Origin of the sequence: Vagococcus martis, assembly GCF_002026305.1 — a bacterium.
GTDB classification, from domain to species: domain Bacteria; phylum Bacillota; class Bacilli; order Lactobacillales; family Vagococcaceae; genus Vagococcus; species Vagococcus martis.
On the sequence record NZ_MVAB01000001.1, the window covers coordinates 519,042 to 634,384 of the forward strand.

Genomic DNA, 115,343 nt, shown 5'->3' on the forward strand with positions numbered 1-115,343 from the left:
CTTGCAATTTTATCAATCTCATCAATGTAGATAATTCCGCGTTGTGCTTTTTCAACATTAAAGTCAGCTGCTTGCAATAGTTTTAAAAGAATGTTTTCAACATCTTCCCCAACATATCCAGCTTCAGTTAAACTAGTTGCATCTGCAATAGCAAATGGTACATTTAAGGTTTTAGCAAGCGTTTGTGCTAAAAATGTTTTCCCAGATCCAGTTGGTCCAATCAAACAAATATTACTTTTTTGAAGTTCTACTTCATCAACTTCTTCATTATCTTCATCGATTGCCATTTGTTGCACTCGCTTGTAGTGGTTGTATACAGCAACTGATAGTACAATTTTTGCTCTTTCTTGGCCCACAACATACTCATTTAACACATCTAATATTTCTTTTGGTTTTAAAACATTGATTAAATCAGAGACTATCTCATCTTGCATCTCTTCATCAATAATTTCTTTACATAAGTCAATACACTCGTTACATATATATACTCCAGGTCCTGCGACTAATTTTTTCACTTCATCTTGAGATTTTCCGCAAAACGAACAGCGTACTTCGTTATTTTCACCTGTATTGTCGTACATGTTTTCCCTCCTAATTGAAAAAAGACCTCATCTAAGGTCTATTTAACCAAAAGTCTCATCATCTTGTTTATAATAACATACTCTACTAGACAATGCATTAAAAAAGAAAAAACAAAGACAAGGCACATACACCTTGTCTTTTGGGTCTTTCCTAAGCTTCTTCTTTTACTGTTTTGATGATAGCATCAACAGCACGTTTCATCTTAATATCATGAGTTAACATTTCATCTGATAAAGCATTTCTTACAGCTGAAGCTTCCATGTTGTATTGAGATGCTAAATCATCAATCTCAGCTTGAATATCTTCGTCAGTTACGTCAAATTTTTCAGCTTCAACGATTGCTTCAATCACTAAGTTAGTTTTAACACGTGTTTCAGCTTCACCTTCAAATTGTTTATGCAAGTCTGCTTCAGTTGTTCCACTGATTTGGTAATATAATTCAGGTGAAATTCCTTGGTTTTGCATGTTTGATAAGAATTCATTCATACCACGGTGAACTTCATCATGAACCATCACTTCTGGTAATTCAACGATTTCAGCATTTTCAACTGCTTGAGAAATTGCAGCTTCTTCGATTGCTGCTTCAGCTGCAGCTTCTTTAGATGCCACTAATTCAGCTTTGATTTTTTCTTTTAATTCTGCTAATGTTTCAACTTCGTCATCAACATCTTTAGCAAATTCATCATCTAATTCTGGCAATTCTTTTGCTTTTACTTCATGAACTGTTACTTTGAATACAGCTTCTTGTCCAGCTAAATCTTCAGCTTGGTATTCTTCTGGGAAAGTGACGTTAACTTCCACGTCATCTCCAGCTTTAGTTCCAACTAATTGTTCTTCAAAACCTGGAATGAATGAGTTAGATCCTAATTCTAATGAATAGTTCTCACCTTTTCCACCTTCAAATGCTACATCATCTTTGAATCCTTCAAAGTCAATAACCACTGTGTCGCCATTTTCAGCAGCAGCTTCTTTAATCACTAATTCTGCTTGTGATTGTTGTTTTTGAGCTAAGTTTTCTTCAACTTCTTCATCAGTTACTGAACGGTCTTGTTTAGGAACTGTTAAGTTTTTATAGTCACCTAATTTAACTTCAGGTTTCACAACAACTTCTGCTGTGATAACCCATGGTTGACCTTTTTCCATTGATTCAACATTGATTTTTGGTTGAGCAACTGGCTCAATTCCAGCTTCTTCAATTGCTGCTTCATAAAGTTCAGGTAAAACAAAGTTTAATGCATCTTCATAAAGTGCTTCTTCACCATACATTTGGTTAAACATTTGGCGAGGTACTTTCCCTTTACGGAATCCTGGCACGTTTAAATCTTTCTTCACACGATCAAACGCTGCTTTTAACCCTTTTTCAATATGTTCTGTAGAAACCTCAAACGTTAAAACGCCATCGTTTGTTCCTTTTTTTTCCCATTTTGTAGACATATAATGTACCTCCAAGTTATCTATTCGTTAATAGTTTTTACACTATTTCATACCATACAATCTTACACTAAAGACCTTTAATTGTAAACATTTTTCACTAACAACTCACTATTTTGTCATCGTATTCATCATGATAGTATCTAAGTGTTGAATGCTAGATAGAATATTCATAGCTCGTTCTTCTACTCTGTTATCTAACGATAAATCAAAACCGAAATAGATTAAATAAGCTTGTATCCAATCATCTACGTTGACAATACACCGTTCTAAACATGGATACATCATACCTAAGTGAGCTTTTAAAACACCCAATACCATTTGCTCTTGGCTCGGATAGTTATCTTCCATATAGTGAGATAACTTTTGATACAAAGGATGCGTCAAAATTGTAGTCATCAACCTATCCGTATCATCTAGATTAACCGTCACTAACTGATTAAATACCGTAAGTACTTCGACTGTTGATTTCTCTTTTAATTGAACAAGTTCATCAATAAACTGATTCCTAATAAAAATAGAAACCTGGTCATCACACAAAATACGTTTAGTGACTATTTCGATAAAATCTACTTTTGTTAAGTAATCAAATTCTTTTGCCAACTTAATTTGTTGAACCATCTCTTCATTAACCAAGTTTTGACAACGAGAAATATGATGTCGATACTCGTTATTATCCACCATTGTCCAATAGTCTTGTGTTTTAGCTAGTGTGTCTTTAAATGCTTCTTTTAATTGATGACTCGCATCTAGTTGAACGAACCATTTTTCAACCTGCAAAAATAAGCGTTTCTTTAACAAACTATCCAAATAGATTGGTTGAAGCCTTTCGTGGTTTCGATAGTCTTGTTCAAACTCTTTGGCATAATCTAATGCTTCATCAATCTGACCTAGTTTTAATGATATTTTTACAAGATAAGTATTTACTTCTAGTGTTAACTCTTCTTGATAATACTCTTTAAAACACTCTAAAGATTTTAAATAGTCCTGTTGGTCATAATATTTTTTTCCTAAATACAAAAGACGTTCGAATTCGTTAGGAAATTCAATTGTATCACCCATCTTATCTAACCTCCTTTTTTATTCTAAATAATCATAAAAAAAAAGTGCAACACATACGTGCACACTTTTTAATCGTTAGTCTTGTAATAATTCAAAAATTTCTAAAGTGACTAAATCAATGTCATCAAATTGATAGACTTCTTGAGAACCTGCTTCTGTTAATTCAAACATCTCACTATTCCCATCAAACGTCACGATGCATCGCTCTTGTCCTTCTCTTTCAAACCGACGAACTTGTACCTCATTGTCGCTAGATTCCACCATTGCATTCAATCGTTTAATAATTGCTGCTAACTGTGAACTTTTCATAGAGCTAGCCTCCTTCGCATTTCTTCTGTTTTATTGTAACAGAAACATACCTAACATGCATTGAAAAAATGCCTCATTTTATAACTTTTTTAAATATCCCACCAAAGTTTAATCAACGCTTGTGTTCCATCGTTTTCAAAACCTTGGTCAACCAATGCCTGATAAAGGTTTCTAGCTTCTTTTGTCGCAGGTAATTCAATTGACATTTTCTCAGCTTCTTCTAATGCAATATTTAAATCTTTTAAAAAGTGTTTCGCAAAAAATCCTGGCGTAAAATCTTCTTTTAAAATTCTTGGTGCATAGTTTGCTAAAGACCAGTTAGCTGCACTTCCCCCACCAACTGTATCCAATACTTTTTCTAGGTCTAATCCTGCTGCCTTAGCATAAACCAATAATTCTGTCATACCTGTCATAGTCCCTGCAATCATGATTTGGTTTGCCATTTTAGTATGTTGACCACTTCCAGCTTTACCTTGTAAATTTGCTTTACTACTGAAAACATTCAGTATCGACTCAACTTTGTCATAAACTTCTTTCTTACCACCAACCATAGTAGTTAGAGTACCGTTTTTAGCTCCTAAGTCCCCTCCTGATACTGGCGCATCCAAACTTTCAGCTCCAAGTTCCAACGCAGTTTCTTCAATTTTTTTAGCTAAAGATGGTGTACTAGTCGTCATATCTATTACAATTTTTCCATCTACTTTTCCTGAGAACACACCATTTTCTCCATAATAAATCTCTTCAACATCTTTTGGATAACCAACCATTGAAAAAATAACGTCACTTTTATCTGTCACGTCTTTTGGTGTATCTTGCCAGATAGCACCTTCTTTAACCAATTCATCTGTTTTTGATTTTGTACGATTGTATACGTTGACTGAACAGCCTGCTTTTAGTAAATGCTTAACGATTGATGCTCCCATGACACCTGTTCCGATAAATCCGATTGTTTCCATATCTTCACCCCATCTAATAAGTTTGTCTCTCTCCATTATAAGAAAACTAACGTATTTAATAAAGCCATATCGCTTGTTTTTTACGGAATATAAAAAAACATCCAAGTTGTCACTCGGATGTTTCTAGATTGGCACGTTTCTTAACTTTAGGTTGTCCATTCTGACGGAAGGTTAATGCTACCAATCCTAGAATAATTCCTAAATAATAGGTGACCCCTCGCCAAAGAAAAATAGCTAACACTAACTTACTTTGAGATAAGGTAAAGGTTCCAAATAATAAACTAAAACTATATTCAGCCCCACCAGTTCCTCCTGGGACAGGAAATAACGATATCAGCATAGTAATAAACGCATGAAGCACAACCACATGAAAAATACTCATTCCTTTAATACCTAAACCATATAAAATAAAATATGGAATAACATAATAAGACCCTAACTGTAACACAGTCAGTATGCTTACTTTTAACATTAATATAGGTTGCTCTCTCATATAACGACTTTCTTCATAAAATGTATCCATTTTTTCAATGGTTTTCTGATAGAGTGCATCAATTTTTTCACCCTTCGCAAACAGTTGAATACCTTTAAATATGATCTCTACTAATTTTCTAGTAAATGAATACCAATACATAATCATTAATAAACCAATCACAATCACAAAATGAATAATGAAACTTAATAAAATAAGTATCTTTAATTTTGATAAACTATTGGATAAAAAACCATAGCCACCTATCAAACATATTAAAAAATTAATTACGACCCAAACTTGATACACAACAAATTTCATTAAACTGACTGATGTTGCAACTCCTGTATCAACACCAAATTTAGCCATTGCTATAATTTGTGCTGGTTGTCCGCCGGTAGAAAAAGGGGTAATCGCATTGAATAAATGTTCAATCAATGGGATTCGATAGCTTGTTGAAAAGCTAAATGACGGATTGCTTCTTTTTAACAACACCTGCACTATTTTAGCTTCTATCCCCCAATAAACAAGGACACATAAGATAGAAACAACTATCCACCACCAATTTATACTAGAAAACTCTGCTGCCATATCTTTTAAGCTGACCTTTTTCATTTCGTTTCCAATTACTATTAGACCTAAAATGACCGCTAATATTAGGTACCACCTATTTTTTTTGGTCATAGAGTTCCTCCTATTACACTACTTTTTAAATAATTTTAATGAATAGATGCTACTATCTTCTTCATAACCTTGATGTCTTTCTTCAAAATATATAAGTGCTTTCTGATAAAAGTCTTCAACTTTTTTACCAAATGCCTCGCTTGAAATATCGTATAATTTATCTTTTAATACTTCTTGATCTGATACAATGTCTTCTCTTATATAATCAATTAGTGTATCAGCAAAATCGACATTATCGGCATAAGTGACACCTAAACTTTTATCATTAAATAAATCATCTAAATATTCATTTCCTTTTGCTACAACTTTTGTTTTCGCTGCCATAGCTTCTGTATAAGTCAATCCTTGAGTTTCAGAGTCTGAGGCACTGACAAAATAATCAGCAGCCTGATAAAATGGTGCAATATCTTTATTAGGAATCTCGCCTGCAAAAATGACATAATCTGTGAGTGATAACTCTTCCACTTGTTTTTCTAGTTTACTCTTAAATGGTCCATCACCAACAACTAAAAGTTTTACATATGGTAATTCTTCCACGACCTTGGATAAGCCACTTATAATAGTTTGAATATTTTTCTCATAAGATATACGGCTCACAGAAAGTAATAAACATTCGTCAGAATTTATCTGATACTGCTCTTTTACTTCGTTAATTAATTTTTCCTCTACTGGTTTAAATTGTGACACGTTTATTCCAGTCGGGATAACAGACATCGGACGTTCTATTCCATACTCTTTTAATTTAGTTACCACACGTTGACTAGGGCAAATAATACCTGACATATGATTAGTATATAATTTCGATAATTGCTTAACATGTACGGGTTTCAATACTTTCCCCTTCGCTATATAATGTAGATAATCTTCATACATAGTATGATATGTGTGAACGACAGGAATATTTAACGCTTTAGCTGTTTGTTTACCTAAGACTCCCACTCCAAATTCTGTATGCGTGTGAACAATATCTAAGTCGATTTCTTTAGCAATATGATAGGCATACAACATTCCCCTTATCACAACACGCCTATCTTTAAATGAAACAAACGGAATACTAGGCATTCGTATGATTCTTGATTCTACTTCTTTTGCATCGGGATCTGTTGTGGTGAAAATATACACGTCATGCCCTAATTTCTCAAGTTCATCTTTAAGTGTTTTTATTGAAGTCGATACTCCACTAACTTGAGGAAAATATGTATCCGTAAAAAAACCTATTTTCACTTATTTCTCCTCCTTAGCATTCTTTTTATAATAGTCATACCAGATTTTCGCAACATTTTCTTCACTATAATATAAAGCCGATTTTCTTGATTTCTGTTGATATTCTTCTAATATTTCTGGTTTTTTTCTTATCATTTCAATGGCATCGTTCATGTCATCAATATCTTGTGTTGAAATATATTGGTTATCAATAATGGCATGGTATAATTCTAAATCTCGTAACATGACAGGTGTACCACAATTAAAAGCTTCTAAAATACTCATTGGAAATAACTCGTTATAGGAAGGTAGTAAGAAAATATCAGCTAAATTATATAATCGCATAATTTCTTCTCTATCTACAATTCCAGTAAATAATAAGTTATCAGGCGGATTATCATATATTTTTTTATAGCGATCATATCCATCTGTTATTTTTCCAAAAGAAAAGCCTCCCGCCCAAATAAATTGAACATCTGGATTATCAATAGCTAATTGAACAAAATCATCAATTCCTTTTCTTTGTTGGATTTGACCTGTTCCTAAAATAACTAGACGATCCTCAGCTATCTTATATTTTTCTCGCCAAGATTTTTTTTCTTCAGGTGTTGCTTCATAAAATTTCTTGTTTGAAACAAAATTTGGAATATAAGTAATTCGCTCTTCTTTTAAACCAGCTGCTACTAACTTAGGAATAAATGTTGGATTAACAACAACTAATTGATCCATTTTCCCATAAAAGCTGATTAAATACCAATCAAATATTTTTTTAAATGGTGAGAAAAGATTTAAACTACCTTCCAATGTTTCTGGTAAAAAATGAACATACCCAATCGTTATTCCACGTTTCTTTTTATGAAAAGTAGACAGATAAAATTGTGGATCTACAGTATGATAGTGTGAAATATCTGCTTGACTATATTTATTAATTGAAATATCAAATTCAGTTGAAAAATGTTTATTGAGCATATTAACTAACTCGGTATAGGCACTACCAACTCCCTGTCCCTTCACTTTATCAGCTGATGAAAACATATTTATCCTTAACAAAAAATCCACTCCTAATATCTACTATAATACGTAAAATAATATCACAATGCATCATACTACAGACTCATTTTATATCGAAATTTATACATCTTTATACATCTTAACACGTAATAATAAAAAAAACTATAATTTACTGTTTAAAAACAGTAAATTATAGTTCTCAGATGACATTACTTAGTATATTCTTCAACTAAGGCAACAACTTCATCAGCAGTATCACATTCTGTGATCGCTTTTTCAGCTAATTCTGCCATTTTCTTAGAATCAAGACGACTCATTAAACTACGTGTACGTAAGATACTTGTTGCACTCATAGAAAATTCATCTAAACCTAATCCAACTAATAATGGTACAGCTGTTTGATCTCCAGCCATCTCACCACACATACCAGCCCATTTACCTTCAGCATGAGCTGAATCAATAACGTTTTTGATTAAACGTAAAATTGCAGGGTTATATGGTTGATATAAGTAAGACACGCGTTCGTTCATACGGTCTGCAGCCATTGTGTATTGAATCAAGTCATTTGTTCCAATACTGAAGAAGTCAACTTCTTTAGCGAAGCGATCAGCAATAACTGCTGCTGCTGGAATTTCAATCATGATACCAACTTGGATATCTTCCGAAACTTCAACACCTTCAGCAATTAATTTAGCTTTTTCTTCTTCAAGCAACGCTTTAGCTTCTCTAAATTCAGCTAATGTTGCGATCATTGGGAACATAATACGTAAGTTTCCATATACAGAAGCACGTAGCAATGCACGTAATTGTGTACGGAACATTTGATCTTCAGCTAAACAAATACGGATAGCACGGTATCCTAGGAATGGGTTCATCTCTTCAGGGAATTTCAAATAAGGTAGTTCTTTATCCCCACCAATATCCATCGTACGAACCACAACTGGTTTACCATTCATGCCTTCCAAGACAGCTTTATATGCTTCGAACTGTTCATCTTCAGTTGGAAAATCTGGTGAATCCATGTATAAGAACTCAGTACGGTATAAACCAACTGCTTCCCCGCCATGACTCAAGACACCATCTAAATCTTTAGGTGTTCCGATGTTTCCAGCTAATTCTAAATGTTTGCCATCAGCTGTCACTGTTTTAGCATGTTTTAATTTGTCCCATTCAGCTTTCAATTCATTGAATGCTTTTTCTTTTGCTTTAAAATCAGCAACCTGTGCTTCAGTTGGGTTAACGATAACGTCTCCTTCACTTCCGTCAACAGCTAAAACGTCACCTTCTACAACATGCTCAGTAATTTCTTTTGTTCCAACAACCGCTGGGATTTCTAAAGAACGAGCCATGATAGCAGAGTGAGATGTACGTCCACCAATATTAGTTACAAAAGCACGAACAAAATTACGATCTAATTGTGCTGTATCACTTGGAGTTAAATCTTCAGCAACAATAATGACTTCTTCGTCAATCATTGTTAAATCAGGTAATTTAACACCTAACAAATGACTCATAACACGTTTTGTTACGTCACGAATATCAGCAGCTCTTTCTTGCATGTAAGGGTTATCTTCCATAGCCTCAAACATTCCAATAAACATGTCTGTAACTTCTTTTAATGCTGATTCAGCATTAACTTTGTTATCTTTGATATTTCCTTCAATTGCACTGATTAATTCAGGGTCAGATAAAACCATTAAGTGAGCATCAAAAACTTGTGCTTCTTCTTCACCTAAAGTTTTCACCGCTTTGTCTCTGATTGCTTGCAAATCTTTAGTTGATTGACTAAGAGCATCTGAAAGACGTGCTGCTTCGGCTTCAACGTTTTCAACTGAACGTTTTTCAAATGATAAATCCGGCTCAACTAAAAGATATGCTTTAGCAACTGCGATACCATCACTAACTGCAATACCTTTCAATTGTTTAGTCATTATTCAGATAGCCCTTCTTTTTTCATTGTTTCTTCGATAGCTGCGATTGCGTCTGCTTCGTCAGCACCTTCAGCTGTAATTGTAACATCAGCACCTTGGCCAACACCTAAAGACATGACACCCATGATTGATTTTAAGTTTACAGATTTACCTTTATATTCTAAGTTAACATCTGAACTAAATTTGCTAGCTGTTTGCACCAATAAAGTTGCTGGTCTAGCGTGAATACCTGTATCTGCTACTACGTGAAATTCTTTTTTTTCCATAATTATCTTCTCCTTTGTCATGTGAAAAATTTTTATGATGGATTATTTATTTAAACAAAAATTGTCCTAAAAAAATAACCCTTTCAATGATAAAGAATACCATGTTTTTCTATTACTTACAACTTTTTTCCCATGTTCTCTATAGAACTTTAAAAAGCTTTTATAAACTTTTCATCTCCATTTCAGAAAATAATTCGAATTTAATTCATAATTATTTTGATATATTCCATTTTTTGTGTACTAAATCGCAATTTCAAACTTTATGTTAAAAAAACGTTTTTTGTTACAAGTGATTTTCAACGAATGTTACGACTTTTCAATCAATAAAAAGAGCATAATTTTTGCTTCTTATATTCAAAAATTATATAATAATCATAAGGTCAAAACAGGTCAAACTGTTTTGGTAAATCATTTGATTAGAGGAGGATTTGCCTATGATATGTAAAAACTGTAAAAAGAATGATGCGACAATTCACTTACACGCATCAGTTAATGGAGAGAAACAACAAATAGATTTATGCCAACAATGTTATCGTGACTTAAAATCTCAAGAAGATCAAATGAATCGAGAAAAATTTGCTCAAGATCCTTATGGTTTTGGTCAATTAAATGATTTTTTCAAACAGTTAGCCCAACAATCAATGAAACAACCACAACAACCAACTATGCAAGCTCAACAAGGTGGTGGTGGAAATTCTTCTATCCTTGTAGAATACGGGGAAAACCTAACACAACTTGCTCGTGATGGAAAAATTGATCCGGTCATCGGTCGAGATGCTGAAATAAAACGTGTAATCGAAATATTAAATAGACGAACTAAAAACAATCCAGTACTTATTGGTGAACCTGGTGTTGGTAAAACAGCCGTAGTTGAAGGTCTCGCTTTAAGTATTGTGACTGGAGACGTCCCGCAAAAATTAGAGAATAAAGAAGTCATTCGTCTTGATGTTGTGTCACTTGTTCAAGGAACAGGTGTTAGAGGCCAGTTTGAAGAACGTATGAAACAACTGATTACTGAACTAAAAGAACAAAAGAATGTCATTTTATTTATTGATGAAATCCATGAAATTGTTGGAGCAGGATCAGTCAACGATGGCTCCATGGATGCTGGTAATATCTTAAAACCAGCCTTAGCTCGTGGTGAATTACAATTAGTTGGAGCAACAACATTTAATGAATATCGTATCATCGAAAAAGATGCAGCACTTGAACGACGTTTACAACCTGTAAAAGTTGATGAACCTACCATTGAAGAAACCATTCATATATTAAAAGGTATTCAAGAAAAATATGAAAACTACCATCATGTAAAATATACAGATGAAGCCATCGAGGGGGCTGTACACTTATCTAGTCGTTTTATACAAGACAGACATTTACCTGATAAAGCGATCGACTTACTAGATGAAACAGGTTCTAAGAAAAATTTAACCATTCCTTCTATTGATCCAAAAGTTCTAAATTCTAGAATTGCACGAGCTGAAGCTAACAAACAAATTGCTTCAGAAGAAGAGGATTTTGAAAAAGCGGCTTATTACCGTGATCAAATCAAAAAATTGGAAGACTTGAAAATTCATCAAGTATCTGAAGACAGTATGCCTACTGTCACAATAAACGATATGGAAGAAACCGTGGAAATCATGACAGGAATTCCGGTTGGTAAATTAAAAGAAACAGAGCAACAACAAATGAAACATTTAGCAAGTGATTTGAAAAAACATGTCATTGGACAAGATGATGCCATTGATAAAGTATCACGTGCTATTAGACGAAATCGAATTGGTTTAGGAAATAAAAATCGTCCGATTGGTTCATTTCTTTTTGTTGGACCGACTGGTGTTGGTAAAACTGAGCTAGCAAAACAACTAGCGACAGAGTTGTTTGGGCATGAATCTAACATGGTTCGTTTTGATATGAGTGAATACATGGAAAAACATAGTGTGTCTAAATTAATTGGTTCGCCACCTGGTTATGTTGGTTACAATGAAGCAGGGCAATTAACTGAAAGAGTGAGAAGAAATCCCTATAGTTTAATTCTATTAGATGAAGTCGAAAAAGCCCACCCAGATGTTTTACATCTATTCCTTCAAATCCTTGAAGATGGACGACTTACAGATGCGAAAGGTAGAACTGTTAGTTTTAAAGATACTTTGATAATCATGACAAGCAATGCTGGAACTCAAAATGTTGAAGCAAGTGTTGGATTTGGTGCTATCAAAGAAGGGACGACTCAATCAGTTCTAAACCAGTTAACTCATTACTTTAAACCAGAATTTCTAAATCGATTTGATGGAATTATCGAATTTAAGCCATTGAGTAAAGAAAATCTGTTGTCTATTGTGTCATTAATGCTTGATGAAATAAACATAAAATTACAAGAACAAGGTATTCATATTAATACGACTGAAGAAACAAAAGAGAAATTAGTTGAACTTGGTTATGATGCAAGTATGGGTGCAAGACCTCTTAGACGTACGATTCAAGAATATATTGAAGATGGTATTGCTGATTGTTATTTAGATAACCCTTCTGCAAAAGTATTATCTGCCAACTTAGTTGATGATAAAATTACCATAACTGAAAAAATCAATAGCTAGTTTTTTAGGAGAAAATTCTTCCTATATATAGGAGGGTTTTCTCCTTAATTTTTCACCATTGTGGTATAATTGATTTATAAAGAACAGTACAACTAAAACGAGGTGAGAATAATGAAGTTGATTGACGTTACAAACAGCTATGCTACTTTGGTTTCTAAACAACTAGAAAACACAGATGCCCGGTTTGTCAGTGTCTATTCATTAGGTAAAACATTAGTGATTCACAGTACAGCGGATACACACATTGATGTTGTTTTAGTCAACAAAACTCGAGATATTAAAGATTTAGAGTTAAAAGCTGTTTTAGAGGAACTCCTTCACACTACAGTTGATAATCCTGAGTTAGAAATCATTCGTGCTCATGGTGTCATTGAAGTAGAAATTCCTGTTAAACAGAAAAAAACTAAACAAATAAGTTAAATAAAACCATTCCTATGCTTTAATTGTCGTTTGCACAGGAATGGTTTTATTTTTTTTTATTCTACTTTAAGTGTTTGACCATTAATGATAACAGAGTCAATATCACTTAATTCAGTGTAATCATACATCAAGGATACTTGGCTTTGACCATTTTCAGTGTAGATATTGCCCCCTCCATCTTTGGTTAAATCAATTATCTCCCCATCTTTTTTAACTAGTTTTACATCTAAAATCAACTCTTCCATTTTTTCTGGAGAAGAATCTTTTACATCAAAACTTAAAGATAAACCTGATAGATTTATATTAGATAATGCTAAGTTTTCTTTTTTAAGTGTGATATCTTTTAATGCTTTTCTTTCTATTTCTTTTGGTTCTTTCAATTTTATTGCCCAATTACCAGAAACAACTGTTTGAGTTTTTGCAGATTCTACTTTTAAATCATAATTTTGTAACTCTGATTCTTTGATATCAAAAACAAATTCCTCATAATCACTTCTTCCCGTTTCATCATTATGGGTTTCATTACTATAAGCTGAATAACTTGCGACAGATGGTATCACTTTTTTACTATCTTTTGACTGTAATTCTAAAAATAAATAACTAAACTCTGTCGTATTTGGATATTTTGCTAATACATGTAATAACCCATCTTTATATGCTATGTTTTCAACAAATACCTCTTCATTCGGAATTAACTGGATAGACAAATGATTGTTAGGTAAGTACTCAGAATTTAATTCTTCAAGAGTTTTATTTATTTTTTTCAATGCGTCTTCATCATATCCTCCCCCATAACCTTTCTCTCCATCATATTTTTTCCATTTAACATTTGTCGCCAAATCTTTTTTCCAATCAATTGATACAATATTTTCCATTTCTTTGGTATGAGAACCAAAACCTGTTAGTATAAACCCAGTATCTTTATGTTCTTCCCATGCTACTGAACTGACTAATAACGTTGCTGTCTTTGTTTTTTTATCATAGTTAATCACTTGTGTGTTCCCACCATTTAACATAGACCAATCACTAATACTTGTATCTTCTGATAATCTATCTCCTGTTAAATCTTGTAATTCCATTAAAACATATGTTGTGTTGCCATCTTTGAAGGTATTTTTAGCCGTTAGTTTTAATCCTTGATCTTCTACTGAATAATCCAATTTTTCTGCCTCTACTAATATCTTATCTGCTTCTGTACCAAAAGCTTTGGTATAAGCTGCTTTTATCGTATCTAGCTGCGTATAACCAACCATCAAACTAAGCACCGCCACTGCCCCAAGAATAGCTGCCCATTTTTTCTTTTTAGGTTTTAATGGTTTGATTTTCTCTGCTTCTTTATGGATATCTTCAAATACTGTTTGTTTTATTTTTTCTTTTGACTCATTTGGCATCTCTTGATTCATTTGCGCCAACAATTCATCTAATTGCTCATCTGTTAATTCTTCAAATGGTTCTTGTTGATATTTATTCATCCCAATTCTCCTCCTAATTCTTTAAACTGTTTTTGTAATTGTTTCTTACCTTGATACAATTTATTATCAATTAGTTTTGAGTCATAACCTGTCTTTTCTTGAATTTCTTTTGGTTTCATTTCATAGAAATAACGTTTAATAATAATTTCTCGCATGGGTTCTTCAAGTGTCATAACCGCTTGATAAAAAGCTTGCCAATCCATGTTACTTTCCTCTTTTGTTAATGTTGCTGTGATACTATCATCAAGCTCTACAGTCACATCTTTGGCTACTTGTTTCAGTTTATTTAATGCCATACTTCGTGTCATCATGCATAGATACGTCTTTAGTGTGCCTTTGCTTGGATCAAACCCCTTTGGATTTTTCCATAATCTAATAAACACATCACTGACCAACTCCTCAATATCTTGAATTCCCATGCCTTGCTGATGATTTAAATACTTTGAACCTACTGCCCACAATAGTTTCGTATAAGTATCCATTAGTTGACCTAATGCTTCTTCATCTTTATTAAGCAAGCTAGTCAAGTATTCTTCATCTGTCATATTATCCCTCCTCTATGTTTCTCACTTACAGTACAATGATTTTTTCGAAATTCCTTAAATACATAAAAAAAGTTCTAGAGAAATCTCTAAAACTTTTATTTGTTATAGTTTATTCTTTAAAATAGTCGCAATTTGTTGTGAAGCTGTCCCATCGCCATAGGGATTACTAGCAGTCGACATCTCCAGATACGTTGCTTCATTTGTTAGTAAGTTGTCTAGTGCTTCATAAATGATGTCTTCTTTTGTTCCAACTAGTTTTAATGTCCCTGCTTTTATTCCCTCAGGTCTTTCTGTTGTGTCACGCATGACTAACACAGGTTTACCAAGAGAGGGGGCTTCTTCTTGTATCCCACCACTATCGGTTATAATCAAATAACTTTTAGCGAGTAAATTATGGAAATCTATCACATCCATTGGTGGAATTAATTTAACTCGGTTCGTCTGACCAAATACTTCTTTGGCAAGAATTTGAATGGATGGATTCATATGAATCGGGTACACTACTTTAACGTCTTCATGTTTATCGACCACTCGTTTGACAGCTTGAAACATTTCTTTCATCGGTTTTCCTTGATTTTCTCGTCTATGAGCTGTTAATACGATTAGTCGGCTATCTCCTACCCACTCTAATATGTCACTAATATATTCATTTTTAACCGTTGTTTTTAGCGCATCAATCGCTGTATTTCCTGTGACAAATACTGTGTCTTCTTTTTTTCCTTCATTGAGCAAGGTTTCTTTTGCTTGATTAGTTGGCGCAAAATCAAGTGATGACATCAAACTAATTGATTGCCTGTTAAATTCTTCAGGAAATGGTGACGAAATATTATGCGTACGTAAGCCTGCTTCAACATGTCCTACTGGTATTTTAAGATAAAACGCTGCTAAAGCTGATGCATAAGACGTACTCGTATCACCATGAACAAGTACCATATCAGGTTTTTCTTTTATTAAAATAGGTTTGATTTTTTCTAAAATATTTTTCGTGACATCAAATAGATCTTGTTGTGATTTCATAATATCCAAGTCATATTTGGGTACCACATTAAACACACTCAATACTTGATCCAGCATTTCTCTATGTTGTCCTGTCACACAGACGACCGTTTCAAAATCATCCTGTTTTTCTAATTCATTAACAAGTGGGCACATTTTTATGGCTTCTGGACGTGTGCCAAACACTAACATTACTTTTTTCTTCAATTTTAGTCACCTCGTTATTTGAGTAATTGCTCGATTCTTTTCTTATCATGACTATATAAGTCATAACCCCTATCATCATATATATGTATCATCGTGTCACTTGTCGGGCTAATGATGTATATTTCAGGCATTTCAAAAGAATTCTTTATTTTAAACTGTGGTTTTCTATCTGGAAAATCTTGATTAATCAGACTAAGGATTAGTTGTTTCCATTTTATATTGTTACAAGTCGTTTCTACTTTCAATTGATGGACAACTTTAGTTACACCGTATTCTATATAGCTACATGTTTGTTCAGATAACTTTATTTTATTAACATGCTTGATACATTTATGCATGATTTTATCGACTCTTTTTTTACTATTTATCGGATACTTATTAATCAGAAAAATCACTTTATCGTCTTCAGATAACAAATCCAATAGAATACGTTTCAATTTTGTATATATTAAGAAAAACATGTCTTCGTTATAAGAGCCATCATCTAAAAACTGATACATATCAGGATGTAAATAAACTGATGTATGATAAGAAAACAGATTCTCTAAGGACTCCGATGTTAAATATTTTGTCATAAAGGTCTCCTTTTTAATCCATATTACCATGAATGAAGGAAACAAACGATACATTCTATTACTTTAACCTTAGTTGACGAGTGATTCATAGTTTGATAAAATGACAAACAATTACATATTTTAAGTTTTCTAGGGTTCCGTAGTACTACTGTATTAGTCTGGTCCAAGAGAAAACTCATAGAGAATTTATCTATGTCACGGAAGGACAAAAGCCTGGGAGATACTGTTTTTTTTACAGTGTCTTTCAGGCTTTTTTATTTTAAAAGGAGGAATATCAATGAATAAAGAATGGACGAAAGTTATCTTATCAGCAATACTAGAAGTTTTTTGGGTAATTGGTTTAACGCACTCAAACAACTTATTTCAATGGACACTCACTATTTTGCTTATTGTTGCCAGTAATTACTTAATGATTTCAGCTACAAGTAAGTTACCAACTGGAACAGTCTATGCTGTATTTGTAGGTCTTGGTACAGTTGGAATTGTTCTATCAGATGCCTTATTTTTTGGTGCGACACTTAATTTATTAAAACTAATACTCATTTTATTACTTATTAGTGGGGTTGTTGGTTTAAAACTGTTAACACCAGAAAACAATGCGAAGGAGGAAAAATAATATGGACTGGATTATTTTGATTGTAGCAGGTTTATTTGAAATGTTTGGGGTCACGATGATTAATCGTTTGTCTGTAAAGCGCACGTTCTCCACTGTATTACTTATTATTTTAGGATTCGGTGTGAGTTTAACATTACTTAGTATCGCATTAAAGACGATTCCTATGGGTACTGGGTACGCCATTTGGACTGGTATTGGTGTTGTTGGTGGGTCGATAATTGGCATGCTATTTTTTGGTGAATCAAAGGATTGGAAACGCCTTTTGTGTATTTTGGTTATTTTACTTTCCTCTATTGGACTAAAAATGATTAGTTAAGTTTGTTAAAATAATTCATCCTATTTTAAGTTACACTTAAGCTAAGTTATTTAAAGTAATAATCAGTTAAAGAAACATTTAGGAGGATTATTATGGATTTTATCAAGCGAGCGTTACTCAGTACGAAAGCGAAAAAAGGGCGAACGATTTTATTATGTGCGGTATTTTCTGCAATTTTAATTTTTGTTTTAGCTGGATTAACCATTCAAAGGGCTTCTGTTACTGCAACAGAAAATGCCAAAAAAAGCATTGGGGCTCAGGTCACACTGAGTGCTAATCGCGAAGCGGCTATGAAAAAAAATCAAGAATCTTCTAGCGGTGAACGTCCTGACCCAGGTAGCTTTAGTTTAACACCTGTATCATTAGAAGATGCAGAAAAAATTGCGAAGTTAGACAATGTAAAATCTTACTCATTTGTTTCCTCAACCTCTGCCACTGCTGGAGATGGTATTACACCAATATCAAGTAGCTCAGCAGAAAAAACAGAGACATCGACAGATGATTCTTCTGATGACTCAGCACCAAACGCTCCTGGTGGCGGTAAACAAGGTGGCACTATGGAACAGATGAATCAAGGAGATTTTCAAATAAGTGGTGTGGTTAATCAATCCATGGCATCTGCTTTTGAAGATGGAACCGCAAAAATGACGAGTGGTGAAGCCATTACTTCTGACGATGTTGACACTGATAATGTTGTGATTGAAGAAACTTTAGCTGAAGCCAACGACTTAAAAGTAGGCGATACCTTTACCTTAAAAAACTCTGATGATGAGACCAAAACATATAAAATGACCATAAAAGGAATTTATACAACATCAGAATCTGGCGATAGTATGGGCATGCGTTTCAACTTCTTAAATCCAGCCAATACAATTTATAGTTCATATACTTTTGCCAATACACTAAAAGGTGATGATGCAAAAGGAACAGTTGACTCTGCAACTTATACCTTATCTGATCCTAAAGAGATGGATACTTTTGTTAAAGAAGCAGAAAAACTAATTGATACGGACTCTTTTAGTCTACAAACAAATGATCAAGCTTATCAACAAATGTTAACTCCACTAAACAATGTCGCTAGTTTCGCTAAAAATATTGTCATCTTAGTGGCGATTGCTGGAATTATCATTTTAACACTGATTGTCATGATGACGATTCGTGAACGTTGCTATGAAATTGGTGTATTACTCTCAATTGGTGAATCACGTTTTAAAGTTATTTTACAATTTTTCAGTGAAATTGTTGTCTGTATGGTCGTGGCACTAATCATTGCAACGTTTAGCGGAAATATCGTAGGAAATGTCGTGGGTGAACAACTGATTAGTCAACAAACAACTCAAACGACAATGAATCAAGGTGGTCCTGGTAGTGGACAACCTGGCGGAGGAGATAATCAAGCTCCTGAAAGACCATCTGGTGGTGGTATGCGAGGTGGATTTGGTGCCATGGGGGCTAGTTCACAAGAAGTCGCAGATGAAATTGAAAATTTAAATATTTCAGTAAGTAGTACAGATATCATTAAACTCGCTGGCTTAGGACTACTCATTAGTTTCCTATCCATTCTACTATCATCACTTGGTATTTTAAGATTGCAACCAAAAAAAATATTAACTACTTAGAAAAGAGGACTCTATATGCTAAAAACACAAGATATTGGCTACTGGTACACAAATGAACAAGATTATCTTTATAAAAATGTCGATCTAACTTTTGATGCCGGAAAAATGTATGCCATCCTTGGCGCTAGTGGATCTGGTAAAACAACTTTTCTTTCGCTAATCGCTGGACTTGACGTTCCAAAAGAAGGCTCTATCTATTTTAATGATAAAAATGTGACGTCTATCGGATTACGAAATTACCGTAAAAATGATGTATCGACTATTTTTCAGTCATATAATCTGCTGCCTTACATGTCTGCTTTAGATAATGTCTTGACTGCTATGAGTATTTGCCAAACACAAGTCAATAATAGAAAAGAATACGCCCTTGAGCACTTAAATAAAGTTGGGATTGATGAGTCCTTAGCTACAAAACCTGTTACGCAACTTTCAGGAGGACAACAGCAACGTGTCGCTATCGTTCGCTCGTTATGTTGCAACCATGATTTGATCGTAGCTGATGAACCAACTGGAAATTTAGATGATCAAACGTCACAAGATATTGTTTCATTATTTCAAAAAGTCGCTCATGAACAGAATAAATGCATCATTATTGTCACTCATGAACAAGATGTTGCAAAAAAATGTGACAAAGTATTTGAATTAAAAAATAAAACATTTGAATTAGTAAAATAGCAAAAAGGACTGGTCACTAGCCAGTCTTTTTATATTTTTCAAAACTTTCAATTCCCATATTATTATTAAGAAGTAAATACCAGATAAGCATTGCGTTGGTATCAACATACCTTATCTCTAAATAAATCTATTGGAAAAATTTAATCACAACACCTGCTATTAAAATTCATGAAATAAAAAAGATTATATACAACTCCTTTTTAAACAATCTATCAAACTTAATAAATAACATTGTTTTTAAATAATTTTTCGGTTATGCTAACGGTATCATTTGAAGAAAGAAGAGCATTATGAAAAAAATATCGTTAACTTTAATCAGCCTATCACTCCTATTAATAGGTGGTTGCCAACAAAAATCAAACGTCGTCACACATGACAATCTTTCAAAGCAAGAAAAGGCATTAAAAGAAAAATATAGTGACTTTTATAATCTGACCTTTTTATCTGATTCTTCTAAAGGAGACGTCTATCCGGTTCCAGGCTTAAAAGAAACAGTGGTTCCTGCATTGGATAAACCAGGTAAAAAAAGTATCAGTCATTCAATGGATCCTCAAGGCGTAACGATTGCAGAAGATTACTTACTAATTTCATCATACAGTCACGATAAAAAACATCATTCCGTTATTTATGTTTTAGACAAGAAAACGCATGACTATATTAAAACAATTGTTTTAAAAGGAAATCCACATGTTGGTGGAATAACATATGATCCTATCGCAAAAAATATCTGGGTATGTTCATCTACAGACGCTAATCAAGCTGAACTCGTGGCTTTTTCTATGGATAAACTCACAGCATACGATATGAAAGAAAACTATCAGCCTATTATTTATGATCAAGAAATCACGTTAGATGGCATAAAAAAATCCTCTTACGTTACCTATCATGATAAATCGTTATATGTTGGTTACTTTTCTGTCAATCACAAAGCCGTTTTAGAAAAATATCAATTTAACGACGATGGCGTATTTGATACAACATTACATGGAAAAAAAGAAATGATAGATGATGATACAACTCTTTCTCCTGAAGAAAAATTACACGTTGGAACACAAATTCAGGGTATTACTTTTTATAAAAATTATATGCTTTTATCACGTTCTTACGGGGATAAAAACTCGAAAATACTTGTCTACGAATTAGATGACAATGATTTATTCCTTGAAAAAGATGCCATAAAAACGATAGAAGCACCACCTTATTTGGAACAAATTTCCGTATCAGGTAACAAACTCTATACTATTTTTGAATCTGGTACACAACGTTTCCGAGATAAAAAAGGACTGACTGTCGTGAATTATGTTGTGCCACTTGATTTGGAGAAGATGTTAGAATAATATAAACTTCCTTCAATTAATTATAATTTTTTGAAGGAAGTTGTTTTTTTATTGTCCAATGTCTATCCATTCTAATCCTTTGTCATTCAACTTTTCAACGTCATCATAATAAAGTACTGGTAAAAAAATCTTACTAATTTGTGTATCATCAACAAAATAACCAAATTTTATTTCTCTTTTTTCTCCAGGTTTAATATCTGGCATTTTATAAAAACTTTTTCCTTCACCATGGCTATTTAAATAATCTACTTCTCCAGAATACGGAGTAAAATCAACTTCTTCTTTAGTAACACTCAACCCTTTTTTACTATCTTCTAAAAGATAAAGTCTATTTTGAAAATATAAGTCTTTAATGGTTTTTTTACTTTTATTTTCTATAGTAGCTGTCAAATAAACAAATTTAGTTTTTACTTTTCTTTCTCCTACTACTTCATCAAGTGTTTGTATGCCATCTCCTTTTTTGATTATTTTTTGATTAAATGGCAATAATTCACCATCATTTGCTATTAACTGTTTGTCTTTAAGCTGTTCATATGAATTACTATTAAAATTATTTTTATCTAATAATTTTATATTATCCATAACAGTGGCACTTTTAACGGTAAATAAAACCTCTTGCGTGTCATAAACTTTAGTATTTACTGCATCACCTATCTTATGGATATTAGAACTATTTTTAGGTAAATAGTAATTTTTTTCTGGTTGTTTACCTTTGAATAAGTCTTTACTTAAAATACCATAATGAGTAGCTTCCTTTTCATTGGTTTCTTCTAAATATACTTTTTCTAACATTTTTTTCCATTCTGATTCCTTAACATCATTTGAAATATAGGCTTGTAAAACATAACCTTCCTTCTCAAAAAATAGATAAACAATCGTATCAAATTGAATATCTCCGGAATTAATCATATTTTTTTTAATGACAATACTAGGATGATTATTAAGTGTTAATTCTTCATAGTCTTTTGTGTAAAGTTCTTTAAAGTCTTCTTTTCCAGATAATTGCCATAAAACGAAACTTATTCCTCCACTGTTTATGTTGTTCTTATAACTAAACTTATTAGAGTCGTTATTTTCTACCATATCTCTTGGAATATAGTCGAATTTCAATTTATAAAAATGATCATGACTATATTTTTTACTATCTGATAAAGAAATATTTAATTCATAATTATTTTTATTTACTATCCATTGATAAATTTCTTTTGCAGCATAAATAGTTGTTGGAATCAAAAATGTTATAATAATAGCTACCATAAGTGCATGTTTTAATCCAAATTTGATATTAGATTTCTTAGTTGAAACCTGTTTTAAAAAAATTTTTTTATTTGATTGATAAGATGATGAAAAATGATGTACCTCTTGTTCTTTATCAAACTCTTCTTCAACTAACCTATTTGCTATTTCTTCTATTATTTTCCTTTCAAATTTTTCATTCTTTCCCATATCTCTTTCCTCCAATCACATTTTTTACCATGCTTATAGCTCTCTCAAATTGTTTTCGTATAGTTGCTTCTTTTGAATCCATTATTTTCGCTATCTCTTTATTTGATAATCCATAGTAAACTCTATACAAAAAAACATGAAGATATGGTTCTTTTAATTGCTTACTAATATCTAATATTTCCTGTTCAGATATCATTTTATCTACATAATCATTCACATTATTATCTTCTTCATGTTTATCTTTTTTAGTTTTATAAGTTTCAAGATATTTTATCTGAGTATTGTTTTTACGATATAAATCAATCGATTTATTCTTTGTTATTTTGATAATAAATTTTTTTAAATGTAGATCATCAAATTTTTTTATACTTTCAAAATCTGAGTATAATTGTTCAAAAACTTCTTGAGTAATATCTTCTGCTTGCTCTTTATTATTCAATACTGATAAAGCTTGATAAAATATTTTCTGTTCATAACTCTCATATAAATACTCAAAAAATTCTTTATCTGATTTGTTATTTATCATAATAAACTCCTTTCATAGCTACCTTCATAATATATAACGTTTCAAGCAACTATTTTGTGACACTTTTTAACATACAAAAAGAGATTTTTCCTAAATTACAGGAAAAATCTCTAATAAATCATTTTTATAACAATGTCTTCAATTCAACTTCTGGATACTTATCTGCAAACCAACGCATCGCAAATTGATTTTCAAATAAGAATAATGGTTCCTAAACCCTTCTCTACCAACGTTTATCTTACATTAAATTATTTCATCTTGCAATACAAAAATTCCGTAGAACCAACGCAAAGTGATGACTAATTTAAACAAAAAATTTACTCTATGTCCATAGTTAAAAATGACCATTCATTTGATTCATTAAATCTATAAATTTATGCAGTTCTTCTTCATCTTCCATGTTAACACCTAGAGCTTCACCAGAAGCCATTAATTTTTTTCCAATCCCCCAGTTAGAGCCTTCTTGCTCCTCTTCAATCATAATTGGAGCAACTTCTTTCAAAGCAGTAATTAAAGCATTACTATTTTTTATCTTACCAATTTCATCTAAAAATAAAAAGTACTGTGTTAAAACTGGTTCTACATGTTTAAAAAACGAAGACCCTACAGCTATTTTCCTAGTAAATGGGTCTAAAAGTACATATGATAACGATGACTGTGTCCATTCTCTCGGCCTTCTAAGTTCATAACTATAATTCCATTCACTAAACATCTCAATTATAAACTCAGCATCTTTTCTTTGAGCTTTTGTTAATTTTTCATAGTATGCCGATTTTTGAAATTCGTTTAGCCATTCCTCGGTATTTTTCATAATATTATTTAATACTCTATCTGAAAATTCATTATTCATTGTATACTATCTCCTTTTTTATTAAATTATACCTTATTCCAAAGAATTCTTATATATTTTCCAATAATTGCTTATTTTCTTTATAGATACTCCCATAATGTCTGCAATTTAAGGAATTGTTTTGCCTTGTTCCTTTAGTTCTGCAACATATGTAATCTTATCTTGTGGCGGCTGAACAGACTTTACATATTGTTTTCTAGACTTTCCACCATGTCTATGCCTCCAATTCGTAGTTCTACTTTTTTTAGACTTATAAACTGCTCCGTATAAAAATATAACCTATCATTCTTCGTTCTACCTTCTGTTATGCCACACATTTTCGAAATCTTAGAAGGGTTCCAGTCTATTTCTTTTTCATTATCAATTATGTCCTTTGCCTGTTTAATACCTTCTCTTAAAATATCTTCGTATTCTCCATCATACTTAATTTCCTGCCACAATATAGCTTTAGCTGTTGCATAACTCCCTTCGACATTTCTCGCATAGTACATCGCAAGTAGAGAGTAACCATAATAATTCATAATGGTTTAATAAGACAATTTGTTCCTAAGGGAACTCTAATCTGCAACTACTCAAAACAATTCATTCAACTGGCTACTGAAAAAATTAATCTTTTACCACGTAAAATCTTAAATTATAGACAACCAGCTACATTATTTTTAGAAGAAATTCAAAAGCTTAAAATCAAAACATGTTGGTAAGGATGGATTTTAATAGAATAACACAAAAAATTAGATGTTTTTACCTAGGTGGCTAACTTAATATTGCAATTTAGAAAAAATAAAGAGGAGTCTTTTATGAAAAAAACTTATAGAATACTTTGTCTAGAAATATTTATTATTTTGGTTTCATTATTTATCTATAGCCTTGAACCTTTTATAAACCCTACAAAGAATTTATTTATTTCTAATTTTTATGTATTATGGTGGATATTCTTTTTACTATTCCTTTTAATTTTTGGGATGATTTATACTGCTGTAAAAAAAGAACCAGCGTTGATATTTTTTAACATCATTTTATTTGTAATTTACTGTATATCACCATTTATCATTTCTAATATTTTATTTAATCGTGGATAAATAAAACAAATTATACCTAAATGTTTTTTACGTATTCTGAAAGATTTGGAGACTGGTTGTATTTTAGTGAACCCTCTTTATCTTTTTCAATAATAGCTTCTTCTAAGTTAATACCGTTAAGAGCAGCAATAGCAAACGTATAATGAATGACATCAACTAGTTCATATGCTAAGCAGCTATCAGAAGTTTTATTTTTTCGTCCTTGTACTTGGTTAAGAACTTCTGCAACTTCACCTATTTCTTCAACTAATTTCATAAAAAGACTTTCTGTTATCCCCGTATCCTTATATTTTAGTTCTAAGTACTTTTGTAATTGTTCAATGGTTAATTTACTCATAATAAGTCTCTTTTCTGTTTTTTATTTTATAATTGTATCATCTAGTTAACATATATCAAGTAGATGATCTTTGATATACTATATAAAAACAAGATTAAGTGGGTGAACTGATATGAAACAGTATTTAGAATTAATAAATGAACCATGGGGAAAAATGTTCTATGACATAATTAATCATCAATTAAATTTAAATAACTCTAAAGATTTGAAAGTATTAGATTTTGGTAGTGGTTTTGGCAAAACAGCTAATTCTTTCGCTCAATTCAATATTGTAACTGCGATTGAAAGGAATGAAGAAATGGTACAGAATAGATTTAATAACTATGATTATGAACAAATAATAGCCGATGAAAAAATGTTAGAACAGTTACCAAAGAACTACTATGATTTAATTATTTGTCATAATGTTCTTGAATATATTGATGACTATCAAAAAGTTTGCCGAATATTTTCTACACTTATAAAAAAGGATGGACTAATATCAATAGTCAAACACAATTTGAATGGTACGGTATTGCATAATGCTATTTTGTTAGATAATCCAAAAAAAGCTTTAGATATTTTCAAATCGCCGATTGTAAAATTAAGCTAGACAACTAAAAAATCATTTGTGATACACTCAAATTGTATTTCCAACCAAAGAAAACAAGGAGAGTGATCACAAATGACCTATACACATCTTACTACAGACGAGCTAGTTTTGATAGAAGCTTATTACCATCAAAATAAAAAAGGAACATACGTTGCGAAACAATTGAAACGAGCAAAACAGACTATCTATAATGTTTACAAAGCTTTTGATGAGGGATTATCTGCACTAGATTACTATAAAAGATACAAAAATAATAAAAAGAATTGTGGCAGGCGTCCTATTTCTTTATCTGATAATGAAACAGAATACATTCAAAAGAAGGTTGTTCAAGGATGGACTCCAGATGTCATTATTGGTCGTGCTGAGTTTCCTATCTCATGTTCTATCAGTACTCTTTATAGATTATTTAAGCAAGGACTGTTTGATTTGACCGCATTACCTATGAAAGGTAAAAGGAAAGCGAATGGTTATAAAGAAAAAAGAGGTAAACAAGCCTTTAAAAGAACCATCCATCAACGTAATAAGGACTATCAACTCTTTAATAATGAATTTGGTCACCTTGAAGGTGACACAATTGTTGGAAAAGATCATAAAAGTGCTGTTATCACACTCGTTGAAAGACTATCGAAAGTGATTATTACGTTAAAACCAATAGGCAGACGAGCAATAGATATCGAAAATAGTTTAAATAATTGGTTTAAAAAGTTTCCATGCCATCTATTTAAATCAATCACATTCGATTGTGGTAAAGAATTTTCTAATTGGAAATCAATCAGCAATCTAAATGATATTGATATTTATTTTGCCGATCCAGGAACACCATCACAACGTGGCTTAAATGAAAACTCTAATGGGTTATTACGTAAAGATGGATTACCTAAACAAATGGATTTCAACAAAGTTGAGGAATCTTTTATCCAATCTATCGCTTCTAAAAGAAATAATATTCCTAGAAAATCATTAAACTATAAAACACCATTGGAAGTATTTTTGAGTTATGTAGACAACGATATTTTGTCTAGCTTAATTTGACAAATGAAAAATTAAAAAAAAATACATCTAAAAATTTTGGTCATATAAATTATTACTCCACAAACAAATTAATAGATTCTTTTGAAGAAAGTGACATAATACTCATGAAAAGATTAGGAATACGTTCAACATACGGACTAAGTGGTAATAATTCAATTAAGTATAATTCTGAATGGTATGAAAATATGTTTGAATTAGAAAAATTATTATCGAATAAAACAGAGTTTTTAGAAACTGCATTTTATAATCATTTAATTTTCAAAAGAAGTAATTAGTTGTTTAACTCGATGGTAGATATAATCTGATATTATATGGAATTAATCAACTGTTGTGAATATACTAAATTAATTAATCTTCAACTTTTTGTAAAAACCATCCTCGAACTATCCCCACTCTGTAGGGACTATAATATCAAGCTTTAATTGTCCAGTATCATTATTCTTATAAATTTTCTTCTGTGGAAGTCTATTTACCAATTATATCGTCTTTAAACAGTTTTTCTTTCTTAATTTTAGAAGAAGATAAGCTAGTTGATGTTGTGCTATCGACAGTTTGTTTATTATTAGAAATACATCCGAATAACACTAAATTGAGACTTAATAGTGATAAGAAAATAATAGCTTTTTCATACAAAATCCACCTTTTAAAGTTTACTAATTTCCTCATATGTTATAATACCTATAAAATAGAATGGGGAACTGTGTATGAAAATAAAAAAATTATCTATGTCACTGTCTGTTATACAAGTAAAAAGTATTTCTGATATTGATTTATCGGTAACACCATTGTTTTTAGGAATAACAGAAGATGAATTGTCTGTTGTACTGCCTACAGAAAGAATGCCTACAAACGTTATATCTCGTGAAGATAGCTGGAATGGATTTAAAATTGAAGGAGTATTAGATTTTAGTTTGATTGGAATATTAGCTCAAATATCTTCTCTTTTAGCAGATGCTAACATTAGCATTTTTGCCATATCAACTTATAACACTGATTATATCTTAGTTAAAACAAATCAGTTTGATGAAGCGATTAAATTATTAGAAAAAAATAACTATCAATTAGTATAGTTATTTAATCGCTGTTTACATAGAACATCATCCTTATATGTAGAACAAGCCCCTTATAATTATTTCTGAGGGGCTTTAAATTATTTCATATAAACGTTCAAATGACACTTAGTTATCTTTCTTATTCTTATCTTTGTCCCTTACAGCCTCACTAATAATCGGCTCTTTTCTCCTCAATGTATTTATAAAAGTTATATTGGTAATAGATGACATTAACCAAATATACCATGACGTATTTGAGCCAAATCTTGTAAAGATTAATATATCATGACTAACTTCTTCACCTAACTTATCCAAGATATTAATTGAGTTAAAACTATCCTCAACAAGAATATCAACTACAATACTTATAATAAATATTATTACCCAGCCTATGATATAAGGTTTGTTTTTTTTATCAAAATAACAGGTCGCTGATAATCATCGTAAGCTCCAATTTTCTCAAATTCTACTCTTGAGCTTTGATATTTACCAATAAAAATAGATAAAACTAATAATGTCATCAACAAAAACAAATTAAAAATCGACCAATTCATTGTAATAAAAAACATAATTAATGAATAAATTGGCAAAATAACAAACTCTAGACGAGTTATTTTTTCGAATTCAAAAGACTTTGAACACATATAAATAACTCCTAAAAATAATAATACATAGTTAGACATAAAATCCCTCCCTTACAAAGAAATAATTTTAATTCTAACACATTTATTATTACGTCATTTGTCAAATTAACTTGGCTAAACTATCTGGCTCATTTAGATTGCTAATTGATTTTCAGATTAAAAATTCTTTAACTACGATGTCAAAACACAATTCCAAAATAAAAAACCTCTTTCCTAATCCAGTAAATTTGGTAGAAAAGAGATTTATAGAACCAACGCGAAGTGCTTAAATTTTTAATTAGATTTTATTTTAAACATGCTAAAAACATTATTATATTAACGATTTTCACAACAACGTCTTCAATTCAACTTCTGGATACTTATCTGCAAACCAACGCATCGCAAATTGATTTTCAAATAAGAATAATGGTTGATCAAATCGATCTCTTGCTAAGATATTTCGACTTGAACTCATTTTTTCATCTAACTGAGATGGGTCAATCCAACGAGCAATTTTTGTTCCCATTGGTTCCATGATTAACTCAGTATTGTACTCATTCAACATACGATGTTTGAATACCTCAAACTGCAACTGTCCAACAGCTCCAATAATATAATCCTCAGTTAAATAAGTTTTATATAATTGAATAGCTCCTTCTTGTACTAGTTGATAAAGTCCTTTGTGGAATGATTTTTGTTTCATCACATTTTTCGCCGTAACTTTCATAAATAACTCTGGCGTAAATTGTGGTAAATCTTCAAATTCAATCTTATTTTTACCAGTGAATAAAGTGTCCCCAATTTGATAGGTTCCTGTATCATATAGCCCGATAATATCACCAGCCACTGCTTCTTCTACGATTTCACGAGAATCAGCCATAAACTGGGTTGAGTTATTTAACTTAATTTTTTTCGATTCACGAGCTAACTTAACTTCCATGCCTTTTTCAAAGCTCCCTGAACAAATCCGAACAAATGCAATTCTATCCCTATGAGCTGGATTCATATTTGCTTGAATTTTAAAGACAAATCCAGAAAAGTCCTTGTCATAAGGACTCACTTCGCCACCATCTTTTGTTTCATGCTCACTTGGTTTTGGTGCAAATTGTAAAAACGTTTCTAAAAATGTTTCCACACCAAAGTTTGTCAAAGCAGAACCAAAGAATACTGGTGTTAATTCACCTTTAGCAATTTTTTCTTCTGAAAATTCATTTCCAGCTTCAAGTAATAACTCGACTTCTTCCATTACTTGAGAAAAAATTGATTGCTCTTTTAATGGATGGTCTATTTCTAATTCTCTATCCTCATTAAGTGGTAAGAATCTTTCCCCATCAAAACGATCAGGACGATGAATTTCTATACGATTATTGTAAATATCATATAATCCTTCAAATCCTTTTCCCATACCAATTGGCCAGTTCATTGGATAAGAATCAATTTCTAACACTTCTTCTAATTCTTCTAGTAAATCAAGTGGCTCACGACCATCTCTATCTAGTTTATTAATGAATGTAAAAATAGGAATACCACGCATACGACATACTTGGAAAAGTTTTTTTGTTTGTGCTTCAATCCCTTTAGCACTATCAATGACCATGACTGCACTGTCAACTGCCATCAATGTACGATAGGTATCTTCCGAGAAATCCTCATGTCCTGGTGTATCTAAAATATTCACGCGTTTGCCTTGAAAATCAAATTGCATCACAGAACTGGTTACCGAAATCCCACGTTGTTTTTCAATATCCATCCAGTCTGATTTAGCATAGTTTCCAGATTTTTTTCCTTTTACAGTTCCGGCATTTCTAATTGCGCCACCAAACAATAGTAACTGTTCCGTAATTGTTGTTTTACCAGCATCCGGATGCGAAATAATAGCAAATGTTCTTCTTCTATCGACTTCTTTTTGTTGATCAAATCCCATATATAGACTCCTCTTAGTTTTTCTATGTAGTTATTACTTAGTTAGTAGAAATTCACGCTCTAGTATAACATAAAATCTCAATTAATAGATTTTATTTCATAAAATTTTAAAAGAGGCTGACTCCAAAGTAACTTTTTTATGAAAATTACTAAACTAACGCAACAAAAATCCCATGAAGTCAGTGTTTTAATAAACTGATTTCATGGGATTTTTCTATTTTAAGACTTTGGGGTCAGCCTCTAGTCTACCTATTTTTGTCGATTTTTATAAGAGACTATCATACTCGCGATTAACATGAGACCAATAATAGAAATAACCCAATGTTTCACCATATCTTCACCTGCTTTTGGTAAATGTGTAGCATTTGTTTTTTTGTTAGTGCTAGAACTATTAGAATGATTACTTTCACTCATAGTTGATGTATGATTAGCAGTTGACTCACTTGTGCTTGGTTCGCTCGTACTTGATTCTGTTGTACTTGATTCTATCGTACTTGATTCTGTTGTACTTGATTCTGTCGTACTTGATTCTGTCGTACTTGATTCTGTCGTACTTGATTCTGTTGTATCTGGTTTAGGTACAATTTTTTTATTTACAATATTTTCCAATTGGACCGATTTTACTTGTCCATTTTCTTTTCCACTCACTGTAAATTTAATAGCTGTTATTAATTTTTCATAACCTGTCGGCGCTTTGGTTTCAACTAATTCATAGTCGCCTGGTGATAGATTTTCAACTACAAATTTACCGTCTTTATCACCTGTAATGTTTTCTTGAACTGTTTTGCCATCTTTATCCAATACTTCAAATACTGCGCCTTCTAAACCTTTTCCTGTTTCATCCACTTTAGTAAATTCAACAGTTCCTTGATAGTTCACGACATCTTTTAATACTAGAACTTTTGGTTGACCTTGTTCGCTATCTTCTACTTTAAATGAGATTTTCTCAGTATTTAAGATATAACCTGTCGGCGCTTTGGTTTCAACTAATTCATAGTCGCCTGGTGATAGATTTTCAACTACAAATTTACCGTCTTTATCACCTGTAATGTTTTCTTGAATTGTTTTGCCATCTTTATCCAATACTTCAAAGATTGCGCCTTCTAAACCTTTACCTGCTTCATCCACTTTAGTAAATTCAACAGTTTCTTGATAGTTCACGACATCTTTTAATGTTAGAACTTCTGGTTGACCTTTTTTGCTATCTTCTACTTTAAATGAGATTTTCTCAGTATTTAAGATATAACCTGTCGGCGCTTTGGTTTCAACTAATTCATAGTCACCTGGTGATAAGTGTTCGACTACAAATTTACCGTCTTTATCACCTGTAATGTTTTCTTGAATTGTTTTGCCATCTTTATCCAATACTTCAAAGATTGCGCCTTCTAAGCCTTTACCTGCTTCATCCACTTTAGTAAATTCAACAGTCCCTTGATAGTTCACGACATCTTTTAATGTTAGAGCTTCTGGTTGACCTTTTTTGCTATCTTCTACTTTAAATGAGATTTTCTCAGTATTTAAGATGTAACCTGTCGGCGCTTTGGTTTCAACTAATTCATAGTCACCTGGTGATAAGTTATCTAAAGCTATTTTACCAGTTTGATCTGACACAAGATTTTCCTTAATTTTTGATCCAGTTGCTTTATCATATAAATCAAATATCGCATCTTTTAAAGGTTGACCATCTACATCTGTCTTTTTAAATTCTGCTTGAGTTTTATAATTTACAAATGTTTCTTTTATAGTTTCTGGTTGATCAAATGATTTATCAGAAATAGTAAACTCTACATTTTCTTTATTGATCATGTAACCTGTTGGTGCCTGTGTTTCTTCTAATTCATAACGACCTGGTGCTAATTCTTCAATTAAAAGTTGTCCTTTTTCATCTACTGAAAGATTTTCTCTTAAAACTTCTTTTGTCGCTCCATCAAGTAAATTAAATACAGCACCAGTTAATGGTTCATTAGAGGCATTTACTTTTTCAAGTAACATACTTCCTTTGTAGTTAATCATCGTTAATTCTAATGCTTTTGGTTGTCCATTATCTTCAAATGACACATCAAAAGGTAACACTGTTTCATTTCTCACAAATCCTGTTGGTGCTTTGGTTTCAACTAATTCATAATGACCTGGCATTAATTGTCCAGTCATGACTTTACCTGTACTATCTGTTGTTAGATTATTTTTCACGATTTGATTAGAAAGAACATCTCTTATGGCAAATACTGCACCTGATAATAAATGTGCTTCTTTATCCGTTTTAGTTATTTGAATACTACCTTGATAATCAGTAACTGATATGACAGACTGTTCTGGCATACCTAAATAACTACTTTCAATAGTGACAGTAAACTCTTGTGTATTTAATTTATATCCAGCTGGTGCTTTAATTTCTTTCACAACATATTCACCTGGAGCTAGTCCAGTTACAGATACTTGTCCTAATAAATCTGTTGTTAAATCTGTCGCCACAACTTGTGGTTTGCCATCAATAATACGACTTAACTCAAAGACAGCATTTGAAAGTAATGTTCCTTCTTCGCTCGTTTTCTTAATTAATAAACTACCTTGATAATTAGTAAACGCGTCTAGTGTAACAACACTTGGTTTACCTTCTAATTGATTGTCTATTGTAAAATCAATACGCTGAGTATTTTTAATAAATCCAGTTGGAGCTGTCACTTCTTCTAATGAGTAATGACCTGGTGCTAAATCAGTAATAGTAAATTGTCCTTTACTTGCCTCAGTAATCTCACTATTGACAACTTCACCTGAATCTTTATTAAACAATTTAAATGTAGCGCCAGAAAGTGCGTTACCTTTGTCATCTACTTTAGAAAATGACACACTACCTTGATAGTTTACAATATTATCTAATTCTAATTGTTTTGGTTGACCTTTTTGTTTACCATCAATGCTAAACGTCATTGGCTTAGTATTTAACACATAGCCTTCAGGTGCTTGGGTTTCAATTAACTCATAATTTCCTGGGGCTAAGTGAGTTAACGTAAATTCACCTTTAGTTGTTTCTTTAATAGAATCTACTACAACATGTTTTGTTTCAGCATCTCTTAATGAGAATACCGCACCACCTAATAACTCACCTTGATCGGTTGTTTTCTTAAATGAGACACTACCTTGATAATTTACGATATCATCAATTTTAGTTACAGCAGGTTTACCAGACTCGTCTTTTTGAATCGTAAATTCATAAGGTTCTGTATTTAAAATATAATTTTCTGGTGCTTTTGTTTCTTCTAACACATACTCACCTGGTGCTAATCCACTAATTGTAAATTCACCTGGTGCTACTTCTTTAATATCTTGTTTAATGACTTTTCCTGTGTTTTTATCACTTAATTTGAATTCGGCGTGATTTAGTGGTTGATTTGTCTCATCAACTTTTTTGAAATGAACGTCCCCTTGATAGTTCACAACATCTGATACATGAGTTTCTTTTGGTTTTCCATTTGTTTCTGTAGGAATAGTAAAGGCGATAACATCTTTGTTTCGGATATAGTTTTCAGGCGCTTGCGTTTCTTCTAATTCATAATCTCCTGGAGCTAATCCTTCTACAACATAATGGCCTTTATCATCTGATTCAACATCTTTTATGATAACTTCTTTTGTTTCTTTATTTACTACTTGGAATTTGGCTCCAACTAATTTTTCGCCAGTTTCCGTTACTTTGTCAAATGTTATTTTACCTTTGTAATTCACGATACTTCCAATATCGGTTATGCTGATTTCTCCATTGCCCTTATTATCAATCGAGAATGGTGTTTCTTCTGTATTTCTGATATAGCCTGTTGGTGCTTGCGTTTCTTCTAACACATACTCACCAGGAGCAATACCTTCTATCTCAAATTCACCTTGGTCATTACCTGTCAATTCATCTATCACAACATCTTGAGTGCCTTTAGTTTTAATTCTAAAAGTTGCACCTTTTAATGCATGACCATCTTCTGATACTTTTTTAAACTTAGCTGATCCTTTAACATTTTTCACTTGTCCTAAGCTTATTGTTTCTGGTTCAGTTGATGCGTGCTCTGGAATGTCAAATGACACATTTTTAGTATTTAGCACATATCCAGTCGGTGCATTTGTTTCGACTAATTGATATTTCCCTGGAGCTAAACCACTCACATTAAAATGCCCATTATCGTCTCCAGTCACACCTTTTATAGATAATGCTGGATTATCTAATGATAAAATATCAAATGTTGCACCTGACAATGGTTGTGTTGTTTGACCATCAACTTTATCAAATGACACACTACCTTGATAATTAGTAAATGTTAAAGCATCACTTTTATCTGAGGTAATATGAATTGGTAATAATTCATCATTTCTAATATATCCTGATGGAGCTGATAACTCTTTTAAGTAATATGTACCTTCTTTTAACTCGCTTAAACGAATTTGTCCATCTTCATCAGATACAAGAGGTGCTTGGTTAATAGCCAATTGTTTTGATTCATCAAGTAAATTAAATGTTGCTCCTGATAATGGCCTGCCATCTTTAGATACTTTTGTGACAACCACTTCATTTGGATCATTGACTTCTTTGATTTCTTGTATGTCTGTTTTATTAGCTTGAGGTGTCACATCAATCAGTTTACCTGCTTTTAATTCTGGACTAATCAAGAAATGTTCCGGTGCTTTTGTTTCAACTAACAGATATTTTCCTGGTCGGATATTACCAAAATCCCATTGACCGTCTTTATTTGTCACACCTGAACGTAGTAATTGTTTTTTCTCACGTTTAGCATTTGTTTTCCATAATTCAAAATGCGCACCTTCTAATGGTTTATCATCAAATGATGAATGCTTGGTAATACGGATTTTTCCAGCTTTACCAGTTGCTGTTGCATCATTATCTGTTACCAATACATGACTTTTGGTTTCAGTTTCCATATTTTCTACATGATCAGCTGTTAATTTAATATTATTGAACACATATACTTGTGATGCATCTGTTGTATTATTTAATGATGTGGCGTAACGTAAAATATATGATGTATCAATAGTTGCTAATTCACCAATGAGTTTAACCGTTAGAATTTGTTCTCCCGTTACGTCATTGGTTTTAATGTCAACATCAAAATCTTTTCCTTGTACCAGTTCTTTATCCTTATCAATTGTTCCATCATTATAAGGATTTGAAACAGTGGTAGAGTAAAGTTTTATTGATTTTTTATCCAATATTTGATTTGAAGAAGGTTTGTCTGTAATGACAACATTTTCTAAATGTGATTGAGATGGATTAATTGTGGCATCCCATAATATCTCGTTCCCATTTTCTGGATTCACTTCACCTGTTTTTTCAATTGTTTTACCTGCAAATGGCGGTTTGATACTTGCTGATAATTCATGTTTTATTTTATCATTTTCAAAAACAGCTTTGTTTTTGACACCACCTTTAGTTACCAATAACCCTTTATGTGTTGTTTGATATTCTACTCGATATGCTTTTGTGCTGTCTTTAGGTAAATTAATTTGAATTCGTTTGTTTTTACCTTCTGAAATTATTTTGTGATCAACACTTGATGTAACATCAATTTCTTTTGCTGTTGTACTATTCGAATAAACTTTTAACTCATAGATTTTTAGACTATCATCAATCAACTCGTGTTGACCTTCAATCACATCTTCAATCGTCGAATTAACTAACATGTGGCGATTTAAGTTAACATCAATCATCCAATCATATGACTTTTCTTTCATATTATATGTCACATGTTTAGAACCATTAAATTTAAAATTATCTTGCAAATCAGCATGTATTTCACCAGTGTCTGCTTGTTGTTTCTTCCCACTTTCGTCAGTCCACTCATGAGATGACTCATTCCAAAAAATATTATCATCTTCTTTTTGATGGCCTTTATCGACTTTAGACAAATCAAATGCTGTTTTGTAGTAAATTTGGTAATACTTATCTGTTTTTTCGGCTAATTGTCCTAAAAAGATAATTTTGAACTCTTGTCCGTTTACCTCAATTTTATAATCTTTATTGACAACAGGGTCTGTTCCACCAACTTCTCTTATTTCAACAGAATCTTCAATTAATGTCTGACCTGGTGAAAGTTCGTCTGTTAAAACGTAATTTTTCATTGTGTATTTTGCACGGTTAACATCTAACTGCCAATCTAATGTTTTGTCTTCATAATTAACACCTGTAGACCATTTACTTAAATTTTGATTGGAAACAGAACCACCACTACTCGCTGTATAATCATCGATTGATACATCATTAGCTAGTTCCTCTGCTCCTGATACATAACCAGTCACTTTTGTTTGATAACTAATATAGAGTGCGTAATCTATTTCTGAGGTTAATTCAATATCAAATCCTTCAGAGCCTTTATCGACAACTGTGTAAAAACTTTTATCTAATACGTCACCTAGAGATTCATTTCCATCTTCATCAAATGTTACTTTATGCACTTCGATACTGTCTGAGACAACAGACATACCATATCCTGCATCTTTCGAAATTTTAAATCTATCTTTAATTGTTGTTCCTTTCGCTAATTTATTTTCTAAATAATTTGCCCGTACACCCCAACTATAAAGTTGACCACCATCACCCACTTCTTTAGGGCCTGTTTTTGTTAAGTTTTCATGATAATCAGCAGAAACAGTTGCTTCAGCTTCTTTTGTTTTTCCATCAAATATTAAGGTTGCTTTGTTGGTAAACTCTGGTCGTCCATTTTCTTCTTTTTTCTTTTCTAAACTGATTTTTGTTTTTAACTTGATTCGGTATGCTTCATTTATATCCTTCAAGAAGATGACTTTATCACCTTCAACTTTATAGTCGACATTTTCAGTTAAAGTTAACTCTTTTTCACCTAGCACATTTCCATCTATATCGACATCTAAAGGAACAATTTGGATTGATTCTTTTGTTAATCCTTTTGGTAAGATATCTTGTACTTCTGGTTTAACTAAAGATGACATTGATTTATTGATGTCAATATCCCAATTAATAAAGTTGGCTCCCCATGTTTTATCAGGACGACCACTTTTTTCAATCACACTATCAATATTTGATTTTACCATCACTTCAATTGGTGGTAAGGATTCTTGATGAGGTAAACGAATTTCTACCTTACCAGGTTTTGTTATTTCTTTTAGTTGTTGATTATGAATAAATTCTCCTTCAATAAATCCATGTTGTGAAATCTCATCATTAAAATCAAACCGAACTTTTCCATCCGATGTTAATGTATAGTTACCAAATACAATACCCTCTTGGCCTTTTAACTCGCCACTTCTTGGTGTTACTTGAAGTTGTTCTGGTAAATAAAATTCATAATAATCACCTGCAACCATTTCTTGTGCGACTTCTTCAGGAATTGCCCATTTAATGGCAAGTCTCAATGGTTGGTCTGCTCTGATACCTTCACTTGGTAATGGTTGTTTATCATCTAATGTAATAGATACGCTTTCAACTAATGATTTTCCATGATTTAATTCGTTAATTAAAGACTCGATATTACCTGGTTCTCTTAATTCTCGTGTTTTTTTAGCTTGGTTAATCGTTTTACCTAAGTCAGTTGTTTCTTCTTTGACGTCGTTAAGATTACCCGCTGACGTATTATTTTTTTCTATTTCTTGATGTATCTCTTTTGTTGCACCATCAGGTAGGGTAATGGTCCAACTCTCAACATTCTCATTTACTGGTTCTAATTGAAAATCCATCAAACTGGTTGTTTGCCCAGATAAAGTCAAATTAAACCCACTATCTACTATTTGAGTGGTTACTTCTTTTTGTTCTTCTATAACTGATACTTTTTTTAGTGGTTCAGAACTTTTAATTAATAACTCTTCTGATTCTGTTGATTCTTTATCAATGTTTATTTTCAGTGACGATAAACTTGGCTTATCGGACGCTGATTGAAAAGTAAAATCAACCAGATTAGTTGATGTTTCCTTTACTGTTTTATCAACACCTTCCGCTACAGCCACAACTGGTTGAATAAAATATGGAATGAGTAATATTAACGTCATCCAAAAACCAAATTGTTTTTCTTTAATTTTTTTCATGCTTCCCTCTCCCCTATAACTTTTCTTAGTAAATCTAATTATAGGGATATATTTGATCCTATCTAGACCAATAACTTCTCATTTATAGGTAAAAAAAGACCTAAATCAAAATATTTTTTTCACAAATAGTTTTAACTAAGAGGTTGATGATAACATTAATAACTAAACAAAATAATGTATTCGTTATCATGTGTTTTATTATTAAATATAATAGTCTTTTATATACAAAAAAGTTTTATACAATATTATGTAACTAATTAAACTAACTTTTTCTTTTCTCATCTAATAACCATTATAAAAACACGTTTTAAAGGTACATTAACGAACGTTTTTAAGCATAAAGTTTGCTTCCATAAAAAAATATATGTATTATTATTAATTCGAATGTTCAAAAAAAACCCTTAGGAAAAATACCCAAGGGAGTTTTCATAATCTATTCACTTTTTGTTGCTACAAATGACTCTAACATCTCTTTAACATTTAATCCTGTTGTTTCTTTTAGTGTTTCTTGAGTAGAAGCTAAAAGATTGGTTGCATAATTTGTAACACGGTTGGCCCCACTATTTTCTCCACCTTGACCAGTATCCACAACAGAAATTTTCTCAATATTTCCTAATGGTTGTGCTGCTTGTTTCACTAATTCAGGTAAGATTTCAATAATCATACTCATAACAGCAGCTTCCCCGTACTGTTTGAATGCTTCAGCGATTTGTTCTTTCGCTTTGGCTTCGGCCTCACCAATCGCTAAGATAGCATCCGCTTCAGCTTGACCTTCCATTCTAAGTTGAGTGGCATTTGCTTTAGCCATTGCCTCTACTTTAAATTGTTGTGCTTCAGCTTCAGCTACTTCAGTTGCTTTTTCTGCTAAGGCTTCTTGTTCTTTAGCGTAACGATCAGCGTCAGCTTTTTTCTTCACTTCTGAGTCGTATTGTCGTTCACGACGTTGAATTTCTTTTTCTTCTAATTCAATTTGTTTTTGACGTTCAATGACTTTAACTTCCATCTCTTGCTCGATAACGTGTTGTTGTGCTTTGGCACTTTCTAAGTTATAAGCTTGGTCCGCTTTGGCTTTTGCAATATCTTGCTCTTGTTTATAGGCTGCTAATTTTAATTCTTTTTCTTTAGTCGCTTCAGCGATTTCTGTCTGACGTTGTAACTCTGCTTCTTGTGATTCTTTTTCTGCTTGAGCTTTTTTAATACGTGTTTCTTTACTTGCTTCAGCTTCGGCAATTTCAGCATCACGTTTTACTTGAGCAATACGAGGTTTTCCTAATGAATCTAGGTAACCATTTTTATCACGTACTTCTTTAATAGTAAATGATACAATCACAAGTCCCATTTTAGCTAAGTCTACACTGGCTACTTCTTGCACACTTTGAGAGAACTTATCTCGGTTTTGATAAATCTCTTCCACTGTCATTGAACCTAAAATAGAACGTAAATGTCCTTCTAACACTTCACGTGCTTCATTTTCTAATTCTTCACGTGTTTTTCCTAAAAATTGTTCCGCTGCAGTTGCGATTTCTTCAACTGATGAGCCAATTTTAATAATAGATGTTCCATCTGCCATAACTGGTACACCTTGTTCAGTATAAACATCTGGTGTTGAGACATCTAATTTACTTGATAAAAGACTTAAACGATTGCTTCTTTGGAAAACTGGTAAAACAAATGCTCCACCACCACGTACAATTTTGACACGATTTCCTTCATTGTCAGCATGGACATTTTTATTTCCTAAATAGCTCCCACTAATAATCAATGCCTCATCTGGTTTAGCTGTTTGATATTTTGAAACAAACACAATCAACAACATCACTAAAATAAACGCAACTAACCCAATGGCTACAAACATTAAATTCATTTACATTTCTCCTTTTTGTTTTAAAAATTTTCTACATACGGTACGACATAACAAACTCTTTCTCTTACTTCTATAATGAGTACTTCCTCACCCTTATTTATTTGTGTTTCTTGATCTGTATAAAAGGTTGCAGGACGACTCATTATCCCTGTTACATTACTTATTGTGATTTCTCCCATGCCTTTAATAGGTATTGGTGTTACCACAGTTGCAACTCTTCCTTCAAGCGTTTTCTCCGATACTGAAATCGTTGATTCTGAATTCTTTAAAGGAATTAATATATAAAAATTTAATAAAAACACAATAACTGATGATAGCAAAACAGCAGTAGCAAATACCCAACCACTACCCAAGGTTGTTAACGTCTCCCCAATATAGCCAAAAAGTGACGTAAATGCAATCCAAGGTACAATTAAGATTGGATCAATCGGTCCGTCAAATTGGAAAATATCTCCTATTAAAAACAAGACAACTGATAGGATCGTACAAATGATTAACATATAAAAGTATACCTGCTCAATTGATTGTATCCCAAACATCCCTCTCACGCTCCTTCCCACCTTATTAATATTAGTTTACCAATCTTTTGATTAAAACAACAGAAAAATCGTACATTTTCCAACCGATATTCGAAAATCGTAGAAAAAAGACAAAAGAGATAGACCCTTTTGTCTTTTTTTATTATTCTGTTGATTTCAATGCTTCAATCATATCAACATGTTTCAATTTACGATGCATAATTAGCATCACAATAAATGAAAACAGAATCGTTAATAAGGCTGATAACACATAGCTGATTGGATGAATTGTAGTTGGGAACATCATCATATCAATCTCTGCTGTTTTTAATACATAACCATGTAGTAATACGCCAAGTACAAATCCAACTAAGATACCTAGTACTGTTAAGATGTTGTTTTCTCGGTAAACATACATCGTTACTTCTCTATCATAAAAACCTAACACTTTAATAGTAGATAACTCACGAATTCGTTCTGAAATATTGATATTTGTTAAATTATACAGAACAACAAAAGCAAGTAATGCCGCAGATATAATTAATACCCACACCACGATATTTAAACTAGACATGGTATCATCCATTGCTTTTCCTATTTGACTTGTAAATGATACATTGCTAGCATAATGACTTTTTATTAATCTATCTGCTAACTCATTTTCTTTTGCCTCACTTAATGATTTATCAAACTTAAGTAGTTCAACATTATAATCTGGTTTTTCACCAAATATTTTTTCATAATAACTTGGTGTCATATAAGCAAAATTCATGACATAATTTTCAACAACTGCTTCAACCTTGACTGTGACATCTTTATTATCGGTATCTCGAATGGTAAGGTCATCACCAGATTTTACATCAAAAAAGTTAGCTAATTTTTCATTGATAATGACGCCATCATCATTTAATGAATACTTTTTATCACTCTTGCGATCTTTAAATGTAATAAAATCAGCTAGTTGTTTTTCTTGTTTTGGTACATCAACCGTTACTTCACGATTTGTGTATCCTTTTTTAACAACCGTCATATTATTCTGAGATAAATCAAGACTTAACGTAATATTTTTATCGTCTTCTTTGATTTTTTCATACTCTTTTTTTTGTGCAGTTGTACTATCGTCATTAAATGTAACTGTCGCATCATAATGCCAAATTTTATCAAATTGGAGTGGTACAATATCACCGATTGAGTCTTTCAATCCAAATCCAGTCAAAATCATTGCCGTACAACCGGCTATACCTAAAACGGTCATCAACATTCGTTGTTTATAACGGAATAAATTTCTGGCTGTTACTTTTTGGTTAAAGCTAAACCTATCCCACAACCAAGAAAATCGCTCCAACAAAATTCGTTTACCTGGTTTTGGTGCTTTAGGTCTCATAAGTAAAGCAGGAGTACTTAATAAATCAACTCTAAGTACAAACAATGATGCTAATAATGTACATAATAATGCCACTATAACTGACTGAATGGTATAACCAACATAATACGTAATTATCACTGATGGTAAATTATACATACTACCGTATGCATCAAAGATAACAGACGGAAACAAATTATATCCTATTAACAATCCGACTAAACTACCCACAATACTGGCTGTTGTAGAATACACAATATACTTTAAAGCAATTTCAAAATTAGTATATCCTAATGCTTTTAGTGTTCCTATCTCACCACGTTTTTCGTCAACCATGCGAGTCATCGTAGTTAGCGAGATAAGAGCTGCAATCATGAAAAAGAATACAGGAAACACTGTCGCAATAGAAGAAATCCGATCTGCATTATCTTGAAACTCAGAATAAGAGGGATTATCATCTCTTGAAAAATAATGATATGTCGGTTCTTTTAAATTCTCCACTTTTTTTTGACTTGTTGCGAGTTCTTCTTTAGACTCTTTGATTTTTTGCTGTTCTTCTTCTATTTTTTTCTTTTCTGCTTCTAACGTTTTGCTTACCTCTTGTAGTGTTTGTTCTTGAACAGCATCAACTGGCATTCCTTGTTGTTTTGCTGATTCTAGCAATTGTTTATTTTTATTTAATTCTTTTTCTTTTTCAGAGAGTCGTGTTTGACCATCAGATAATTGCTTTTCACCATCTGCTATTTTAGCTTTAGCATCATCTAGTTTTTCATTTGCTTCTTTTTTCATCTCGTCTAATTGTTCAGATGGACGATTTTTTAAAGTTTGCTTCAAACTTTTAATGTCTTTATCGTATGCTAAATCATATGCTTTACTATAACTTTCTAATTTAGCTGTATCTTTATATTGAATATACGCTTCTGTATAAACAGGAAGGTTAAACACGTCTTCTTTGATATAGCCAAAGTAATCAACGGTCCCTTTACCTACTGTCGTATATCCTCTCGAAACGTTATCTATATAAATTGGGCTCTTGATGAATCCCACAATTTTAAATTTATCTCTTGATACACTATCTGAATCATCTTTTTGAATCGAAATTATGTCACCAATTTTGTAAATTTGATTGTCTAAAACCTGTGTATCTAGTGCAATTTCATCTTCTTTTTCAGGTAACTTACCTTCTACTAAAACAGGTAAATTCAACTCATTTTTATCTGAAGAGTAGGACATTAGTTTTAATACATGATTATTCTCTTCAGTTAAAACATCTAAACTATAAGACGGTTCAACTATGTTAACCTTACTATCCCCTTTGATTAAATCGATGTCTTTATCTTCTAAACCTGTTGTTGAAACAAGTTTCGTATCCATCAATTTGTTGTCTTTATAGTAAGTATCAGCTGTATGTAACATATCGGGGCCTGTTGCTTTTATCCCAGCATAAAACCCAACACCTAACATGATGATCAGTAGTATCGAAATAAATCTTGCTTTTGATTGATAAATTTCTCGAAAGGTGGACGTCCATAATGCTTTTTTCTTTTTCATTTACTTGAACCCCCCTACCATTCTAATTCACTAGCTTTTACTGGATGTTCATTTTTCTCCACACTTCTCACTTGTGCATCATTGATACGAATCACTCTGTCAGCCATTTTTGAAATTTCAGAATTATGGGTAATCACAATCACTGTTGTTCCATATTTTCGACATGTTTCTTCTAAAATTGCTAAAACATGTTTCCCTGTCTCAAAGTCAAGTGCCCCTGTTGGCTCGTCACATAATAATAATTTTGGATTTTTAGCTAACGCCCTAGCAATCGCCACACGTTGCTGTTCACCTCCAGATAGTTGGGCTGGAAAATTATTTTTTCGATGCCCCAGTTGAACCATATCCAGCACACTATCCACATTTAATGCCTTTGGTGATACTTGTGAAGCCAACTCAACATTTTCCTTAGCTGTCAGATTTGGTACTAAATTATAAAACTGAAAAACAAAACCAACATCTAACCGACGATATTTTGTCAGTTCTTTTGAAGTAAATGCTGCAATATTTGTTCCATCTATTATGACATGCCCTTCATCACAACTATCCATACCACCTAATATATTTAAAACGGTTGATTTACCAGCCCCACTAGGTCCTAAAATTACGACAAATTCACCTTTTTCAACTGAAATATTAATGTCATTATTTGCAACAATCACATTATCTCCCATTTTATAGCGTTTATACACATTTTTTAACTCGACATAACTCATAAAATCACTCCTTCTTATCTCATGAATCATTATAACAAAAGATAGTTTATTTAAACATCGATAACATTTGACGTTTGAGAACGCTTGTTCTTTTACTGAGAGTATCGTATAATAACAGTCGATTATAAAATAAGGGGTATTGTATGTCTACGAAAAATAAGCAAAAAAAATCATCACCAATTCAATATATTATTGGGTTAGCCGTCTGTATTATATTGGTTATAGCAGGAGTAAAATCACCTGATGCACTCCTTGATTTTTTACCATTTGATAACAAGGAATCATCACCAAAAACAAGCGAAACAATAAAGAAAGATAATCCAGGTCCAATTGAACACGGAAAATCTCGTTTCACTGCTAATGAATTGAGAGATAGTTCAAAAGGGTGGATTGAATATGGAAAATTAGATAAACTTGGTAGACCAACAACAGCGAATGCATTAATCAAACCAAACATGATTAATACTGGAACATCTGCCAACCAAAGTATTCGCCCACCTGGTTTTATTTCAGGTTTAGAACCACATAATCATTCACGCGGTCATTTAATTGGGAGACAACTAGGTGGAACGGGGGACAAATTAGAAAACTTAGTGACTCTATATCAAAATCCTGTAAACACACCTTTTATGACAAAGTACGAAAATATGGTGAGAAAAGCAGCGGATGAGGGTGAAACAATTCGCTACCGAGTTAAACCTGTATATAATGGTAATGAAGATATGCCTGTTGCCATTGATATCGAAGGAAAAGGACTAAGTAAACAGTCAACGATTGATTTTTATGTCACAATAGAAAACAAACAGTAAAGGAGTATTCAAATGATTACCTTTCACGAAATCGCTAGTCAAATAACTAATCATTCACCTAACTATTTTTTAGAGATAGTTATTACAAAACACCTGCAAGATTTAACTGACTACTTTATTTTTTCATCCGAAAAGATAAAGCAGCAATTTTATCAAACGCTTGAATTTTTAGCAGATGATGGTATTTGGACACAAGAAGAATTACAAGAGTATACATTTATTGCTCAAACGATTGATAATGACTATGTTTTAGCAACAGATAGCAAAACTTTAGTTATCCCATATTCTTGTTTTAAATCTGATAGTGAAAATTTTGATTTAACAATAGCGGCGTTTTTTTCATCTGTAGAGCAAGGAACGCTAAATTCAAACATTATAGCAAAAATAGACTAAAAGGAACATTCCTTCTAGTCTATTTTTTTATAATGTCTATTTCACCAGTATCTGTTTCTATTTCAAATGGCTTTCCTTTATCAATATCTGCACTATTTTTGAAATCATTACGAACATTTTTATTACCAGATTTAACTAAAAAGCCTGGAGCTTTATTATCTTCATCCGCATATTGAACCCATTTTACTAATCCTGATTCACTCTTTATGCTTCCTTTTATGGGCATATGTTGGGTTATAATAACTGGCCCTTGACCATTGACTACATCCAACGTCCCCTCATTTTCTCTTAAAATAATTTTTCCATTTTTAATATTCAGTCGTGTATGGCCAATTTGATTTTCAACCACTAAAGTATTATTATCACTTGTGATATCAACTTCATCCAGTGAGGTATCTGTCATAATTAGTTTTCCACTATTATTTACGACATTGGCTTTATCACCATTAATGTTGAGTAAGTTAGTAAACCCTGTTTGCGTTTTGACTGTCATGTTACCTACACCATTTTTAATAATACTTTTTCCTTTTTCGTTATTCACTTCAATTGGTGTATCAAAATTATTAACTAATAAATCCGCTTTTTCACTTACCACTCTGAGATGTTGACTATCAATATCTTCTAACACAATATCACCTGTTTTAACCGCTATATCAAAATGTCTAGCAAAAATATCTCTAGCCTGAATATCCGCATCCTCAAAATCCAGCACTAGATTTTTTTCCGTTGATTTTGGAATACTTAACGATACATCTAATTCACCCATTGCAGTAAATAAAGACATCGGTGTTTTTTGTCCTAAATCAATCATCATCTCTTTATTGTCTATCAATTCTTTTAAGTCTTCTTTACTATCTTTGGTCATTCTCCCTTTTAGCTTTATACTAGGATATGTACTGCTTGTTTGCTCAATCGTTAAATTAATCGGAAAATCACCTGTTAATGTCAGCGATTCTAATGAGTTTTGATTTAGTTGAATACTTTCATCAACCACTTCTCCCTTATAAAAGAATAATTTATAGTGGATGCTATATATTATAAAAAACGATATAATTACGAAAATAAGAGTAAAAAAAGACATGCGTTTCGTTGATTTATGGTTTATATCTCTTAACAAACCTAAACCAAAAAGAGAATTACCAAATATAAGAGCAATGAGGATGCTAAAATGATCATACTTTATTAAATTCCAAATGAAACACACGAAACTAAAGACAATTAATAATACAAATATCACTTTTAATGCAACGAAACCCACACGTTTCAATCGGGATACCTGTTTATATAGTTTATCTTTTTTCCCTTGTAATGCAACGGCTTGTACTTCTTCAATCCCAATAATGTCTGTTTCATATTGCATTGCTTTATTTAATCGTTTATCTTCATAAAACGCGTCAACAATTGTTTTAGGCGTTCCAAGTTTTGTCAAAATAACCTCGACTGGTTCGCCTTGTTCTAGCTTAACCTGTATATGTTCTAACATATCTTCTTTTAGTTCTTCAAATTCATCCATGTCTTTCTCAAGAAAAAGGTTTTTCATCTCATCAAAAAAATTTTCAATCTTCTCCATTATCTTCCTCCTGACATAATGATTGTACACTTTCGACAAACAGGTTCCATTCAGAAAATAATTCTTCCAAATGTTGCCTTCCTTTGTCTGTTAGCGAATAATACTTTCTAGCTGGACCACTGCTAGACTCTTTCAAATAAGTCGAACAATATTCCTCTTTTACTAAGCGTCTTAAAATAGGATATAATGCTCCCTCTGTAATAGCTATATGCTCATTCATCTTTTGTGTTAATTCATACCCGTATCTATCTTTATTCTTTAGTAGGTATAACACACACAGTTCCAATACCCCTTTTTTAAATTGATTCGAAATTTTCATAATTCTTCTAAAAGCCTCCTACGGCAATCATTCATTGTTAATATTACACGAATTCTAACAAAAGATAAACACTATAATAAAAAAGGTTACTATAAAATAAGTTTGACCTTACTTTATAGTAACCTAACTAATTGAGAGAAAACTCATTATTTTATTTTAAAATCAACTTTTGATCCGTCAAAATATTTCACTTTAAAATCAAATTTCTTGAAGTTTTTATCTGCATTTAATTTGTTTAATACATGATTTTTAATATCGTTTTTAGACATAGTGCGAACATCTACACCATCAAAAATGTCAATCGCAATCGCTTCAGCTTGATCACCTTTTACTTTTGTTTTTGTTGCTTCGTTTTCAAACTCTGCTTTTACGCGACCATCTTTTTTAACGTCAACATCTAAATCAATGTCTTTGTTTTTTGCACGGTAGTCGATTTCAATTTCAATTTCTTTAATATTTTTATCTAATGTACCAGTTGCTGGTAAATCAACTTCAGGTTTTTCTGTTTCTGGTTTTTCTGTTTCTGGTTTTTCTGTTTCTGGTTTTTCTGTTTCTGGTTTTTCTGTTTCTGGTTTTTCTGTTTCTGGCACATCCACTGTTACCACTTCAGAACCAATATTTACACGTTCAAACCAACCAGTATTCATGTAAACAACTTTGAATTCAACGTTTGTATTATTCACCATGTCTTTTAAAATACCTTGAGCTTGACGTGAGCTTAATGAAACACGTTGTGCTATCTTCGCTGCTTGAGAATCATTGTATCCTAATGACTTCCATGCGTCTGCTTTCGATAAAGAATTGTATATTTTTTGAACATTAAACAATGATAAATTGACATTTGTTGCACTTTCTAAATCAGCTTTTGTAAATGTAATAACTGATTTTTTAGCTGTTTGAGAAACAACTGTTTTCGCATCTACACTTTGTGTATTGACAACTAACGCTGAACCTCCTAATGATAATGTTAATAATGATAATGTTGCTACCTTAGTAAATTTCTTTTTAAACATATCTTTTTCCTCCTAAATAGTTATGTATTATTCTTATAACACTACTATATTATGAATAGTACTATTTGTCAAATAGTCTTTTTAAAATAGTTAAACAATACAAAAAGCCGTTAAATAAACCTTTCAAGTTAATTTAGCGACTTTTTATAAAAATAATTTTAAATTTTTTAATCAATAATAATTAATTCTTTTGGGTATTCATTTAATATTTTGCATCCATCTTTGGTTACAACAACTAGATCTTCAATTCGCACCCCTACCTCACCTGGAATATAAATACCTGGTTCAATAGAGAAAATCATACCCTCTGATACTTTGTTTGTATTACTTGCTGATACATCTCCTGCTTCATGAACTTCAGTCCCAATAAAATGACCTGTTCGATGCGTAAAATATTCACCGTAGCCTTTAGATTCAATATAATCTCTTGCTGCCGCATCGATATCGCATAGACGTGCCCCTGGTTTTACAGTTGCAATAGCACGTTTATTGGCTTCTAGTACTGTCTCATAAACATCGCGACTTTTTTCAGATACTTCTTTATAAAAAACTGTACGTGTCATATCAGAGCAGTACCCATTTTTTATGCCACCAATATCTAAAATAATACTATCACCCGCTTTAACAACAGAATCATCGTTCATATGATGTGGATCTGCACCATTTGCTCCGTATGCTACGATTGGTTCAAAAGAAAAGCCGTCATTTCCTAAATCGTGATAAATTTTCTCTAAACGTTTTGTCATTTCTAATTCTGTTAACTCTTCTGGTATTAATCCAATTAATTGATGTACAGCTAAATCATTATCATGAGAAGCTTCTAACATTTTTTCTATCTCATCTTCTGTTTTAATTGCTCTGACTTTATCAATGACATTAGAGCTTAAGGTATACTGACTGATTGATACATCTATTTCTTTCATAATATCTAAAAGAAAATGAGCAGCCCAATTTTTTTCGACCGCAATTGGTTGTGATTTATCTAATTCTTTAGCTAACTTTAATACGCCCATTCCTTCGTCTGTATCATCAACTGCAATAATCGGCATGCCTATATCAGATTCTGAAACAGGAAAAAGCCTATTAATAACTGCCACATGATGACCATTTTCTCTTATAATTAATGCAACTAATCTCTCACCTGGATCGATTGATTGACCAGTTAAATATGAAATAGAGGCTTGATCTGATACCACTAATTGGGGTAAATGTTGTTGTGCCATCTCTTTTAGCACACGATTCATTCGTTCATTATTCATTGCACTTCGACTCCTTTTTCTTGAATAAAAAAACGGTAGAAAACTCTACCGTTCTACTTAGTTCATTGTACTTCATAACGGCATTCACCGTCTAGGTATGTTGCTTCTAAATTCATTGATTTATCTAATACGATAAAATCAGCAGCTCTACCAGGTTTTATCATACCGCAAACATCATCCATTTTACAGCTAACTGCTGGCACATAAGTTGCCATCATTATCGCTTCTGATGGTGTTGCAATTCCCCAATCAACCACATTTTTGATAGCTTCTTTTAATTTTAAAATGCTTCCTGCTAAGTTTCCTTCTCTCATTCTAGCTGTTCCATCTTTAACCGTCACATTAAACTCACCTAACATGTATTCCCCATCCGGCATACCACCTGCCATCATGCAGTCAGTAATTAATGCCACATGATCTCTACCAGTCGAATCCATTAGTATTTCAGCAGCAGTTGGATGAACATGATGTCCATCGCAAATTAATTCTGAAAAAACATGTTCTAAACTAAGTGCCGCTCCAACCATACCTGGTTCACGATGGTTTAAACCACGCATACCATTATATGTATGAACAAATACGCTAGCACCTGATTCTACTACTTCTTTTGCTTGAGATAAGGTTGCATTACTATGCCCTAATGCCACAACAACACCACTATCTGTTACTTGTTGGACAAATTCTTTCACACCTTCACGTTCAGGAGCGAGAGCTATTTTTTTGATAATGCCACCTGAAGCTTCTTGCCATTCATTAAATACCTCAATGCTTGGATCTGAAAAATAACCAGGATTTTGAGCGCCTTTATGTTCCTCAGTAAAGAAAGGGCCTTCAAAATAAATACCTTGAATTTTTGCCCCTTTAACGTCATCTTTTACTTCTCCGATTGTTTTGGCAACGTTTTTTAATCGTTCATGATCTGAAGTTAACGTTGTCGGTAAAAATGATGTGACTCCACATGATAATAAGGCTTCTGACATCACTTTAATTCCTTCAGCATCATTATCCATGACATCATGATTTTTATACCCATGAATATGCGTATCAACTAATCCTGGTGCCACCCATTTACCTGATAGGTCTACTAACTCTGCATCTATATCAGGATTTTCAGATGATATTTCGCCAAAAACACCGTCTTTAATACTTAAAAAACCAGGTCCTGTTTCGCCACTTGCTAAAAAAAATTTATCAGCGTAAATCACTTTTTTCATTGCCAACACTTCTTTCTTTTATTAATACTTTAAAATTATCACTCTTTACATCATTAGTCAATAAATGGTCTAGATATTTCATAAAAACTACTTTTATTAGTGTACTGTATATTTATATATGATTGATAGTGATAAAATAAAAAGGTTTTTATTCCACATTTTGCGTTTTTAATGTTATAATACAGAAATAATTATTACAATGTTTTTTATTTTTGGATGATATAGGAGAGATTAGTATGGATACTCAAGAAAAAGTGTTCTTTAAATGGCAAGGAAGTAACTATGAAGGTGTCATTGAAAAAGAATACGACAATTCAGTTTTAATCGATGTAAATAATCCAGATGAAGAATTAAAAGAAAAATATTTAGGTAGAATTGTTATTAGTAAAAAAGATATTAAACAAAAATAAAAGTAGCAAGCCAGATTGGCTTGCTACTTTTATTTTTGTTTATAAGTTGATAAGAAAGTGTCTAAACTTTTTGTCGCTTTTTTTAATTCTTCCATCTCTGGTAAGTATACGATTCTAAAATGGTCTGGAGTAGACATATTAAATCCTTTTCCATGGACTAATAAAATTTGATGCTCATGTAAAAAGTCTAAAACAAATTTTTCATCATCTCTTATATTAAATCGCTCAATATCTAATTTAGGGAAAATATAAAAAGCAGCCTGTGGTTTTTTTACACTCACACCTGGAATGGCATTTAGTGCATCTGTAATATATTCACGTTGCTCATAGATTCTACCACCTGGTAATAATAATTCATCCACACTTTGATGACCTCCCAAAGCTGTTTGGATAATTTGTTGTGATAAAACATTTGAGCAAAGTCGCATAGAAGCCAGCATATTGATTCCTTCTATATATCCTTGAACATGTTTTTTCTCACCACTAATGACCATCCAACCACAACGAAATCCAGCAACTCGATGAGATTTAGATAACCCGTTGAATGTGACAACACATAAATCCGGTGCTAAACTAGCAATGGATACGTGTTCCAAACCATCCATTACTAATCGATCATAAATTTCATCTGAATAAATAATTAGTTCATGCTCTCTTGCGATTTTCACAATTTCTAGCAATAACTCTTTTGAATATAAAGCACCTGTTGGATTATTAGGGTTAATCAATACAATCCCTTTAGTTTTTGGTGTGATTTTACTTTTGATATCATCAATATCAGGATACCAATCAGCCTCCTCATCACACACATAATGTACTGCACGACCACCTGATAATGTAATAGCTGCTGTCCATAAAGGATAATCTGGCATAGGAACAAGTACTTCATCACCATTGTCAATTAGTGCCTGCATAGATAATGTAATTAGTTCACTAACACCATTTCCAGTATAGATATCATTAATCGTAACATTTGGTATTTTTTTTAGTTGGCAATATTGTTGAATCGCTTTTCGTGCCGAAAAAATTCCTTTTGAATCTGAATAACCTTCAGATTCTCTAGCATTAGTTATTAAATCATGAATAATTTCATCAGGAGCTTTAAAACCAAACGCAGCAGGATTTCCAGTATTTAATTTTAATACATCAATTCCTTTAGCAGTCATTCTATCTGCTTCTTCTAATACCGGACCTCTTACATCATAGCTAACATAATCTAATTTGGATGATTTTTTAAATTGTCTCATCGGTTTTCCCCCTAATAAAAAACTTGCCTTCATTTTTTCTAAATTACACCTAGAAACAATGAAAAGCAAGTTAATTTTTCTTTAAATTATTTATGGTGTGTCTTTACCTTCTACTGCCGTTGACGCCCCAACCAGTTTTCCTGCTGGATCTAGTCGTTTTTCCACCAATCCTAATACCCAGTCAGTTACTATCGCCATTAAAGCGGTTGGTAACGCCCCAACTAAAATAATAGCCGTTCCATCTGTCGCGTTGGTTCCTCTAATAATAATATCTCCTAAACCACCAGCTCCAACAAATGATCCAATCGCGGTAATACCTATTGCTACGACAAGAGCATTTCTAATTCCTGCCATTAAAACAGAAATAGATAATGGCAATTCAATCATCCATAATCTTTGAAATGGCGTCATCCCCATACCTTTTCCTGCATCAAGTATGTCTTTGTCTACTTGTGTCATACCGGTATAAGTGTTTGAAATAATCGGTAACAAGGAGTATAAGAACACCGTGATAATAACCGTATTCACCCCTAAACCAAATGCCAGCATTAACAATGACACCATAGCTAGTGACGGCACTGTTTGGATGACATTTGCCGCGCCAATTACCCAATCAGCTAATCGACGTTTTTTAGCAATAAAAATCCCAATAGGAATCCCAACAATAGCTGCAAAAAATACCCCGTAGATTGAAATAAGAAAATGTCTAACAAATTGAGAGAGGACATAACCACTATTGTTTTGTAAATAATAAAAGAACTGTTGCATTATATTCATATCTTGCATTATTTTTCCCCCTCAAAAAAGTTATTTTCTCGTAAGAATTTTTTGGCGACTGTTTCAGGTTCTAATAGATTATTATCTGCTTCATAATTAAGTCGTTGCATGGTTTTTGTATCTATTTTCCCAGACAATTTAAGCAATGCTTCTTTTAATTTTGGATTTTTATTCATCACATCATTATCAATCACAATACTACCATCATAAGGTGGAAAGAATCTCAAATCATCTTCTAAAACAACTAAATCATAACTTGCAATACGTCCATCTGTTGAATACCCTAAAACAACATCCATTTTTCCAGCAGCAACTGCATCATATACAAGACCTATTTGCATAGGATAAACCTTTTTAAAATCGACGTCATATGTGTCTGAGAATGCTTGATACCCGTCTCCATCACGTTTCATCCAAGATGTATCAACACCTGCTGTTAGTTGATCGGCAACATTTTTCAAATCACTAATTTTTTTCAAATTATATTTTTCAGCTGTTTCCTTTGATACCATAAAAGCATAAGTATTAGCGAATCCATAAGAAGGTAACCATGTTTGATGATATCGCTTGTTAAATTCTTCTGAAACAATATCAAACGCTTTTTCTGGATCTTTTTCAGCAGGTAAATTTAGTGTCCCACTTAAGTCCGTCCCTGTATAACGACCAGCAGAAATATCAATGTCTCCATTAACCATTGCATTGTGTGCTACTGTACTTGTTCCCAAATTATTGATAAGAACGACTTTATCATCTGTATAATGTTCAATCATCCCTTTAACCAGATTGGCTAATATCTGATTTTCCGTTGTGGCCAAAGATCCGACACGAATGGTTTGAGTATCTCCTTTTCCACCACCTAATCCAGGTAATTCGCAACCTGTTAAAAAGAGAAGCCCTATCATTAAAATGAATAATAATTTGTTTTGTTTTGTTCTCATTAACTATTAGCCTCCTTCATTTTAGGAGATAGTCTTTTTTCTAATAGTCCTAACAAGAAATCACTTATTAAAGCTAGTAGCACTACTGGAATAGTTCCTCCAATAATTAATTCTGGTTTGTATAAGTTTAACCCACTAAAAATCAAATCACCTAAACCACCACCACCAATATATGAGGCTAAAGTTGCCCAAGCAATAACGTAAACTGTTCCCAAACGGATACCACGCATAATTGTGGGGAGAGCCAGAGGGACTTCAACAAGACGAATTTGCTCTAAATCAGTCATTCCCATTCCTTTAGCTGCATCTACCATATTAGGATCTACTCCTTTAATACCCAAATATGTATTTCTTAAAATAGGTAAAAGCGAATAAATAAATAGGGCCACGACAGCTGTCATTTTTCCGACACCAAAAAAAGGAATAAACATCGTTAGTAAAGCTAAAGAAGGAATAGTTTGTAACACACTAGCAAGTCCAATGATAATGTTTGCTAATTTATTTGTGCGAGTCAATGCAATACCTAATGGTACCGCAACAATTACACCAAGTAGTAAAGAGATGCCCGATATATATATATGTTCAAATGTTTTGACAATTAATTCATTTCCATTTTCCAATAAGAAGGTATTCATTATACTTCCTCCTTCTCTACTGGTGTTTCATCTGCAGATGATGAATCCTCTTCTCCCCAAATCGTATCATAAACCATGTCTACAAGAGATGAACGAGTTAAAATTCCGACTAGTTTTTTATTGTCATCAACTACTGGCACATATTTCAAACCACGTTTTAAGATACGTTGAATGGCATCTCTTAAAAGGGCTGTTTGTTTAATATAGAATACATCAAGCTCCATAATATCCCCAACACTTGTTGAGTATCCACGCTTATCATTAATAGACTCAACATCAATAAAGCCTTTTAAGACATTATTGCCATCGACAACAAGTAACGTATCCACTCGTTTTTCACGCATCAAACGAATCGCTTGAGACAATGATTTTTCTGGTGTAATCGAAATAGCACGTTTCATCATGACTTCACCTACTGTAATAAAGTCTTGCTGACTATGCATCAAACGCTCTTCCCCGATTAATTCGCGGACAAAATCATTCGCTGGATTACGTAAAATATTTTCAGGTGTGTCACATTGAACCACTTTTCCATGACTCATGACTACAATTTTCGTTGCTAATTTTAGAGCTTCATCCATATCATGTGTAACAAATACAATCGTTTTCCCCATTTTTTCTTGCAATTCTTTAACAAAATCTTGTAATGAATCGCGAGTGATAGGATCTAATGCTCCAAAAGGCTCATCCATCAAAATAATATTTTGATCAGCAGCCAACGCACGAATCACACCGATACGTTGTTGTTGTCCACCAGATAATTCATTTGGATAGCGATCAAGCATTTCTTTAGGCAGCTCAACTAACTTAATCAATCTCTCTGCTATTTCATTGCGTTCTTCTTCAGGCCATTTCAATAACTTAGGGACTAGTGTAATATTATCTCTAATTGTCATATGGGGTAGCAGACCAATATTTTGAATGACGTAACCAATACTACGACGTAAATCAACAGGATTTTCTGTCATGATGTCTTTGCCATCAATTAATATTTTGCCTGATGTGGGTTCTATCATACGATTTATCATACGCATTGCAGTTGTCTTACCACTACCACTTGTTCCAATAAAACAAATAAACTCCCCATCTCCAAATGATAAGTTCATATCAGATACTGCTTTTTTATTTCCTTTATATATTTTCGACACATTTTGAAATTCAATCAAAATTTCGCAACTCCCTTTTTATTTTTATAATTTAAGTGTGCATGATTTTAACTTAATATGCAAATGATAGTATGCCTAACTATTTATTAGTCTTTTTCCCCACTGTATCAATCCATCAGCACACAGAATATCCCCTGATTTAATTTGATGAATAGTTTTTAATTCATCCGTTTTTTCTACTATACTCTGAACGGATTCTCCATAGCGAATCTCTTTATTAAATTTAATCATCACGCGAGTTGGTTGATGATTTATTAAAAAATCATAGGATAAGCTATCCATCATCCAAGCTGGATAAGTAGCATTATTAACATGATGATTGTCATCTATGTCCCAAAAACTTGCATCAAACGAACGATTGATATTATCTTCATGAAGCTTTGGAATGTTTTCTCCCCTTTTGATTCGCTTAATTTTTTCAGAGTCAAAGGGGGCAATTACCTCATCTGGTACTGCATGAACCTTTCTAGTAGATATATCCATCAATGCAAATGTTGACTCCATAGAAGCTAATTCATTATTATCACTATCATGTAACCAAAAACGACGGTAACAGAAATATTTATTGTAACTCTCTGCTTGCGTTGTAATATATATGTCATCATTTACTTTAGGAAGATCAGTTATTTGTAAATCATGTTGCGTAATGATCCAATTAACGTTAAATTGCTTTAATAACCTATCATTAACGCCTAAAGAATTACTTTGATTACTAGATGTTCTTATCATCATCTTAATCAACATAGGAACTTTTAACATACCCTCAGAGTCACAATCGTAATATGGAATTGTGTACTTTTCAGTAAATTTTTTTGCCATATTCTCAACCTCTCATATATTTTTAATTAATTATATCATAGAAATAAGGATTACTTTCTCGTGATGATTACGTGAAAAAAAATCTCATAAAACTTTAATTTATTGATTTGTATCTCTTTTACAAGTAAAATAAGACCAATAATAAGATTATTCAGATATTTCGTAAGGAAAGTAGGAAATAAGATGACTCAAGAAAACAAAGCTTTATTTATCATCTTTGGGGGAACTGGAGATTTAGCCAAACGAAAATTATACCCATCTCTTTTTCGTTTATTCCGTAAAGGAGCAATTGGCAAACACTTTGCTGTGATTGGAACAGCTAGACGCGAATGGACAAATGACCATTTTAGAGAAGTTGTCACTGAAAGTATCGAAGAATTAAACCCAACACCAAAAGAAATAGATTCTTTTACGTCTCATTTTTATTACCAAGCTCATAATGTTACTAATACAGAAGAATATGTCACCCTTGAAAAATTAGCGAGTGAATTAAATGAGGAATATCAACTAGAGGGCAATCGTATTTTCTACTTGGCGATGGCACCAAGTTTCTTTGGAACAATCGCACAACACATCAAATCAGAACATATTTTAAGTGACGATGGATTCAATCGCCTTATCATCGAAAAACCATTTGGAACGGACTACAAAACGGCAAAAGAGTTAAATGATTCGATTTCTGCTGCGTTTACTGAAGACCAAATTTTCCGTATTGACCACTACTTAGGAAAAGAAATGGTACAAAATATTTCTGCTATTCGTTTTGGAAACAACATTTTTGAATCGTTATGGAATCATCATTATATCGACAATGTGCAAATCACATTAGCCGAATCTTTAGGGGTAGAAGAACGTGGTGGATATTATGATAAGAGTGGGGCATTAAAAGATATGGTACAAAATCACATTCTTCAGGTGGTTGCTCTACTTGCTATGGAACCACCAACTATCTTTTCTGATCGCGCTATTCGTACAGAAAAAATTAATGCCCTTGAATCAATTCGTATTTACAACGAAGAAGAAGTTAAAGAAAACTTTGTTCGAGGACAATATTCAAGTGGGCATCTTGGAAAAAATAACTTTGTTGGATATCATGATGAAAAAGATGTTGATCCTTCTTCTTCAACTGAAACATTTGTTGCTGGTAAGTTTATGATTGATACTTTTAGATGGTCAGGCGTTCCTTTCTATATTCGCACAGGTAAACGTCTAACTGAAAAAGGGACACGTATAAATATTGTGTTTAAACCAACGCCTATCAACGTTTTTCGTGCATCAACACAATCTGAAGAATTACCTGAAAATATTTTAACTATCTATATCCAACCAACAGAAGGATTTTCTTTAACTCTTAACGGAAAAGAAGTTGGTCCTGGTTTTGCAGTAGATCCTGTTAAATTAAACTATCGCCATTCAAGTGAAACACTTGAGAATAGCCCTGAGGCCTATGAAAAACTCCTGCTTGATTGTCTTAAAGGAGACGCAACTAACTTCACTCATTGGGACGAAGTGGCTGCATCTTGGAAAATTGTTGATATTATAAGACAAACTTGGGATAAAGAAACAGGTGCTATTCCAACTTATCCAGCTCGAACTATGGGACCAAAAGAATCGTTCGATTTACTAGAAAAAGATGGCCGTAGTTGGGTTTGGGAACCTGATCAATGGTATCGAGAAAAAGAATTACTATAATACAAAAGAGACGTCAAATTCTAAATCGACGTCTCTTTTTATGTTTATATTAACAAAAATAATCTCTCATAAAAGAAGCAGTTTGTGCATCCAATCCAAGCTCCATAAAATTTTCATCTACTGGTCGTAATTCTTTATAATCGTCACCCTCATACTTATCAATCTCATGTAAAATGTGGCGAATATCATGTAGAGCTTCTTTCTCAAAAAACCATTCTTTTAATCTGTTTTGTGTTGTTTTTTCCTCTTTTTCATAATCAGCCAAATGCTTATCCATTTTCTCAATAGTTTCTACAATACGATTTATTGTCTCTTCTTTTTTAAGCTCTTTTGATTTCATAACACTCATCCCTTCAACTTTAATAAAATCTGTATGCTATTTTAACGTTCTATTCAATTAATTAATGACGTTTATCCATTTTTTTGATATCATTAAAATTATCTAATTTTTTAATTATTTTCTAATATGAAAGGAGATAATCAAATGGATATCAGACAATTAACTTATTTTATTGCCATAGCAGAAGCAAATACTATCTCTGATGCCGCAAAAAAACTTAATATTGCTCAATCAGCTTTAAGTCAAATGTTAAAGCAACTAGAAACTGAGTTAGGTACTATTCTAGTAGAAAGACATAAAAAACAACATCACCTCACTCCTAGTGGGTGTATTATGTATGATGAAGCACTGTCCATCATCGCCCAAATAAATCAAGCCAAACAACGCATACAAGATAGTAACGTTGGCACACTTGGTTCGATTAATATTGGCGTCGATGCACTACTATCCAGCATTTTATATTCAACTATTAAAGACTATTTAAAAACATATCCAGATATTAAATTAAATATTTTTCAAAACGATCAAGCTACATTGCAAGAAATGTTGGAAGCTAGACAAATTGACGTTGCCCTAACTCACTATGCCCTCAATGAAGATGAATTTATTTCAATTAACAAAGAAACGGTTCCTGTTTACCTCGTTTACTCTGATAATTATGATGAGCATTGGACAATGAATGAAATATTACGTCAGTCAAAAGATATTATCTTACCTCTACACAAAGATGAAAAATTGTATAAAGAATTGACTCTTTGGTTAAACAATTCGATTGGCTGCAAAAAAAACATTACAAGCTGTGCAGATGTAAAACTACTCTTACAATTGATTAAAACCAATCAATGTGTTAGTTTTATTCCAGAATTTTTACTACGAGAATTACCTAAAAGTATTCATATACATGAAGTGACACTTCCTACTCTCACTTACTCATACCAATGGGTTTACTTAAAAAATAGGTACTTCCCAAAAATGTTAACTGAGTTTTTATCGTTTAATTAAGTGATTAGGTCCCTATGTCTCTTACCTTTTCTCTTAGCTAAGAACAGTATTATTAAAACACTTATTTATGAATCTTTTTTAGGATAAATGTGAAAAAGATACTACTATCTACTTAAAGTTTTTAGACAAAATAAAAAGTCTAGGAAATCAAATTTCCTGGACTTTTTTAAGTCACACTTGGTGTTTCTTCCTCTTGTTCTTCTTCATATAAACCTGATACTTCTTTGTACCAATTAAATACATGAATGACAACCACTTTAATAGCAGCATATCCAGGTATACCTAATATCACTCCTAATACACCAAATAATTTACCAGCTGATAACAAGACAAAAATAATCGTAATAGGATGAATATCTAACTGACTGCCTAAAATTAAAGGTGAAATCACACGTCCTTCAATTGTTTGCTCAATAATAAATACTATAATCACAGCAATTAACATTTTAGGACCACTAACAAGGGCTAATATAATCGCCGGAATTGTTGCTAGAGCAGACCCGATATAAGGAATTAAATTTAACAAACCTGCTAATATACCTAACGTCACACTATATTCAAGTCCTATAACACTAAAACCAATCATAAACATGACAGAAACAGCAAATGCTACTGTCACTTGACCTCGTACGTAAGAAGATAATTGTTTATTAATATCTTCTAACACTCTAAGTGTTGGCTTTCGCATTTTTATTGGAATAACTGGCGTAATGTACGGAACTAATTTCCGTCCATCCTTTAATAAATAGAACAAAATAAACGGTACAGTAATAGCAGTCACAACAACATTTGCTACTGCTCCAACGATATTACCTAAACTGTTAAATGTTGTTTTAGATAAGGATTTCGCTAAACTACTAATAGAATTTGTTAGTTCATTAAAGTATTTCTCAAAAGGCTCACTAAATTGACTCAGAGCAGGTAAAGATAAGAACTCTGTGGATTTTCGTTCAATAACATCCCAGTAATGGGGCCATTCTGAAATAAAACTTTTTGTTTGGTATTCAATTTTTGGAACAAGAATAACAATTCCCCAAATAATTAACCCTAAAATAGTAATAAAAAGTAAACTAATGGTATAAACGCGTTTGATGCCACGTTTTTCAAAGAAATTGACTACTGGATTTAGTAAGTAGTACAGTAAACCTGACACAATGATTGGTACACCAACAATGCCTAAAAATTGCGCGACAGGTGTAAACAAGTCAGATACTTTAGTAAATACTAATAGTATGAGTAGTATTAACAATACAACCATTAAGCCTGTTACTAGTTTGTTGTTTAAAAACAAACGATAGAATAAAGACTTAGGGCTTCCCTCTTTTTTTAACTTCACCTATCTTCCCCCTAACGATATGTAATGATAGTCCCTTCATTGATTTTAGGGAACGTATATGGTTCCAGATAAATCGCATTTGATAGTTCATCCATACCTTCTGGATCTTTGAACATCAATGTTACATGTCCCATAGATTCTAAGTGTCTATTAGAAACAGACCCAATTTTAACTATATGGTACTCTTGGTCATCAAATAAAATGGTATCACCAACTTCTAGATTAAATGGCCCACTTGTTTCAACTTGTTGAATAACAGAAACTTTTTCAATTTCTTCTGTCACTTTTTCTCCAAATAAAATAATCATTTCATCTTTAGCATCCATTGCGTGTTCCCCAATTTGTTTGACAACTGATTTAATCATATCGATATCTTCCCCACTTTTTTAATATTTTATAATTTAACTATACCACAATCACAACAAAGACTCTCATTTTATGCTAGATTATTTAAAAACCTTTTAAAAAAGAAGAAGGAATTAAATTCCTCCCTCTTTCATCGGCATCTATTTAGTTTACTGTTCCTTTTTTCGTTTATTGAGCCATACAATTGATACTAACGATAACATCAGTATACCAATTATCACTACCTTTTTATTTGATGTCTCACCAGTCTTTGGTAAGTGGTGTTTAGCAAATGATTTTAGGGTTTCCTGCGTTTGATTAGATGATACATTACTCACTCGTTTCACCGTTTCATTAGAAATGAATCCAATTGACTCTTGCGATAGTTGACTAGTTTTTTCTTTTTGATTCTCTTCTTTATCTACTATTTTTTCATCTTCTTTTTCTTGATTTTCAAAAGGTGGCGTTTGCTCTTTTTCTGCTTTACCTTTTTCTTCTTTAGATGGTGATTCTTCTAATTCATTTGATGTCTGTGTCTCACCATCTTTTTTATCTGTTTGTTCTAATTCTGTTTGTGTTGTACTTTCTTTACTTTGGATTGGTTTAGGTTTTACGACGATGTTTTCACTTAAAACTGGACTTTCATTACCCGCAGTATCAACTGATTTGACTTGTAATACACTATCTTTTGTCACGTCAAATGCTTCTTTGTACTCTTCCCATGTTTTTCCTTCATCTAAACTATACGTGAGATGAGTATCAGTATCCTCAATCGTTAAACCAATCGTCACTGTCACTTTTTCTTCTTTCCCACCATATGAGCTAAGTGAAATAGTTGGGAGTGATTTTATTTCGGTACGAATATTATCTACTTTTATTTCGGAGACTGCTGATTCATTTCCATATTTATCAGCATACTTAAAGTAGTAATTTCCATTTTCACTGACGCTGACATCTGTTGGTACAACCGTCCAACTTTCTTTATCAGTTGAGTAATACAAGTTAGGCTTTTCAAAACTACCTACATGATTAGCTACTTCAGTCTCATTACTAGATGATAATACGACTGGTTTACGTGTTAATTTATCATCACTACTTACTACATTTGGAGCTGGTATTGCATTATCTTTGTGATGTTTCATATCAAAATCTAATGTTTGTTTATTTCCAACTAAGTCAGATAATGTTGCCGTCATTTTAGATGTTGCTTCTGGTAAAAGAGACACTTTATAATCAACATCCACACTTGGTCTTTTATCAAAAAACGACTCATTAAATGTTGTATAGCTTGGATCAGTGTAAACATGATTATTATTTATACTAAAATCATAACCCGTTAAATTATCTGTTATCGTGGCTTGAACAACGTAAGGATTTTGATTCGTAAACCCAACTAATCGTCCATCAGATTGTTGCTCCACATTATGTAATGTTAACGATGGTAAAGTGTCGTCCACCCAAATAGTATAGCCATAATTAACAACTGGCTTCCCTTGATTTAACTTATCGTCTTGGACGTAAGCCGTTAAACGATATGAACCTGTTGAAATATTTTTCATTTGGTAACTAAAGGCTAAAGTTGTTGGATCATAAGGTACTTTTTCACCATTTAATGTAAAATTAGCGACTGGATAGGCTAACTTACCAGTTATGGTTAATGTTTTATTATCTTTATCATATCCTGTGCTATCCGTATTTATCACTGATAGACTAGAATCGATATTATCAAATTTAATCATATTTTTATCAATTTTCGTTGCACTAGATGAATGAACGACAACCTGTTGAGTGGTGTGATTTCCCGATTCATCGGTTGCAACAACATAATATAAATTATCTCCATAAATTAGTGAGAGCTCTTTAGAGAACGTACCGTTATCTAATGTTAAAGGTATTTTTTCTTCTGTTTTAGGGTTATAAAGCAAAGCTTCAGTTGCATCACTGATATTACCTGATAACGTATATTGACTATCTGTTGTATTTATTTTCCCATCAGATGAATCGTTTATTTCTATCACAGGCGTATCTAAATCCACTTTTACTGGCATCACACCAAACAAGTCAGTGCCTTCTTTATCTTGCGTAAATAATATACTGGTTTTATCTTTTGTAATCGGAACACTGACTTCAAATAATCCCTTATCTGATGTTTTGACTTCAACACCATCTACATAAAATACTGTATCATTTTTGTAACTACCTGTTAGTATAAAACTCCCAGTCTCTTTATTATATCCTGCTGTATTTTGACTAATTGTTTGATTTGGTGACAGATTATAAATTAATATATTTTCTTTATCACCTTGTTGAGCAACAATACTTGAGGTCGCAATATTCCCAGCCATATCACTCACTCCAAGAGTTACTTGATTTTTTCCTTGAGAAAAAACACTAGATATTTTCTGAGTTGATTCATATTGCTGATTACGTTTATCTTTGTTACTACCTTCCTTAAGAGCTATTTTGTAATTTTTTCCATTTACATTTAAAGCCACAACATCTGGTTTCACTCCAGACAGATTATCCGTTACCTCAACTAGTAGCGTTCCTGTTTTACTTACCTCGACATGTTTAATTTCTGGTTTTGTATTATCAACTGTTATTGGTATGTATGTTTCTTGAGTTGATCCATCATTTTGTGAAGTAACACTCACTTTGTATTGGTAACGACCATCTGTCACTTGTTCTTCTTTGCCTGATTTTTTATTATATGACGTTCCTGCCCATTTTGCTTGAGACACGGCATGTGTTGTCCACTTTCCTGTTCCTGAATTAAAGAAATCTTTGCGACCATTTTTAGAAATGTAAAGCTCTTTTATTGTGTCACCTTTATCATCTATAATGTCATATGTTGCTTGTGAGAAATTACGATTGAAAAATAAATATGGCATACTATAATCTTGAACACCATCATTATTTTTAGGAGAAATAGCCATCGCATCTGGATCGACAACTGACTCACCTTTTTCATTTTTCACCATTCCTAAAATATTATTGCCATTACTTACTAAAAATCCTGATGCTGTCGGTGCGCCATGACCTTCTTGGAAAATCAAAGGATCGACTGCCTTATCTTTAGAATAAGTACCAAAGAACCCCATGTATGGAATAACTAAGTTAGGTGTATCCACACCGTCAAATCCGATAAAGCCTTCAACAAATTGTTGTTCTGAAAAAGAAAATGGTAACGTCAAATTAAACGAAACAGTTTTACTCTCTTTAGCTTTTAACTCAATTGTTTGTTTATTTGTTGTTAGATTAGCTTTATCTATTTTTGTATCATAGATTTCTTTATTCGCGTCAGTACTCTGTGTATAGACTCCACCATAATCATTTACTGTATATGTTTTATCTTGATCACTATGATTAGTCAACGTCACATCGATTGTTGTTGAACGGCCAATTTCTTTTAAGGCTATCGTTGATTCATTAGTCGGTGTGTAAAGGACACTGACTTCATTTTCAATCGCTGAAGCCACATTGATTTGACCTGCACCTTGTCTTCGTGGTGAAATAATTTCTTTGGTATGACTCACATCAAACATTGGAACAGATGTATTAACAGCAGAATCTTTTGCAAACTTCACTAATTCTTTCCCACTCAAGTTAAGTTTTTTCGCTTTTATGGCTTGTAAAATCAATGCTTGAGATCCAGCTACAAAAGGTGACGCCATACTTGTTCCGCTCATTGTTTGGTATTTATTTCCATTAGCTAATGAATAAATATTACCACCAGGAGCAGATATTTCAGGTTTAAAATTCAATTCAGGTGTTGGTCCCCATGAACTAAAATCTGACATCTTACCATACATTTTATTGTCAACTTCAGCTTTTCCAAGATTGAACGCTACTTTTTTCTTATCCTTCGCTACTTGTAATAACACGTCTCCATCAACATCAGACAGACCAATTGTTGGATACTCTGCATCATCTAAGGACATTTGTACAATGCCATCCGTATTATTATAGATAAAGGCTGCAACAGCACCATTTTCTTTTGCATATTTTGCTTTTTCACTAAATGACATCTCGCCACGCTGTATCAAAGCAATATTTCCTTTTATTGATTTTTTCACTTCATCTGTATAATCTGTTGCTTTACCAAATCCTACATCTATTAATTCGCGTTCTTGATTTAGTACACCATATTGTGTTTCAACTTTACTAAATATGGTCGTTGACCCATCTGTTAATTCTGGCACTGAACTAAAGACTGCATTACCTAATGTATCTTTCAATGTTTCAAGTGTCACAATAGAATTTTCTGATGACGCAACAGTCAACGCTTCTGTAGTGACTCCAGGACTTCCGACTGTACTCATATCTGACGTATTTAATAGATTTTTTGGAGTGTCATGCATGTCGTTTGTCCCACTCACACTATTATTTCCTGCTGAAATAACTGACATAACACCTGCATCACTTGCGCGTTTTATCGCTTGATTTTGCGGATCGTTTGGATCAGTATTTGCGCTAACAGAACCCAAACTCATATTAATAACGTCCGCTCCTAATTTAACCGAGTCCTCAATAGCCGCAATAATGTCATCTGTATAACAACCTTTCAACTCTTTGTTATTAGAAAAAACTTTCATCGCAAGTAACTGAGCTTCTGGGGCAACCCCTTTCACTTCACCATTTGATCCAGCAATACCTGCCACATGTTGGCCATGCATCCCAGCATCACCCACATCTACAATATCATCGCTGCCATCTGCGTAATTATAACCAAATGGAACCTTTTCACTGAAGTATTTCCCTTTATCCATTTTTTTAACGCTTTCTTTAGTTAAAGGACCGCTTTCAGGATTGGATAAGAATAGATCTTTATGGCTTGGATCGATTCCACTATCAATAATTGAGATAACCATCCCTTCACCATGTAATTTCTTTTCTTCCCAAACTTTTTGTACATCGGCAATTGCATTTGCATGTGTATCAGTTGGATAAAATACTTGCGCCGGTGTCACCGATACAACTCCGCTTAATGCTTCAATTTTTTCAATGTCTCCAACTTTTACATTAATAGAAAACGCGTTTAACAAATAACCAAATGAACGTTTGGCCTTTGAACCTGCGATTTTTTCAATCTTTACTTTTACAGACGATTGTTTTTTGACCACTGTATCTGTCGCTTTTTCTATTGACTGAACAGATTGTTTAGAACCTGTTGGTAGGTCAACTTTATTTATAGCAACATCCTCATCTAACTGAACCATTACACGTATGCGTTGTTCTTTATCAATAGTTGTGTTAGATGTACCTTCTTTGATTAGTCCCTCATTTTTTAACTGTTCATTGACTCTTGTATAAAAATCAGTTGCATCAGCTTTATTGGCCAATTCTTTTTCTTCATTCAAAAAATTTTTGACACTTTCTTCTACCTTTTTTTGATTCGTTTGTGTTTCCTTTTGACTACTCGTTTCATTTGCTAATACAAGTGTTGCATCCAAAACTGGCGTGGACAATAAAAAAAGACTACTCGCTAGCAGTGCCGAACGTTTAACAACCGACTGTTTCATATACCTACCCCTTTTATTATTTAATAACAACAATAAGATTAAAATACTGTTTGTTATTTATTAACTTTTTCTCATTATGATGAACTTTCCTCTCATTTTCAATAGGATAAATTAATTTATACTAGTAACTTTACTATTTGCGAACAAAAAAAAGACCAAGATAGAACATCTTAGTCTTTTACTGTCTAGTTATTATTCTGTTTTTGACGCACTTGAGACTGCATCCGTATCAGATGAATCTGTATGATTGGAAGATTCTGAAGCACCACTGACTGTATCTGTCCCTGGTGTTAAAGTTTGGCCTGTTTGTTTTAAATACCACTCAACAATTGGTTTAAAATCTAGTATGTATTCGTTTATACCAGCATAATTGCCTTCATCATCATGAATTGCTTGATAATTATGTACAACAAATTTATCTGGTCCATGCGTTGGAACATGTACTCTAACACAATCTTGAGCTCCAGATCGTAACTGCTGAACAACCCAATTCACACCGTTTAATGCTTTTTCTGGATGACAATAGGCTAGAGGGTTCCCTACTTGACTTGGATGACGTGAGGCTAACATATCTTTATCTTCTTTTGTGTAATTATAATATAAAAATTGATTATTATTATCTGCATAGGTTAATTCCATAGGCATTGAGGCAAAGAAATGATTTAACTGATTAACCGTTAATATACCACGATTTAATTTGACATAAGTATCACCTTCTACTGCTTGAACTTTTTCTGATGCTTGTTCAACCCAGTCATCAGCTCCCTTATCAACTCCATCAATTGTGGTATTGATTGATCCTTCGCAATATAAATCTTCTTTTTCCAGTTCAGGCTTTTTCGTTCCTTCTAGCTCAGATATTACTTCAATATATCGTAAAAATTTATCTAATACATTACTTAAAAACTCAACAGTTTTAGCGTCTTTTAGGTTATTATTGTCATCAAATGCTTCGCGTACTTTTCCAAGTAAAAATTCATTTCCTGGCATGACTAAAGCATGAACACCTGGTGCATCAAGTATTTGTCGTAAATGTAATTGAGCTCGTGAAGAACCTTGGTCATAGTACGAAGCACCAATAATCATTACTGGTTTGTTTTCTAGTGGATGTATTTTAAATGATAACCACTCTAGTACACTCTTTAAACTGGCTGGTATTGTATGGTTATGTTCAGGTGTTGCAATAATAACCCCATCTGCATTTAAAATCTTACGGTTTATTGACTGAATCACTGGTGAGTTTGTTTGATCGTTACTTTGATTAAACAATGGAACATCTTTAATTTCGATTAATTCTAAATCAAATTTATCAGAAAAGTGTTTTTTTATGTATTGTAACAACGTACGATTATATGATTTATCAGCATTTGATCCTACAATTCCTACTAATTTCATTCGACTTCCTCCTTAAATGTTTTCCCATGAAAAGTTTTCTGCTTCTTTTTTATTTTGTTTGTGCGCACTCATTAATTGATTGGTCATATAGACAAAATGCTTAAAGTCTAAAAATAGACTATGCAACTTTTGAATTTGATCCTCATCTACTAATTTTCCACTTTCGTCAAAAGCTTGAAGTGAGTGACTTAATAGAAATTCCGAACTCGGCATTGTTCTAGCTTTTAACTCAGGTGAATCAAGCATTTGTTTTAAATGACTTTGTGCTCTTGATGAACCTAACGTACCATATGAAGCACCTGTGATCATAACCGGCTTATCCACAAATGGGTAAATATTGTAAGATAACCAATTCAATGCATTCATTAATGCTGCTGGAACGGCATGATTATATTCCGGTGTACTGATAATGACACCGTCTGCCTCTTCTATTTTTTGCGCTACTTCTTTTACAATACTTGGTAAAATTCCATCATCAGGTTTATTGAACATAGGGAACTCTTTGATTTCGATTATTTCAATATCTGCCTCGTTTTTAAAATAATCTCTAATAAAATACAATAATTTTCGATTTGTTGATTGATCAGAATTTGTCCCTACTATCGCTATATACTTATCCATAAAAATCTTCCTCTCTTTACATTAGTTTTGTTTTAATCATATCTGAAGTAAATACTTTATTTGTTTTATCTATAACAACACACTCAATACCATCAAGTTGATTCACAATACTTATAATCTCTTTGGTATTTTTACCAAATAGACGTGTTGTCCATATTTCTCCATCAACTGATTGTTTAGAAATAATCGTCAAACTTACGACATCTGTTTCAATTGGATATCCTGTCTTTGGATTAATTATGTGATGATAGATTGTTTTTCCAACTGTTAACGTTCTTTCATAAATACCAGACGTCACAATCGATTCATTTTTAGCTTGAATAGTTACTAAACAATGAGAGCGTGGTTCTGTTGGATGTTGGATCCCTACTCTAAAATAACCATCTGGATGATGACTTTCTCCATAGACCACCACATTACCACCAAGATTTAAAATAGCCGACGTTATATCTTGTTGTTTATAATACTCCACTACTTTATCAGTAATGAATCCTTTTGCTAATGCACCTAGATCAATCTCCATTTGTTTGTCCTCTAAATAAATACTATGTGTATTAGGACTTAAAATAATTTTTTCTGGATTGGTTTTTCTTAATAGACTTTCAATGACTTCTTTTGATGGAACTAACGCTCCTTCAAACCCAATTTTCCACTCTTTTATTAAAGGACCAATCGCTATATTTAAAAAGCTATCATCCTTCATACTATGATACTTACCAAGTGAAATAAGATTGTATAATTCAGGTGAAACCTTTGTATCTGTTTTTCCAGCATTAAAGTTTATTTTCATTAATTCTGAAGTATCGTCATTAGCACTAAACATTTTTTCATAATACTCTAGCATTCTAACTGTCTTCTCAACTACTTCTTCCGCTTTATTTCCTACTACAGTAATATCTATTACTGTTCCCATCAAATGTAATTGTTTGACCACTTTATTTGGCATGGCCTACAATCCTTTCTTAACAGCAAGTTCTAATTGCTTTAACTCTTTTAACTTAATCTCATTACGATTAATTTTGGCATAAGCTCTCGCATCGTAAATTAATTCTAAAATGTCATTTTTATCTTTCTTTTCTTCTATTGCATTTTGCGCAAGCTGTGCCGCAGCACGAGCTAAATAATACGTCACGTGATTATCTGAGCATATTTTTATCGCATAATTTAATAAAATATTACTAGCCTCGAGCTCATGAATGCTAGCATAAAACTCACCACATTGATAGACAATATTTAATACTCGCCAAGTATCTTCTACTTTTTTTATAGGATAACGATAAATTTTTTCCAACACTTTATTAAAATAAAACTCTGCTTTTTCCACATCATTCTCTCTGGCAAATACCATCCCAATTCCAGTGTAAGCCAGTAGATGATAGATATCTTCTGTTTCTCCATTGTCTAGTAAAATTTGATCAAAATTAAACAAAATATCGGTAATTTTAGCATGTTGAAAAACCATTAAAAAACCTGTCAAATAATGATATCTTAACACAATATCATTGTCTTCGATTTTGCAAATATCAATTGTTTCCATCAAATTCTTTGCTTTTTGATATTCGCTTGTTATTAATAAAAATTCTGCTTGATTTAGTGTTTCAATTACATCAGTGTATCGAATTCCAACTTTAGGAAACAACTCACTCAAAGGTAAATCCAATCTTTCACACAGTTTAATTAGTATCTTTAAATTTGGAACTTGAGAGTTATTTTCAAACCGACTTAAGGTAGCTTGGGTGCAAATATTTTCTGCTAAGTCATTTTGCGAAAACCCTTTTTGTCTCCTTGCTTCTATAAAACGTTCAATATTCACTATAATCACTTACTTTCGACCTATTGTTTACCTATTCACATTTTATGTAAAAATCATACTATTTTTATACATTTATGTCAAATCATAATATATATTTTTTTATATCTAACCATATATTTTCAAGTATAAAAGAAACGTTTTGATTAACTTTTAATAAACTAGGATATTTAATTTGATTATGTTTGTTAAATTTGAGATACTTTAACCACTAAGTTATGGGAGGAATCTTTTAATGCCATTAATGAAAATTGATATGATAAAAGGAAGACAACAAGAAGAAATAGAAGAAATACTAGAAATTTCCTATAGAGTAATGTTAGATGCTTTTGATGCGCCTGTTGGTGATAGATACCAAATTGTCAGTCAGCATGAACCTTTTGAAATGCACATATTAGATACAGGATTGGGTTTTGAACGATCAAAAAATATTCTAGTTTTTAACCTTGTAACAAGACCTAGAACAACCGAGCAAAAAACGACTTTTTATGAAAATTTAGTTGAAGCTTTAAACAGTAAATTAGGTATCAGACGTGAGGATATCATGATAAATCTAGTTGTAAATGATGACGAGGATTGGAGCTTTGCATTTGGTAAAGCACAGTTTTTAACTGGAGAATTATAGCGATGAGCAGTAACTTACTCTTTATTAATAGTAAGTTACTGCTTATCGTGTTTTATATAAAAATGAATAAATTGGCAAATCTATTTTCTTAAATATTTTTATTTTATACTGTAATTAATTGATTTTTCTCGTAAGATTCTTTACAGGCAAGTGCCACTTTAGTAGATTCTAATCCATCAATCGCATTAACACTTGGCTGTCTATCTGTTAAAATACATTCAATAAAATCATTTGCTTCATTAATAAATGCTTGAGAAAAACGTTCTGGGAAATTTTGGGATGTTGGTCGTACGACACCATGTTCATTCATAATCGTCACAAGATTTTTTTCCGGTACTTGTGCTATGCGTAGCATGCCTTTGGTCCCAATCAATTCTGTTTCAACATGATATCCATGATGACAATTGCGACCAGCTACTAAAATCCCCATGGTATTATCACCTAATTGAAGCATTGCCGCTCCAGTTTCCAATTCTCCAACGTCATCTAGCTCTTTGTAAGCAGCATTTTTACCTATCGCCCAAACTTTCTTTACTTCTTGTCCTGTAAACCAACGAATCAAGTCTATATCATGAATCGACATATCTGCAAATAATCCTCCACTGTTACTTGAACCAGCAAATTTAACAAAACTTTCCAAGCCATCGCTTGGATCAATTCCATAGCATCGAATTAATGTTAAATCACCTAACTCACCTTTTTCAACTAAGTCCTTAGCGTAAAGATAATCTTTATCAAATCGTCTCATAAAACCTAACATAAATTTTTGATTAGGGTATTGATTAATAACTGATATTGTTTCATTAATTTCATCTATATTTAAACCTATAGGCTTTTCAGAAAAAACATGTTTTCCACATTTTAAGGCTAATTGTATCTGAGTACAGTGTAGTCCTGACGGTGAGACAATAAAAATAGCATCAACTTGTTCATCTTTAACCATATCTTCATAATCAGTATATCCTACTTTAACACCTAATTCATTTTTGGCATATTCAATTTCACTATCTAAGGGACTACAAACAGCATATAATGTAGCATTAGCTACATTATATGCTAAATTATGTGCATGTACTTTACCTAATCTACCTAATCCGACGATACCAACTCTTATCTCATTCATTTGCGATTCTCCTTTTATGAAAGCGTTATACAATGAGTTTATCATAAATAAGAATATACTTCCATAAGTTTATCAAAAGTTTACTAAAACATGTTTAATTAGGCCCCATAGTGTTATATATACTCCATAACTTATCACAATTCTCTAGTGGACCAACACATTCCATGTCAAAATATTCTGGATGTGAATGATCTAGATAGTCTCTAAGATGCATATCAGAAAAACCATATTTTTTTGCATCCTCTCTAGTGTTACTATAGTATACTTTCTTTATATTTGCCCACATCATGGCGCCAACACACATCGGACACGGTTCGCATGTCGCATAAACTTCACAGTCAGATAAATCCATTGTATCTAACTTCTTACAAGCTTCTCGCACGGCAACCAGTTCCGCATGTGCTGATGGATCTGTATCTCTCATCATTGTATTACCAACAGAAGCAATCACTTCACCATTTCTAACGATTGTTGCACCAAAAGGACCACCATCATGACGTTTCATCCCAGCAATCGTTTCATCAGATGCCAATTTAAAATATTGTGTCATTTTGTTATCACACATATTATTCTCTCCCTTTTTTAGTAAATAAAGTTGTTTTACTTATCAATGAATACAACATAAATGAAGAAATAAGTCCTGAGAAGAAAGCAAAGTCATTTAACAATTTTAAAATAGCTATATTGGGGAAGAAAGCTCCTATCATTGATAGTGAAAAACTGATAATCAATACAACAATGGCTTGTTTGTTATAATCAAAGGTTTGATCGTCTCCATATATTTCTTCTAAATCTAAAGCTCGTTTCTTTTTCAAATAAAAATCTGATAACATAATACCAGCAATTGGACCAAACATTGATCCGATAAAGCTATAAAATAAAAATAGATTATTTATAATTTTCCAAGGTAATATGAGAACACCTACTATAGCCGTAAATACGCCACCTTTTGTCACATTAAATGTTTTAGGGGACAAAGAGGTTAACTGCAGACCAGCTGGAAAAAGATGCCCAACTATCTGCTCCTCTACTTAAAACATACATAAAAGGCGACGCGTATGTTCCAAGTTTATCTATTACTTTGTGTTCCAAAAAATACAACACCTGCAATTAGTCCTCTTGCTAATGCAGGGATAATTGATCCTTTTTTACCAAATACTGAACGCAGAACCATTGTGAAAGGAATTCCATATTTAGCTGATGCGACTCCATTTATAACATATAAAGTTGATACAATTAAAGCGGACGTCATCACTGCAGCAAACACTTGTTTTGAACTTAAACCTAACACGAAAAATCCTGCAACAGTCATATAAGATAAAATATTGTGTACCGAACCCATCCATAAGGTCGCAAATTTTCCAATTCCCCAGTCTTTTTCTTCTTCCGTTCTAGGCAACAACTCTTTCGGAATATCCGATTGAGTCGTCACTTTTTCAACGTCTAAAACTAAAGCCTCTTCCATAAATTAAACCTCCTTTATTATCAGTTCCTCTAGTTGTTGCATCTGGTCTTCAAAAAGTGAGTTATTTGGTTGAATATCTCGAGCAACACGCATCACTTCATATGCATCATCCAACTTACCAAGACTAATTAAACTATTTGATTTATGAAATAGATAATCAACTCTTAAAGGATCTAAGAAAAGAAGTTCATCCATTATGTTGATAGCTACTTGGTGTTCTCCTATTTCTCTTAAAAAATTAGATTTGTGATACTTAAAAAATTCTGGATTCTTACTTTCGTTAATCCCTAAATCAAAATAGGCTAACACTTCTTGATAATTTTTTTCTTTCTTATAACTATTTGCTATATAGTAGGCAAAATCGACAGAGTGTTTTAACCCTTGTTTATAATAAAACTGTGACGTTTTTAATTTTCCTAATTGTTCATAACAATAACCCAAGTAATAAACTTGTTCTAACGAGTCATCCATAGCTAATAATTGTTTTATCGCATTTAAGTATTCTTCTTTTTTTAATAACTGACGAATAACAGAAAAAGGAGAGGCTTTATCTTCACCTTGTTTTAATAGACTTAAAATGCGATCTTTCCCCTGTTCTAATGCATAATCCATGACTGTTTTTCCATCAAAATCTTTTATTGATGTATCAGCATTTTCATTTAATAAGGCAACGACAATATCTTGATATAAAAATCCTTCATCTCCTAAAACAACCGCTTCAAGTAAGGCACTCCACCCTAATTTATTGACGTGGTCTACTGGTACTTTATTCTTTAAAGCCAACTCAACAACTCTTATAAATCCTTTCTCGCTGGAAGGAAGTAGTGCTGTTCCACCAAAACGATTTACTTGAGTAACATCTGGATTATACTGACTAATCAAATCAAACATCTCGGAAAGTCCATTTGCCGCTGCAGCAATATATGGTGATAATCCCATACTATCTTTAGCGTTTGGATTAGCTCCTTTACTAAGTAAATAAGCTGCTACTTCGAGATTATTTTTTAGAACTGCAACGTGTAATGGTGTCTGTCCTTTTTCATTGGGTGTATCAATATCTAATAATGAATAGCCATAAATATCTTTTAAACTGTCTAATTTATTCGGTTGGTTAATCAACTGAAAAATCGTTCCATCAGCCATCTAAACACACTCCTTATTCAAATTTTTCACTAAACTCTATAATAGCTTTTTGAAATGCTTCAACTGGTGGATGTGTAATTCCTGCGCCAATCATCCCTATTCCTGCTTCCTTATGAGCTATTGCTGTATTAATAACTGGAAGTGTATTGGATTGAATCACTTTAATGATATCAATCCCTGTTAAAGTCCCCATAAAATTGAGTGACGGAATCGTTATATTAGGATTATGTCCTGTTGTGATTGTCTCCATTTCCAATGTGTAGTTGGTCGCATCGTCTACTGTTCCACCGACTAAAGCCACAATTGCTGGGGCTGCTGCCATAGCAAATCCACCTATTCCAAATGTTTCAGTAATGGCACTATCTCCAATATCAAGACCTGAATCTTCTTCTGTATATCCAGCAAACATTGGACCAATAACTTTTTGAGATGGGCCAATAAACCATTGATCTTGTGGTGTACTTGCTAAACGTATTCCAAATTCCGTACCATTACGTGCCATGGTTGTTACAATTGAACTAAATTCTTCTTTGCCAATTGCCGCATCTAACGCTGCTTTACAAAATGCCATCCAAGTTGGGCCGGAAAAATAATCACTACTTGCCACAAAATCAAATACTTCTTTTTGTTGTGCGACACTAAAATTTGTTTGGATAATTCCTGGTGTTAATGCTTGAATTAAAAGAGTTGTTCCAGCAACATTTCGATTGTGTAATTCATCGCCCATATGGAGTGCTTGAGAGACCATCAACCTTAAATCAATTCCACCTTCAATATATGTCATTGCCTCAGCAAGCATTGGACCAAATACATCTCTCATCCAAATTAAACGATTAATGACACTCTCGTCATTTGCTCCCATACGAAGTATTTTAGATAACTGTTCACTTAAATTAGTATAAGATACATTTCCGTAAGTTCTATTTTCAACAATATGAACATACATTGAAGCTGATGTCACACCTGCCATAGATCCGACAGTTTGGTGCTCATGACACGGACTAAATTCAATTTTTCCAGATTTCGCCACTTCTTCTGCTTCTTCCAATGTATCAGCGAATCCTTCAAATACAATTGCTCCAAGTACAGCACCTCTCATTGGACCATTCATTTTATCCCACGTAATAGGTGGTCCGGCATGTAAAATCATATTCTCTTTCATACCTGGAATCACATCAATTGCCGGGGCATAACCTGTTAAAAAGATACTCGATGATGAGATAACTTCGTAAACCTGTTCATTTGCTTCTTCAATTTTTTTCATATTTTCTGGTTTTTCAATAATTTCTAAAGCCTTTAGTACTTCTGTATTACCAAAACCTGGTGGTGCCCAATCAAGTTGTGTACTCTTAGCTCCTTGAGATACAATATCTTCAGTAAACTTTTCTAATCCAACATTTATAACATCTAAGTCCTGTTCAAATAATTTTGTCATAATCTACTCACCCTTTCTAACCATTTCTCGAGCTAATAATGCCGCATTTTGCATACTACTTGCATAAGTTGCGTCTGTTTCTTCCAATAATGCTATCTGTTCTGATAATCCTTGAGCATCCAATTCAGTTCCTAACACATATCCAATCACTTCTAAGTGTCTACCACTTTTTTCAGCTTCTTGTTTAGCTTTTAAAATATCTTCTGCCATAAACCCAACTGGATTATCATGAGCACCGTAACCAATGACAAAATCAAGTATGATGACTGCAACTTCTGGATCTTTAGCTTCTTGTTTAAAACGTTCTAAACGCGTACTTGGGTCAATCATTGGATGTGGTTTACCATCAGTGTATTCATCCGCACCAAAGTCAATAAAACTATGATCTTTACTCTTAGTTAAACTAGTAAGCTGATGTGACACATCGTTTGTTGTATTAGTATAGACATTATTAAATGATTCCTTTGCAATGTAATAGGCCTCTGATGCAAGTGTTCCTCCTGTAAATAAGCCACGGATAAATTGTTGATTATCTATTAGTTTTCCTTTAACCTCTTCAATCAACGGATAATTAAGTGGATGTAAATTTTCGCTAGAAAGATCAACCCCTGACAACTCCAATGCTTTTAATGCAGCATTTTTAGACATATCTTCAAAGTAAACATTTCCCTCTTGCTTTTGTTCCATCTCTCCTACAAACCATACAACAATTGGTTTATTAATTTCTTTTGCTCGAGAAATCATTTTATTTTTTACTTCCTCTGCAGGTGGTTTCGAAATCAGAACGATTACTTTAGTTTGATCATCTTCTGCAAGCATATCCATACCTGCTAGCATCATTTTCCCGCCAATATCTGTTGATAAATCACGGCCACCAGTTCCTATCATTTGGGAAATACCACCACCAAATTCATGTATTCTAACAGAAATTTCTTGAGAACCTGTACCAGAAGCTCCAACAATGCCTATTGACCCTTTTCTAACTTTGTTAGCAAAACCTAAGCCAATATTATTAATGATTGCAGTCCCACAGTCAGGCCCCATCATTAACAATCCTTTTTCAAGTGCCTTATCTTTTAACTCTATTTCATCTTGAATCGACACATTATCACTAAACATCATGACATTTAATCCCGCATCTAGAGCACTATGCGCCTCTCTTGAAGCATAGTGTCCGTTGACTGAAATAAGAGCTAAATTTGCTTCTTTATCATCATGAGCAGCATCTTTAATTGTGTGATAGACACGTGTTGAAACACTTGATGTAGTGACTGGCTCTTTTTTGTCTAATAGATTTTCGACTTTCGTTAATACCTATTCTTCATCAATGCTATCATCCACTGTCATTGTAATAATGAGATCACTTGTCTGAGCTTCTTTTACTAAATCATTTACCAAACCAACGTTAGCCATTACTTCTTTATTCATATCCGTTGCCATTGCAATAATGACTTGATTGATTTCATCAATTTGATTTGCTTGAGTAGATAAAGCCATTAATGATACTGAATCGACATACCTATTTTTTAATATCTTAACAACTAATTTTTCCATTCCTACTACCTCATTTCTTCTAATAGTTTTATTCCATCACTTATTCCCAACAGTAAATCAAACCCTGATGTTGACCCTATCTGTTGAACTAATCTCACATCATTTTTAAATTGATTGATTGATTGCTCATCATCACCAATATTATTAATCAATCTGATTAACTGCTGTTTACTTCTACCAAAACTAGCAAAATATAATTGTTGCTCACTAATAATATTAGTTGGTAAATCCTCTTCCTTTAAAACTAATTCCAACTGCCGTTTTAACGTCGAATCCGTCTCTTTTGCCAATCTAAGTAACAATATCAGTCCAGTTAAATAATCATCTCCTGAAGGGGTTAGCCCGATTCCTAGACCAATGATACGAAACATCGATTGTTTGATGAGATCCATATCATTTGTTCTTAACAATTTCATTTGTCAAATTAAGCTAGACAAAATATCGTTGTCTACATAACTCAAAAATACTTCCAATGGTGTTTTATAGTTTAATGATTTTCTAGGAATATTATTTCTTTTAGAAGCGATAGATTGGATAAAAGATTCCTCAACTTTGTTGAAATCCATTTGTTTAGGTAATCCATCTTTACGTAATAACCCATTAGAGTTTTCATTTAAGCCACGTTGTGATGGTGTTCCTTTTACATTTTCCCATCCTATAACCAATAAATTTGGTTTTGTCTCCCCAATGAAGAAATTAATAGTATGCTCATATAAACTATGGCATGTTCCTTTAACCTCTTTATCTTTCCAATCTCTTAGCGTTTTTTTCGTGACATATCCTAGGAAGTAAAATTCATCTAACATCTAAACCACCTCATCTGACTTTAGTTTACCCTGATAGTAACCGTTTTTATACAGTGCTTATATTTGAAAAAAGGGGTATTTCTTTGTACAATGTATACAATAATGTGTTAATAGGGGGATTTTATGAATGTGACTGATTTTTTGTCTTTACCCATTGCTGAAAATTTCAATATCTTAGCTGGTGACAGTGGGCTAAATAATACAATCACTGGTGTGAATATATTAGACAATCCAGAAGCGATGACATGGTTATCCCCTGGGGAACTAATTGTCACTTCTGGTTATTTTTTTAAACAAGATGACCAAGCCATCGAACGATTTTTTAAGAGTTTTCATGATATCAATATTTCGGCAATTTGCATTAAACCTCAAATGTATTTAACTCCCATACCAAATGAACTATACACGTATAGCGAGCTATATCATATTCCAATGATTGAGATTCCATACGGGATTGCTTTTTCTAAAATAATGATTACCGTGATGAATCGTTTGTCTGACTTTTCAAATGACACAACTCAATTAGCTCTTGATATTAATTCGAAATTTATGGAGTATGGCTTAAAAGGAAATACTTTTGATGAACTTGGAACACAAATTGAAAGTTTATTAGATAATCCTCTTATTATCACAAACTCCACTTGGCATTTATTAACTAATGACGTTTCCTCTCCTTTTAAACCTTACGTCACCTCTCAAAAAGGGGCACATTTTTTCGATCCTAATAGTTTAAAACAACTTCCCTTTAATTTGGAACAGTTAAAACACCCTGTTACCATGAGGTTTAAAGATGATACTGAGAGCATGATTTTCCCAATATTTTTTAATGACATTACGTATGGATACCTAATTGTCCTACAAGAAAACAGACGATTCTCCCAGCAAGATTATATTGTATTGGAAAACGTGACTCCTTCTATTGCATTAAAAATAGTTCATCAAACAGAAACAAAGCGGATTAATAACCGGATTGAACGTGACTTTTATCGTGAGTTACTCTTTGGTAATAAACCTCTTGAAGAATTGCGTGGGATGAAACAGTCATTCGACTTTAAAAGCCAATATACTGTTTTTATTTTAGAAGTCGATAGTATCAATAAAAAAGAAACAGATCCCGTCAAAAAAAAATACAATGAAGAATTAGAAGTGGCATCTATATTAAATGCGATTGATTTATATAAACAATCATTTTATCACCCCTTACATTTTTTCAAGCATGGGACTTATTATATTGGAATGCTAGGTGACAGTACGCCATCAGAAATAAAACAATCTTCTGCCTTTTTTTCTGAACTTCTTGATTACGTTCAATCATTCTTAACAGATGGTACCACTCTATCCATTTTTGTCGGGACAAAAGATCCTGTTAGCGATATACAAAAAAGTTATGATATCGCAAAAAAATTAATGGCTTTTAAAAATGATTCGACTCACTCTATTTATCAACCTGATGACTATTATTTTGAACTATTTATCCATGAGCAAATACATAGTGACACGGCTAATCAGCTGATAAATCATTACCTTGGACCATTAATTCAAGCAGATAGAAAAAAAGACAGTCAGCTACTAGATACATTAGACCGTTATCTATCCAATAATCAAAATTTAGCTAGTGCTTCACGTGAATTATTTATCCATCGCAACACACTTTTATATCGAATTGAAAAAATAGAATCTCTTTTATCCCATTCTTTATCTGATAATGAATACACCTTTTATTTACAATTTGCTTTATATTTATTAAAGAAAACAGACATCAAAACATAAGAAAAAAGCACTCAAAATCGAGTGCTTTTTTCTTAGTTTGTCTCTAGATAGGATATATTATTCTCTTTACAGTAATCAACAAATCCTCTTGTCCGTTCACCATAATTTGTAATTGTTTTATCTGTCGTTCTAGTGATAATTAGCAAACAACTAGCTCCACTATCAACAAGTTTTCTAGCTGCTAATCGCCCTCCCATATAATTATCTGAGGAGACACACGGAATGGTTTCTGATATCTGTTTTTCAATTGACACAATAAGGAGATCATTTATTAGATTTTCCGAAAAATCACTATATGAAATCGTAATAATTCCAGCAGCTTTTTGTTCACGACTCATTTGTATATATTCTAATTCTTCTTGAATATCATTATTTGACGTACATAGAATCATTTTAAAATTAGCTTTTTTTAATGCTCGTTGCATCTGATAAGTTAACTCAGCAAAAAAAGGTGTCTGTGTTGTAGGAACAATAAAGATAACCAAGTTAGAGCGATTCATCTTTAATTCTCTCGCTGTATTATTCGGAACATATCCTAACTCATCTATTGCTTCTTGAATTTTTTTTGAGAGGCTTCTTTGACTCGCACTCCATTGACATAATTTGACACTGTTCCTCTTGATACGCCAGCTAATTTTGCCACATCATTCATTGTTGGCATGAGTTAATCCTCCTTAAAAAAATACTAATCCCATTCTACCAAATCTGATTAGTAATATCATGTTATTTTACTATTTGACGAATAAAACACTAGAAAAGATTCCCTTTCTAGTGTTTAAATTTTTTATTAGCATATAAATAAAATGGAATTCCTAATGCTGTTAAACCTAATCCTATAATCACAAGTGATAGTTGGTTAATTAGCGTCATAGATAGAATAAAGATTCCACCGATTATTGACACGATTGGGACAAATGGATACAAAGGAACTTTGTATGGTCTTGGTAAATCTGGTTCTGTTTTTCTTAGTTTAATGACAGCAAAAAAGACTAACGTATAAAAAATCCAGATAACAAAAACCAACATATCTGTTAAAATATCAAATCCACCTAATAACATCATAACAACTGCTACTACTAACTCAAAAAATCCAGCAATAAAAGGCACTTTATTACGATTTAATTTTGCTAATTGATTTGAGTATGGTAATTGTTTATCTAATCCCATCGTATAAGGGATTCTCATACCAGTCATGGTGTAGCCATTAATTGAACCGTATACAGAAATTAGGATTCCGATTGTGACGAGTTTTCCACCAAAGTCACCAAATATTTGTTTTGATACATCCATCGCAGCATTTTCATTCCCTGCTAATGCTTCGATTGGTAAACTTTTTAAATAAACAAAGTTAACTAATAAATAAATCACCATAACACCAAACAATCCACCGGCTATTGATCTTGGTAAATCTCGCTCAGGATTTTTTAACTCTCCTGAAATATTTCCCACATGAATCCAACCATCGTATGCAAACATGGTAGCAAGAAGTCCTGCTCCTAACGCTGGGAAAAAACCAGATGCTTGTGGTCCTGCGGTTACAGGAAAAAGACTAACGTCAACTTCTCCTTGTCTTAATAGACCAAAAATAACAATTAAAGCAAGTGGTATTAACTTACAGACCAATGTGATTGATTGAAAAATCCCACTAGCTCTTGCTCCTAAAAAATTAATCAACATAATGGAACCACCGACTAAAATAGCTATTGGTACAATCACTGAGTTGGATAAACCAAATAAGTTTTTAAACTGGGTACCGAATATAATAGAAAGAGCTGCGACGTTGGCTGGAAAATAAATAATGATTAATGCCCATCCTAATAAAAAGCTCCATAACTTACCATACGCCCGTTCAATATATCTCACCATTCCACCCGTTTCAGGAATAGCTGCTGAGAGTTCTGCTGCGGTTAGTCCGGCACAAATACTAATAATACCACCTAAAAACCATGATAATAGTGTTAGACTAGCTGATCCAGTTGATTGCGTCACACTAGCTGTTTTGAAAAACACTCCTCCGCCTATTACGGTTCCCATAACGGTTGATAAAGCTGGGAAAAATGTCATTGTTCTTTTTAATTGATTGTTTTCTTCTAATACAATCTCATCTTTATTTGGCATACTGCTCCCCTTTTTCAGGTTAATATTTGAGTTACATCATACCCAAAATTAACGTATGATAATTTTAAAATATGCTATATTTTATCATACTAAATAGGAAAAGCAACATACATTGTTGTTAATTTACTATGTTTTTTCAGAAAATAACGTTTGTCAGTTATTTTTCAATAAAAGACGTATCTCCCACACTCTCTACTGTAAATTTTCCATCTTTATAAATCACTTTTGAAATACTTGCATTTGGCAGAGGACGATCCGTATCTTCTTCAGTCCAATCTGATAACAATGCTGTAATCGCCATACCGTGAGACACGATTAACACATTGCCACCACCTTCTTTGCTTGTTTCTTCTGCAATTTTCGTCACTTCTTTTTGCATTCTCTTTCTTACAGTATCATATGTTTCAAACTGTTTTGTTTCATCATTTTCAGCCATTGCATTGGTAATCTTTTCTAGTCCCAATTCCTTAATATCTTTTTTCACTGCATCTTCATTTTCGTAACCTAATGTTTTCGCAGCTTCTCCCCACATATATTCATCTAAATCTCCTTCAAACTTTCCAAAATAAAGTTATCTAAGGTTCTTGTCTTGGATGATGTCTGTTTTTTTATCTTGTGTTTTTTCGGTAATTAATTCTGTTGTTTCAATTGCACGTCCTGAATCACTACTGTATACCTTATCAAAGGTAATATTTTCTGCTTTTAATCCTTCACCTAACTGTTTTGCTACCTCAACTCCTGGCTCAGTTAATGGTGTATCACTCCAACCTTGAACTTTCTTCATTTCATTGAATAGTGTTTTCCCGTGTCTAGTGATATAAAAAACAACTTCACCTGATTGAGTTTCTTTATCTTTCGAAACTTTTTCCGTTTTATCACTAGCTGTTGTTTCTTTATTATCTGTTACACTATATCCTGCTAGTAATACTAAACTGGTTCCGTCTAATTTTGATTTTTTCAAAATATCTTTCCCTATAATAGAACGATAAAAAGGCACTACAAATACGTAGGTTGCCCTATATATTTGTAATGCCTAATTTAATAGTTACACTCAAATTTAGATTGATAGCTATCATCGACTTTAATATAGCACCGAGATAAAGCGCTGTCAACTATTATTTATTTTAGTGTCACCCAATTATAAGGTGTTTGTTGATAAACATCATTCAACCAGTTTTGATAAAATAAACTGGCTTCAGAACGCCATGTTTGTTTATAATACTGACTTTCTGGTGTCATTTTTTCATAATTTTCGGGAAATTTCGTTCCTAGTTGTTTCTCTCTATCTCTAATATATTCATCATATAGAGTATTAGCATCGTATTCCAAATGACCAAAGATAAAGATATTTTTATCATCTTCAGAAACTAACATCAATGCTCCCAATTCCTGACTTGAAGAAATAATCTTTAACGGTGCGTCATTTAATTGACTATCATCAATACCTGTGTAGCGAGATTGTGGGCTATTAAAACAGTCGCTAAACCCTCGTAACAACGAGTGTTTTTCAACGACTGTATTCTCGTACACTCCAAATAATTTTTCTGGATAAGATATTTTTTCGATTCCGTAATAATGATAGAGTCCTGCTTGCGCCCCCCAACAAATGTGAACAATACTTGTCACATTTTCTTGCGCCCAATCTAAAATAGTTGTCATCTCTTGCCAATAATCAACTTCTTCAAATGCCAATTGCTCAACTGGTGCTCCTGTTACAATTAACCCATCAAACCTCTGATGTTTCACGTCATCAAAGGTTTGATAAAAAGTTTGTAAGTATGTTTGGCTAGTATTTTTTGCTTCGTGTGTTTCAGTTTGTAAAAATTCAACATCAATTTGTAGTGGACTATGAGAAATTAATCTCAGTAACTGCAATTCTGTTTCCACTTTTTTTGGCATTAAATTCAAAATCAATAATTTTAATGGACGGATATCTTGCTTAATTGCTCGCTGTTCATCCATTGAAAAAATGCCTTCTTCTTCCAATAATTTCTTAACCGGTAATTCGTCCAAAATTTTTATCGGCATAACAATCCTCTTTCTTTTATACTTTATCTAGTGCTTGTTCTAAATCATTAATCAAGTCTTCCACATTTTCAATTCCAATAGATAGGCGTACTGTCTCTGGTTTAACACCTATCTCTTTTAATTGTTCTTCACTTAATTGTGAATGTGTGGTTGATGCTGGATGAATTATCAGAGATTTAGCGTCCCCAACATTAGCCAATAATGAAAATAATTTTGTTTCATTAATCAATGCTTTACCAGCAGACGCCCCTCCAACAAGCCCGATAGTAAAGATTGATCCTGCTCCTTTAGGAAAATATTTTGTCGCTAATTCATGATATGGACTAGATTTTAGCCCTGGATAATTAACCCAAGATACCTTAGGATGCTTTTCTAAATATTCCGCTACTTTCTGTGCGTTTTCAACATGACGCTCTAACCTAAGTGATAGCGTCTCAATCCCTAACAAGGTTAACCAAGAATTAAATGGTGATGGTGCAGCCCCTGTGTCTCTTAACACAATAGTTCGTGCACGTGTAACAAACGCTGCTTTACCACCAGCTTCCACCCAGGACAGTCCGTGATAACTCTCATCTGGTTCAACTAGCTTAGGAAACTTCCCATTTGTCCAATCAAAATTTCCAGAATCTACAATTGCTCCTCCAAGTGCTACGCCGTGTCCCCCGATAAATTTTGTCGTCGAATAGACCACAATATCTGCACCATAATCAAATGGTTTAAATAAGTAAGAGGTCGCAAATGTATTATCCACAATAACTGGAATACCTGCCTCATGAGCAATCGCAGAAATTTTGTCTAACTCCACAATTTGAATATCTGGATTTCCTAATGATTCTACAAAAATAGCTTTAGTGTTTTCTTTAATGGCTTTAGCAAAATTATCCGGATTATCAGCATCAACAAAAGTCGTCTCAATCCCAAATTCAGGTAAGGTATGTGCAAATAGATTATATGTCCCGCCATAAATTGCCCCGGCTGAAACAATATGATCTCCGGCACTGGCTATATTTTGAATTGCATACGTGATCGCTGCGGATCCTGATGCTGTGGCTAATGCACCAACTCCACCTTCTAATAAAGCTAGACGTTCTTCTAATACAGCTGTCGTTGGATTAGTAATCCTTGTATAAATATTACCTGGGTCTGATAAACCAAACCTGGCTGCTGCATGATCTGCATCATCAAACACATAAGATGTTGTTTGATAAATTGGTACCGCTCGACTTCCAGTATCCTGATCAACTTGTTGACCACCATGTAATTGTAATGTTTCAAAATGTTCTGTCATATGCTTCATCCTCCATCAATTTTTTTAAAGATATAATAAAAAACACCCCTAAAAGACAATTGTCTTCTAAGGATGTTATATCAACATGGTACCACCTTAATTTATAAAAGCATTACTACTTTTAGCTCTACTCCAATACAGCAACAAGCGATATTGGGATTTATGGTAACGGAAATATCCGTGTGCCCCTAAACTAATCAGGCCACCCGCTCTAAAGCCATTTTCAAATCCGTTTTTTTTCACCTTTTTTCAGCTACCAAGGTTCTCTGTTAGAAATCCAACATGATTTTACTTTCTTTTTCTTTGCGTTTTCTAATTTATTTTTAATTTTTATAATCATAATATTTTTTTCTGAAATTGTCAACAGATACTATTATTTTATTGCATCATCATTCCCAAACCATTTTTCGCTGATTTCTTTCATTTTTCCATTATCTTTTAACTTCTTAAATGCCTCATCAATTTTTGTTTTCAACTCTTTATCGCTTTTTCTAATACCTACTGCAAAAGCCGCACTATCAAACGGTGTATCTAATACTGCATAATCTTCTGAATTTTTTTGTTGCGCAATGTAATAATTGGCGTACACGTTATCCACAATCAAACCATCAATTCGTTTTGCTTTTAAATCAATAAATGCTTCATTGAATGTATCAAACAACACTGGTTCATTATCATTGATTATATCAAGAAATACTTCAGGATTTTTTTCTATCATATCTTGACCTGTAGAAGCATTTTGAGCTCCTAACACTTTATCTTTCATCCCTGTATAAGAATTTATTCCGCTTTCTTTCATCACAACAAGTTGTTGTTTGCTACTGATATATGGTTCACTAAATGCTACTTTTTCTTTTCGCTCATCTGTAATATTATAACCGTTCCAAATCAAATCAATTGTGCCATTATTTAGTTCATTTTCTTTCATAGACCAGTCAATTGATTGAAATTCAGGTTCAATGCCATATTCTTTAAAGACTTCTTTAGCTAAATCAATATCAAACCCGACAATATTATCTGATTCATCACGAAACCCCATTGGAACAAATGTATCATCTAGACCGATGACAATTTTTTTATTTTTTTCAATCTCGCTCCATTTGTCTTTATCTGAACTACTTCCACTTTCTCCACCTTTACTACAAGCTCCTACGACTAATAATAAAAATCCCAACATAACCATCATCCATGTTCTTTTTTTCATCTTCATCCCATCCTTTTTATTTTATTGGTTCAACTCGAATCGTTTTATCTGCAATCTTTTCGGCAAATACCGGGTCATGTGTCACGACAATTTGCGTGACGTTTGGTGATTTTAAATTTAAAATGACTTCAGCCACGTCTCCACTCAAGCCAGGATCTAACGCACTTGTTGGTTCGTCATAACATAACACTCTTGGTTCCATTGCTAAAGCCCTAGCGATTGCAACTCGTTGCTTTTGTCCACCTGATAATTCAAATGAATAAGCCTCTTCCTTGTCTGATAACCCTAATAGCCCTAACATGGATCGTGCTGTGTCTGTTGCTTCTTCTTTACTTTTTTTCAATACCATTGTTGGAGCTAAGATAATGTTTTCTAAAACATTTAAATGAGGAAATAACTGGAAGTCTTGAAATACCACACCAATTTTCCCACTATTTGCTTGATGTGATTTATTCGTCAAATCTTCTCCATCTAACAGTAACTGCCCCTTATCAAATGATTCCAACCCGCTAATGCAGCGAAGTAACGTTGTTTTCCCTCCGCCTGATGGGCCTAATATAACGGTGATTTTTCCCATTGGAAATGAGTGAGACACATTATCTAATATTTTTTTATCGCCAAAACTTTTTGACACATTTTTAATTTCAAGCATAGTTATTCACTCCTTATTTATAATAACTGAATCGTTTTTCTAGGTACTTCATTAAACCTGTGAGAATTGCTGTAAAAAACAAATAAATTATCCCGACAATAACAAGAGGGACAAGTGTAACGTCTCGGTTGGTGGCAATTTTTCCTGCTCTAAGTAAATCACCCAATCCAAGGACATACATTAATGAGGTATCTTTCACTAAATTAATCACTTCATTTCCGATTGAAGGTAAAATGATTTTAATTACTTGTGGTAAGATAATTTTATAAGCTGTTTGAAATGGACTTAATCCTAAAACTTGAGCACTCTCTATCTGGCCTTTTGGTATTGCTTGTAAACCACCTCTAAATATCTCTGCAAAATATGCTCCATAGTTTAAAATAAAGGCAATCATTACAGCATCATATCGCTCAAATACAATGCCTATAGCCGGTAAACCAAAGAAAATAAAAATAAGCTGTAATAATAACGGTGTGCCTCGCATTAGCCAAATATAGATGTTTAGTAAAAAGGTTAGTGGTTTAAATTTTGTCCGTAAACCAAATGCGACTAATACTCCTAAAGGGATTGATCCTAAAAGCGTAAAGAAAAACACTTTTAACGTCATCGTTGCTCCGTCTAATAAAGATGGTAGTATTTTTAAAATATATTCCATAACTGTTCCTCCATTTTTCTTTTAAATATAAAAAAGCCTCTTGGTACCATACCAAGAGGACGATAAGCCGTGATTCCACCTCAATTTATTACCACCTCACAATGGTAATCTCATGTTGTTTAATGCAATTATTAAACACACATCCTTAACGCGGACAAACGTTATATCTTACTTAAGTTCAGATATACATCTATCTAGTTGTGTTCATGAATGGTTTTTTCGTTTCCTTCTCAGCTGATAGAAAACTCTCTGTTAAAAAATAATCATCCATTACTTGTCTAGTCATTGATTTTTTATAATAAAAAAGCCCTTTGGCTCTTAAAGCCAAAGGACGATATAATCGTGGTTCCACCTTTATTTGTTATTGTCTCACAACAATAACCTCATGAAGTTTATAACTTCGAGTGTCGTAACGTGTCTCAAACGAACTTTTCTACTGATGATTTTCGAAAAGTTAACTCCCAGATGTGTTTCACTTAATACTTTGACCTTTTTCCACCAACCAAAGGCTCTCTATACAAATATAATTAAGCTACTTTTTCTGTTCTTTGTTTTTAATAACTTTATCATCAGTTTTTAATCTTGTCAATAAAAATTTAGTCTAAATATTTTGCTGCATCCTCATCTAAAATCACTGTAAAGTTTGGATGAAGTTGGAGTATAGAAGCTGGATAAGCTAAATCAACTGGTCCTTGTAGCACTTTTTTCACCATCTCTGCTTTACTTTCCCCATTCACAATCAACACAAGATGTTTCACTTTGAATACACTTTTTGGTCCCATTGTCACAAACTCTAATCCTTGATGCATCATTGATGGATCAAACCATGGTTCATCACCACTTACTTTGATTTTATACGTTGAATATTCAAATTCTGTGGTTGTCGGCATATTTCCACAAAAATGACCATCTCCTCCAAGTCCTATTAACATAGCATCTAATCCACCATCAAGAGCTAGGCGTTCATCTTGTTGTTCGTAATTTTCCACTGTTAATTTATGGATATTTTTTTCTGATATATTTGCCGGAGTTAGATAAAGTTTTCGAATCTCTGAAATGGTTATTCCTTCAGATTGATCTTCTACTGGAATCTCATCAAAATTGTAATAATGTACATTGTTAAAGTCATCTGAATCTTTTACATATGGTATTAATTTTTCATACACTTTGACTGGTGTCCTACCAGCTGTAATCGACAAATTCACACGTTTATCCTGGCTCATAGTACCCAATAGAATATCTTTAGCTGCTTCACTCATTGCATCAAAATCTTTTTTTATAATAATTTCCATATAAAACGCTCCTTTATCATATGTTAACTACACTATATTTCGTGGGAACGTTCCCATGTCAATTAAAATATTCTTGAAACTAGATCATTTAATAAATAATCTAAAAGTTAATTCCTTTGTATCAGCATTCCTCTCTTTACAAAAAAACTGACCTAACAGTAACTTTTTAAATGAAAATTACTAAACTAATAAAATAGAAATCCCATGAAATCAGTGTTTTAATAAACTGATTTCATGGGATTTTGATGTTTTAAGACTTTTAGGTTCAGCCGCCATTTTGTTAATAACATACCTGACATGGTGTTAAACCTTGATTTTTTGCTTCACCTAACGTCGATTGGCTAAAATTTCCTCGACCGTGAGCATGTGTATGATACCTTTTTCCAGTTGGCGTGACAAAAACTGTTGTGGCATCATCTGATGATGTTTCTTGATTGGATGCAGCTTGTTGATTTGTTGATGCTTGATTATTTTGTGATTCTTCTTTTGCAACAACGCTTTCACCTACTGAACTACTTCCATCAGCATAATTCAATTCAACGCCATCTTGAATATTGAAAATATAAACATTGAATTTTATCGCATCACTACCAATAGATTTAGCTTCCATTTGAACTCCGCGCGCCAGTAACTCTTCCCCTCTAAAAACTGGTGTCACACGGTATCTGACATAATTATCTGGACTTTGTTCAAGATAGTATTTTACATCCATCTCATGACGTAACATCTCTGGACTGTTTAGTTGTCTTGTTCCTGTAATCAAGTTTTTCCAATTGGCATTTTCACCAGCTAATGCCCAACCGATGAGATGCGAGCGATTAAACAAATACCCACCATCTAATTTTTTATTTTTCCAGCCAGTTGGGGTAACAGATGAAATACTTTCACGTTTACCTGTTGGCATGAGTGATTGATTTAACATAGCATTCGCACTTGTCGCACGGTTTAGCGAATCTAAGTCACCATATAATTCCCACGCGCCATTATTTAGAGATAAGTCTTCTTGAGTAAAACTTGGCACACCATTGTTCACATCAATGGTCTGTGTTCCATCATACTCTAAATTAGCTAAATCAGATACTTGTTGTTTTAATTGTATCGCTTTTTCTTCTTCTTGCTTCTTCTTTTCTTGTGCTTCTTTTTTGGCTTTTTCTTCGGCCTCTTTTTTTGCTTGTTCTGCTCTTTCTTGGCTAGACGTCTCTACTGTACTTTCTTTTATAACACTTGATGAAACTGATGTGCCACTTGTTTCATCTACTTTATCAGCTGTACATCCCCCAACCATGACTAAAACTGTAATTAAAAGAGCTGTTAGACTCCACCTTTTCATTTTCTTCTCCATATTTTTTCCTCCTATATTTTCATTTCTATCAACTATCTTATAATAAACTATACACTTTTAGTTAATAGCGGTAAAAATACTCTTTTAAAGTATATTTTTTATTAATCAAGGTAAATCCTTTTAATAAAATTTTTTTTCATGATACTATTTATTTAATTAGAATGGAGGAATAATTATGAATCAGTTTTTAAAATTGTTTGGTATAAGTGCTGTTATCTTTTTAATTTTTGATTTATTTTGGCTATTAGTTGTATCAAAAAATTTGTACCAAACTTTCATAGGAGAGTTACTCGGTGATGTAAAGATAACTCCCGCTATTATTTTTTATTTTGTCTACCTTGTTGGGGTCGTATTTTTTGTCCTAATACCTGGTATTGACAAACAAAGTATTTTCTACACAATTTTTTCTGGGGCTCTATTTGGTTTTATTTGTTATAGTACCTATGATTTAACCAATTTAGCCACTATTAAAAATTGGCCAGTAACGATGACGATTATTGACTTAGTATGGGGAACATCCGTCACTGCTATTACATCAGCAATTGTTTATTTTATTAATTTTAATTTTTTGAAGGGGTAATTTAATTTGGAAGAAATTGATATTAAAAAGTTAGCTAACAGTATCAAATCAGGTGCTAACTTAGTTATAAAGAATAAAAACGAATTAAATCGTATCAATATCTTTCCTGTTGCAGATGGTGATACTGGTAGTAATTTAGCTTTTCTTATGCAATCAATTACGGATAATCTTGTTAGTCATCATGACACGGTAAATTCTTTATTAACTAACGTAGCATCAGCCGCTTTACTTGGAGCTCGTGGCAACTCTGGAATGATTTTAGGGCAGTATTTAAATGCCTTAGCAGAAGATTATGCTCAAAGTGATTTATCAACAGAACAACTCGTTTTTTCTTTTAAAACAGCTCTTGTTAAAGTATATGATTCGTTGCTAGATCCAAAAGAAGGAACCATACTAACAGTTATCTCCTCTTGGTCTGAAAAACTTGTTGATACTTATCAAAAAACACAGTCATTTGAAGAATCTTTATCACAAGCACAGATGATAGCAGAAAAAGCCGTTTTAGACACACAATTTCAAATGTCGATTTTGAAAGAAAATAAGCTCGTGGATGCGGGAGCAAAAGGGTTTTATTATTTTATTACTGGTTTGACTGAAACCTTTTCTCAAAATCTACCATTAGATTGGATGGAAGAAACAGTACCTTCTTCTATAACGAACTATCCATCTGCTTTGTCATCATCTAAACACCTTATTTCTGAAAAACCTTCTTATCGATATTGCTCGGAATTTATTATTACTCAACCAAGTATTTCCGACAAGAAATTGAAAGATCAACTATTAAATAAGGGTGACTCTGTTATTGTTATTGGAAATAAACAACAGTTAAAAGTTCATATCCATACTAATAATCCTAAAGACGTCCTATCTTTATTAAGCCAGTACGGTCGTATATCTTATCAGAAAATAGATGATATGCTTCTTCAATATGAAGTTAATACCAAACCTGTATCATCTATCGCTATTGTGACAGATTCTATTGCTGATATACCCAGTGACTTATTATTGAAACATCAAATACATGTCATTCCAATGCCTATTCAAAGCGAGTCTAATCATTATCTCGATAAATTAAGTATTGATTCACAGCTTATTTTTGAAAAGGGTATCAATACGAGTCAATGTAGTACATCACAACCTACTATCCAATCAATTGATAACCTCCTATCTTTTTTACAAGGAAAATATGACCATGTGATTGTTATTACAGTCTCTTCCAAACTCAGTGGTACTTATCAACTAGTCAAACAAAGAATACAAACTAAAAAATTGGCATCTCAATGGATAACAGTTATTGATTCAAAAGCTAACTCAGTAGCACAAGGTCTATTAGTTATGAAAGCAGCAGAGTTAGTAGAAAAATCCTTGAGCTTTAATGACATTATAACTATTCTAAAAGATACTATTAATCGGTTATTTATCTATGTCGCTGTCGCTGATTTATCGCCTATGTTACAGTCTGGTCGAATTCCTTTATCTCTTGGAAAAATGGCTCAAAATTGCCACATCTTACCAATTGTTAGTTTGGATTCATTTGGCGAAGGAAAACTAATGACTATTTCATTTAGTCAAAAACAAAGTATTAAAAAAATAGCAAACAAAATCAAAAAACTATTTCGACATCATCAAATTGACCGTTTAGCTATCGCATATGTTTACTCGGAAAATCAAGTTACATTACTAAAATATTATTTAAAAGATTATGCTGATAAAATTGACTATTCAGTAGCCAGTTCAACATCCATTGCTATTAGCGCTGGAAAAGATAGTATCGCCATTGCAGGTATTTTAAAAAAAGGAGAACGTTAAATGTATCTTACAATTATTCTAGCATTATTTGCTTATTTTATTATTTGGTTCATTATATCAACTATGAAGTCCAACTATTCCTTAGTTGATATTGCTTGGGGGGGAGGGTTTGTTGTGGTAGCTTGGGTAGGCTTTTTAATGACCTCTCCACACACCATTCAACAGATACTTGTTTTACTCTTTGTTACACTTTGGGGAGGTCGTCTTGCTTGGCATTTAGGGTTACGTAATTGGAATGCTCCTGAAGATTATCGATATGTTAAAATCAAGCAACGTTGGGGAAATCAATTTGTTCACTTAAAAGCTTTTATCAATATTTTTCTTCTTCAAGGTATCTTATTATTTATTGTTGCACTACCTATTACACATACTTTTACTAATCAACAAGCATATAATACTTTACGTTGGTGGCAAATACTTGGTGTATTCATTTGGATTATTGGATTTTTATTTGAAGTCATTGGAGATCGTCAATTGACTAAATTTAAAGAAAACCCTAGTAATAAAGGGAAATTATTAACAACTGGACTTTGGTCTATTACTAGACACCCTAATTATTTTGGAGAAGTCACAAGTTGGTGGGGGATTTTTCTTTTATCTTTATCACATTGGACTAATCTTTGGATTATCATTGGTCCTATTACTATTACCCTTTTAATATTATTTGTGTCAGGTGTTCCCTTACTAGAAAATAAATATCAAACTAGAAAAGATTTTCAATCTTATGCACAACATACTTCAAAATTCTTTCCTTTTATTGGAAAAAAAGGATTATAGATATAATATAAAAACAGCGACACAGTTTGATTCTGCGTCGCTGTTTTTTTCTTACACCACTTTTCTCTCCACTAATCTATAATACACTTTAGACGTTTGAGCATACATGACAAGGTAAATCAGTAAAAAAATTACTACCATAATGATACAAATTATCATAAATAATACTTTATCACTCAATCCAAATAACATCAGTAAATTACTCATCAAGGGAAACGCAAAAGCTAAGTGAAGTGTCGCAAGGATAATCAGGAAAAAGAATACCATAATGATTTGTCCTCTAATACTTTGTTTTACTTCTTGATGACTCATTCCAACCTTTTGCATAATATCATAGCGATGTTCATCCTGCATACCTTCAGATATTTGTTTGTAATAAATGATTAACCCTGTGGCTAAAGTGAAACTAAGACCTAAAATCATACCTAAAAATAAGAAACCACCTGAGAATGCTTGTAATTCTTCTCTGTCAATCGCAGCTGAAGAGAAATTGTCGGTTAGTCCCATCTCTTTCAATTTGCTTTTCATCTCTTTAGCATAAGCTAACTGTTTATCACTTTCCCCAGTAAAATTAGCGTAAACGGTTGGAGACATTTCCAGATAGTTCTCATACTCATTTGGCGCAAGAGCCTTGATCGTGTCTTCCATCACGTTTTGATTTGCCACGACAACAAATAACATATTTGAAATGCCACTCACTCTTGGAATAAATGTGATGTTATCAATAATTTGTTTCACCTTAAATTCTTTGTTACCAAAGGACGCTGACTTTCCATCAAATTTGCCGTTCATACTATATAAAGCAATCTCATCATCTGATAGTTTTAAATTCGTTTTTTCCAAACGATTGTACTCGTCTTGTGTCATAAAGTTTAAAGGTTCTGATTTGCTAAAGTCGTTTAGATTTTTAGTGTCTTTAGATAACAACTTATAATCAGTATTATCTTTTAATACCATTAGCCCATCAGATAAATCCGCATGGTCAACTTCTTTTAATCTAACATCATATTTCTTTGCCTCTGACTTAAATAGTGTTTCCACTTCTTTTACTTTGTCTTGTGGCACCATAAGACTCATATCATATGGATTACGATTTTTTATGACATTATCCATTCCGAAAAATAGACTACCTGTTGTGCTAAGTGTTACTAGTACCATTGTACTCAAAATACTGATACTTGCTAATCCAACCGCATTTTGTTTCATTCGATACATCATATTTGAAATCGCGATGAAATGCGTTGGTTGATAATAAAATTTCTTACGACGTTTTAACCATTTTAACATCATAATGCTACTTGCCATAAATAAAGCATACGTTCCAAAAATCACGAGTAAAATCGCAATAAAAAATAAGCTAATTGCTTTTAAAGGGGACTCGATAGTAACTGACATATAGTACCCTGCACCAATACATATAATACCTGATATACCTGTTAACCATTTTACTTTTGGTTCTTTTTCCCCTGTTTGAGTGCCTTTTAATAATTCTAAAGGATTAACTAGTTTTAACTGAATCATATTAATCACATAAAGTAATAAAAAGATACCCGTAAAAAATACTACCACATACCCTAAGCTTATAATCGTTAAATTATAAGTAAATCCTTCACCAAATCCTGTCATTTTTTTCAAAATTAGAAACGATAATTTCGAGAAAATAATCCCCGTAAATAATCCAACTACTATTGAAAACAAAGACACTAGCATAGTTTCGATAAATAAAATCTTGCCAAGTTCACGTTTTCCCATCCCTAATATATTGTATAGACCTAGTTCTTTTTTACGCTGTTTGAGTAAAAAACTATTAGTGTACAATGAAAAAATAGTTGTAAAGATTAAAATGACGATTGAACCAAAGCCAAACAATGATTTTGCTGAATCCGCTCCAGGTAATGTATTCATTCCGTCATTTTTTAAGAGAATTTGCATAATCACATTGACGTTGACCAAAAAAATCATCGACAAGATAAATGGGGCATACGCTCTCTGGTTTTTCTTTAAGTTAGTTAAGGCTAATTTTAAATAAAACATCTTACGCCTCCCCTGTTAACAAAACTGTCATCGTTTCAGAGATTTGATTTAAAAAATCATCATTGTTTTGTGAGCCACGATATATTTGATTGAATACTTGACCATCTTTAATAAACAAGACTCGGTTCGCATGACTTGCGGCTACTACACTATGTGTCACCATGACGATTGTTTGTCCTTGTTTGTTTACTTCTTGAAACAATGATAAAAGTTGAGTAGACGTTTTCGAGTCAAGTGCTCCGGTCGGCTCATCTGCCAGTAAAATATCTGGTTGTGTAATCAATGATCTTGCGGCAGCCACACGTTGTTGTTGCCCACCAGATAATTCATAAGGATATTTTTCCAACAATTTATTCAATCCAAGTTGTGGTGCTAGCTTATCTAATCTAGACATCATCTCTTCAAGTGGTGTTTTAGCTAACACTAATGGCAATAAAATATTGTCTTGAACTGAAAAAGTATCTAGTAAATTAAATTGTTGAAAGACAAACCCTAAATGCTCACGCCTAAAAGCAGCCGCTTCTTTTTCCTTGATTTCATTCATATTTTTTCCATTTAATAAAATATCACCTGAAGTAGGTTTATCTAATGTTGCTAATAGATTAAGTAAGGTACTTTTACCAGAACCAGATTCTCCCATTATAGCAACATACTCACCAGCTTCCACCGAAAAGTTGATTTGTTTTAATGCCTCGACTTTTGCTCCAACTAAGCGTGTATGATATGTTTTTTTGACATTATTGACTTCTAAAATTTTCATCTATGTTCTCCTTTTTTCTTGATTACTTGATATACCTATCATACAAAACATGGTCATACATGCACACTTACAGATAAAAAACCAAACTTACAACTTAGTAAGTTTGGCTAATCATACATGTTTTCAAACTGTGAAAAAGTCATACCAACCACTGTTCCTTTTCCTATTTCTGATGATATTTCTAAGATTATCCCTAGGTGATTTGCGATATTTTGACTCATATGAAGTCCTAACCCTGTGGCTTTTTGATGCTGTCTTCCATTAAATCCTGTATATCCTGACTCAAAAATCCGTGGTAAATCTTGTGGAAGAATCCCGATACCACTATCAGTAATAGTCAGTGTGTCTTTTGTCATGTCAATTTTTATTCCACCGATTTTCGTGTATTTGATACTGTTAAAGATTAATTGCTCTAAAATAAACAACAACCACTTTTCATCTGTGACAATCTCTTTTTGAAATGGAACTAACTCCACACTCAAATCTTTTTGTATAAAGAACATGCGGTACTTTTTGATTACTTTTTTGACGACACTTGAGAGTTCCACTTTTTTTAGAACTAAATCATCTTCTAAGTTCGTCATTTTTAAATAATGAAGCATCATAGATAAGTAGCCATCAATCGTTGAAATTTCATTTTTTATTTTGGTCGTTGACTCTGGTTCTGTTTCGACCAAAACTTGCAAAGCTGCTAGAGGTGTCTTTATTTGGTGACTCCACATAGCATAATAATCCAATAGCAATTGCTGTTCTTTGACTAACTGATGCTCTAAATGTTGGTTTGTGGCACTCACTTTTTTCAACAATGCTTGATAATCCTTGTTTAGCATATCTTCACCTATATCAAGTTGCTGATACAACACATTATCGACTGATTCTTGTTCGATGATATCTTGCAACATATTGTGTTCTTTATACATTTTTTTCATATCAACCAGTGTCCAAATCACTAAAATAAAGAACACAAATAATAATCCATCCATAAAAGGAGTTAAAGATAAGTTATATAAAAAGAACGTCGCCAAAAACATGCCACTCATCATAACAAACAACGCATAAATGACCCATTTTTCCTTAATGTAATTTTTTAAAAACTGTGTCATCTATCTAACCCATCTAACAAGTAGCCTTTCCCTTTTACTGTTTGAATATGGTCATCAAGTTGAATCACGGACAATTTCTTTCTTAGACGTGTCATATTAACTGAGAGTGTGTTGCTATCTATAAAATCATCACCCTCCCAAAGTTTTTCCATAATCATCTCTTTAGTCACGACTTGATTTTTATATTGAAATAATAAAGATAAAATTTTGCACTCTGTCGGCGATATATCAACCACCTCATCCTTATATTTTACTCGATTATCTTGAAACAATAATTGATACGCACCATTTTGATATGACGTCACATTTCCAAATTGATAACTTCGTCTAATCAATGCTTGAATTTTTGCGACTAAAACGGAAAAATCAAATGGTTTAGCTATAAAATCATCAGCTCCCATATTCATTGCCATGATCATATTCATATTATCACTGGCTGATGAGAGAAATATAATCGGAATTTCTGAAATCTGTCGTATTTGTTCACACCAGTAAAAGCCATTATAATAGGGTAACGAAATATCCATTAATACCATATCTGGCTGATTATCTAATATTTCATCTAGTACATGTTCAAAATCATCCACACTCACACAGTCATATCCCCATTGAGATAAATATGTTTTTAATCCCTGACTAATAACTGGATCATCTTCTACAATAAATATTTTGTGATTCATATTGAAACTCCTTTTTAGGATAAAAAAATCCACCTATACTATGTCTATACATAATATAAATGGATTTCACTTGTTTTGCTATGATTTTTACTTATTTTCCAGATAACCTCTTATAAGTTTGTGCTTTTTCAATCGCATCATCTGCTGATTTTTCAAGTAGTGTTGCCACTTCTGATTCGTCTTCTAACACATTTTCTAAAGCAGAAAAACGTGTTTGATAGTTAAAAAATTCTGTTAGATTATCAAAATTAGCTTTTTTATAATCTATTTTCAATGGTTCTTTTCCTTTATCAATTAACTCTGGATTATAACGATACAGTGGCCAGTAACCTGATTCAACCGCTCGCTTGGTTACTTCAACAGCGTGACTCATTCCACCTTGAATCCCATGATTAATGCATGGTACATACCCTATAATAAGAGACGGGCCTGGGTAACTTTCGGCTTCTGCTATTGCTTTGATTGCTTGTGTTGGATTAGCATTTATCGCAACTTGTGCTACATATACTCCACCATATGTCATCGCAATTAAACCTAAATCTTTTTTCGGTGTTCTCTTACCTTCAGATGAGAATTTTGCAATCGCCGCAGTTGGTGTTGCTTTTGATGTTTGTCCTCCAGTATTTGAGTAGACTTCATTATCCATGATAAAGATATTCACATCTTCTCCACTCGCTAAACAGTGATCAATTCCACCAAATCCAATATCATATGCCCAACCATCCCCACCAATAATCCATTGGCTAGGTTTGACAAACAAATCTTTTTTACGATAGATGTCTTCGAGCAATTCGACACCATCCATCTCTTCTAACAAAGCTGCTTCAAGTTTTGTTGACCGTTGTCTTGACCCATTTCCTTCATCCTTATGTTCAATCCAATCAGCCATCAATTCTCTTAATGAGTCCGTTCCAACTTGCTGTTCAATCGCTTCTTCTAGTAAATGTTGTACGCCCTCTCGTTGTGTTTTGTTAGCAAGATACATCCCCAAACCAAACTCAGCATTGTCTTCAAATAAAGAGTTACTCCAAGCTGGTCCTTGTCCAAATGTATTGGTTGTATAAGGGGTTGCTGGTGCTGATGCACCCCAAATAGATGAACAACCAGTAGCGTTTGCCATCAACATACGATCACCATAAAGTTGCGTTAATAGCTTGATATAAGTTGTTTCACCACAACCAGAACACGCACCTGAAAACTCCATTAAAGGCTGCTCAAATTGAGACCCTTTAATGGACTCTTTTTTCTTCACTGGATTTGCTTTTTGTTTTAATGTCATAGCAAACGCCCAGTTGATTGCTTCTTCTTTTTGCTCATCATAAGGTTTCATGACTAATGCTTTTTCTTTTGCCGGACAAACGTCCACGCACAATCCACAACCTGTACAATCTTCCAGTGACACTTGAATACGATATTTCAAACCATCGGTACCCTTCATTTCACGCACAATAAATCCATCTGGTGCTTCTTCCATCTCATCATCATCAGCTAAAAATGGGCGAATCGCAGCATGTGGACAGATAAACGCGCACTCATTGCACATGGTACATGCTTCAGGTATCCATTCTGGAACTTCTAACGCAATACCACGTTTTTCAAAAGCTGCTGTTCCCATTGGTACACTACCATCTGTCATATTATTATCAATAAGTGTTTTAACACTCAATGAATCACCTTGTTGTGCATTAACAGGCTCTAATATTTCTCTGACATATTTTGGTTTTGTCATATCAACGACTGCTTTGTCTATTTCAATATATAACCAATCACTAGGTATGTCTACTTTCACCAAATCTGAGAGTGTTAAATCTATGGCTGCATGATTTTTATCCACAATTGCTTGCGATTTTTTACCATAACTTGCTACGACTTCTTCTTTTAAATATTTAATGTATTCATCTTTTGGCATAAGTTGATTCAACTCAAAAAACGCTGTCGACATGACTTGATTAATACGTCGGCCTAAGCCAACTTGTTGTGCAATTGATATGGCATCAATGATATAAAAGTTTGCTTCTTTTTCAGCTAATTCTTTTTTCAAACGTTTTGGCAATAAGCGTAACACTCGCTCTTTATCCCACGTTGTATTTAAAAGGAACGTCCCACCTTTTTTAAGCCCACGCAACAAATCGTATTGATGAATGTATGACCCATTATGACATCCAATAAAGTCTGCTGTTTCAATTAAATAAGGGGAATTGATTGGTTCTTTTCCAAAACGTAAATAAGAGGTCGTTAACCCACCAGATTTTTTTGAATCATAAGAAAAATACCCTTGTGCATACAAGTCAGTGTGATTTCCAATGATTTTAATTGCTTGTTTATTAGCACCAACCGTTCCATCAGATCCAAATCCCCAAAATTTTGCTTGGTAAGTATCTTTTGGTGTTAAATCAAGCAATGGTCCCACTGGTAATGATAAATGCGTGACATCGTCATTGATACCAACAGTAAAACGATACAATAATTTATCAACCGGTCCACTTAAATGATCAAAAATCGCTTTAATTTGGTTAGGTGGCACATCTTTAGAACCTAATCCATATCGTCCGCCAATGACGATTGGACGATTTTTATGACGGTACATCGCACTTTGAATATCAAGTAACAGTGGCTCACCGTCTGCTCCAGGTTCTTTGGTTCTATCTAAAACAGCAATTCGTTCAACTGTATCTGGAATATTTTGTAAAATATTTTCAGTTGGAAATGGACGATACAAATGAATATTTAAATGCCCTACTTTTCGACCTTGTGAATTTAGGTAATCAACTGTTTGTCTAACAGTTGGTGCAACTGATCCCATTGAAATAATGATTTCTGTCGCCTCGTCATCACCATAGTAAGTACTTAAATCATAATTGGTACCACGAATTGCATTAATGTCGTTCATATATTTTTGAACAATGTCTGGCACTCGGTCATAATATTGATTGATTGTTTCTCTTTGTTGAAAATGAATATCTGGGTTTTGAGCAGAACCTGAAACACTTGGGTGATTTGGGTTCATCGCTCGTTTTCTAAAAGCTGTTAATGCCTCTTGATTCACTAATCCACCTAACGTGTCATAAGGAATCACATCTATTTTTTGAATTTCATGACTTGTTCTAAATCCATCAAAAAAATTCATAAATGGTAAACTGGCTTCAAGTGAAGCTAGGTGAGCCACAGCAGACAAATCCATCACTTCTTGAACAGAACTTTCAGCTAACATGCAAAATCCTGTTTGTCTTGCTGCCATCACATCTCCATGATCACCAAAAATACTTAATGCATTTGTTGTAACCGCCCGAGATGCCACATGAAACACTGTAGGTAACAACTCACCAGCTATTTTATACATATTAGGTATCATGAGTAATAACCCTTGTGAAGCTGTATAGGTAGATGTTAATGTTCCAGCTTTTAAAGATCCATGCACCGCACCTGCTGCTCCGGCTTCTGATTGCATGTTTACTACTTTAACTGGTTCACCAAAAATATTTTTACGATGTTTCACTGACCAATTTTCTACCACTTCTGCCATTGTAGAACTTGGTGTTATCGGATAAACTGCCACTAATTCAGTAAATGCATAAGATATGTAAGCCGCAGCTGTGTTGCCATCCATGGTAATTTTTTCTGTCATTGTCGTTACATCCTTTTCTATGCTAAAAATAAAAGCAAGGTGTGACCCTTGCTCCTGACTACTCCACTTTACTAACTAATTGATCAACAAATGCTTGAAGACGTTCTGTATCTTCTCCGTCTGCTTCATTTTCAATCTCAACCATCTCAGCACCTTCTGTTGCACCAGTCTTTTTAAATTGTTCCACAAAATCTCGTGCTGACTGGCAAAAATATTCACCATACTCAGTGTCTCCAGAGCCGACAACACCAAATAATTTATCTTCTAACTCTTCATCTTCTAAGTCCTCAAAGAAATCTTCCATCTCAAATGGTAATTCCCCATCACCATATGTATAAGTTGCGACGATACAAATATCTGCATCCTCAAAAAAGTCTGGATCAACATCGGTACATTCTTCACGTTCAACTTCAAGTCCAGCATCGATGAATTGATCTTCTATAATTTCAGAAATTCCTTCTGTATTTCCAGTCATGCTTGCATAAACGATTTTTACTAACGCCATGTTATCTCCCTCACTTATTATTTATCTTTATAATTTCACAAATCTAACCCCTTAAATTCTAACACAAATACACTATTTTATGAATATTCTAAACTCAAAATTAACCATTTTATCTTAAAGTATGTTACTTTTTTCATAAAAAAAGATGAGACATGTTTGCACACACCTCATCTTTGTATTAAGTAGTCTTAATCCATATAACTTTCTATTGCTTTCCACGCTTTGTCTTTTCCTTCTTTTGTTTCAGAAGAAAAGACAATAAAATCATCTGATGGGTCAAAATTAAGTTTTTTCTTGATCATTGACTCATGCTTATTCCATTTACCTCTTGGAATTTTATCACATTTTGTTGCCACTACAATGACTGGAATATTGTAGTATTTTAAGAATTCATACATTTGAACATCTTCAGCAGATGGTGCATGACGCATATCAATGAGTGACACAACTGCTCTCAACTGTTCTCTTTCAGTTAAATATGTTTCAATCATTTGTCCCCATTTAGCTCGTTCAGTTTTTGAAACTTTTGCATAACCATAACCTGGGACATCAACAAAATGTAAACAATCTTCAATAATATAAAAATTAAGTGTTTGCGTTTTTCCTGGTTTACCAGATGTTCTTGCTAAATTTTTACGATTAACTAATGTGTTGATAAATGATGATTTTCCTACATTAGATCGACCTGCTAAGGCAATTTCTGGTAAGTTTGTTTTCGGGTACTGCTCTGGTTGAACAGCACTAATAACGATATCTGCATGATTTACATTCATGTGTTTACTCCTCTTGTAATAAATCTAACACGTTGACTGCGAGGTCTTTATAAGACGTCACTTCAACGTCTGGTTTCACCATCTCTTGTGTTAGTTTTTTATTGTATTTATTTAACCAAATGACTTGCCATCCAGCATTTTTTGCACCAATCACATCATTGTCATAAGAATCCCCAATATATAAAAACTCAGTTGATTCAGGATAGCTATTCGCCACAACTTGAAAGGCTTTTGCATCTGGCTTACTGTAACCAATACTTTCTGAAATATGATGAGTGTTACTGTCAATCCAAGTCGATACATTTAATTGATCTAGTTTAAGTTGTTGATGATCAGTCGGTCCATTAGTCAAGATTCCTGTTAAAATTCGGCGTTCTTTTAGAATCAATAATAAGTCAACCATCTCTGGATGCACAGTGATTCGATTTTGCTCATAAAAATACCTATCTTGGAATAATTGGCATTTTCTATCTGTTGCCTCAAAACCTAAATCTTTTAAAGCTTTTTGAATACGATACACTCGCATGTCTTCTAATGATAATTCTCCAGAAACAGTAGCTGGAAACATCTCATCACTATGATGACGAAACAACAAATACAAATTTGATAAGTCCATATCCTTTATCCAAGGTTTATCTTGAAAGCTATGTGTCATGGCCAACTCAAATGGCACAAATTGGTCATATAGTGTATCGTCCACATCAAACACAACGACAGTCATTCTCCTCATCTCCCATCAGTTCTCTTTTCATTATATAAAAAAAATGGCTATTACGCCATTTTTTATTAAAAACTAATGAATTATCCCATACCAATTAAGAAGTATAATAGTTTATCTGCATAAGTCGTTGCTTTTATATCTCGTGACAATACACTGTTTAACAACGTCATATTATCTGTAATCACGCCATCAACTCCATAAAAAATCATGCGATTAATGGTATCTGTATCATTTAGCGTCCAAACATAAACCTTCTTGTCTTGGTTATGCATCGTTTGAACAAGGTTTTTTGTGAGTGTCGTGTATTCTACCGAGTAAAAATCCATCTCTCCTTCAGGTGTCCCTGCAAGAGTAAATGGCATAATATAACCTACATATAAATCTGGTTTTTTCTCTTTTAGTTCTTTCACTACATCAAATGACAATGACTGAATTTCATGGCCTTCTTCTTTAATGATTGAATAGTACTTTTGAATAAATCGATCAATCATATCTGGACTATCTTGTTTCGTTGCCTTAATTTCAATTAATAGCTTTTGATCGAGTTCTTGCGCTCGTTTTAAATAATCATCAAACGATACCAGTTTCGCTTCTTTTCCATTTTCTTTAGCCGTCATTTGTTGAAGTTCTTTTAACGTAAACTCATTTGGCCGTCCTTTTTGTTGGATTAAATGATTGAGTTTAAAATCATGCATGACAATAAACTCTTTGTCTTTAGTCTCCTGTACATCCATTTCGATAAAATTAGGACGTGTGTCTTTACTCGTCATTTCAAGAGCTTCGATAGAATTTTGAACATGATTACCATTATCTACACCACGATGAGAAATAGTTAGTGGACGATGAATACTTGGCTGTGTTAAAAACAAATAATTATAAGATAAAACACTGATCACTAGCCACACTCCACCCAAAGTCAACATCACTTTTTGTGGCCAACTAATTTTTCTATAAGTTGTTTGATTAACTGATGAGAAAATTTCTTTGATATCAGGTAAATAGCCTAGTTTATTCATATTAGAAATCGTAATAAAGAAAATCCCAATCGTTGTTAAAACTAGATTAAATACCCAATTAAACTGCAACAAGGTCAATAAGAAAATTGCGACATAGAAACTCTCATGTTGGTAATATGTATCGGCTAACTCTTGTATACCAATCACTAAACTATTTACTACTAAAGCTATCACTGCAATAGTTCCCATTACAAAAACAAACTGCAATACAATTGATTTGAAATGTTTTTTAGTTTGTTGCCAACTGATTTTACTTGCTTCTTTAAATGTATAATCTTTTAAAATCATCAAAGGCAATGTAAACATCAAACGAATCGCGACCACAATTAAACTGACATACGCTAATATAAACAGAACGACGAAAATGACACGGTTTTCAAAGATAAAATCAACAATAAAAACTGGAATTTTAAACTTTGATAACAAATCTGAATGAAATCTAATAGCCCCCAATGGACTGAATAGAATAAAGTAGCATAAGAAGAATAAAAAATTACTTACTTTTAATTTTTTCATCTGTAAAATTGTTTCTCTCGCCAATTGACGTAGCGAAATTGCGACTTTATTTTTTATAAAATACATCGTCAACAATAAAAAGGTGTACTCAAAATAAATGGTAAATACTAGTAAAAACAACATCATAATAAGTAAACATAGAACAATAGGATGATGAAACACAATTAAACCAACTGTATCATAAGACAGATAGGGAATATCTCCCATTCTTAATATAAAACGAGTTAAAGTGACCATCAAAGGTGTTATGATAAATAATATGATGACATTGGCTAATATAACACTTTTAGACGAACGTACCCCATCTTTAATGAATTCGAGTGATTTTTTTATACTATTTTTTATTTTGTACATTATATCACCTCACTCTTAGTATTATATATTATGATATGTCATAAATGCGTGTCAATAGTTTATTTATTCTGTGACCTTTTTGTTATATCTATCTCTGTTCGTAAAACTTATAATAAATAAAAAATATTCTTTACAAAGCGATATTTCAAGGTGTCTGACTTGTCGAATGCTATCTTTTTCGGATAAACTTTCATTAATAATTTATTTGAAGGAGTTTTTTGATGAAACATTTTGAAGCCCCGATACTTGATTGGAATTATGCAACGCAACAGGACTGGTGTTGTGAACATTCTTTATCACAATCTCCCATTGATATAGAGACTGCTACACTAGAACCAATGATGGATACTGGAAAAATCCAACTGACTTATTCTCGAACTGTTGATGCTGTTTTTGATACTGGATCAGCCATTCAAGGCATTGCAACTGGAACAGCAAATATCAATAATCGTTTTTTCAATTTACAACAATTTCATTTTCACACTCACAGTGAGCATAAAGTTGATGGAAAAACGTGTGATGCAGAACTTCATTTTGTTCATGAAGCTCAAAATGGTCGTCTAGCAGTTTTAGGGGTATTTTTAGTTGAAGGTCGTCATAACGAGACATTGCAAACTCTACTTGATGCTGTTAATACAAATCAATCGATTCACAATGTGTATCTATATGATTTACTACCAAGGATTTCTGATTACTATCACTATCTTGGTTCTTTAACAACCCCACCACTAACAGAAAATGTAGAATGGTACTTATTTAAAGAAACAGTTGAAATATCACATAAACAACTTCAAATACTAAGAAACTATCATGCAAACAATTGTCGTCATACTCAACCTCTTAATGGACGAAAAGTTTTATTTAAATCATTCAACAAAAAATCCTAATGGCCGAGATACCATTAGGATTTTTAAATTTAATATCACTTATTGTCTATTGTCAAAATATTCTTTGGCAGTTTCTTTATCCATATATTGTTTCGAAATGATTTGCCACTTGGAATTTATTAAAGGTTGCCCTGTAATAGGACCATTTACCTCTAAGACACCATCTTCTGTAATTCTAAAAACTCCTATAGTATCTGATTGAGGCACATTTATGTTCAATTTAAAACATAACAAACAGCATCGTCGTTTTTTTATTTTAATGGATTAATATAAATCCACTATAAAAATTTAAAATACATAAAAAATAAAATATTTATTAGAACACAACCTATTCTTCAAAACTCAAATAATGAGCTATAAACATAAAAATGAATATTGGCATTCCAAATATAGGTATTACAAAGTAAAACATGGCTTCATTAGTACTAAGATGACCTGAAAAAAACAAAGCTAAATACAAGATAATTAATACCCCTATTATTTTAACCATCAATTTTCTTTTTTGTATACTTTTAATTCTCAACGAAATAAAAGATATAAAAAATGTCATACATACTAAAATATAAGCAGGTAATTGATTGCCATCAAATTTTACCCCTATTTCATGTCCAGTAGCAAATATTAAAGCGCATAAATAGATTAAATTATATAGTATTGTTAAAAAAATAATTTGAAAATACTCTGATTTCATAATTTTAACATCCTTTCATCTATTAGTGTGAAACGTACTATTTTTGTTAAACTTTATCTTTATTTCCTATTATTTATTTCTTTTAATTTCATAATTATTATTTTAAAAAAAGCTAAAAGAATCATTAAACAACTAATAATTTGAATAAATAATATAACAAAAAAATAATCGGTTGTTTTACTATCTGGACCTAAAGAATTCTGCCACATTATGGTAATAGAAAATAATATAAATCCAATAAAAAAGCAATAAAAAGAATTCTTATATTTTTTCATGTATTATCCTTTCTACCTTTGAACAAAGGGAAATATTTTTATACATTTATTAAATGAGATTAAATAACTTATTACTACCAAATAAGGTAAAGCAAACTGGAGTTTTGATTAATTTTATCAAAAAAAACTAATTTTGTATTGTTTTATCTCTTAATGTACAATAAATGCTGTTTCTATAATCCTATCGTCTCAAAAAAATTTTTATCCTTATTGTTTATTTAAAAGAGATTAGTTTTATAAACTTAATAATACAAATGTGTTAGTTACAGTTTAATCATTATGTAGTGCACCCCAAAAGTTAGAGCAAAAAATCCTAATGGCGAGATACCATTAGGATAATTTTTTTATTATTGTCATATTTCGTTTCACCAATTCAGCATAAAAGAAATTTCCACCATTTTGGTACAATTTCCCTCCATTATGAATTAGCGACATAGGTTCATAATAATGATAAGTCGCTTCATTTGTGTTTCCAAGCATTGGTGCCAGAACATCTTTAGAATACTGCTCTGCTAAAGACAAAGAATTTTTATTACCATGAATCACCACATAATCAACATAACTAGTACCAAAATTATAAGCCTGCACGCCTGTCCAAATGTCACAGTCATTATCAAGTGCATATTTTATCGCGTCTGATAAATGCCTAACACCACTTGTAATACTTTCCTTTTCAGATGTTATTTTATTTTGTTCACCATATTTACTTTCACTACTTTGCATAACATCAACATTATTGCCTTTCGTTTCGGTAAATATAATCGCCAGGACAAGCTCCTCATACTCTGCCAAGTTCTCTTCCTCAAGTACCGTTTTGACAAGTGGTTCCCATTTTAGAGTTTGAGTGACATGTTGTTTTAATTGCCACAAATACCAGCCTCCTGCTACTAATAATCCTATTATTAAAAATAAAACAAATCGTTTTATAACTTTTTTAATCACTCATTCATTGCTCCTTATAATCAAGGTAGCATTTATTTTGTCATACTCTTATCTAATAATCAAGACTTATCAAGTCAGTTTTCTTTTAATTTAAGAATTACATAATGTCATTTAATAATAATAATTTATCATGTTGAAATGCTTCGTCCATCTCAGTTTCATAATGACTATCTTGCGTTATTTTTTGTGTATAATCAAATGTGTATTCCTTTAATTCTCCTGGATTATTTTTAGGAAATACAAGGACTCTAGTACTCAATGTTAAGGCTTCTTCTATATCATGAGTGATCATAAAAATACTTTGATGACTCTTTTGCCACAACCCTCTTAATAGGGCTTGCATATTACGTCTTGTTATGGCATCTAACGCACTGAACGGCTCATCCATGAGTAATAATTCAGGCTCATTTACCATTGCTCTAGCAATTGACACACGTTGCTTCATACCACCAGAAAGTTCAAAGGGATATTTTGTTTCTGACTCTATCAATCCAACTTGTTCAATCAATGTCGTCACTTTTTGTTTTATCTCTTCACTTGGTAGTTTTTGTCGTTTAGGTCCATATGCAATATTTTGTTCGACAGATAACCATGGATACAGAGTTGGCGATTGAAACACCACTCCTCTTGATTTATCTGGCCCTATAATTATCTGATCTCTCATGAATAGTTGACCACTTGTTGGGGTTAAAAATCCAGCGATTAAATTGAGCAATGTACTCTTTCCACAACCTGAAGGTCCTACCACACTGACAAATTCGCCGTCATACAATGATAAATCAAGATCCTTGATGATTGGTAAACTGTGATTTTCTGCTGAAAAAAATTGTTGTGTGACATTTTTTAATTGAATCAACGGCTCTTTTTTTTGTGGCATATTGACCCCTCCTTATTTTTCCATCGCTTTTTCTATATACGTTGTGTTAATAAACTTATGAATATCATCTTCACTTGGAACACTTGAAATTGATTTTTGATTATTTAAAAAGATAGCAGTATCTTTAAACACATCATGGAATTTACCAGGATTTTTTTCTGTACCCAAATAATCAGTAGATACCTGTTCACTCATATTTAACCAAGTAGTTCCTTGCATTTGTTCTAGAGCATCACTTGTTTCTATACCAAGTTCCTTAGCAGCTCCTTTTGCTGCGTCTTCAGGATTATTTTTATAATACTCTACTCCCTTATTTAAGGTTTTTATGTAGTCTTCTACTAATTCAGGGTATTTTTTACTAAACTCAGTATTCACTAAGTCGATATTCACCGTCATAAATCCTTCTTTAGCTAGTGTTTGGCTATCAATGAGTACGTTACCTGTTTCTTTCAACGTAGATAAAGTTGGTTCCCATGTATATGCCGCATCTAAATCACCACGCTCCCAAGCCGCAACAATATCATTGGTTTCCATATCAAGTAATGTGACATCTTTTTCAATTCCAGCAAGTTTTAATGCTTGTAACAAGCTAAAATGAGAAGTGGAACTAAATGGCGTTGCTATTTTTTTACCTTTTAGTTGTTTAATGTCAGTAATACCAGAGTCTTTTGGTGTTACTAATGCTTCATTTGTACCCAACACTTCATGAATCCAAATCAGTTCTGCAGGAATATCAGTTGCTAAAGCAACTACCCCATTGGTGTAACCCATCTCTGCAAAATCAATACTATTCGATGATAATGCTTTATTCGCAGCTACTCCTGAATCAAAAAACATAAATTTTGTTTTTATTCCTTTATCCTTAAAATACTCATCAAAATAATTTTGGGATATTGCGACTTGTTTATCATTTGGCACTCGAATAATCCCTATTTTCACTTCTTTTGGTAATTTATCATCACCAGCTTTTTCTTTTGAACCACATCCAGTAAATACTAGGATAATTAAACTAAGCATGACTATTAAACTAACTTTTGTTCTATTTTTCATGAATCATCTCTCCCCTTCCAAAAGACCACACGTTTTTCAATTAATCGTAGCCCCATATCTATTAATATGCCTGTAAGTCCCATAAAAATAATACCAACAAACATGACATCACTTTTTAAATATTTTGATGCATCAATGACCATCCAACCAATTCCACTTGTGGCAGCAACCATTTCGGCTGATACAAGAGTCGTATATGCTACTCCAACAGCTGTTCTTAACCCAGTAAATATATCTGGTAAACTTCCTGGTAAAATAACGGTAAAGAATATATCTTTCTTACTCGCTCCTAATGACTCAGCGTCATTAATATAATCAACTGGTATTTTCCCTACTGCTGATACACATGATAAATATATTGGGGCAAAAGCAGCTAAAAACAGTAACATAATTTTAGGTGACTCATCAATCCCTAACCACAAAATCAATAACGTATAATACGCAAGAGGTGGTAACGGACGATAAAATTGGACCAGTGAATCAACCACAGCTCTAAACTTTGGAAAGTAACCACTCATTAATCCCAATGGAATAGCGGTAAAAAATGCTAAACTACTCGATAAAATCAATCGATATAAACTAATTCCTAAATGTTGCCAAAAAGACATGCCATTATATCCATTCACAAAAATATCTATTGATGTTTTTACTACTTGAATTGGTGAAGGAATTAGTCGTGAAGAGACCAAGTTTGCTTCTGTCACAATCAGCCATGCTAATAAAATAATTATCCAGGTCGCGTATGTATACCCTTTATAATTCTTGGTTTGTTTCTTTTTCATGTCTTCACCAACCTTTTAAATTTAAAAAGTTTGGGGCAAAATCCCTTACTCTTTTGCCCCAAAAATTTTTATAGTAAATCGAAACGATAGTTTGTCACAATTGGTTTGCGACCTGTTTGTTGATCATTGAAGTATTCGTACATGCATAGTCCTAAGAATGAACCCATTAAGTTATACACATTATCAAATCCATGAGCTTGCAGTGCTTTTACCATATTGTAACTACGTTGACTTGATAAGCAGTGTACATAAACTGGTCTATTTGTTGGTATTTCGTCTAAACGTTGACGGAATTCACTAAATGGAATACTTACAGCATTAACAATGTGACCTTCTGCATATTCATTTGGTTCACGTGCATCAATGATAAACGCATCTTTTTCTACTAACTCTCTAATTTTGGTTACGGGAACTTGTTTGTACTCTCCATTTAGAACGTTCATCGCAACAAGTGCTGCCATGTTAACCACATCTTTGGCTGTACCAAACATTGGTGAATAAGATAATTCTAATTCTTTTAAGTCTTCAATATTTGCATGATTCATAATCATCGCTGCTATGACATCGATACGTTTGTCCACGTTTCCTTGCCCCATTGCTTGCGCGCCTAGTATTTGTCCAGAAGGATCTGCAAAAATTAATTTGAAGAATAATGGTTTCGCATTAGGCATAAGACCTACACGATCTTTAGGGATAACATATGCAGTTTGGTAAGCAATGCCTTCACGTTGACAATCTTTTTCGTTTAGACCAGTTGACGCGGCATTCATACCAAAACATTGAATAACAGATGACCCAATCACTCCTGTATTACGATATGTTTTACCATACATATGGTCTGCAGCAGCTCTTGCTTGACGTTGAGCTGGTCCTGCTAAAGTTAAGCGTGTAGGTTTTTGAGTGATAAAGTGAGTTGTTTCAATCACATCACCTACTGCGTAAATATGTGGTTTAGATGTTAAATAATGATGGTTAACTTTAATGCCACCAGTTTCTCCGATTTCTAAACCTGCTGATTTAGCTAAGGTCAACTCGGGTGTTACACCAATCGCCATAATAACGGCTTTTGCAGGAATTTCTTTACCTGACTCTAAAACGACTTTATCTGAAAAGATTTCTTTCACACCATCTTCTAATACTAAATCAACATCATTATCTATGATTTCTTTATGCAATATTTGAGCCATGTCATAGTCAAATGGTGCCATCACTTGATTAGCTGCTTCAATAATTGTGACATTTTTCCCAGCCATTTGTAAGTTTTCTGCCACTTCAATCCCTATAAATCCAGCACCAACTACGGCAACATCTTTAATATTATTATCATCAATATAATGCTTGATAGCATCAATGTCAGGAACATTTCTCACAGTAAAGACATGATCTGATCCAATTCCTTTAATACTTTTTGGTAGAATAGGATTTGCTCCTGGTGATAATACTAATTCATCGTATTCTTCATCCATTGTTTCACCAGTTAAAACATTTTTAACTGTAATTTTCTTTTCTTCTGGATGGATAGCAATCACTTCATGATTCACTTTTGCCGTAATATTATATTGTTTATGGAAAACCTCTGGAGACATTAGAACTAAATCATCCGCCTCAGCTACTACACCACTTAAATGAAATGGTAGAGCACAGTTTGAGAATGAAACGAAAGGCCCTTTTTCAAACATAATAATTTCTGCAAATTCATCTATTCTTCTAACTCGTGCTGCAGTTGATGCTCCCCCTGCAACCCCACCGATAATTAATACGCGTTTACTCATGATAAAACTCCTCCTATATTTTCTATTTTTTTCTACTTGCAGGTATTAACGACATCTTACCTGCAAAAAGTTTTAGACTAATTAATCCACCAACGACCATTGCAACTGTAAAGACCCAACCTGATACTGAGAATGTTGAAATAGCTGAATACATTGCTCCAGCATTACATCCTTTAGCAAGTCTTGCACCAAATCCCATTAATAATCCACCGACAATAAAATATGGGATATCTCGTTTATTTAATTTCATCGCAAATTTAAATCTTCCGGCCATTAAAAATGATAAAGCCGCACCAACAACAATCCCAATATTTCTAATTGTCCCACCATCTGTCAATAATCCTTCACTAACTGAAAGATTTAATTTATCAAATGCTGGAGATGCAAATTCTACACCTAATGGTTGTAATAAAGCGATTTCTAATTTTGAGAATGCACTTGTTACACCCCATGCTTTATTAGTTGTAACTAAAATGAATGTACAGATAACCGCAATCACAATAGCTCCAGTTTTAAAACTCCAACGTTCTATAAATAACTTATGATACGTTTTATAACTAAATAGTGACGTTTCTGCTGATGATTCAGTTGATAAAGGTCTTTCAAAATCTTCCCAGTCACCTAAAGGATCCATATAAGTATTTTCTTCTTTACGTTTTTTCTCATATTTTAAAACCAACCAATAAATAAATAATAAAATCAATCCAGATACTGCTAATGCCCCAAGATAACCAAATGTATCAGGTAAATAGCTTTGTACACCAACTTTTCCTAATGATGATTGATCAAATTTATATCGAGCTAATTCGCCAGGAGCCGATCCTAGTAAGAAGAATAAGAAAACAAACATCGCACGTCCTTCTCCTTCACCCATGTCCG

General features: G+C 32.9%; 100 protein-coding genes, 4 pseudogenes, 1 riboswitch and 3 other annotated features (2 of these 108 cut by a window edge). Of the genes and pseudogenes, 22 read left to right on the top strand and 82 right to left on the bottom strand.

The features are described 5' to 3' along the window. From clpX to BW731_RS02590, 10 genes are all read right to left on the bottom strand, one after another. Window positions 1–581: the beginning of an ATP-dependent Clp protease ATP-binding subunit ClpX gene (gene clpX, locus BW731_RS02545; RefSeq protein WP_071456483.1), read on the bottom strand. 685 nt of this gene lie to the left of the window's left edge; the window shows 581 of its 1,266 coding nt (coding positions 1–581); the start codon lies at window positions 579–581; its stop codon lies beyond the left edge, outside the window. Between the two features lie 151 nt (window positions 582–732). Continuing rightward, a complete protein-coding gene (tig, locus tag BW731_RS02550) occupies window positions 733–2,016 on the bottom strand; it encodes a trigger factor (protein ID WP_079345440.1) in 1,284 nt (427 codons plus the stop codon). A gap of 108 nt (window positions 2,017–2,124) precedes the next feature. Beyond that, window positions 2,125–3,075, bottom strand: a complete 951-nt coding sequence (locus tag BW731_RS02555) for a tetratricopeptide repeat protein (RefSeq protein ID WP_079345442.1) — start codon at window positions 3,073–3,075, stop codon at window positions 2,125–2,127. Between the two features lie 75 nt (window positions 3,076–3,150). Continuing rightward, window positions 3,151–3,384 (bottom strand): YkuJ family protein, encoded by a 234-nt coding sequence (locus tag BW731_RS02560; protein ID WP_071456480.1) that lies wholly within the window; start codon window positions 3,382–3,384, stop codon window positions 3,151–3,153. 89 nt (window positions 3,385–3,473) lie between these two features. Then, window positions 3,474–4,340 carry an NAD(P)-dependent oxidoreductase gene (locus tag BW731_RS02565; protein ID WP_079345444.1) on the bottom strand — a complete coding sequence of 289 codons (867 nt, stop codon included), beginning with the start codon at window positions 4,338–4,340 and terminating at the stop codon, window positions 3,474–3,476. Between the two features lie 109 nt (window positions 4,341–4,449). Beyond that, complete coding sequence (locus tag BW731_RS02570) at window positions 4,450–5,496, bottom strand: lysylphosphatidylglycerol synthase transmembrane domain-containing protein (RefSeq protein WP_079345446.1); 1,047 nt, start codon at window positions 5,494–5,496, stop codon at window positions 4,450–4,452. Between the two features lie 18 nt (window positions 5,497–5,514). Further along, a complete protein-coding gene (locus BW731_RS02575; RefSeq protein WP_079345448.1) occupies window positions 5,515–6,720 on the bottom strand; it encodes a glycosyltransferase family 4 protein in 1,206 nt (401 codons plus the stop codon). Continuing rightward, the gene (locus tag BW731_RS02580) at window positions 6,721–7,749 is read right to left on the bottom strand and encodes a glycosyltransferase family 4 protein (protein ID WP_079345450.1); all 1,029 of its coding nucleotides are present in this window, start codon (window positions 7,747–7,749) and stop codon (window positions 6,721–6,723) included. 170 nt (window positions 7,750–7,919) lie between these two features. After that, window positions 7,920–9,641, bottom strand: a complete 1,722-nt coding sequence (gene ptsP, locus BW731_RS02585) for a phosphoenolpyruvate--protein phosphotransferase (RefSeq protein WP_079345452.1) — start codon at window positions 9,639–9,641, stop codon at window positions 7,920–7,922. Then, window positions 9,641–9,907, bottom strand: a complete 267-nt coding sequence (locus BW731_RS02590; protein WP_071456474.1) for a phosphocarrier protein HPr — start codon at window positions 9,905–9,907, stop codon at window positions 9,641–9,643. The genes ptsP and BW731_RS02590 overlap by 1 nt, the downstream gene beginning before the upstream one ends. Before the next feature lie 434 nt (window positions 9,908–10,341). On the opposite strand from BW731_RS02590, the gene BW731_RS02595 reads away from it, so the two are divergent. After that, window positions 10,342–12,504, top strand: a complete 2,163-nt coding sequence (locus BW731_RS02595) for an ATP-dependent Clp protease ATP-binding subunit (protein WP_079345454.1) — start codon at window positions 10,342–10,344, stop codon at window positions 12,502–12,504. 111 nt (window positions 12,505–12,615) lie between these two features. Beyond that, window positions 12,616–12,924, top strand: a complete 309-nt coding sequence (locus tag BW731_RS02600) for a DUF1827 family protein (protein WP_079345456.1) — start codon at window positions 12,616–12,618, stop codon at window positions 12,922–12,924. 56 nt (window positions 12,925–12,980) lie between these two features. Here the strand turns inward: BW731_RS02600 and BW731_RS02605 are convergent, their stop codons facing one another. From BW731_RS02605 to BW731_RS02620, 4 genes are all read right to left on the bottom strand, one after another. After that, entirely contained in the window at window positions 12,981–14,396 is a 1,416-nt protein-coding gene (locus BW731_RS02605) for a DUF4179 domain-containing protein (RefSeq protein WP_079345458.1), read from the bottom strand. Next, entirely contained in the window at window positions 14,393–14,941 is a 549-nt protein-coding gene (locus BW731_RS02610; RefSeq protein ID WP_079345460.1) for an RNA polymerase sigma factor, read from the bottom strand. Before BW731_RS02610 ends, BW731_RS02605 begins: the two co-directional genes overlap by 4 nt. Before the next feature lie 102 nt (window positions 14,942–15,043). Next, the gene (gene wecB / locus BW731_RS02615) at window positions 15,044–16,129 is read right to left on the bottom strand and encodes a non-hydrolyzing UDP-N-acetylglucosamine 2-epimerase (RefSeq protein ID WP_079348523.1); all 1,086 of its coding nucleotides are present in this window, start codon (window positions 16,127–16,129) and stop codon (window positions 15,044–15,046) included. A gap of 29 nt (window positions 16,130–16,158) precedes the next feature. Further along, window positions 16,159–16,719 (bottom strand): DUF3885 domain-containing protein, encoded by a 561-nt coding sequence (locus BW731_RS02620; protein ID WP_079345462.1) that lies wholly within the window; start codon window positions 16,717–16,719, stop codon window positions 16,159–16,161. A 118-nt stretch (window positions 16,720–16,837) separates the two neighbouring features. After that, window positions 16,838–16,941, top strand: a riboswitch (guanidine-I (ykkC/yxkD leader). A gap of 55 nt (window positions 16,942–16,996) precedes the next feature. Here BW731_RS02620 and BW731_RS02625 point away from each other — a divergent pair. From BW731_RS02625 to BW731_RS02645, 5 genes are all read left to right on the top strand, one after another. Beyond that, entirely contained in the window at window positions 16,997–17,335 is a 339-nt protein-coding gene (locus tag BW731_RS02625) for a DMT family transporter (protein ID WP_079345464.1), read from the top strand. A 1-nt stretch (window position 17,336) separates the two neighbouring features. Continuing rightward, window positions 17,337–17,651 (top strand): DMT family transporter, encoded by a 315-nt coding sequence (locus BW731_RS02630; protein ID WP_079345466.1) that lies wholly within the window; start codon window positions 17,337–17,339, stop codon window positions 17,649–17,651. A gap of 92 nt (window positions 17,652–17,743) precedes the next feature. Continuing rightward, the gene (locus BW731_RS02635) at window positions 17,744–19,270 is read left to right on the top strand and encodes an ABC transporter permease (protein WP_079345468.1); all 1,527 of its coding nucleotides are present in this window, start codon (window positions 17,744–17,746) and stop codon (window positions 19,268–19,270) included. A gap of 15 nt (window positions 19,271–19,285) precedes the next feature. Then, window positions 19,286–19,945 (top strand): ABC transporter ATP-binding protein, encoded by a 660-nt coding sequence (locus BW731_RS02640; RefSeq protein WP_079345470.1) that lies wholly within the window; start codon window positions 19,286–19,288, stop codon window positions 19,943–19,945. A gap of 290 nt (window positions 19,946–20,235) precedes the next feature. After that, window positions 20,236–21,282: a YncE family protein gene (locus tag BW731_RS02645; RefSeq protein ID WP_079345472.1), complete on the top strand. Its 1,047-nt coding sequence runs from the start codon at window positions 20,236–20,238 to the stop codon at window positions 21,280–21,282. A gap of 48 nt (window positions 21,283–21,330) precedes the next feature. On the opposite strand, the gene BW731_RS02650 is transcribed toward BW731_RS02645, so the two are convergent. From BW731_RS02650 to BW731_RS02665, 4 genes are all read right to left on the bottom strand, one after another. Then, window positions 21,331–22,728, bottom strand: coding sequence for a hypothetical protein (locus tag BW731_RS02650; protein WP_079345474.1), 1,398 nt, complete (start codon window positions 22,726–22,728; stop codon window positions 21,331–21,333). Continuing rightward, window positions 22,715–23,254, bottom strand: coding sequence for a sigma-70 family RNA polymerase sigma factor (locus BW731_RS02655; RefSeq protein ID WP_079345476.1), 540 nt, complete (start codon window positions 23,252–23,254; stop codon window positions 22,715–22,717). The genes BW731_RS02650 and BW731_RS02655 overlap by 14 nt, the downstream gene beginning before the upstream one ends. 334 nt (window positions 23,255–23,588) lie before the next feature. Then, window positions 23,589–24,104 carry a hypothetical protein gene (locus BW731_RS02660; protein ID WP_079345478.1) on the bottom strand — a complete coding sequence of 172 codons (516 nt, stop codon included), beginning with the start codon at window positions 24,102–24,104 and terminating at the stop codon, window positions 23,589–23,591. 182 nt (window positions 24,105–24,286) lie between these two features. Next, window positions 24,287–24,625, bottom strand: coding sequence for a hypothetical protein (locus BW731_RS02665; RefSeq protein WP_079345480.1), 339 nt, complete (start codon window positions 24,623–24,625; stop codon window positions 24,287–24,289). Here BW731_RS02665 and BW731_RS13115 point away from each other — a divergent pair. Next, a pseudogene (locus BW731_RS13115) lies at window positions 24,623–24,805 on the top strand (IS30 family transposase); the annotation flags it as partial. The gene BW731_RS02665 and the pseudogene BW731_RS13115 overlap by 3 nt on opposite strands. A gap of 394 nt (window positions 24,806–25,199) precedes the next feature. Here BW731_RS13115 and BW731_RS02675 read toward each other — a convergent pair. Next, window positions 25,200–25,520, bottom strand: a complete 321-nt coding sequence (locus tag BW731_RS02675) for a MazG nucleotide pyrophosphohydrolase domain-containing protein (RefSeq protein WP_079345484.1) — start codon at window positions 25,518–25,520, stop codon at window positions 25,200–25,202. A gap of 112 nt (window positions 25,521–25,632) precedes the next feature. Here BW731_RS02675 and BW731_RS02680 point away from each other — a divergent pair, with 112 nt between their 5' ends. The 3 genes from BW731_RS02680 (at window position 25,633) to BW731_RS02695 (ending at window position 28,214) form a co-directional block, all read left to right on the top strand. Continuing rightward, window positions 25,633–26,112: a class I SAM-dependent methyltransferase gene (locus BW731_RS02680; RefSeq protein ID WP_079345486.1), complete on the top strand. Its 480-nt coding sequence runs from the start codon at window positions 25,633–25,635 to the stop codon at window positions 26,110–26,112. 72 nt (window positions 26,113–26,184) lie between these two features. Further along, window positions 26,185–27,144, top strand: coding sequence for an IS30 family transposase (locus tag BW731_RS02685; protein ID WP_079344899.1), 960 nt, complete (start codon window positions 26,185–26,187; stop codon window positions 27,142–27,144). Between the two features lie 704 nt (window positions 27,145–27,848). Further along, window positions 27,849–28,214: an ACT domain-containing protein gene (locus BW731_RS02695; RefSeq protein ID WP_079345490.1), complete on the top strand. Its 366-nt coding sequence runs from the start codon at window positions 27,849–27,851 to the stop codon at window positions 28,212–28,214. A gap of 371 nt (window positions 28,215–28,585) precedes the next feature. On the opposite strand, the gene BW731_RS02700 is transcribed toward BW731_RS02695, so the two are convergent. The 7 genes from BW731_RS02700 to BW731_RS02730 all read right to left on the bottom strand — a co-directional run bounded on the left by BW731_RS02700 (window position 28,586) and on the right by BW731_RS02730 (window position 44,803). After that, the gene (locus BW731_RS02700) at window positions 28,586–28,879 is read right to left on the bottom strand and encodes a hypothetical protein (RefSeq protein ID WP_079345492.1); all 294 of its coding nucleotides are present in this window, start codon (window positions 28,877–28,879) and stop codon (window positions 28,586–28,588) included. A gap of 286 nt (window positions 28,880–29,165) precedes the next feature. Next, window positions 29,166–30,743, bottom strand: coding sequence for a peptide chain release factor 3 (locus BW731_RS02705; RefSeq protein ID WP_079345494.1), 1,578 nt, complete (start codon window positions 30,741–30,743; stop codon window positions 29,166–29,168). A 248-nt stretch (window positions 30,744–30,991) separates the two neighbouring features. Then, the gene (locus BW731_RS02710) at window positions 30,992–38,791 is read right to left on the bottom strand and encodes a SpaA isopeptide-forming pilin-related protein (protein ID WP_079345496.1); all 7,800 of its coding nucleotides are present in this window, start codon (window positions 38,789–38,791) and stop codon (window positions 30,992–30,994) included. Between the two features lie 433 nt (window positions 38,792–39,224). Next, window positions 39,225–40,646: a flotillin family protein gene (locus BW731_RS02715; RefSeq protein WP_143592793.1), complete on the bottom strand. Its 1,422-nt coding sequence runs from the start codon at window positions 40,644–40,646 to the stop codon at window positions 39,225–39,227. Between the two features lie 29 nt (window positions 40,647–40,675). Continuing rightward, window positions 40,676–41,194 (bottom strand): hypothetical protein, encoded by a 519-nt coding sequence (locus tag BW731_RS02720; RefSeq protein ID WP_079345500.1) that lies wholly within the window; start codon window positions 41,192–41,194, stop codon window positions 40,676–40,678. Between the two features lie 142 nt (window positions 41,195–41,336). Further along, entirely contained in the window at window positions 41,337–44,087 is a 2,751-nt protein-coding gene (locus BW731_RS02725) for an ABC transporter permease (RefSeq protein ID WP_079345502.1), read from the bottom strand. A 14-nt stretch (window positions 44,088–44,101) separates the two neighbouring features. After that, entirely contained in the window at window positions 44,102–44,803 is a 702-nt protein-coding gene (locus BW731_RS02730; RefSeq protein WP_079345504.1) for an ABC transporter ATP-binding protein, read from the bottom strand. Window positions 44,804–44,946: 143 nt separating this feature from the next. Here BW731_RS02730 and BW731_RS02735 point away from each other — a divergent pair, with 143 nt between their 5' ends. Together BW731_RS02735 and BW731_RS02740 are read left to right on the top strand one after the other, a co-directional pair. After that, complete coding sequence (locus BW731_RS02735; protein WP_079345505.1) at window positions 44,947–45,612, top strand: DNA/RNA non-specific endonuclease; 666 nt, start codon at window positions 44,947–44,949, stop codon at window positions 45,610–45,612. Between the two features lie 12 nt (window positions 45,613–45,624). Next, window positions 45,625–46,005 carry a hypothetical protein gene (locus tag BW731_RS02740; protein ID WP_079345507.1) on the top strand — a complete coding sequence of 127 codons (381 nt, stop codon included), beginning with the start codon at window positions 45,625–45,627 and terminating at the stop codon, window positions 46,003–46,005. A 19-nt stretch (window positions 46,006–46,024) separates the two neighbouring features. Here BW731_RS02740 and BW731_RS02745 read toward each other — a convergent pair whose 3' ends face one another. The 5 genes from BW731_RS02745 to nagA all read right to left on the bottom strand — a co-directional run bounded on the left by BW731_RS02745 (window position 46,025) and on the right by nagA (window position 51,380). After that, window positions 46,025–47,575, bottom strand: a complete 1,551-nt coding sequence (locus BW731_RS02745) for a DUF4097 family beta strand repeat-containing protein (protein WP_079345509.1) — start codon at window positions 47,573–47,575, stop codon at window positions 46,025–46,027. Then, on the bottom strand, window positions 47,562–47,894 hold the full coding sequence (locus BW731_RS02750) for a PadR family transcriptional regulator (protein WP_079345511.1): 333 nt from the start codon (window positions 47,892–47,894) through the stop codon (window positions 47,562–47,564). The genes BW731_RS02745 and BW731_RS02750 overlap by 14 nt, the downstream gene beginning before the upstream one ends. 146 nt (window positions 47,895–48,040) lie before the next feature. Next, window positions 48,041–48,907: a YusW family protein gene (locus BW731_RS02755; protein ID WP_079345513.1), complete on the bottom strand. Its 867-nt coding sequence runs from the start codon at window positions 48,905–48,907 to the stop codon at window positions 48,041–48,043. Between the two features lie 167 nt (window positions 48,908–49,074). Next, a complete protein-coding gene (locus BW731_RS02760) occupies window positions 49,075–50,166 on the bottom strand; it encodes a M24 family metallopeptidase (RefSeq protein WP_079345515.1) in 1,092 nt (363 codons plus the stop codon). Between the two features lie 62 nt (window positions 50,167–50,228). Further along, window positions 50,229–51,380 (bottom strand): N-acetylglucosamine-6-phosphate deacetylase, encoded by a 1,152-nt coding sequence (gene nagA / locus BW731_RS02765; protein ID WP_079345517.1) that lies wholly within the window; start codon window positions 51,378–51,380, stop codon window positions 50,229–50,231. Between the two features lie 236 nt (window positions 51,381–51,616). Between nagA and BW731_RS02770 the strand changes: the two genes are divergently transcribed. Further along, window positions 51,617–51,790 carry a DUF2187 domain-containing protein gene (locus tag BW731_RS02770; protein WP_071456452.1) on the top strand — a complete coding sequence of 58 codons (174 nt, stop codon included), beginning with the start codon at window positions 51,617–51,619 and terminating at the stop codon, window positions 51,788–51,790. 29 nt (window positions 51,791–51,819) lie between these two features. Here the strand turns inward: BW731_RS02770 and BW731_RS02775 are convergent, their stop codons facing one another. From BW731_RS02775 to BW731_RS02800, 6 genes are all read right to left on the bottom strand, one after another. After that, complete coding sequence (locus tag BW731_RS02775; RefSeq protein WP_079345519.1) at window positions 51,820–53,037, bottom strand: pyridoxal phosphate-dependent aminotransferase; 1,218 nt, start codon at window positions 53,035–53,037, stop codon at window positions 51,820–51,822. A 90-nt stretch (window positions 53,038–53,127) separates the two neighbouring features. Next, entirely contained in the window at window positions 53,128–53,823 is a 696-nt protein-coding gene (locus BW731_RS02780; protein WP_079345521.1) for an ABC transporter permease, read from the bottom strand. Continuing rightward, window positions 53,823–54,752, bottom strand: coding sequence for an osmoprotectant ABC transporter substrate-binding protein (locus BW731_RS02785; RefSeq protein WP_079345523.1), 930 nt, complete (start codon window positions 54,750–54,752; stop codon window positions 53,823–53,825). The genes BW731_RS02780 and BW731_RS02785 overlap by 1 nt, the downstream gene beginning before the upstream one ends. After that, on the bottom strand, window positions 54,752–55,387 hold the full coding sequence (locus BW731_RS02790; protein ID WP_079345525.1) for an ABC transporter permease: 636 nt from the start codon (window positions 55,385–55,387) through the stop codon (window positions 54,752–54,754). Before BW731_RS02790 ends, BW731_RS02785 begins: the two co-directional genes overlap by 1 nt. Continuing rightward, entirely contained in the window at window positions 55,387–56,553 is a 1,167-nt protein-coding gene (locus BW731_RS02795; RefSeq protein WP_079345527.1) for a betaine/proline/choline family ABC transporter ATP-binding protein, read from the bottom strand. Before BW731_RS02795 ends, BW731_RS02790 begins: the two co-directional genes overlap by 1 nt. Before the next feature lie 75 nt (window positions 56,554–56,628). Continuing rightward, a complete protein-coding gene (locus BW731_RS02800; protein WP_079345529.1) occupies window positions 56,629–57,372 on the bottom strand; it encodes an acyl-[acyl-carrier-protein] thioesterase in 744 nt (247 codons plus the stop codon). A gap of 183 nt (window positions 57,373–57,555) precedes the next feature. Between BW731_RS02800 and zwf the strand changes: the two genes are divergently transcribed. Continuing rightward, window positions 57,556–59,064: a glucose-6-phosphate dehydrogenase gene (gene zwf / locus BW731_RS02805; protein ID WP_079345531.1), complete on the top strand. Its 1,509-nt coding sequence runs from the start codon at window positions 57,556–57,558 to the stop codon at window positions 59,062–59,064. Between the two features lie 49 nt (window positions 59,065–59,113). On the opposite strand, the gene BW731_RS02810 is transcribed toward zwf, so the two are convergent. After that, a complete protein-coding gene (locus BW731_RS02810) occupies window positions 59,114–59,404 on the bottom strand; it encodes a hypothetical protein (protein ID WP_079345533.1) in 291 nt (96 codons plus the stop codon). A gap of 144 nt (window positions 59,405–59,548) precedes the next feature. Between BW731_RS02810 and BW731_RS02815 the strand changes: the two genes are divergently transcribed. Beyond that, window positions 59,549–60,406 carry a LysR family transcriptional regulator gene (locus BW731_RS02815; protein WP_158080141.1) on the top strand — a complete coding sequence of 286 codons (858 nt, stop codon included), beginning with the start codon at window positions 59,549–59,551 and terminating at the stop codon, window positions 60,404–60,406. A gap of 166 nt (window positions 60,407–60,572) precedes the next feature. On the opposite strand, the gene BW731_RS02820 is transcribed toward BW731_RS02815, so the two are convergent. From BW731_RS02820 to BW731_RS02850, 7 genes are all read right to left on the bottom strand, one after another. Then, window positions 60,573–61,742, bottom strand: coding sequence for an AI-2E family transporter (locus BW731_RS02820; protein WP_233120419.1), 1,170 nt, complete (start codon window positions 61,740–61,742; stop codon window positions 60,573–60,575). Between the two features lie 11 nt (window positions 61,743–61,753). Beyond that, on the bottom strand, window positions 61,754–62,107 hold the full coding sequence (locus BW731_RS02825) for a PTS glucitol/sorbitol transporter subunit IIA (RefSeq protein ID WP_071456441.1): 354 nt from the start codon (window positions 62,105–62,107) through the stop codon (window positions 61,754–61,756). A 150-nt stretch (window positions 62,108–62,257) separates the two neighbouring features. After that, window positions 62,258–67,609, bottom strand: a complete 5,352-nt coding sequence (locus BW731_RS02830) for a S8 family serine peptidase (RefSeq protein ID WP_079345537.1) — start codon at window positions 67,607–67,609, stop codon at window positions 62,258–62,260. 192 nt (window positions 67,610–67,801) lie between these two features. After that, window positions 67,802–69,004 (bottom strand): NADPH-dependent oxidoreductase, encoded by a 1,203-nt coding sequence (locus BW731_RS02835; RefSeq protein ID WP_079345539.1) that lies wholly within the window; start codon window positions 69,002–69,004, stop codon window positions 67,802–67,804. Between the two features lie 12 nt (window positions 69,005–69,016). After that, a complete protein-coding gene (locus BW731_RS02840) occupies window positions 69,017–69,625 on the bottom strand; it encodes an NADPH-dependent FMN reductase (RefSeq protein ID WP_079345541.1) in 609 nt (202 codons plus the stop codon). A gap of 16 nt (window positions 69,626–69,641) precedes the next feature. Continuing rightward, window positions 69,642–70,571, bottom strand: coding sequence for an FAD:protein FMN transferase (locus tag BW731_RS02845; protein ID WP_143592728.1), 930 nt, complete (start codon window positions 70,569–70,571; stop codon window positions 69,642–69,644). 3 nt (window positions 70,572–70,574) lie between these two features. Next, a complete protein-coding gene (locus BW731_RS02850) occupies window positions 70,575–71,438 on the bottom strand; it encodes a helix-turn-helix domain-containing protein (RefSeq protein WP_079348528.1) in 864 nt (287 codons plus the stop codon). Window positions 71,439–71,670: 232 nt separating this feature from the next. Between BW731_RS02850 and BW731_RS02855 the strand changes: the two genes are divergently transcribed. Continuing rightward, window positions 71,671–72,060, top strand: a complete 390-nt coding sequence (locus BW731_RS02855; RefSeq protein WP_079345543.1) for a tautomerase family protein — start codon at window positions 71,671–71,673, stop codon at window positions 72,058–72,060. A 103-nt stretch (window positions 72,061–72,163) separates the two neighbouring features. Here BW731_RS02855 and iolG read toward each other — a convergent pair whose 3' ends face one another. From iolG to BW731_RS02895, 10 genes and pseudogenes are all read right to left on the bottom strand, one after another. Then, window positions 72,164–73,183: an inositol 2-dehydrogenase gene (iolG, locus tag BW731_RS02860; protein WP_079345545.1), complete on the bottom strand. Its 1,020-nt coding sequence runs from the start codon at window positions 73,181–73,183 to the stop codon at window positions 72,164–72,166. Window positions 73,184–73,277: 94 nt separating this feature from the next. Further along, on the bottom strand, window positions 73,278–73,748 hold the full coding sequence (locus BW731_RS02865; protein WP_233120420.1) for a nucleoside deaminase: 471 nt from the start codon (window positions 73,746–73,748) through the stop codon (window positions 73,278–73,280). Window position 73,749: 1 nt separating this feature from the next. Continuing rightward, window positions 73,750–74,160, bottom strand: a complete 411-nt coding sequence (locus BW731_RS12810) for a cytosine permease (RefSeq protein ID WP_233120421.1) — start codon at window positions 74,158–74,160, stop codon at window positions 73,750–73,752. Between the two features lie 92 nt (window positions 74,161–74,252). Next, a complete protein-coding gene (locus BW731_RS12815; RefSeq protein WP_233120422.1) occupies window positions 74,253–74,648 on the bottom strand; it encodes a cytosine permease in 396 nt (131 codons plus the stop codon). 3 nt (window positions 74,649–74,651) lie between these two features. Further along, complete coding sequence (locus BW731_RS02875; RefSeq protein ID WP_079345547.1) at window positions 74,652–75,791, bottom strand: ankyrin repeat domain-containing protein; 1,140 nt, start codon at window positions 75,789–75,791, stop codon at window positions 74,652–74,654. Between the two features lie 13 nt (window positions 75,792–75,804). Further along, the gene (locus BW731_RS02880; RefSeq protein ID WP_079345549.1) at window positions 75,805–77,226 is read right to left on the bottom strand and encodes a YlbE family protein; all 1,422 of its coding nucleotides are present in this window, start codon (window positions 77,224–77,226) and stop codon (window positions 75,805–75,807) included. A 3-nt stretch (window positions 77,227–77,229) separates the two neighbouring features. Further along, window positions 77,230–78,477 (bottom strand): annotated as a pseudogene (gene fdrA / locus BW731_RS02885) (acyl-CoA synthetase FdrA); the annotation flags it as partial. Between the two features lie 63 nt (window positions 78,478–78,540). Next, on the bottom strand, window positions 78,541–78,780 hold the full coding sequence (locus BW731_RS12820) for a hypothetical protein (RefSeq protein WP_233120423.1): 240 nt from the start codon (window positions 78,778–78,780) through the stop codon (window positions 78,541–78,543). 5 nt (window positions 78,781–78,785) lie between these two features. Then, window positions 78,786–79,172, bottom strand: coding sequence for an oxamate carbamoyltransferase subunit AllH family protein (locus BW731_RS02890; protein WP_158080142.1), 387 nt, complete (start codon window positions 79,170–79,172; stop codon window positions 78,786–78,788). 27 nt (window positions 79,173–79,199) lie between these two features. Further along, window positions 79,200–79,418 (bottom strand): annotated as a pseudogene (locus BW731_RS02895) (transposase); the annotation flags it as partial. Between the two features lie 291 nt (window positions 79,419–79,709). Between BW731_RS02895 and BW731_RS02900 the strand changes: the two are divergent. Then, on the top strand, window positions 79,710–81,356 hold the full coding sequence (locus BW731_RS02900) for a PucR family transcriptional regulator (protein WP_079345553.1): 1,647 nt from the start codon (window positions 79,710–79,712) through the stop codon (window positions 81,354–81,356). Window positions 81,357–81,388: 32 nt separating this feature from the next. On the opposite strand, the gene BW731_RS02905 is transcribed toward BW731_RS02900, so the two are convergent. The 11 genes and pseudogenes from BW731_RS02905 to BW731_RS02955 form a co-directional block, all read right to left on the bottom strand. Next, window positions 81,389–81,856, bottom strand: coding sequence for a type 1 periplasmic-binding domain-containing protein (locus tag BW731_RS02905; RefSeq protein ID WP_143592729.1), 468 nt, complete (start codon window positions 81,854–81,856; stop codon window positions 81,389–81,391). Window positions 81,857–81,900: 44 nt separating this feature from the next. Continuing rightward, window positions 81,901–82,017, bottom strand: a complete 117-nt coding sequence (locus tag BW731_RS12465; protein WP_143592730.1) for a LacI family DNA-binding transcriptional regulator — start codon at window positions 82,015–82,017, stop codon at window positions 81,901–81,903. Window positions 82,018–82,124: 107 nt separating this feature from the next. After that, window positions 82,125–83,474, bottom strand: coding sequence for an APC family permease (locus tag BW731_RS02910; protein ID WP_079345555.1), 1,350 nt, complete (start codon window positions 83,472–83,474; stop codon window positions 82,125–82,127). 157 nt (window positions 83,475–83,631) lie between these two features. Further along, window positions 83,632–84,471 (bottom strand): annotated as a pseudogene (locus BW731_RS13040) (histidine phosphatase family protein). Between the two features lie 122 nt (window positions 84,472–84,593). Further along, window positions 84,594–85,502 (bottom strand): homoserine O-succinyltransferase, encoded by a 909-nt coding sequence (locus tag BW731_RS02925; RefSeq protein WP_079345559.1) that lies wholly within the window; start codon window positions 85,500–85,502, stop codon window positions 84,594–84,596. A 16-nt stretch (window positions 85,503–85,518) separates the two neighbouring features. Continuing rightward, the gene (locus tag BW731_RS02930) at window positions 85,519–86,790 is read right to left on the bottom strand and encodes an O-acetylhomoserine aminocarboxypropyltransferase/cysteine synthase family protein (RefSeq protein WP_079345561.1); all 1,272 of its coding nucleotides are present in this window, start codon (window positions 86,788–86,790) and stop codon (window positions 85,519–85,521) included. Between the two features lie 65 nt (window positions 86,791–86,855). Beyond that, window positions 86,856–87,103: a binding site (T-box leader), on the bottom strand. Between the two features lie 60 nt (window positions 87,104–87,163). Then, on the bottom strand, window positions 87,164–87,994 hold the full coding sequence (locus tag BW731_RS02935; protein WP_143592731.1) for an amino acid ABC transporter substrate-binding protein: 831 nt from the start codon (window positions 87,992–87,994) through the stop codon (window positions 87,164–87,166). A 16-nt stretch (window positions 87,995–88,010) separates the two neighbouring features. Further along, on the bottom strand, window positions 88,011–88,646 hold the full coding sequence (locus BW731_RS02940; protein WP_079345565.1) for an amino acid ABC transporter ATP-binding protein: 636 nt from the start codon (window positions 88,644–88,646) through the stop codon (window positions 88,011–88,013). 13 nt (window positions 88,647–88,659) lie between these two features. After that, the gene (locus BW731_RS02945; RefSeq protein WP_079345567.1) at window positions 88,660–89,301 is read right to left on the bottom strand and encodes an amino acid ABC transporter permease; all 642 of its coding nucleotides are present in this window, start codon (window positions 89,299–89,301) and stop codon (window positions 88,660–88,662) included. A gap of 52 nt (window positions 89,302–89,353) precedes the next feature. After that, window positions 89,354–89,596: a binding site (T-box leader), on the bottom strand. Between the two features lie 29 nt (window positions 89,597–89,625). Further along, window positions 89,626–89,859: a binding site (T-box leader), on the bottom strand. Between the two features lie 38 nt (window positions 89,860–89,897). Next, window positions 89,898–90,593, bottom strand: coding sequence for a glucosamine-6-phosphate deaminase (locus BW731_RS02950; RefSeq protein ID WP_079345569.1), 696 nt, complete (start codon window positions 90,591–90,593; stop codon window positions 89,898–89,900). Window positions 90,594–90,873: 280 nt separating this feature from the next. Beyond that, window positions 90,874–91,935 (bottom strand): DNA/RNA non-specific endonuclease, encoded by a 1,062-nt coding sequence (locus BW731_RS02955; protein WP_233120424.1) that lies wholly within the window; start codon window positions 91,933–91,935, stop codon window positions 90,874–90,876. 175 nt (window positions 91,936–92,110) lie between these two features. On the opposite strand from BW731_RS02955, the gene BW731_RS02960 reads away from it, so the two are divergent. From BW731_RS02960 to BW731_RS02970, 3 genes are read left to right on the top strand one after another with little or no spacing between them, the layout of a single operon-like run. After that, window positions 92,111–92,515, top strand: a complete 405-nt coding sequence (locus tag BW731_RS02960) for a DUF2177 family protein (protein ID WP_079345571.1) — start codon at window positions 92,111–92,113, stop codon at window positions 92,513–92,515. A gap of 6 nt (window positions 92,516–92,521) precedes the next feature. After that, entirely contained in the window at window positions 92,522–94,324 is a 1,803-nt protein-coding gene (locus BW731_RS02965; RefSeq protein ID WP_079345573.1) for a DAK2 domain-containing protein, read from the top strand. Continuing rightward, window positions 94,325–95,101, top strand: coding sequence for a DUF1295 domain-containing protein (locus BW731_RS02970; RefSeq protein WP_079345575.1), 777 nt, complete (start codon window positions 94,325–94,327; stop codon window positions 95,099–95,101). It begins immediately after the preceding gene. Window positions 95,102–95,152: 51 nt separating this feature from the next. Here the strand turns inward: BW731_RS02970 and BW731_RS02975 are convergent, their stop codons facing one another. The 9 genes from BW731_RS02975 to BW731_RS03015 all read right to left on the bottom strand — a co-directional run bounded on the left by BW731_RS02975 (window position 95,153) and on the right by BW731_RS03015 (window position 107,188). After that, complete coding sequence (locus tag BW731_RS02975; protein WP_079345577.1) at window positions 95,153–97,135, bottom strand: ABC transporter permease; 1,983 nt, start codon at window positions 97,133–97,135, stop codon at window positions 95,153–95,155. 1 nt (window position 97,136) lies between these two features. Next, window positions 97,137–97,895, bottom strand: a complete 759-nt coding sequence (locus BW731_RS02980; RefSeq protein WP_079345579.1) for an ABC transporter ATP-binding protein — start codon at window positions 97,893–97,895, stop codon at window positions 97,137–97,139. A 107-nt stretch (window positions 97,896–98,002) separates the two neighbouring features. Beyond that, the gene (locus BW731_RS02985) at window positions 98,003–98,998 is read right to left on the bottom strand and encodes a sensor histidine kinase (protein ID WP_079345581.1); all 996 of its coding nucleotides are present in this window, start codon (window positions 98,996–98,998) and stop codon (window positions 98,003–98,005) included. After that, on the bottom strand, window positions 98,995–99,678 hold the full coding sequence (locus BW731_RS02990) for a response regulator transcription factor (protein ID WP_079345583.1): 684 nt from the start codon (window positions 99,676–99,678) through the stop codon (window positions 98,995–98,997). The genes BW731_RS02985 and BW731_RS02990 overlap by 4 nt, the downstream gene beginning before the upstream one ends. Window positions 99,679–99,769: 91 nt before the next feature. Continuing rightward, window positions 99,770–103,303 (bottom strand): pyruvate:ferredoxin (flavodoxin) oxidoreductase, encoded by a 3,534-nt coding sequence (nifJ, locus tag BW731_RS02995; RefSeq protein ID WP_079345585.1) that lies wholly within the window; start codon window positions 103,301–103,303, stop codon window positions 99,770–99,772. Between the two features lie 58 nt (window positions 103,304–103,361). Continuing rightward, the gene (locus BW731_RS03000) at window positions 103,362–103,808 is read right to left on the bottom strand and encodes a flavodoxin (RefSeq protein ID WP_079345587.1); all 447 of its coding nucleotides are present in this window, start codon (window positions 103,806–103,808) and stop codon (window positions 103,362–103,364) included. A gap of 188 nt (window positions 103,809–103,996) precedes the next feature. Continuing rightward, on the bottom strand, window positions 103,997–104,581 hold the full coding sequence (yihA, locus tag BW731_RS03005; protein WP_079345589.1) for a ribosome biogenesis GTP-binding protein YihA/YsxC: 585 nt from the start codon (window positions 104,579–104,581) through the stop codon (window positions 103,997–103,999). 4 nt (window positions 104,582–104,585) lie between these two features. Further along, the gene (locus tag BW731_RS03010; protein WP_158080143.1) at window positions 104,586–105,302 is read right to left on the bottom strand and encodes an HAD family hydrolase; all 717 of its coding nucleotides are present in this window, start codon (window positions 105,300–105,302) and stop codon (window positions 104,586–104,588) included. Window positions 105,303–105,382: 80 nt separating this feature from the next. Further along, window positions 105,383–107,188 (bottom strand): glycerophosphoryl diester phosphodiesterase membrane domain-containing protein, encoded by a 1,806-nt coding sequence (locus BW731_RS03015; protein ID WP_079345593.1) that lies wholly within the window; start codon window positions 107,186–107,188, stop codon window positions 105,383–105,385. A gap of 221 nt (window positions 107,189–107,409) precedes the next feature. Between BW731_RS03015 and BW731_RS03020 the strand changes: the two genes are divergently transcribed. Beyond that, window positions 107,410–108,075, top strand: coding sequence for a carbonic anhydrase family protein (locus BW731_RS03020; RefSeq protein WP_079345595.1), 666 nt, complete (start codon window positions 107,410–107,412; stop codon window positions 108,073–108,075). A 328-nt stretch (window positions 108,076–108,403) separates the two neighbouring features. On the opposite strand, the gene BW731_RS03030 is transcribed toward BW731_RS03020, so the two are convergent. The 7 genes from BW731_RS03030 to BW731_RS03065 form a co-directional block, all read right to left on the bottom strand. Further along, window positions 108,404–108,766, bottom strand: a complete 363-nt coding sequence (locus tag BW731_RS03030; RefSeq protein WP_079345599.1) for a hypothetical protein — start codon at window positions 108,764–108,766, stop codon at window positions 108,404–108,406. Window positions 108,767–109,371: 605 nt separating this feature from the next. After that, window positions 109,372–109,983, bottom strand: a complete 612-nt coding sequence (locus BW731_RS03040; RefSeq protein ID WP_079345602.1) for a lysozyme family protein — start codon at window positions 109,981–109,983, stop codon at window positions 109,372–109,374. Window positions 109,984–110,080: 97 nt separating this feature from the next. Next, window positions 110,081–110,860, bottom strand: coding sequence for an ABC transporter ATP-binding protein (locus BW731_RS03045; RefSeq protein ID WP_079345604.1), 780 nt, complete (start codon window positions 110,858–110,860; stop codon window positions 110,081–110,083). Between the two features lie 12 nt (window positions 110,861–110,872). Continuing rightward, a complete protein-coding gene (locus BW731_RS03050; RefSeq protein ID WP_079345606.1) occupies window positions 110,873–111,910 on the bottom strand; it encodes a taurine ABC transporter substrate-binding protein in 1,038 nt (345 codons plus the stop codon). Beyond that, window positions 111,907–112,692 carry an ABC transporter permease gene (locus BW731_RS03055; protein ID WP_079345607.1) on the bottom strand — a complete coding sequence of 262 codons (786 nt, stop codon included), beginning with the start codon at window positions 112,690–112,692 and terminating at the stop codon, window positions 111,907–111,909. The genes BW731_RS03050 and BW731_RS03055 overlap by 4 nt, the downstream gene beginning before the upstream one ends. 68 nt (window positions 112,693–112,760) lie before the next feature. Beyond that, a complete protein-coding gene (locus BW731_RS03060; protein ID WP_079345609.1) occupies window positions 112,761–114,464 on the bottom strand; it encodes an FAD-dependent oxidoreductase in 1,704 nt (567 codons plus the stop codon). A 22-nt stretch (window positions 114,465–114,486) separates the two neighbouring features. Continuing rightward, a protein-coding gene (locus tag BW731_RS03065) for a YeeE/YedE family protein (RefSeq protein WP_079345611.1) crosses the window boundary here: on the bottom strand, window positions 114,487–115,343 show its 3' portion. 457 nt of this gene lie beyond the right edge of the window; 857 of the gene's 1,314 nt are visible here — the last part of the coding sequence; its start codon lies beyond the right edge, outside the window; it ends in the stop codon at window positions 114,487–114,489.

Bases quoted from the DNA above. Each gene is read 5' to 3' on its own strand.
- wecB (WP_079348523.1), bottom strand. From the start codon at position 16,129: ATGTTAGTGTTTGGCACACGTCCAGAAGCCATAAAAATGTGCCCACTT.
- BW731_RS02840 (WP_079345541.1), bottom strand. From the start codon at position 69,625: ATGGATAAGTATATAGCGATAGTAGGGACAAATTCTGATCAATCAACA.
- yihA (WP_079345589.1), bottom strand. From the start codon at position 104,581: ATGAATGTAAATCATGCAGATATCGTTATTAGTGCTGTTCAACCAGAG.
- BW731_RS02735 (WP_079345505.1), top strand. From the start codon at position 44,947: ATGTCTACGAAAAATAAGCAAAAAAAATCATCACCAATTCAATATATT.
- BW731_RS02715 (WP_143592793.1), bottom strand. From the start codon at position 40,646: ATGTTTGTAGCCATTGGGTTAGTTGCGTTTATTTTAGTGATGTTGTTG.
- BW731_RS02645 (WP_079345472.1), top strand. From the start codon at position 20,236: ATGAAAAAAATATCGTTAACTTTAATCAGCCTATCACTCCTATTAATA.
- BW731_RS02675 (WP_079345484.1), bottom strand. From the start codon at position 25,520: ATGAGTAAATTAACCATTGAACAATTACAAAAGTACTTAGAACTAAAA.
- BW731_RS02910 (WP_079345555.1), bottom strand. From the start codon at position 83,474: ATGCCAAATAAAGATGAGATTGTATTAGAAGAAAACAATCAATTAAAA.
- BW731_RS02555 (WP_079345442.1), bottom strand. From the start codon at position 3,075: ATGGGTGATACAATTGAATTTCCTAACGAATTCGAACGTCTTTTGTAT.
- BW731_RS02900 (WP_079345553.1), top strand. From the start codon at position 79,710: ATGAATGTGACTGATTTTTTGTCTTTACCCATTGCTGAAAATTTCAAT.
- BW731_RS02780 (WP_079345521.1), bottom strand. From the start codon at position 53,823: ATGCAAGATATGAATATAATGCAACAGTTCTTTTATTATTTACAAAAC.
- BW731_RS02570 (WP_079345446.1), bottom strand. From the start codon at position 5,496: ATGACCAAAAAAAATAGGTGGTACCTAATATTAGCGGTCATTTTAGGT.
- BW731_RS02865 (WP_233120420.1), bottom strand. From the start codon at position 73,748: ATGTGTGATAACAAAATGACACAATATTTTAAATTGGCATCTGATGAA.
- BW731_RS02960 (WP_079345571.1), top strand. From the start codon at position 92,111: ATGAATCAGTTTTTAAAATTGTTTGGTATAAGTGCTGTTATCTTTTTA.
- BW731_RS02835 (WP_079345539.1), bottom strand. From the start codon at position 69,004: ATGAAATTAGTAGGAATTGTAGGATCAAATGCTGATAAATCATATAAT.
- zwf (WP_079345531.1), top strand. From the start codon at position 57,556: ATGACTCAAGAAAACAAAGCTTTATTTATCATCTTTGGGGGAACTGGA.
- BW731_RS02605 (WP_079345458.1), bottom strand. From the start codon at position 14,396: ATGAATAAATATCAACAAGAACCATTTGAAGAATTAACAGATGAGCAA.
- BW731_RS02700 (WP_079345492.1), bottom strand. From the start codon at position 28,879: ATGTCTAACTATGTATTATTATTTTTAGGAGTTATTTATATGTGTTCA.
- BW731_RS02890 (WP_158080142.1), bottom strand. From the start codon at position 79,172: ATGGATCTCATCAAACAATCGATGTTTCGTATCATTGGTCTAGGAATC.
- BW731_RS02955 (WP_233120424.1), bottom strand. From the start codon at position 91,935: ATGGAGAAGAAAATGAAAAGGTGGAGTCTAACAGCTCTTTTAATTACA.
- BW731_RS02940 (WP_079345565.1), bottom strand. From the start codon at position 88,646: ATGCTTGAAATTAAAAATGTGTCAAAAAGTTTTGGCGATAAAAAAATA.
- BW731_RS02660 (WP_079345478.1), bottom strand. From the start codon at position 24,104: ATGAATAATGAATTTTCAGATAGAGTATTAAATAATATTATGAAAAAT.
- BW731_RS02725 (WP_079345502.1), bottom strand. From the start codon at position 44,087: ATGAAAAAGAAAAAAGCATTATGGACGTCCACCTTTCGAGAAATTTAT.
- BW731_RS02830 (WP_079345537.1), bottom strand. From the start codon at position 67,609: ATGAAACAGTCGGTTGTTAAACGTTCGGCACTGCTAGCGAGTAGTCTT.
- BW731_RS03050 (WP_079345606.1), bottom strand. From the start codon at position 111,910: ATGAAAAATAGAACAAAAGTTAGTTTAATAGTCATGCTTAGTTTAATT.
- iolG (WP_079345545.1), bottom strand. From the start codon at position 73,183: ATGAATGAGATAAGAGTTGGTATCGTCGGATTAGGTAGATTAGGTAAA.
- BW731_RS03055 (WP_079345607.1), bottom strand. From the start codon at position 112,692: ATGAAAAAGAAACAAACCAAGAATTATAAAGGGTATACATACGCGACC.
- BW731_RS02760 (WP_079345515.1), bottom strand. From the start codon at position 50,166: ATGAATAATGAACGAATGAATCGTGTGCTAAAAGAGATGGCACAACAA.
- BW731_RS02705 (WP_079345494.1), bottom strand. From the start codon at position 30,743: ATGGGATTTGATCAACAAAAAGAAGTCGATAGAAGAAGAACATTTGCT.
- BW731_RS02710 (WP_079345496.1), bottom strand. From the start codon at position 38,791: ATGAAAAAAATTAAAGAAAAACAATTTGGTTTTTGGATGACGTTAATA.
- BW731_RS02775 (WP_079345519.1), bottom strand. From the start codon at position 53,037: ATGAGACAATTTAAAAAATCATCCAAATTAGATTATGTTAGCTATGAT.
- tig (WP_079345440.1), bottom strand. From the start codon at position 2,016: ATGTCTACAAAATGGGAAAAAAAAGGAACAAACGATGGCGTTTTAACG.
- BW731_RS02755 (WP_079345513.1), bottom strand. From the start codon at position 48,907: ATGTTTAAAAAGAAATTTACTAAGGTAGCAACATTATCATTATTAACA.
- BW731_RS02595 (WP_079345454.1), top strand. From the start codon at position 10,342: ATGATATGTAAAAACTGTAAAAAGAATGATGCGACAATTCACTTACAC.
- BW731_RS02630 (WP_079345466.1), top strand. From the start codon at position 17,337: ATGGACTGGATTATTTTGATTGTAGCAGGTTTATTTGAAATGTTTGGG.
- BW731_RS02565 (WP_079345444.1), bottom strand. From the start codon at position 4,340: ATGGAAACAATCGGATTTATCGGAACAGGTGTCATGGGAGCATCAATC.
- BW731_RS02740 (WP_079345507.1), top strand. From the start codon at position 45,625: ATGATTACCTTTCACGAAATCGCTAGTCAAATAACTAATCATTCACCT.
- BW731_RS03045 (WP_079345604.1), bottom strand. From the start codon at position 110,860: ATGCCACAAAAAAAAGAGCCGTTGATTCAATTAAAAAATGTCACACAA.
- BW731_RS02610 (WP_079345460.1), bottom strand. From the start codon at position 14,941: ATGACAGATGAAGAATACTTGACTAGCTTGCTTAATAAAGATGAAGAA.
- BW731_RS03030 (WP_079345599.1), bottom strand. From the start codon at position 108,766: ATGAAATCAGAGTATTTTCAAATTATTTTTTTAACAATACTATATAAT.
- BW731_RS02625 (WP_079345464.1), top strand. From the start codon at position 16,997: ATGAATAAAGAATGGACGAAAGTTATCTTATCAGCAATACTAGAAGTT.
- BW731_RS02950 (WP_079345569.1), bottom strand. From the start codon at position 90,593: ATGGAAATTATTATAAAAAAAGATTTTGATGCAATGAGTGAAGCAGCT.
- BW731_RS02800 (WP_079345529.1), bottom strand. From the start codon at position 57,372: ATGGCAAAAAAATTTACTGAAAAGTACACAATTCCATATTACGATTGT.
- BW731_RS03000 (WP_079345587.1), bottom strand. From the start codon at position 103,808: ATGGCGTTAGTAAAAATCGTTTATGCAAGCATGACTGGAAATACAGAA.
- BW731_RS02720 (WP_079345500.1), bottom strand. From the start codon at position 41,194: ATGTTTGGGATACAATCAATTGAGCAGGTATACTTTTATATGTTAATC.
- BW731_RS03020 (WP_079345595.1), top strand. From the start codon at position 107,410: ATGAAACATTTTGAAGCCCCGATACTTGATTGGAATTATGCAACGCAA.
- BW731_RS02635 (WP_079345468.1), top strand. From the start codon at position 17,744: ATGGATTTTATCAAGCGAGCGTTACTCAGTACGAAAGCGAAAAAAGGG.
- BW731_RS02655 (WP_079345476.1), bottom strand. From the start codon at position 23,254: ATGATAAATAACAAATCAGATAAAGAATTTTTTGAGTATTTATATGAG.
- BW731_RS02970 (WP_079345575.1), top strand. From the start codon at position 94,325: ATGTATCTTACAATTATTCTAGCATTATTTGCTTATTTTATTATTTGG.
- nifJ (WP_079345585.1), bottom strand. From the start codon at position 103,303: ATGACAGAAAAAATTACCATGGATGGCAACACAGCTGCGGCTTACATA.
- BW731_RS02620 (WP_079345462.1), bottom strand. From the start codon at position 16,719: ATGACAAAATATTTAACATCGGAGTCCTTAGAGAATCTGTTTTCTTAT.
- BW731_RS03010 (WP_158080143.1), bottom strand. From the start codon at position 105,302: ATGACTGTCGTTGTGTTTGATGTGGACGATACACTATATGACCAATTT.
- BW731_RS02640 (WP_079345470.1), top strand. From the start codon at position 19,286: ATGCTAAAAACACAAGATATTGGCTACTGGTACACAAATGAACAAGAT.
- BW731_RS02560 (WP_071456480.1), bottom strand. From the start codon at position 3,384: ATGAAAAGTTCACAGTTAGCAGCAATTATTAAACGATTGAATGCAATG.
- BW731_RS02880 (WP_079345549.1), bottom strand. From the start codon at position 77,226: ATGACAAAATTATTTGAACAGGACTTAGATGTTATAAATGTTGGATTA.
- BW731_RS02825 (WP_071456441.1), bottom strand. From the start codon at position 62,107: ATGATTAAATCAGTTGTCAAACAAATTGGGGAACACGCAATGGATGCT.
- BW731_RS12820 (WP_233120423.1), bottom strand. From the start codon at position 78,780: ATGGAAAAATTAGTTGTTAAGATATTAAAAAATAGGTATGTCGATTCA.
- nagA (WP_079345517.1), bottom strand. From the start codon at position 51,380: ATGAAAAAAGTGATTTACGCTGATAAATTTTTTTTAGCAAGTGGCGAA.
- BW731_RS02925 (WP_079345559.1), bottom strand. From the start codon at position 85,502: ATGCCGATAAAAATTTTGGACGAATTACCGGTTAAGAAATTATTGGAA.
- BW731_RS02750 (WP_079345511.1), bottom strand. From the start codon at position 47,894: ATGAAAATTTCGAATCAATTTAAAAAAGGGGTATTGGAACTGTGTGTG.
- BW731_RS02855 (WP_079345543.1), top strand. From the start codon at position 71,671: ATGCCATTAATGAAAATTGATATGATAAAAGGAAGACAACAAGAAGAA.
- BW731_RS12465 (WP_143592730.1), bottom strand. From the start codon at position 82,017: ATGCCAACAATGAATGATGTGGCAAAATTAGCTGGCGTATCAAGAGGA.
- BW731_RS02810 (WP_079345533.1), bottom strand. From the start codon at position 59,404: ATGAAATCAAAAGAGCTTAAAAAAGAAGAGACAATAAATCGTATTGTA.
- BW731_RS02770 (WP_071456452.1), top strand. From the start codon at position 51,617: ATGGATACTCAAGAAAAAGTGTTCTTTAAATGGCAAGGAAGTAACTAT.
- BW731_RS02600 (WP_079345456.1), top strand. From the start codon at position 12,616: ATGAAGTTGATTGACGTTACAAACAGCTATGCTACTTTGGTTTCTAAA.
- BW731_RS02905 (WP_143592729.1), bottom strand. From the start codon at position 81,856: ATGAATCGCTCTAACTTGGTTATCTTTATTGTTCCTACAACACAGACA.
- BW731_RS02815 (WP_158080141.1), top strand. From the start codon at position 59,549: ATGGATATCAGACAATTAACTTATTTTATTGCCATAGCAGAAGCAAAT.
- BW731_RS12815 (WP_233120422.1), bottom strand. From the start codon at position 74,648: ATGGAAGAGGCTTTAGTTTTAGACGTTGAAAAAGTGACGACTCAATCG.
- BW731_RS03060 (WP_079345609.1), bottom strand. From the start codon at position 114,464: ATGAGTAAACGCGTATTAATTATCGGTGGGGTTGCAGGGGGAGCATCA.
- BW731_RS02875 (WP_079345547.1), bottom strand. From the start codon at position 75,791: ATGGCTGATGGAACGATTTTTCAGTTGATTAACCAACCGAATAAATTA.
- BW731_RS02745 (WP_079345509.1), bottom strand. From the start codon at position 47,575: ATGGAGAAGATTGAAAATTTTTTTGATGAGATGAAAAACCTTTTTCTT.
- ptsP (WP_079345452.1), bottom strand. From the start codon at position 9,641: ATGACTAAACAATTGAAAGGTATTGCAGTTAGTGATGGTATCGCAGTT.
- BW731_RS02845 (WP_143592728.1), bottom strand. From the start codon at position 70,571: ATGCCAAATAAAGTGGTCAAACAATTACATTTGATGGGAACAGTAATA.
- BW731_RS03015 (WP_079345593.1), bottom strand. From the start codon at position 107,188: ATGTACAAAATAAAAAATAGTATAAAAAAATCACTCGAATTCATTAAA.
- BW731_RS02790 (WP_079345525.1), bottom strand. From the start codon at position 55,387: ATGAATACCTTCTTATTGGAAAATGGAAATGAATTAATTGTCAAAACA.
- BW731_RS02980 (WP_079345579.1), bottom strand. From the start codon at position 97,895: ATGAAAATTTTAGAAGTCAATAATGTCAAAAAAACATATCATACACGC.
- BW731_RS02930 (WP_079345561.1), bottom strand. From the start codon at position 86,790: ATGACAGAACATTTTGAAACATTACAATTACATGGTGGTCAACAAGTT.
- BW731_RS02650 (WP_079345474.1), bottom strand. From the start codon at position 22,728: ATGGGAAAGAATGAAAAATTTGAAAGGAAAATAATAGAAGAAATAGCA.
- BW731_RS02730 (WP_079345504.1), bottom strand. From the start codon at position 44,803: ATGAGTTATGTCGAGTTAAAAAATGTGTATAAACGCTATAAAATGGGA.
- BW731_RS02665 (WP_079345480.1), bottom strand. From the start codon at position 24,625: ATGAATTATTATGGTTACTCTCTACTTGCGATGTACTATGCGAGAAAT.
- BW731_RS02685 (WP_079344899.1), top strand. From the start codon at position 26,185: ATGACCTATACACATCTTACTACAGACGAGCTAGTTTTGATAGAAGCT.
- BW731_RS02990 (WP_079345583.1), bottom strand. From the start codon at position 99,678: ATGAATCACAAAATATTTATTGTAGAAGATGATCCAGTTATTAGTCAG.
- BW731_RS02945 (WP_079345567.1), bottom strand. From the start codon at position 89,301: ATGGAATATATTTTAAAAATACTACCATCTTTATTAGACGGAGCAACG.
- BW731_RS02680 (WP_079345486.1), top strand. From the start codon at position 25,633: ATGAAACAGTATTTAGAATTAATAAATGAACCATGGGGAAAAATGTTC.
- BW731_RS02935 (WP_143592731.1), bottom strand. From the start codon at position 87,994: ATGAAAAAAAGAACATGGATGATGGTTATGTTGGGATTTTTATTATTA.
- BW731_RS02975 (WP_079345577.1), bottom strand. From the start codon at position 97,135: ATGTTTTATTTAAAATTAGCCTTAACTAACTTAAAGAAAAACCAGAGA.
- BW731_RS02590 (WP_071456474.1), bottom strand. From the start codon at position 9,907: ATGGAAAAAAAAGAATTTCACGTAGTAGCAGATACAGGTATTCACGCT.
- BW731_RS02985 (WP_079345581.1), bottom strand. From the start codon at position 98,998: ATGACACAGTTTTTAAAAAATTACATTAAGGAAAAATGGGTCATTTAT.
- BW731_RS02785 (WP_079345523.1), bottom strand. From the start codon at position 54,752: ATGAGAACAAAACAAAACAAATTATTATTCATTTTAATGATAGGGCTT.
- BW731_RS02695 (WP_079345490.1), top strand. From the start codon at position 27,849: ATGAAAATAAAAAAATTATCTATGTCACTGTCTGTTATACAAGTAAAA.